This window comes from Streptomyces sp. a15 (assembly GCF_059026085.1).
Map to the genome: position 1 here is coordinate 57672 of NZ_JBWLKM010000016.1, position 111010 is coordinate 168681.

General features: G+C 70.4%; 89 protein-coding genes, 3 pseudogenes and 1 riboswitch (1 of these 93 running past the window's edge). Of the genes and pseudogenes, 62 read left to right on the forward strand and 30 right to left on the reverse strand.

Annotated features, from left to right (window positions below; translation table 11 throughout):
- A protein-coding gene (gene hflX / locus AC5P09_RS18835; protein ID WP_493874992.1) for a GTPase HflX crosses the window boundary here: on the forward strand, positions 1–1393 show its 3' portion. The gene continues 101 nt to the left of window position 1, outside the view; the window shows 1393 of its 1494 coding nt (coding positions 102–1494); the start codon falls outside the window, past its left edge; the stop codon is at positions 1391–1393.
- Positions 1394–1484: 91 nt separating this feature from the next.
- Here hflX and AC5P09_RS18840 read toward each other — a convergent pair whose 3' ends face one another.
- Both AC5P09_RS18840 and AC5P09_RS18845 read right to left on the reverse strand, forming a co-directional pair.
- Positions 1485–2687, reverse strand: coding sequence for a trypsin-like serine peptidase (locus AC5P09_RS18840; protein ID WP_493874993.1), 1203 nt, complete (start codon positions 2685–2687; stop codon positions 1485–1487).
- 279 nt (positions 2688–2966) lie between these two features.
- Positions 2967–4190 (reverse strand): trypsin-like serine peptidase, encoded by a 1224-nt coding sequence (locus AC5P09_RS18845; protein ID WP_493874994.1) that lies wholly within the window; start codon positions 4188–4190, stop codon positions 2967–2969.
- 276 nt (positions 4191–4466) lie between these two features.
- Between AC5P09_RS18845 and AC5P09_RS18850 the strand changes: the two genes are divergently transcribed.
- The 7 genes from AC5P09_RS18850 (at position 4467) to AC5P09_RS18880 (ending at position 13672) form a co-directional block, all read left to right on the forward strand.
- Entirely contained in the window at positions 4467–5054 is a 588-nt protein-coding gene (locus AC5P09_RS18850) for a DM13 domain-containing protein (RefSeq protein ID WP_493875060.1), read from the forward strand.
- Between the two features lie 516 nt (positions 5055–5570).
- A complete protein-coding gene (locus AC5P09_RS18855) occupies positions 5571–7163 on the forward strand; it encodes an NAD(P)-binding domain-containing protein (protein ID WP_493874995.1) in 1593 nt (530 codons plus the stop codon).
- Positions 7160–8305 (forward strand): alpha-hydroxy acid oxidase, encoded by a 1146-nt coding sequence (locus AC5P09_RS18860; protein WP_493874996.1) that lies wholly within the window; start codon positions 7160–7162, stop codon positions 8303–8305. The genes AC5P09_RS18855 and AC5P09_RS18860 overlap by 4 nt, the downstream gene beginning before the upstream one ends.
- Positions 8302–9702 (forward strand): cytochrome P450, encoded by a 1401-nt coding sequence (locus AC5P09_RS18865; RefSeq protein ID WP_493874997.1) that lies wholly within the window; start codon positions 8302–8304, stop codon positions 9700–9702. The genes AC5P09_RS18860 and AC5P09_RS18865 overlap by 4 nt, the downstream gene beginning before the upstream one ends.
- Positions 9703–9715: 13 nt before the next feature.
- Positions 9716–10993 (forward strand): cation:proton antiporter, encoded by a 1278-nt coding sequence (locus AC5P09_RS18870; RefSeq protein ID WP_493874998.1) that lies wholly within the window; start codon positions 9716–9718, stop codon positions 10991–10993.
- Positions 10990–12753 (forward strand): thiamine pyrophosphate-dependent enzyme, encoded by a 1764-nt coding sequence (locus tag AC5P09_RS18875; protein ID WP_493874999.1) that lies wholly within the window; start codon positions 10990–10992, stop codon positions 12751–12753. The genes AC5P09_RS18870 and AC5P09_RS18875 overlap by 4 nt, the downstream gene beginning before the upstream one ends.
- Positions 12754–13006: 253 nt before the next feature.
- Positions 13007–13672 carry a class I SAM-dependent methyltransferase gene (locus AC5P09_RS18880; RefSeq protein WP_493875000.1) on the forward strand — a complete coding sequence of 222 codons (666 nt, stop codon included), beginning with the start codon at positions 13007–13009 and terminating at the stop codon, positions 13670–13672.
- An 80-nt stretch (positions 13673–13752) separates the two neighbouring features.
- Here AC5P09_RS18880 and AC5P09_RS18885 read toward each other — a convergent pair.
- Positions 13753–15298 (reverse strand): annotated as a pseudogene (locus AC5P09_RS18885) (SulP family inorganic anion transporter).
- A gap of 455 nt (positions 15299–15753) precedes the next feature.
- On the opposite strand from AC5P09_RS18885, the gene AC5P09_RS18890 reads away from it, so the two are divergent.
- From AC5P09_RS18890 to AC5P09_RS18910, 5 genes are all read left to right on the forward strand, one after another.
- Positions 15754–16158, forward strand: a complete 405-nt coding sequence (locus tag AC5P09_RS18890; protein WP_493875001.1) for a MerR family transcriptional regulator — start codon at positions 15754–15756, stop codon at positions 16156–16158.
- Between the two features lie 768 nt (positions 16159–16926).
- Positions 16927–18582, forward strand: coding sequence for an aminotransferase class III-fold pyridoxal phosphate-dependent enzyme (locus tag AC5P09_RS18895; protein ID WP_493875002.1), 1656 nt, complete (start codon positions 16927–16929; stop codon positions 18580–18582).
- A 557-nt stretch (positions 18583–19139) separates the two neighbouring features.
- On the forward strand, positions 19140–21110 hold the full coding sequence (locus tag AC5P09_RS18900) for an IucA/IucC family protein (protein WP_493875061.1): 1971 nt from the start codon (positions 19140–19142) through the stop codon (positions 21108–21110).
- A 33-nt stretch (positions 21111–21143) separates the two neighbouring features.
- On the forward strand, positions 21144–21920 hold the full coding sequence (locus AC5P09_RS18905) for a GNAT family N-acetyltransferase (RefSeq protein WP_493875003.1): 777 nt from the start codon (positions 21144–21146) through the stop codon (positions 21918–21920).
- 354 nt (positions 21921–22274) lie between these two features.
- The gene (locus tag AC5P09_RS18910) at positions 22275–24263 is read left to right on the forward strand and encodes an ATP-dependent DNA helicase (RefSeq protein ID WP_493875004.1); all 1989 of its coding nucleotides are present in this window, start codon (positions 22275–22277) and stop codon (positions 24261–24263) included.
- A gap of 153 nt (positions 24264–24416) precedes the next feature.
- Here AC5P09_RS18910 and lexA read toward each other — a convergent pair whose 3' ends face one another.
- Positions 24417–25196, reverse strand: coding sequence for a transcriptional repressor LexA (gene lexA / locus AC5P09_RS18915; protein WP_266432931.1), 780 nt, complete (start codon positions 25194–25196; stop codon positions 24417–24419).
- Between the two features lie 563 nt (positions 25197–25759).
- Between lexA and nrdR the strand changes: the two genes are divergently transcribed.
- From nrdR to AC5P09_RS18930, 3 genes are all read left to right on the forward strand, one after another.
- Complete coding sequence (gene nrdR, locus AC5P09_RS18920) at positions 25760–26320, forward strand: transcriptional regulator NrdR (protein WP_493875005.1); 561 nt, start codon at positions 25760–25762, stop codon at positions 26318–26320.
- A gap of 163 nt (positions 26321–26483) precedes the next feature.
- Positions 26484–29378, forward strand: a complete 2895-nt coding sequence (locus AC5P09_RS18925; RefSeq protein ID WP_345568957.1) for a vitamin B12-dependent ribonucleotide reductase — start codon at positions 26484–26486, stop codon at positions 29376–29378.
- A 306-nt stretch (positions 29379–29684) separates the two neighbouring features.
- The gene (locus AC5P09_RS18930) at positions 29685–30617 is read left to right on the forward strand and encodes a hypothetical protein (RefSeq protein WP_493875006.1); all 933 of its coding nucleotides are present in this window, start codon (positions 29685–29687) and stop codon (positions 30615–30617) included.
- A gap of 107 nt (positions 30618–30724) precedes the next feature.
- Here the strand turns inward: AC5P09_RS18930 and AC5P09_RS18935 are convergent, their stop codons facing one another.
- On the reverse strand, positions 30725–31258 hold the full coding sequence (locus AC5P09_RS18935; RefSeq protein ID WP_493875007.1) for a TerD family protein: 534 nt from the start codon (positions 31256–31258) through the stop codon (positions 30725–30727).
- Between the two features lie 148 nt (positions 31259–31406).
- Between AC5P09_RS18935 and AC5P09_RS18940 the strand changes: the two genes are divergently transcribed.
- From AC5P09_RS18940 to AC5P09_RS18950, 3 genes are all read left to right on the forward strand, one after another.
- The gene (locus AC5P09_RS18940; RefSeq protein WP_307677721.1) at positions 31407–32012 is read left to right on the forward strand and encodes a YdbC family protein; all 606 of its coding nucleotides are present in this window, start codon (positions 31407–31409) and stop codon (positions 32010–32012) included.
- Between the two features lie 118 nt (positions 32013–32130).
- A complete protein-coding gene (locus tag AC5P09_RS18945) occupies positions 32131–32790 on the forward strand; it encodes a histidine phosphatase family protein (RefSeq protein WP_493875008.1) in 660 nt (219 codons plus the stop codon).
- A 12-nt stretch (positions 32791–32802) separates the two neighbouring features.
- A complete protein-coding gene (locus AC5P09_RS18950) occupies positions 32803–33708 on the forward strand; it encodes an ADP-ribosylglycohydrolase family protein (protein WP_493875009.1) in 906 nt (301 codons plus the stop codon).
- Positions 33709–34042: 334 nt separating this feature from the next.
- Here the strand turns inward: AC5P09_RS18950 and AC5P09_RS18955 are convergent, their stop codons facing one another.
- Positions 34043–35590, reverse strand: coding sequence for an MFS transporter (locus AC5P09_RS18955; protein ID WP_266432916.1), 1548 nt, complete (start codon positions 35588–35590; stop codon positions 34043–34045).
- Between the two features lie 187 nt (positions 35591–35777).
- Between AC5P09_RS18955 and AC5P09_RS18960 the strand changes: the two genes are divergently transcribed.
- The 3 genes from AC5P09_RS18960 (at position 35778) to AC5P09_RS18970 (ending at position 37894) form a co-directional block, all read left to right on the forward strand.
- Complete coding sequence (locus AC5P09_RS18960; RefSeq protein WP_493875010.1) at positions 35778–36401, forward strand: TetR/AcrR family transcriptional regulator; 624 nt, start codon at positions 35778–35780, stop codon at positions 36399–36401.
- Between the two features lie 82 nt (positions 36402–36483).
- On the forward strand, positions 36484–37185 hold the full coding sequence (rnhB, locus tag AC5P09_RS18965; RefSeq protein ID WP_493875011.1) for a ribonuclease HII: 702 nt from the start codon (positions 36484–36486) through the stop codon (positions 37183–37185).
- A gap of 67 nt (positions 37186–37252) precedes the next feature.
- On the forward strand, positions 37253–37894 hold the full coding sequence (locus AC5P09_RS18970; RefSeq protein ID WP_493875012.1) for a hypothetical protein: 642 nt from the start codon (positions 37253–37255) through the stop codon (positions 37892–37894).
- A gap of 302 nt (positions 37895–38196) precedes the next feature.
- Here AC5P09_RS18970 and AC5P09_RS18975 read toward each other — a convergent pair whose 3' ends face one another.
- Positions 38197–38832, reverse strand: a complete 636-nt coding sequence (locus AC5P09_RS18975; RefSeq protein ID WP_266432910.1) for a hypothetical protein — start codon at positions 38830–38832, stop codon at positions 38197–38199.
- Between the two features lie 284 nt (positions 38833–39116).
- Complete coding sequence (locus tag AC5P09_RS18980) at positions 39117–41288, reverse strand: RecQ family ATP-dependent DNA helicase (RefSeq protein WP_493875013.1); 2172 nt, start codon at positions 41286–41288, stop codon at positions 39117–39119.
- Between the two features lie 164 nt (positions 41289–41452).
- Here AC5P09_RS18980 and AC5P09_RS18985 point away from each other — a divergent pair, with 164 nt between their 5' ends.
- The 7 genes from AC5P09_RS18985 (at position 41453) to AC5P09_RS19015 (ending at position 52967) form a co-directional block, all read left to right on the forward strand.
- Complete coding sequence (locus AC5P09_RS18985; RefSeq protein ID WP_493875014.1) at positions 41453–43222, forward strand: DUF4192 domain-containing protein; 1770 nt, start codon at positions 41453–41455, stop codon at positions 43220–43222.
- 888 nt (positions 43223–44110) lie between these two features.
- Positions 44111–46027 (forward strand): glycogen debranching N-terminal domain-containing protein, encoded by a 1917-nt coding sequence (locus tag AC5P09_RS18990; protein ID WP_493875062.1) that lies wholly within the window; start codon positions 44111–44113, stop codon positions 46025–46027.
- 131 nt (positions 46028–46158) lie between these two features.
- Positions 46159–46917, forward strand: a complete 759-nt coding sequence (locus AC5P09_RS18995) for an NUDIX hydrolase (RefSeq protein ID WP_493875015.1) — start codon at positions 46159–46161, stop codon at positions 46915–46917.
- Between the two features lie 183 nt (positions 46918–47100).
- Positions 47101–48969 (forward strand): ABC transporter ATP-binding protein, encoded by a 1869-nt coding sequence (locus tag AC5P09_RS19000; RefSeq protein WP_493875016.1) that lies wholly within the window; start codon positions 47101–47103, stop codon positions 48967–48969.
- A gap of 163 nt (positions 48970–49132) precedes the next feature.
- Positions 49133–50020, forward strand: coding sequence for a FadR/GntR family transcriptional regulator (locus AC5P09_RS19005; RefSeq protein WP_493875017.1), 888 nt, complete (start codon positions 49133–49135; stop codon positions 50018–50020).
- Between the two features lie 429 nt (positions 50021–50449).
- Entirely contained in the window at positions 50450–51988 is a 1539-nt protein-coding gene (locus AC5P09_RS19010) for an RNA polymerase sigma factor (protein WP_493875018.1), read from the forward strand.
- A gap of 124 nt (positions 51989–52112) precedes the next feature.
- Positions 52113–52967 (forward strand): serine protease, encoded by an 855-nt coding sequence (locus AC5P09_RS19015; RefSeq protein WP_493875019.1) that lies wholly within the window; start codon positions 52113–52115, stop codon positions 52965–52967.
- Positions 52968–53077: 110 nt separating this feature from the next.
- Here the strand turns inward: AC5P09_RS19015 and AC5P09_RS19020 are convergent, their stop codons facing one another.
- Positions 53078–53308 (reverse strand): DUF7455 domain-containing protein, encoded by a 231-nt coding sequence (locus tag AC5P09_RS19020; RefSeq protein ID WP_053749190.1) that lies wholly within the window; start codon positions 53306–53308, stop codon positions 53078–53080.
- Positions 53309–53748: 440 nt separating this feature from the next.
- Between AC5P09_RS19020 and AC5P09_RS19025 the strand changes: the two genes are divergently transcribed.
- The 6 genes from AC5P09_RS19025 to AC5P09_RS19050 all read left to right on the forward strand — a co-directional run bounded on the left by AC5P09_RS19025 (position 53749) and on the right by AC5P09_RS19050 (position 61227).
- Positions 53749–55869: a DNA gyrase/topoisomerase IV subunit B gene (locus AC5P09_RS19025; RefSeq protein ID WP_493875020.1), complete on the forward strand. Its 2121-nt coding sequence runs from the start codon at positions 53749–53751 to the stop codon at positions 55867–55869.
- Between the two features lie 780 nt (positions 55870–56649).
- Positions 56650–57174: a DUF1453 domain-containing protein gene (locus AC5P09_RS19030; RefSeq protein WP_493875021.1), complete on the forward strand. Its 525-nt coding sequence runs from the start codon at positions 56650–56652 to the stop codon at positions 57172–57174.
- Positions 57171–58328, forward strand: coding sequence for a sensor histidine kinase (locus tag AC5P09_RS19035; protein ID WP_493875022.1), 1158 nt, complete (start codon positions 57171–57173; stop codon positions 58326–58328). The genes AC5P09_RS19030 and AC5P09_RS19035 overlap by 4 nt, the downstream gene beginning before the upstream one ends.
- Positions 58325–59008: a response regulator gene (locus tag AC5P09_RS19040; RefSeq protein WP_493875023.1), complete on the forward strand. Its 684-nt coding sequence runs from the start codon at positions 58325–58327 to the stop codon at positions 59006–59008. Before AC5P09_RS19035 ends, AC5P09_RS19040 begins: the two co-directional genes overlap by 4 nt.
- 69 nt (positions 59009–59077) lie before the next feature.
- Positions 59078–59638, forward strand: coding sequence for a DUF485 domain-containing protein (locus AC5P09_RS19045; RefSeq protein ID WP_493875024.1), 561 nt, complete (start codon positions 59078–59080; stop codon positions 59636–59638).
- The gene (locus tag AC5P09_RS19050) at positions 59635–61227 is read left to right on the forward strand and encodes a monocarboxylic acid transporter (protein ID WP_493875025.1); all 1593 of its coding nucleotides are present in this window, start codon (positions 59635–59637) and stop codon (positions 61225–61227) included. The genes AC5P09_RS19045 and AC5P09_RS19050 overlap by 4 nt, the downstream gene beginning before the upstream one ends.
- A gap of 70 nt (positions 61228–61297) precedes the next feature.
- On the opposite strand, the gene AC5P09_RS19055 is transcribed toward AC5P09_RS19050, so the two are convergent.
- The 4 genes from AC5P09_RS19055 to AC5P09_RS19070 form a co-directional block, all read right to left on the reverse strand.
- Positions 61298–61978: a response regulator gene (locus tag AC5P09_RS19055; protein WP_493875026.1), complete on the reverse strand. Its 681-nt coding sequence runs from the start codon at positions 61976–61978 to the stop codon at positions 61298–61300.
- Entirely contained in the window at positions 61975–63645 is a 1671-nt protein-coding gene (locus AC5P09_RS19060) for an ATP-binding protein (protein ID WP_266432877.1), read from the reverse strand. Before AC5P09_RS19060 ends, AC5P09_RS19055 begins: the two co-directional genes overlap by 4 nt.
- 129 nt (positions 63646–63774) lie before the next feature.
- Complete coding sequence (locus tag AC5P09_RS19065) at positions 63775–64719, reverse strand: ferredoxin family protein (protein ID WP_493875027.1); 945 nt, start codon at positions 64717–64719, stop codon at positions 63775–63777.
- A gap of 52 nt (positions 64720–64771) precedes the next feature.
- Complete coding sequence (locus tag AC5P09_RS19070; RefSeq protein WP_493875028.1) at positions 64772–66028, reverse strand: citrate synthase; 1257 nt, start codon at positions 66026–66028, stop codon at positions 64772–64774.
- 122 nt (positions 66029–66150) lie between these two features.
- On the opposite strand from AC5P09_RS19070, the gene AC5P09_RS19075 reads away from it, so the two are divergent.
- On the forward strand, positions 66151–67317 hold the full coding sequence (locus AC5P09_RS19075) for a citrate synthase/methylcitrate synthase (protein ID WP_493875029.1): 1167 nt from the start codon (positions 66151–66153) through the stop codon (positions 67315–67317).
- Between the two features lie 167 nt (positions 67318–67484).
- Here the strand turns inward: AC5P09_RS19075 and AC5P09_RS19080 are convergent, their stop codons facing one another.
- Both AC5P09_RS19080 and AC5P09_RS19085 read right to left on the reverse strand, forming a co-directional pair.
- Complete coding sequence (locus AC5P09_RS19080; protein WP_307677757.1) at positions 67485–67721, reverse strand: hypothetical protein; 237 nt, start codon at positions 67719–67721, stop codon at positions 67485–67487.
- Positions 67722–67812: 91 nt separating this feature from the next.
- Entirely contained in the window at positions 67813–68364 is a 552-nt protein-coding gene (locus AC5P09_RS19085; protein WP_266432867.1) for a DUF6082 family protein, read from the reverse strand.
- 319 nt (positions 68365–68683) lie between these two features.
- Between AC5P09_RS19085 and AC5P09_RS19090 the strand changes: the two genes are divergently transcribed.
- Positions 68684–69751 carry a CobW family GTP-binding protein gene (locus AC5P09_RS19090; protein ID WP_493875030.1) on the forward strand — a complete coding sequence of 356 codons (1068 nt, stop codon included), beginning with the start codon at positions 68684–68686 and terminating at the stop codon, positions 69749–69751.
- Here the strand turns inward: AC5P09_RS19090 and AC5P09_RS19095 are convergent.
- Entirely contained in the window at positions 69748–72204 is a 2457-nt protein-coding gene (locus AC5P09_RS19095; protein ID WP_493875031.1) for a DNA gyrase/topoisomerase IV subunit A, read from the reverse strand. The two genes, AC5P09_RS19090 and AC5P09_RS19095, sit on opposite strands and share 4 nt — an antisense overlap.
- Before the next feature lie 392 nt (positions 72205–72596).
- Between AC5P09_RS19095 and AC5P09_RS19100 the strand changes: the two genes are divergently transcribed.
- From AC5P09_RS19100 to AC5P09_RS19115, 4 genes are all read left to right on the forward strand, one after another.
- The gene (locus AC5P09_RS19100) at positions 72597–73991 is read left to right on the forward strand and encodes a M16 family metallopeptidase (RefSeq protein WP_493875032.1); all 1395 of its coding nucleotides are present in this window, start codon (positions 72597–72599) and stop codon (positions 73989–73991) included.
- Positions 73988–75391: a M16 family metallopeptidase gene (locus AC5P09_RS19105; protein WP_493875033.1), complete on the forward strand. Its 1404-nt coding sequence runs from the start codon at positions 73988–73990 to the stop codon at positions 75389–75391. The genes AC5P09_RS19100 and AC5P09_RS19105 overlap by 4 nt, the downstream gene beginning before the upstream one ends.
- Before the next feature lie 215 nt (positions 75392–75606).
- A riboswitch (cyclic di-AMP (ydaO/yuaA leader) is annotated at positions 75607–75773 on the forward strand.
- 13 nt (positions 75774–75786) lie between these two features.
- On the forward strand, positions 75787–76554 hold the full coding sequence (locus tag AC5P09_RS19110) for a M23 family metallopeptidase (protein ID WP_307677763.1): 768 nt from the start codon (positions 75787–75789) through the stop codon (positions 76552–76554).
- A 234-nt stretch (positions 76555–76788) separates the two neighbouring features.
- On the forward strand, positions 76789–77484 hold the full coding sequence (locus AC5P09_RS19115; protein ID WP_493875034.1) for a GntR family transcriptional regulator: 696 nt from the start codon (positions 76789–76791) through the stop codon (positions 77482–77484).
- Between the two features lie 126 nt (positions 77485–77610).
- Here AC5P09_RS19115 and AC5P09_RS19120 read toward each other — a convergent pair whose 3' ends face one another.
- The gene (locus AC5P09_RS19120) at positions 77611–77892 is read right to left on the reverse strand and encodes an HPr family phosphocarrier protein (RefSeq protein WP_266432854.1); all 282 of its coding nucleotides are present in this window, start codon (positions 77890–77892) and stop codon (positions 77611–77613) included.
- Positions 77893–78070: 178 nt separating this feature from the next.
- Here AC5P09_RS19120 and AC5P09_RS19125 point away from each other — a divergent pair, with 178 nt between their 5' ends.
- Genes AC5P09_RS19125 through AC5P09_RS19140 form a run of 4 tightly spaced genes read left to right on the forward strand, consistent with a single transcriptional unit; the run spans position 78071 to position 83471 of the window.
- Positions 78071–80923 carry a bifunctional acetate--CoA ligase family protein/GNAT family N-acetyltransferase gene (locus AC5P09_RS19125; protein ID WP_493875035.1) on the forward strand — a complete coding sequence of 951 codons (2853 nt, stop codon included), beginning with the start codon at positions 78071–78073 and terminating at the stop codon, positions 80921–80923.
- Between the two features lie 53 nt (positions 80924–80976).
- Entirely contained in the window at positions 80977–81573 is a 597-nt protein-coding gene (locus AC5P09_RS19130; RefSeq protein WP_307677766.1) for a DUF5998 family protein, read from the forward strand.
- Complete coding sequence (locus tag AC5P09_RS19135; protein WP_493875036.1) at positions 81573–82775, forward strand: alkaline phosphatase family protein; 1203 nt, start codon at positions 81573–81575, stop codon at positions 82773–82775. The genes AC5P09_RS19130 and AC5P09_RS19135 overlap by 1 nt, the downstream gene beginning before the upstream one ends.
- Positions 82776–82823: 48 nt before the next feature.
- Positions 82824–83471 carry a thymidine kinase gene (locus AC5P09_RS19140; RefSeq protein WP_493875037.1) on the forward strand — a complete coding sequence of 216 codons (648 nt, stop codon included), beginning with the start codon at positions 82824–82826 and terminating at the stop codon, positions 83469–83471.
- 82 nt (positions 83472–83553) lie between these two features.
- Here AC5P09_RS19140 and AC5P09_RS19145 read toward each other — a convergent pair.
- The 5 genes and pseudogenes from AC5P09_RS19145 to AC5P09_RS19165 form a co-directional block, all read right to left on the reverse strand.
- Positions 83554–83721, reverse strand: a pseudogene (locus AC5P09_RS19145) (phenazine biosynthesis protein PhzF); the annotation flags it as partial.
- A gap of 246 nt (positions 83722–83967) precedes the next feature.
- Positions 83968–84981 carry an EcsC family protein gene (locus AC5P09_RS19150; RefSeq protein ID WP_493875038.1) on the reverse strand — a complete coding sequence of 338 codons (1014 nt, stop codon included), beginning with the start codon at positions 84979–84981 and terminating at the stop codon, positions 83968–83970.
- Between the two features lie 149 nt (positions 84982–85130).
- Positions 85131–85709, reverse strand: a complete 579-nt coding sequence (locus AC5P09_RS19155) for a hypothetical protein (protein WP_493875039.1) — start codon at positions 85707–85709, stop codon at positions 85131–85133.
- A gap of 129 nt (positions 85710–85838) precedes the next feature.
- Positions 85839–86486 carry a ribonuclease H family protein gene (locus AC5P09_RS19160; protein ID WP_493875040.1) on the reverse strand — a complete coding sequence of 216 codons (648 nt, stop codon included), beginning with the start codon at positions 86484–86486 and terminating at the stop codon, positions 85839–85841.
- A 140-nt stretch (positions 86487–86626) separates the two neighbouring features.
- Positions 86627–87172, reverse strand: coding sequence for an Rv1352/Rv1906c domain-containing protein (locus tag AC5P09_RS19165; protein WP_493875041.1), 546 nt, complete (start codon positions 87170–87172; stop codon positions 86627–86629).
- Positions 87173–87190: 18 nt separating this feature from the next.
- Here AC5P09_RS19165 and AC5P09_RS19170 point away from each other — a divergent pair.
- Positions 87191–87376: pseudogene (locus AC5P09_RS19170) on the forward strand (thymidine kinase); the annotation flags it as partial.
- Positions 87377–87484: 108 nt separating this feature from the next.
- On the opposite strand, the gene AC5P09_RS19175 reads toward AC5P09_RS19170, so the two are convergent.
- On the reverse strand, positions 87485–88288 hold the full coding sequence (locus AC5P09_RS19175) for a VOC family protein (RefSeq protein WP_493875042.1): 804 nt from the start codon (positions 88286–88288) through the stop codon (positions 87485–87487).
- Positions 88289–88584: 296 nt separating this feature from the next.
- On the opposite strand from AC5P09_RS19175, the gene AC5P09_RS19180 reads away from it, so the two are divergent.
- Entirely contained in the window at positions 88585–89436 is an 852-nt protein-coding gene (locus AC5P09_RS19180) for a sulfurtransferase (RefSeq protein ID WP_493875043.1), read from the forward strand.
- Between the two features lie 106 nt (positions 89437–89542).
- Here the strand turns inward: AC5P09_RS19180 and sepH are convergent, their stop codons facing one another.
- The 3 genes from sepH to AC5P09_RS19195 form a co-directional block, all read right to left on the reverse strand.
- A complete protein-coding gene (gene sepH, locus AC5P09_RS19185) occupies positions 89543–90604 on the reverse strand; it encodes a septation protein SepH (RefSeq protein ID WP_493875044.1) in 1062 nt (353 codons plus the stop codon).
- Positions 90605–91052: 448 nt separating this feature from the next.
- Positions 91053–92381, reverse strand: a complete 1329-nt coding sequence (locus tag AC5P09_RS19190) for a D-arabinono-1,4-lactone oxidase (RefSeq protein ID WP_493875045.1) — start codon at positions 92379–92381, stop codon at positions 91053–91055.
- Positions 92341–93579, reverse strand: a complete 1239-nt coding sequence (locus AC5P09_RS19195; protein WP_493875046.1) for an MFS transporter — start codon at positions 93577–93579, stop codon at positions 92341–92343. Before AC5P09_RS19195 ends, AC5P09_RS19190 begins: the two co-directional genes overlap by 41 nt.
- 164 nt (positions 93580–93743) lie before the next feature.
- Between AC5P09_RS19195 and AC5P09_RS19200 the strand changes: the two genes are divergently transcribed.
- Together AC5P09_RS19200 and AC5P09_RS19205 are read left to right on the forward strand one after the other, a co-directional pair.
- Positions 93744–94871 carry a ferrochelatase gene (locus AC5P09_RS19200; protein WP_493875047.1) on the forward strand — a complete coding sequence of 376 codons (1128 nt, stop codon included), beginning with the start codon at positions 93744–93746 and terminating at the stop codon, positions 94869–94871.
- 8 nt (positions 94872–94879) lie between these two features.
- Positions 94880–95695: an inositol monophosphatase family protein gene (locus AC5P09_RS19205; protein WP_493875048.1), complete on the forward strand. Its 816-nt coding sequence runs from the start codon at positions 94880–94882 to the stop codon at positions 95693–95695.
- Between the two features lie 77 nt (positions 95696–95772).
- On the opposite strand, the gene AC5P09_RS19210 is transcribed toward AC5P09_RS19205, so the two are convergent.
- Complete coding sequence (locus AC5P09_RS19210) at positions 95773–95946, reverse strand: hypothetical protein (RefSeq protein WP_266432824.1); 174 nt, start codon at positions 95944–95946, stop codon at positions 95773–95775.
- Between the two features lie 417 nt (positions 95947–96363).
- Here AC5P09_RS19210 and AC5P09_RS19215 point away from each other — a divergent pair, with 417 nt between their 5' ends.
- The 4 genes from AC5P09_RS19215 to AC5P09_RS19230 all read left to right on the forward strand — a co-directional run bounded on the left by AC5P09_RS19215 (position 96364) and on the right by AC5P09_RS19230 (position 99922).
- Positions 96364–97017 (forward strand): response regulator transcription factor, encoded by a 654-nt coding sequence (locus AC5P09_RS19215; protein ID WP_007385219.1) that lies wholly within the window; start codon positions 96364–96366, stop codon positions 97015–97017.
- Between the two features lie 6 nt (positions 97018–97023).
- On the forward strand, positions 97024–98274 hold the full coding sequence (locus AC5P09_RS19220) for a sensor histidine kinase (protein WP_493875049.1): 1251 nt from the start codon (positions 97024–97026) through the stop codon (positions 98272–98274).
- 405 nt (positions 98275–98679) lie between these two features.
- Entirely contained in the window at positions 98680–98976 is a 297-nt protein-coding gene (locus AC5P09_RS19225; protein WP_005481602.1) for a DUF4193 domain-containing protein, read from the forward strand.
- Between the two features lie 13 nt (positions 98977–98989).
- Complete coding sequence (locus AC5P09_RS19230; protein WP_493875050.1) at positions 98990–99922, forward strand: hypothetical protein; 933 nt, start codon at positions 98990–98992, stop codon at positions 99920–99922.
- 100 nt (positions 99923–100022) lie between these two features.
- Here the strand turns inward: AC5P09_RS19230 and AC5P09_RS19235 are convergent, their stop codons facing one another.
- Positions 100023–100484: a DUF3093 domain-containing protein gene (locus AC5P09_RS19235; RefSeq protein ID WP_266432817.1), complete on the reverse strand. Its 462-nt coding sequence runs from the start codon at positions 100482–100484 to the stop codon at positions 100023–100025.
- 58 nt (positions 100485–100542) lie between these two features.
- Between AC5P09_RS19235 and AC5P09_RS19240 the strand changes: the two genes are divergently transcribed.
- The 9 genes from AC5P09_RS19240 to AC5P09_RS19280 all read left to right on the forward strand — a co-directional run bounded on the left by AC5P09_RS19240 (position 100543) and on the right by AC5P09_RS19280 (position 109290).
- A complete protein-coding gene (locus tag AC5P09_RS19240; protein WP_493875051.1) occupies positions 100543–101127 on the forward strand; it encodes a PaaI family thioesterase in 585 nt (194 codons plus the stop codon).
- Positions 101124–101684 carry a dUTP diphosphatase gene (dut, locus tag AC5P09_RS19245; RefSeq protein WP_266432813.1) on the forward strand — a complete coding sequence of 187 codons (561 nt, stop codon included), beginning with the start codon at positions 101124–101126 and terminating at the stop codon, positions 101682–101684. The genes AC5P09_RS19240 and dut overlap by 4 nt, the downstream gene beginning before the upstream one ends.
- Before the next feature lies 1 nt (position 101685).
- On the forward strand, positions 101686–102459 hold the full coding sequence (locus AC5P09_RS19250; protein ID WP_307677780.1) for a DUF3710 domain-containing protein: 774 nt from the start codon (positions 101686–101688) through the stop codon (positions 102457–102459).
- A gap of 148 nt (positions 102460–102607) precedes the next feature.
- A complete protein-coding gene (locus AC5P09_RS19255; protein ID WP_493875052.1) occupies positions 102608–103789 on the forward strand; it encodes an alginate lyase family protein in 1182 nt (393 codons plus the stop codon).
- A 60-nt stretch (positions 103790–103849) separates the two neighbouring features.
- Entirely contained in the window at positions 103850–104542 is a 693-nt protein-coding gene (locus tag AC5P09_RS19260; RefSeq protein WP_493875053.1) for an ABC transporter ATP-binding protein, read from the forward strand.
- A 135-nt stretch (positions 104543–104677) separates the two neighbouring features.
- Positions 104678–107227 (forward strand): DUF4118 domain-containing protein, encoded by a 2550-nt coding sequence (locus AC5P09_RS19265; protein WP_493875054.1) that lies wholly within the window; start codon positions 104678–104680, stop codon positions 107225–107227.
- Positions 107224–107907 (forward strand): response regulator, encoded by a 684-nt coding sequence (locus AC5P09_RS19270; protein ID WP_493875055.1) that lies wholly within the window; start codon positions 107224–107226, stop codon positions 107905–107907. Before AC5P09_RS19265 ends, AC5P09_RS19270 begins: the two co-directional genes overlap by 4 nt.
- A gap of 219 nt (positions 107908–108126) precedes the next feature.
- Positions 108127–108525 (forward strand): OB-fold nucleic acid binding domain-containing protein, encoded by a 399-nt coding sequence (locus AC5P09_RS19275; protein ID WP_266432801.1) that lies wholly within the window; start codon positions 108127–108129, stop codon positions 108523–108525.
- Between the two features lie 3 nt (positions 108526–108528).
- Positions 108529–109290 carry a DUF3159 domain-containing protein gene (locus AC5P09_RS19280; protein WP_493875056.1) on the forward strand — a complete coding sequence of 254 codons (762 nt, stop codon included), beginning with the start codon at positions 108529–108531 and terminating at the stop codon, positions 109288–109290.
- Positions 109291–109411: 121 nt separating this feature from the next.
- On the opposite strand, the gene AC5P09_RS19285 is transcribed toward AC5P09_RS19280, so the two are convergent.
- Positions 109412–110089: a potassium channel family protein gene (locus tag AC5P09_RS19285; RefSeq protein WP_493875057.1), complete on the reverse strand. Its 678-nt coding sequence runs from the start codon at positions 110087–110089 to the stop codon at positions 109412–109414.
- Positions 110089–110760 carry a potassium channel family protein gene (locus AC5P09_RS19290; RefSeq protein WP_266432794.1) on the reverse strand — a complete coding sequence of 224 codons (672 nt, stop codon included), beginning with the start codon at positions 110758–110760 and terminating at the stop codon, positions 110089–110091. Before AC5P09_RS19290 ends, AC5P09_RS19285 begins: the two co-directional genes overlap by 1 nt.
- Positions 110761–111010: the final 250 nt, after the last annotated feature.

Consider the following 111010-nt stretch of genomic DNA (forward strand, 5'->3'; position numbering starts at 1 on the left):
GAGCCACGAGATCGACGAAGACCGGGACGGCGACCAGTTCGACCGCTCCGAGCGCGCGGCCCTGCGCCGTGTCGCGGGCCTCTCCACCGAGCTCGAGGACGTCACCGAGGTCGAGTACCGCCAGCTCCGCCTGGAGCGGGTCGTGCTCGTCGGCGTCTGGACCACGGGGACCGCGCGGGACGCGGACAACTCCCTCGCGGAGCTCGCCGCTCTCGCGGAGACCGCGGGCGCGCTGGTGCTCGACGGCGTGATCCAGCGCCGCGACAAGCCCGACGCGGCCACCTACATCGGCTCCGGCAAGGCCGAGGAGCTGCGCGACATCGTGCTCGAAACGGGCGCGGACACCGTCATCTGCGACGGTGAGCTCAGCCCGGGCCAGCTCATCCACCTCGAAGACGTCGTCAAGGTCAAGGTCATCGACCGTACGGCCCTGATCCTCGACATCTTCGCCCAGCACGCCAAGTCCCGAGAGGGCAAGGCGCAGGTCGCGCTCGCGCAGATGCAGTACATGCTGCCGAGGCTGCGAGGCTGGGGTCAGTCGCTGTCCCGTCAGATGGGCGGCGGCAAGGGCGGCGGCCTCGCCACCCGTGGTCCCGGTGAGACCAAGATCGAGACGGACCGGCGTCGGATCCGCGAGAAGATGGCGAAGATGCGCCGGGAGATCGCGGACATGAAGACCGGCCGCGAGATCAAGCGCCAGGAGCGCAGGCGCCACAAGGTGCCGTCGGTCGCCATCGCCGGCTACACCAACGCAGGCAAGTCCTCGCTGCTGAACCGGCTGACAGGCGCGGGCGTCCTGGTCGAGAACGCCCTGTTCGCGACCCTCGACCCGACCGTGCGCCGGGCGGAGACGCCCAGCGGCCGCCTGTACACGCTCGCGGACACCGTCGGCTTTGTACGGCACCTGCCGCACCACCTGGTCGAGGCGTTCCGCTCCACCATGGAGGAGGTCGGCGAGTCCGACCTGATCCTGCACGTGGTGGACGGCTCGCACCCGGACCCGGAGGAGCAGCTGGCCGCCGTACGCGAGGTGATCAGGGACGTCGGCGCCACCGGCGTACCCGAGATCGTCGTGATCAACAAGGCGGACGCGGCCGACCCGCTGACGCTTCAGCGGCTCATGCGGATCGAGAAGCGTTCGATCGCGGTCTCGGCCCGCACCGGCCGGGGCATCGACGAACTGCTCGCGCTGATCGACAACGAGCTGCCGCGGCCGTCGGTCGAGGTCGAGGTGCTCGTGCCGTACACGCACGGCAAGCTGGTCGCCCGCGCTCACGACGAGGGTGAGGTGATCTCCGCGGAGCACACCCCGGAGGGCACCCTGCTCAAGGCACGGGTGCACGAGGAACTGGCGGCGGATCTCGCGCCGTACGTTCCGGCGCCGCTCGTCTGACCGTCGTAGCACAGCCTGAAGGCCCGCCGTCTGCTCGTCGCAGGCGGCGGGCCTTCAGCGTGCCAGGCGGCGGGCCGTCAGCGTGCGCGGATCACTGACCGCCGTACGTCGTGCTCATGTTCTCGTAGAGAGTCTCGGCGTCCTGGCCGAGCTGCGGGCCCGCCAGCCAGGTGTTGTCGGTCGGGCCGATGGAGGTGTTCGAGACCAGCCTGGTCTCGCCGTCCACCACCCGGAACCAGCCGCCGCCGGACGAGCCGCCCGTCATGGTGCAGCCGATGCGGTACATCGTCGGCAGGCCCGCGCTGAGCGAGAACCGGCCCGGCCGGTCGAGGCACTTGAACATCTTCAGGCCGTTGTACGGGGGCGCGGCCGGGTAGCCCCAGGCGCCCATCGTGGCGACCTCGCTCGCGGACGGGGCGGAGAAGTCGACGTCCAGCGCGCCGGTGGTCTCCTCCAGGGACTTCGAGCCCGACTCCGGCTTCACATGCAGCACCGCGTAGTCGTACGCGGCACCCGCGCCGCCGGTCTCCGAACCGCCCTCGATCCACCCGTTCGACGTCGAGGCCCAGTCGGCCCACCAGTTGCCGTAGGGCGCGATCTCCGAGGCGGGGGCGTCGGCGAGCTGCGCCTCGGACTTGCCGAGGTCGTTGTACGCCGGGACGAAGACGATGTTGCGGTACCAGCCGCCGCTGCCGCCGGCGTGCACGCAGTGGCCGGCCGTCCACACCAGGTTGGACTTGCCCGGGTGGTTCACGTCCGTGACGACCGTGCCGGAGCAGACCATCGGACCCTCGGGGGAGTCGAAGAAGATCTTTCCGACCGGGGCCGCGTTCCGGTGGTACGGCGTCTTCTCGGCCGTGGCCTCGACGGGCACCGGCTCCGGGTCGCTCACGCCCTGGTCGGCGGCGGCGTCCTGCGTCGAGACCGTCTTGTCGGCCTCCTTCGCGGACTGCATCCGCTCGGGCTTCCAGAGGCCCTCGATCACCGGGTTGACGAAGTCCTTGGCCTCACTGAGCCACGTGTCCTTGTTCCAGTCCTTCCAGCCGCCGGCCGCCCAGTCGTCGACATCGATGCCGTGCTCCTTGAGCTTGTCGGCGAGACCGGCGGGGATCTCGACCTTGTCCCTCGCGGCCTGGGACGTGGTGGCCCCGGGCTTGTCGCCGGCGGTGTCCTCGCTCGAGCCACCGCAGGCGGTCGCGGCCAGCGCGAGGGCCGCGACGAGGCCGGTGGCCGCGAGGAAGGTGTGGGTGCGCCGCCCGTGGCGTGGAGCTGCGGGCGTACGTGTGGAGCGCATGGTGCGATAACCCCCGTGGGAACGTGCGAACGCCGTGTGCTTGGCACAGTGCTTGTCACACGAAGGGCGGATCCCTGTGGATCTCCGGAACTCTGGTTCTCCGGAACTCCGGGTCCATGGATCTCCGGGTCCATGGGATTCCGGGTCCATGGAATTCCGGATCTCTGGATCTCCCTTGCGGACGACACACCACTATGCCCGGGGAGTTGAGGGTGAACGGCGGTGAGCCGGTGAAGGTCTCCCCAACCCGCCCCACCGCCGTCCGTGTTCAGCGGGCGGTCACTGGCCCGCGAACTTGTCGCTCACCGAGGCGTACACGCCCTCGGCCACCTCACCCAGCCGCGGACCGGCCAGCCAGCCCGCCGTCACCGGGCCGATCGAGGTGTTGGAGACCAGCGCCGGCTTGCCATCCGAGCCGGCCGCGACCCAGCCGCCGCCCGACGAACCGCCCGTCATGGTGCAGCCGATGCGGTACATCGTCGGGTCCGGGGCGCTGATCGACAGCCGTCCCGGCTTGTCCTCGCACTGGTACATGGTCTGGCCGTCGAACGGTGCCGCGGCCGGGTAGCCGGTCGCCGTGATGCTCGCGACCTTCGCCACGGCCGGCGCCTTGAAGTCCACCGGCAGAGCGGAACCGACCGTCTCCTCCAGCGACTTGCCGCCGCTGCCCTCCTCCGGGGTCACATGGATGACGGCGAAGTCGTACGAGGCACCGTCACCGCCCGTCGCCCCGCCCTGCTCGATCCACTGGTCCGAGGTCTGCGCCCAGTCGCCCCACCACACACCGAGCGGAGCGACCTCCTCCTTGGCGGCGCTCTCCAACTCCTGCGTCGCCATGGCCTTGTTGTTGTACGACGGCACGAACGCGATGTTGCGGTACCAGCCGCCGTCCTTGCCCGCGTGCACACAGTGGCCCGCCGTCCACACCAGGTTGGACTTGCCGGGGTTGGCCGGGTCCTGCACGACGGTCGCCGAGCAGACCATCGTGCCCTCGGGGGAGTCGAAGAACACCTTGCCCGCTTCGGGAGCGTTGGCCTGGTACGTGGGCGCGACGGCCTTCGCCTCCACGGGCTCGGGCTCCGGGTCGGTCACGCCCTGGTCGTCGGAGAGGTCGCTGTCGTCGACGGCCTTTTCCGGGTCCTCGGCGTCCCGCATCCGGTCCGGGTCCCACAGGCCCTCGATGATCGGGTTGATGTACTCGTCGGCCTCGCGGAGCCAGTCCTCCTTGCTCCAGTCCTTCCAGGCGCCGTTCTTCCACTTGTCGAGGTCGATCCCGTGCTCTTTGAGTTTGTCCTTGAGGTCGTCCGGGATCGTGATCTTGCCGTCGCCCGCGGACGTGGCCGTGGCGGAGGCCTCGCCACCGGCCTCGGCGTCGCCCGAGGCACAGGCAGTGGCGGTGAGCAGGAGCGCCGAGGTGAGGGCAACGGCAGTCAGCGCGGGGGAGGTTCTGCGGCGCGCGTTCCTTCCTCGACGAGCGGTGAAGGACGGCCGTATGGGTCGCATTGTCTGAACTCCCCCTGAGGTGAAATCGGTTGGCTCACGCGCTTGAGTCACGTTGTGTGGGAACGGCATCACACACTATGCGCTCGCTGTGGGGGACTCCCCGCGGAACGGCAACGGTTTCGCTACGAGCTGTCTGAGCTGGACATCATCCAAGGATCCGCGGATCTGAGTGGGACGACGTAAGGCTTCCGTCATCTCCTGCGGGGTTACGGGGCGGCTGCCTCTTCCGTTGAATGGGGCGGAGATCAAATGAACTCCCAAGAGGTGAGGGCGGGGATGGGGCGCGTGCGCAAGGTACTGACCGGGCCGCTGGTCGTCGGAGCACTGGTGGTGGCGGTCGCCGCGGCCGGCTTCGGGCTGTACTGGTTCCAGCCGTGGAAGCTGTGGCAGGACGAGACCGTCGAGGAGGCCCTGCCCGGGACCGTGGAGACCTCCGCGCCGCCGACGGTGGCGCCCTCGACAGCTCCCTCCGAGTCGGCTCCCTCCGAGTCGGCTTCCTCGGCGACCGGGCCGCAGGCGCTGGCGAGCGGTGAGCTGATCAGCCACGAGCACGCGACATCGGGCACGGTGAAGCTCGTACGACTGGCCGACGGCTCCCACGTCGTCCGGCTGGAGAACCTCGACACCAGCAACGGGCCGGACCTGCGGGTGTGGCTGACCGACGCACCGGTGAAGGAGGGGAAGGCGGGCTGGCACGTCTTCGACGACGGGGAGTACGTCAGCCTCGGCAAACTCAAGGGCAACAAGGGAAGCCAGAACTACACGCTGCCCGCCGACATCGACCCCGCCCGCTACACCAGCGTCAGTATCTGGTGCGACCGTTTCGACGTGTCCTTCGGCGCCGCCGAACTCGCCGCCGCCTGACGCCGGGGCGCCCTTCGAGCCGCGCCGGTCACTCCTGCCCGGGCTTCGGCTGACGTCGGCCACACGTGTCTCTCCGCGCCGGTCATGCCTGCCCGGGCCTTCGGCTGCCCTCACCCGGGATCGACGATGGTCGGGCTACCTATCGAAACCCTGTCATCCCGGAGCCGTTGTTGCCCGTGACGTGACGGGTCACTACCGTGCTGCTTGAGATTTCAACGGGAAATCCCATGGAAGGGCCTGTCATGCCCCTGCCAAAAAGCAAGCCTCTGCCATCTCCGGCTGCCCTTGCCATCCCCCGAAACACTCTCCCGCACCTGCGAAGCACGGCTGCTCCGAGGAGCCGTATCACCTCGTTCCGGCCGATGCCGGCCTGACGGAACGCGGCTCTCGATTCTTGCTGCACGGGGCGGCGCCCTGCCGTAGCGCACCACCACGCCATCGCGCCTCCCTCTGCCCCACCCCCCACCGGTCTCCGGGCATGCCAACGCCCATCGCCCGGAGCAGAAGGAGAGATCCGTGAACTCCACACGCACCGAGCCCCTCGACTACCTCGTGGTCGGCGCCGGCCCCGCCGGGCTGCAGCTCGGGCAGTTACTCCAGGCGGCCGGGCACGGATACCGGATTCTGGAGGGCGGCCAGGCACCTGGCACCTTCTTCCGCACGTTCCCCCGCCACCGCAAGCTGATCTCCATCAACAAGGTGTACAACGGCACCGACGACCCCGAGCTGAACCTCCGGATGGACTGGAACTCCCTGCTGTCCCCGGACCCCCACCTGCTCTTCACCCGCTACAGCAAGCGGTACTTCCCGCACGCCGACGACATGGTGCGCTATCTCGCCGACTTCGCCGAGGCGTTCAAGCTGGACATCGCCTACGACACCAGAGCGGAGCGGATCCGGCGCGATGCCGACGGCTTCACCGTCACCGACCAGCACGGGCAGGAGCACCACGCCCGGCGCCTGGTCATTGCGACCGGGGTGAGCCGGCCCAACACCCCGGACATCCCCGGCATCGAGACCGCCGACGACTACTCCGTCGTATCCGTGGACCCCGAGGACTTCACCGACCAGCGCGTCCTGATCATCGGCAAGGGCAACTCCGCCCTGGAGACCGCGGACAGCCTCGTCGAGACCGCGGCCGTGATTCATGTCGCCGGCCCGCACTCCATCCGCATGGCCTGGAACACCCACTACGTCGGCCATCTGCGCGCGGTCAACAACAACTTCCTCGACACCTACCAACTCAAATCGCAGAACGCCCTGCTGGACGGCAACGTGCTGTCGATCGAGAAGGACCCCGGCGACGGCGGATACCGCGTCCGGTTCAGCTTCTCCCGGGCCGACGAGGTCGTGAAGGAACTGCGCTACGACCGGGTCGTCGTATGCACCGGTTTCCGCTTCGACGCCTCGGTGTTCGACCCGCAGTGCCGGCCCGAGCTGGTCATCAACGACCGCTTCGCCGCGCTCTCCCCGGCGTACGAGTCGGTGAGCGTGCCTGGCCTGTACTTCGCCGGCACCCTGATGCAGCAGCGTGACTTCAAGAAGTCCACCGGCGGCTTCATCCACGGCTTCCGGTACGCCGTACGCGCCCTGAGCCGCATCCTCGACGAGCGTCATCACGACCGGCCCTGGCCGCACCAGCAGCTGGACGCGTCCCCGCCCGCGCTGGCGGATGCCGTCGTGGAGCGGGTCAACCGCTCCTCCGCGCTCTGGCAGCAGTTCGGCGTGATCGGGGACCTGATCGTCATGCCGCCCGGCGAACCGGCCCGCTACCACGACGAGGTGCCGGTCGCCTATGCCCACGAGAGCCGACTCACCGACAGCGGCGACTACTTCGCCGTCACCCTCGAGTACGGCCCCGACCACGACAAGGTCGACCCCTTCGACATCACCGTGCGCCGCACCGCCCAGAACTCGGTCGACGCCGCCTTCGACGCCGCCTACCTGCACCCCGTGATCCGCCACTTCCGGGGCGGTGAGCTGCTCGGCACGCATCACATGGCCGAGAACCTGGAGAACGAGTGGGACCACCCGGAGGTCCACCGCGCACCGCTGGCCGAGTTCTTCGCCCGGGAACTGGACCGCCGGCCGAGCCCCGCCGGGCGGTGAGCGGCGTGCAGCAGTTCACCGTCCACGACTTCGAGACCGCGGCGCGCGCCACACTCGACCCGGTGTACGCCGACTTCATCGCCGGCGGGGCCCGTGACGAGATCACCGTACGGGCCAACGAGGCGGCGTTCGGGCGCCTCCAGCTGCTGCCGCGGGTGCTGCGCGGAAGTGCCGTACGGGAGCTGGACATCACCCTGCTCGGCAGCCGCGCGAGCCTGCCGGTCCTGCTCTCCCCGACCGCCTTCCACAAGCTGGTCGACCCGGAAGGGGAGCTGGCCACGGCCCGGGCCGCTGCCGCCGCCGGAGCCATCATGATCGTCTCCATGGCGTCCACGGTGGCCGTGGGCGAGCTCGCCGACGCGGTCCGCGCGGTCGGCGACGACGTACCCCTGTGGTTCCAGCTCTACATCCAGCCCGACCTGGAGATCACCGAGGCGCTGGTGCGCAGGGCGACCGACGCCGGGTGCGGCGCCCTCGTAGTCACCGTCGACTCCCCGGTGCTGGGCGCGGGCGAACGCAACCGGCGCAACAGCTTCCACGACCTGCCGCCCGGACTCCGCTGCGAGAACCTGGTGGACCTGCGCGACGGCGAGCGCGGACACGTACGGCAGGTCGCCATGTCCCCGGAGCTGAACTGGGAGCACATCGACTGGCTGCGCGGCGTGACGGACCTGCCCATCCTGCTCAAGGGCGTGCTGCACCCCGAGGACGCCCGGCTCGCCGTCCGGCACGGCGTCGACGGGCTGCTGCTCTCCAACCACGGCGGCCGCCAACTCGACACCGTCCCCGCCACCTTGGAGCTGCTGCCGGAGATCGTCGCCGCGGTGGCGGGCCGGGTCCCGGTGGTGCTGGACGGCGGGGTCCGGCGCGGCACCGACGCGGTGAAGGCCCTGGCGCTGGGCGCGTCCGCGGTGGGCATCGGCCGGCCCGTGATGTGGGCGCTGGCCGAGGGCGGTGAGAAGGGCGTACGCCGGCTGCTGGATCTGTTGCGCGAGGAGCTCGACGACACCATGGCCCTGTGCGGGGCGTCCGGTCTCGCCGACCTGACGCCCGATCTGGTCCGGATGCCCGCATGGGGGCCCGTGCCGGGTCCCGTCCTGGCTCCGGGGTCGGACCACCGGTTCGGCGGGGTGGTCGCATGAGCGCCACCGGATGGCTGATCACCGGCGCGGTCGTGGTCCTGGTGGCCACGCTGCCGTACTGGCTGCCCAGGGCGGTGATCGCGCTGCGGGTACGCATCTTCGCCCGGGTGGGCGGCGAGGAGGGCGTCCGGGCACCCGGCCGGGAGGTGCCCGCCGAGGAGTTCAAGAAGGTCTACGGCCATCCGGCGGCGAACGGCCGCAGCCGGGGCGCCGCACTCTCCGACCTGTTCTGGTACTGGCTGTCGCCCGGCCCGGAGGTGCACCAGGAGCACCTGGAGCCCGGACCGCGCTACGACGACGTGGCCAGGACCACCCGGCAGATCCTGGCCGGACTCTCCCGGGCGCAGTGGACCGAGCTGGTCGGCCGCTGCACCCGGCGGGTGCTCGACGAACTCGACGGCCACGCGCGCGTGCAGCGAGTCAGACTTCGGGACCTGATGATGCCGGTCTGGGCCGAGGTCTATTACGAGGTGGTCTTCCGCGAACCGTGCCCGCGTCACGTCCGGGACCTGATCACCGGCAACGCGGACGACGTGGTCACCGCCCTGAAGTGCACCGGTCTGCGGCACATGGACCGGCGTGCCCGGCTCACCGCCCACTTACGGGACCGGCTCGTGCACGACCCGCCGCCCGTGCCGCTGCCGTCCTCGCTCTCGCGGCGGGAGCAGGCGTACTACCTGCAGGGCACGTTCTTCAACACCGCCGTGGTACAGATGTCGGAGGCGATGGCCCATCTGCTGCTCGCCCTCGCCACGCACCGCCCGGTGCAGGACCGCCTGTCGGCCGGCGAGGCGGACCCGGACTTCCTGGACCGGGTCATCAACGAGACGCTGCAGCACTTCCCGCTCTTCGGCGTGGCCCACCGGATCACCTCCGGGGAGATCCCCCGGGAGGGACGCGAGCCCATCCCGGCCGGGTCGGTTCTGCTGTTCAACTACCCCGAATACCAGGGAACCGGCTCCTCCGGGGGAGGGCGGTTCGACCCGGACCGGTGGCTGAACCCGGACACCAGGCCGTCCGCCTTCATCCCGTTCGGGGTCACCGCCAACCGCCCCTGCCCCGCCCGCGGTTTCGCCGTCCTCACCATGCGGGTCGCGGCCGAAGAGGTGCTGCGCCGCTTCCTGCTGGAGTCCTCGGCGGAGCACACCCGGTCCCTGCCCAGCCGCGGTCCCTGCCTGCTGGTGCCGCGCACCGGAGCGTCCCTCAGCCCCGCCCGCCGGCGGACCCGGCTCGCGGCGATGCGCCTGGCCGACCGCTGGGCGACGGTCCCGCGCAGCCTCACCCAACTGGTCCTCGGCAGCTACATGGTCTGGGACGCCCGGCGCCAAGGGCTGTGCCGCACCTACTTCGCCGCCTCCTCCGGCGGTTCCGCGCCCTCCGTCGCCGCCGGCCGTTGAGAGGAACGAGACCATGACTCCCGTGGAGCTCGCTCCCGCCTTCTTCCTGGCAGCCGTCGTCATCCTGCTGACCTGCCGTCTGGTCGTCCTGGTGGCGGGCCGCTTCGGCCAGCCGCCGGTGGTCGGCGAGATGATCGCCGGGGTGCTGCTCGGCCCGTCACTGTTCGGACTGCTCGCCCCCGGGATCTCCGCCGAGATCTTCCCGCCGGAACTGAAACCGGTCCTGTACGTGGCCGGCCAGATCGGTCTGGTCACCCTGATGTTCGCCGCCGGATACGAGTTCCGGGCGCACGCCGGGCGGGGGCTGGCCGGCACGGCCGTCGCCGTCTCCTCGGCCGGGGTCGGAGTCCCGCTGGCGCTGGGCGTGGGACTGACCCTGGTGGCCCAGGGCCACGTCGGCATCTTCGTCGACGGGGTCTCGGTATGGGTGACGGCCGCGTTCGTCGGCGTCGCCCTGGCGATCACCGCCTTCCCGATGCTGGCCCGGATCATCACCGAACGGGGGCTGGCCGGCTCCCGGTTCGGTTCCCTCGCCCTGGCCTCCGGAGCCACCGACGACGCCGTCGCCTGGATCCTGCTCGCGGGGGTGCTGAGCGCGGCCTCCGGCGAGGCGGGCCCCGTCCTTACGGCGGTCGGCGGCTCCCTGCTGTTCGTGGCCGTCCTAATCCTGCTGGGACGCCGCCTGCTGGCATGGGTCGTGAACCGGCCGGGCCTCGGCGACGACACCCGGCTCCTGTTCACCGTCGCCGTGCTGTTCTGCGCCGCCTGGTTCACCGACATCATCGACCTGTACGCCGTGTTCGGGGCGTTCTGCGTCGGGATGGTCATGCCGCGCGCCGAGGCGTCCGAACGGCTCGTACGGACCACCCAGTCCGTGACCCAGGTCGTCTTCGTCCCGATGTTCTTCACCTACTCCGGCCTCAACACCCGGTTCGACGTCTTCTCCGACCCGTCCGTGATGGCCTTCGGGGCGGCCGCGGTCGTCCTTGCGGTGGCCGGCAAATTCGGCGGCTGCTGGGCCGCCGCCCGGCTGCGCGGCGAACCCGGCCCGGTGGCCGTACGGGTCGGAGCCCTGATGAACGCCCGCGGCCTGATGCAGCTGATCGCCCTCAACATCGGGCTGTCGGCCGGCATCGTCAACGACGAACTGTTCACCGCGCTGGTCCTCGTCGCCATGGTCACCACGATCATGACGGTTCCGGTGCTGAGCCTGCTGGACCGCCGGGACGCCGCCCGGGCGCGGACTTCCGACGAGACGATCTCTCAGAGCGAGAAGGCGGCGGTGACATGACGCTGAGCGGGGCACAGGCGCTGGTCGGCCAGTTGGAGCGGGAGGGCGTCCGCCATGTCTTCGGCGTGCCGGGTGTCCAGATCGACCACGTACTGGACGCCCTGGCCCGTGCCAGGGCCGCCGGAGGACCGATCGAGTACATCGCTGCCCGCCACGAGCAGGGCGCGGCTCACATGGCCGAGGCGTACGCCCGCACCAGCGGGCGGCCCGGCGTCTGCCTGGTGGTTCCCGGCCCCGGGGTGCTCAACGCCCTGCCCGCCGTGGCCACGGGCTACGCCTGCTCGTCGCCGATGCTGTGCGTGGCGGCCGACATCCCGTCGCCGCTGGCCGGCCGGGGTCTGGGCATGCTGCACGAACTGCCGGACCAGGACGGCGTCCTGGCCTCGCTCACCAAATGGTCCGGGCGGGCCGACACGCCGGCTCGGATTCCCGGACTCGTACGGGAGGCGATACGACAGTCACGGTCCGGCCGCCCGAGGCCGGTGGCTCTGACGATTCCGGCAGACGTACTGGCCGCGCGGGCGGAGGTGGATCTGGAGCGGGAAGGGCAGGCACCGGACGGCGACCGGACGGGCCGTCCCCGTGCGTCCGGCGGGCCGGAGTGGGCCGGGCAGCCACCGGACGACGGCCGGTCGGGCCGCGTTTGTGCGTTCGGGGGGCCGGAGCAGGACGCCCTGTCCGAGATCGCCGCGGTGTTACGGGCTGCTCGTCGGCCCCTGCTCTACGCAGGCGGCGGAGTGCTGGCCTCGCGGGCCGGCGCGGCGCTGATCGACCTGGCCGAGGAACTGTCGGCCCCGGTCGTCATGAGTCGCAATGCGGGTGGCGCCGTCCCGGCACACCACGGACTCGCCTTCTCCAGCCTTGCCGCACCCCGGCTGCTGCCCTTGGCGGACGCGGTACTGGTCGTCGGCAGCCGCTTCCTGACCCCTCGCGGGACGGCCGTACCGACTGCCCCCGACGCGACCGTCGCCCTGGTCAACGCGGACCCGGCCGACCTGGGCGCGCCCCGCCGGGCCGACCTCGCACTGTGCGCCGACGCCCGCGAAGCGCTCAAGGACCTGCGGGCCGCGCTGGTCCCCGCTCGGACGGCGACACCCCGATCGGGACGGCCGGAGCCCGGGTGGTCGCCCGGCGAACTGGCCGAGGTGCGCGTCTGGTGCGCACGGAAGGTCGAGAGCGTCGAACCGCAGTGGTCGTACGTGCGCGCACTGCGCGAGGCGATCCCGGACGACGGCTTCCTGGTCAACGAGCTGACCCAGGTGGGCTATCTGGCCGCCGTCGGCTACCCCGTCCACCATCCGGGAACCTTCCTCACCCCCGGCTACCAGGGCACCCTGGGCTACGGCTATCCCTCGGCGCTGGGCGTGAAGGTGGGCAACCCGGACCGGGCGGTCGTCTCCGTCAACGGGGACGGCGGGTTCTGCTGGAACATGCAGGAACTGGCGACCGCCCGCAAGTACGGCATCGGGGTGACCGCGGTGGTCTTCAACGACAACGCCTACGGCAACGTCCGGCGCATCCAGGCCGACGAGTTCGAGGGCCGCTTCATCGGCAGCGACCTGACCAGCCCTGACTTCGTGCGCCTTGCGGAGTCCTTCGGAGTCCCCGCCGTCCGGGCCGACACCCCGGCACGGCTCGCCGGAGCCCTCAAGGAATGCCTCACCGAACCGGGCCCCTCGCTGATCGAGGTACCGGTGACCGAGATGCCCAGCGCGTGGCCGCTGCTGCTCGGAGGCTCCCCCAGTTCGGTCCGGGACTGAGGCTTCCCACAGAGACCGAGGCTTCCCCACAGATCAGGAGCCCGCCGCCACGAACCCAGCACGCGTGCCGTCCGAGAGGACAGTCCGGGGTGTGGCCTTACCGCGACAGGGCGGCGGGTGGCCGGCCGTACGATGACAGGGCGGCGCGGGTGGCCGTACGGCGACGGCCGGCGGGTGGCCGTACTGCGTGATGCGCCGCGCCTAAGCTGGTCGCGACGGCAGGCACCGGTTGCCGGGAAGCAGGGCGCACGGCATGGATGACCAGGAAGAGGAGCTGGCCAAGGGACAGCGCGCGCACTGGCAGAGCACCTACGCCGCTCATCCCGGAATGTACGGCGAGCAGCCCTCCACCGCCGCCGTCCACGCGGCCGACGTCTTCCGTACGGCTGGGGCCAGGAAGGTGCTCGAGCTCGGAGCCGGACACGGCCGCGATGCTCTGTACTTCGCCCGCGAGGGCTTCACCGTCCACGCCACCGACTTCAGCCCCACCGGCCTCCGGCAACTGCGGCACGCCGCCCACGAGCAGGACGTCGCCGAACGGATCAGCACCATGGTGCACGACGTGCGCGAGCCGCTGCCCATGCCCAACGCCACCGTCGACGCGGTCTTCGCGCACATGCTGCTGTGCATGGCCCTGTCCACCGGGGAGATCCACGCCCTGGCCGACGAAATCCGGCGCGTGCTGCGTCCGGGCGGCACCTTCGTCTACACCGTCCGGCACACCGGCGACGCCCACTACGGCGCCGGCACCGCACACGGAGATGACATCTACGTGCACGGCGGCTTCGCCGTGCACTTCTTCCCCCGCGACCTGGTCGACAGTCTCGCCGAGGGCTGGACCCTGGATGAGGTCCACCCGTTCGAGGAGGGCGACCTGCCCCGCCGCCTGTGGCGCGTCACCCAGACCCTGCCCGGGTGAACAGCCAGCAGACGTCCGTCGCCGACGGGAGGCTGCGGAGACTGATGTCGGCGCGGCTGTCGGATGCGCGCGTACGCCGGTCAGTGGCCGCCGGTGAGCTCGCCGCTGAGTGTCTTGTGGATCCGGGCGCTGGGCTCGTTCAGCCCGATGATCTCGACGGTCTTGCCGCGCTGGGCGTACTTGGTCTCGATGGCGTCCAGGGCGGCGACCGAGGAGGCGTCCCATATGTGGGCGGCGGACAGGTCGACGACGACCCTGTCGGGGTCGTCGGCGTAGTCGAACCGGCCGACGAGGTTGTTGGAGGAGGCGAAGAACAGCTCGCCCGTGACCCGGTAGACGACGGTGGTGCCGTCGGGGTCGGTGACGGCGGTGACCTCGGCGAGGTGGGCGACGCGCTTGGCGAAGATGACCATCGCCGTGATCGAGCCGACGACCACGCCGATGGCGAGGTTGTGGGTGGCGACGACGCACGCGACGGTGATCGCCATGACGCTGATCTCCCCGGCGGGCATCCGCTTGAGCGTCTTCAGCGCGATGGAGTGCCAGTCGAAGGTGGCCACCGACCACCATGACCATCACCGCGACCAGCGTGGCCATGGGGATGTCGGAGACGACCGGCCCGAAGACGATGCACAGCACCATCAGGAACGCCCCGGCCAGGAACGTCGACAGCCGGGTGCGGGCGCCCGAGACCCGGACGTTGATCATCGTCTGGCCGATCATGGCGGATCCGCCCATGCCGCCGAAGAAGCCGGTGACGATGTTGGCGACGCCCTGCCCGACCGACTCACGGGTCTTGGAGGAGTGGGTGTGGGTGATGTCGTCGACCAGCTTCGCGGTCATCAGCGACTCCATCAGGCCGACCAGGGCCATCGCCAGCGCGTACGGGGCAACAGTGGTGAGCGTGTCCAGGGTGAAGGGCACGTCCGGCGGGACCGGCACCGGCAGCGCGGAGGGCAGGTCGCCCTTGTCTCCCACGGTCGGCACCGCGATGCCGGCCGCGACCGTGAGGACGGTGAGGATGACGATCGACACCAGCGGCGCCGGGATCACCGTGGTGACCTTCGGGAAGAACACCATCAGCGCCAGCCCGGCGCCGATGAGCGGATAGACGGGCCAGGGCACATCCGTCATTGCCGGTACCTGCGCCATGAAGATCAGCACAGCGAGGGAGTTGACGAAGCCGACCATCACGCTGCGCGGGACGAACCGCATCAGCTTCGCGACTCCGAGTGCGCCGAGGACGATCTGGAACACACCGGCGAGGATGACGGCCGCGACCAGGTAGCCGAAGCCGTGCTCTCGGTTCAGCGGGGCGATGACCAGGGCGACCGCGCCGGTGGCCGCGGAGATCATGGCCGGTCGGCCGCCGACGATCGCGATCGTCACGGCCATGGCGAACGAGGCGAACAGACCGATGGCCGGCTCGACCCAGGCGATGATCGAGAACGAGATCGCCTCCGGGATCAGCGCCAGCGCGACCACGAGTCCGGCCAGCACTTCGGTGCGCAGCACTTTGGCATCGGAGAGCCAGGACGGACGCCGGGAGCCACGCAGCCATGCGGCCGGGAAGAGTGCGGAGGATGACAAGACGGAGGGAACCTGTCGTGCTGGGGCACTCGGCATCACGGCGGGGCGCGCAGGGAGGTGTGGAGGGCCGGGGCGGCGATCCACGGGGTCCATGAGCGGCGGACCGAAGTCGCGGACCGAAGCAGCGGACCGAAGTCAGTGGGCAGCAGCGAATCGACCCGCAAGGGAATCTTGCGCTGCGAGTGGGCGAAGTGTCACGGCGGGAAGGCGGCGGCGGGCATCACGGACATGCGCACGCTCTCTCCCGCGGACATCGATCTTCGGCGGGGGCTTCGTCGGCCCCGACACGGCTCAGTGTGACGGGACGGCATCCCGCACCAGGGGAACGGGCACGGCAGGCGGCCGCCCCAACGCCCGGGCAACTCTACCCTAACGTTAGGGTAGAGATCGGCGGTGGCCAGTCGTCCGCGGCCGCAGCGGCAGGCGGCGGCAGATGGCGGCAGGTGGCGATCGACGGCGAGAGACAGCGACGGACGAGGAAGGCACCCCGCGTGAGCAGCGAGCACATGCAGATCGGCGAGGTCGCCGCACGGACCGAGCTGTCGCTGCGCACCATCCGGCACTACGAGGACACCGGCCTCGTCACCCCCTCCGCTCGCTCCCAGGGCGGCTTCCGCCTCTACACCGAGACCGACGTGGCCCGCCTGATGGTCATCCGCCGTATGAAGCCGCTCGGCTTCACCCTGGATGAGATGCGCGCCCTGCTCGACGCCACGGATCGTCTGGACTCGGGCGAGGAACTGCTGCCCGGGGAGCGCGAGGAACTGCTGAAGCGCATACAGGGCTTCGAGCAGGCCGCACAGCAGCGGGTCGAGGATCTGCGCACCCAGCTGGCCCGTGCCGAGGAGTTCGCGGCCACGCTGGCGGCGCGCCTCACCCCGGCATCCGCACCCTGACACGGCCGACTGAAGCCGCTGCGCGTCGATGCGGTTGCGGAGTGGCGACCCGGATGAAGGCCCGGGTGACGGCCCGGGTGCTGACCTGCGACGAACTGCTCGCGGTGAGAGGCGAATTGGTTGGCGCGTTGGCGCGTCGGCGCGTTGTGGCGTTGGTGGATCGGTGAGTCGGCGCGCGAGAAGGCAGGCGTCAGCGGCCTGGTGACTCGGCCCGCCTGATCGGCCGGCTGTTCTGCCGCAACGCTCAACCCGTCGCCGCGAGAGACGACTGGTTCCGCCATGGCAACGATCTTGAGACAACCCGTAACCCGCTGAGCAGTCCGAGGTTGGTAGCGACGGGGCCTTGTCGCCGGTGGTCGCTCCGGTCGGCCTGTCGGCCCGGCCCCTCGTGCCCAAATCCCGTGAGTTTTCGAGAGTCTTCGAGTGAACGCTCGCGGGGTTTCGTATGTCGGGTCGGGCGAGGACGTCGGGAACGGCCTGCCCTTGGACTGCGGGAGAACAGGGAGCCGTGGCTGTGAAGAGGCGTGCGGTTGGGGTGGCGGCGAGGGCTGCGTGTGAAGGGGGTGCCGCTGTGGTCGGACTTGTGGTCAAAGCTGTAGGGATCACAGCGTCCGCTGGAGACACCGCCGGGATTGTGCTGGGAGAAGCGGCCGGGGTCGGGACTGGGAGGCCGTGGTGACCGGGCTTGGCCAGGCTGGTGCGGATGCGGATGCGGATGGGCTTGAGGGGGCTGCCGAGACCCATGCTGCCGAGGAGGCATCCGAGGGGGTGCACTTTGTGCACGAGGGGATTCTGCGGCGACAGTCGCTGCGCGAGTCGACGGCGCGTACCTACGCCCGCGCCCTGCCGATCGTGCCGGTGCGAGCACGTGGGCTGACCATCGAGGGCGCGGACGGCCGCCGCTACCTGGACTGTCTCTCGGGCGCGGGGACCCTGGTACTCGGCCACAACCACCCCGTCGTCCTGGAAGCGATCCGCAAGGTCCTCGACTCGGGTGCCCCGCTGCACGCCGTCGACCTCGCGACCCCCGTCAAAGACGCCTTCGTCACCGAACTGTTCCGCACCCTGCCGCCCGGGCTCGCCGACCGCGCGCGGGTCAGGTTCTGCGGGCCGGCCGGCACGGACGCGGTGCAGGCCGCGTTCCAACTCGTCCGATCGGCGACGGGACGCGACGGCATGCTCGCCTTCACCGGCGCCCACCACGGCACGATCACCGGGGCGCTCGAAGCGCCCGGAGGCGCCGTCGACTCGCGGATCGCCCACCTGCCCTACCCCCAGGACTACCGCTGTCCTTTCGGCGTCGGGGGCGCGCGCGGTGCCGAACTCGCCGGCCGGTGGGCCGAGTCCGTCCTTGACGCCCCCAAGTCGGGGCTGCCGCTGCCTGCCGGGATGATCCTCGAACCCGTCCAGAGCGAGGGCGGTGTGCTCCCCGCGCCCGACGCGTGGATGCGACGCATGCGCAAGATCACAGCCGCTCGGTCCGTCCCGCTGATCGCCGACGAGATCCGGACGGGCGTCGGGCGCACCGGTGCTTTCTGGGCCGTGGACCACAGCGGCGTCACACCCGACGTGATGATCCTCTCCAACGCCATCGGCGGCAGCCTGCCTCTGGCCGCCCTGGTGTACCGGGACGACCTCGACGCCGGGGAGCCCGGCACCCCCGCGGACACGTTCCCGGGCAACCAACTGGCCATGGCCGCGGGCGCGGCGACGCTGTGCTACGTCCGCGAAAACAGTCTCGCGGAGCGGGCCGGGACGCTCGGCTCCCGCATGCTCAGTCAACTCCGGGCGCTTGCACGGGAGTTCTCCATCGTCGGCGATGTCCGGGGCCGGGGTCTGATGGTCGGGCTTGAACTTGTCGAGGCTGAGGGCGATTTCGGCACCGCTCGGGCCGAGGCTGGGACTGGACTGGGGGCGGTGGTTGGGACTCGGGCTGCAGGTGGGGCCTCGCTCGGGGCTCAGGTCAGCCTTGGTGGTTCCGATGGTTGTGGTGTGGGCACCTTCGCGGGTGCGGGTGCGGGTGCGGGTGCGGGTGCGGGTGCGGGTGCCGGAGCGGGTGCGGGGCGCGTTGGTGGTGGGGTGCCGTCGACCGGCTTGGGGAGTGTCGGAGCCGGTCGCCCTGTTGGAAGCCCGCGTCCTGCCGCCCCCCACCTCGCTGCTGCCGTCCAACGGGAGTGCCTGTGCCGCGGTCTGATCGTCGAACTGGGCGGCCGTCACACGAGCGTCGTACGGCTGCTCCCACCCCTGACGATCACCGACGAACAAGCGACAGCGGTACTGGACCGACTGGCCGACGCGGTGGAGGCAGTGGCCCGGAACCAGGCCCGGGGGGAGCAGACGCACCCACAGCGACCACAGCAGCCACGACGCCCACAGCACCCACAGCCCGGCCGACCCGGCGACCGCGCCGAGCGGGCGGGGTAGCCCAGTGGCCGTGCCCCGCGAGTTCTGACGCCCACACGCCCACACAGGAACCCTCCTCTCACCCATCACCGCCGAGATCCTCCCTGAACATCTCTGACCTCCAGCCCCGTCACACGACTTGCTGAACACCCCAGCCGGACGCACGCCTTACCGCACCACGGAGCCGATTCACCTCGGCCGCACGAGCCAGAACCACCCCGAGGAGCACTGCCTTGAACACCACCTCCGCACCCGGCGGCCGTGCCCACCCCCACACCGACGGCTCCTCCGGCGGCCAGAACTCCTCGCATCCACAACCGGCGCCAACCACCACACGGACCGCCCACCAGTGGCGGGAGGCCTCGGTGGAGGGAAGCGGAGCGACCGCGGTGCCGGCGGAAGAGGTTCCGACACAGGTAGGGCGCAGCCCCGAGACCGCGTGGCTACGCGGCGGTGCCACCGACCTCCTGGAGCATGCCGATCCGCACACGGTGGCTGAGGCCGCGGCCGTGGAAAACCTGTTGCGCTGCTGGGTACGCGAAACCAACCTCCCCGCACCCGACAACGGCACCCTCTGCATCCCCCTTCCCGCCAGCGGCACAGCTCTCCTCGCTTCCGTCCACTACTGGTCTCCGACAGGCTGGCACCGCTTCGGCCTCCCGTTCCTCGCCTACGCCCCCGATGACGCTCCACCGGCCGACGCGATCACGGTCGCCGCCCTGCTCACGCGCGAGACGTCCAGCGGAGGAAACCCCACCGACAGGCCCACTCAGACCGCCATCCAGCAGACGCCGCACACTGTGGACTCGGCAGAGCCCACCGCCGCCCTGTCGGCTCAGCCGACCGAGTCGACGCGCCCGGGCCCCACCACGGCCTCGCCAGCACCGGGCCAAGCCCCTCCCGGAACCACTGAGGCCGCCTCCGAGGCCGCAACAACTGCCTCCAGCGCAGAGACGACTACCTCGGAGACCGACGCTCACGTCCCCGTGACCAGCACAGTCACCTCCGATGCCGGCGCTGAAGTCCTCCCGACCCACGCTTCTCCCCAGGCACCCCCCGCTCTCGCCCCGGCCGGTGCCGGTGTTGATCTCGTCGCACGCGTGGCCGACTCCGTTCGCCGAACCGCCGCCTTCGTCACCGAGCGACGGAAACACCCTGCCGACGCCCCCGACCTCTTTCTCGCCGCCGAACAGGCCCTCGTGCTCGGACATCCGTTGCACCCGACCCCGAAGAGCCGCGAGGGTCTCTCCGAAGCCGAAGCACGGCTGTACTCGCCGGAGGTGCGCGGTTCCTTCCCGCTGCACTGGTTGGCTGTAGCTCCCTCCGTACTGGCCACCGACTCGGCCTGGACCGAACGAGGCCGCCCGATTTCCGCGCCCCAGCTCACCGCACGGCTCGCAGGAGCCGGGCTCCCACTGCCCGACGGCCACACCGCTCTACCTCTGCATCCCTGGCAGCTGCGCGAGATCCTGCACCGCCCCGAGACCACGGCCCTGCTCGACGCGGGACTGCTCCAGGACCTCGGCACGCACGGCTCCCCATGGCACCCCACCTCCTCCGTTCGCACCGTCCACCAGTCCGGCGCCCCCGCCATGCTCAAGCTGTCCCTGGGCCTGAGCATCACCAACTCCCGCCGAGAGAACCTCCGCAAGGAACTCCACCGCGGTGTAGAGGTCCACCGGCTGCTCCGCAGCGGCGTGTCCAAGCAATGGCAGGCAGCCCACCCGGGATTCGACATCGTCCGCGATCCCGCCTGGATCGCCGTCGACGGGCCGGACGGAAACGCCGTGCCCGGGCTCGACGTGATGATCCGGCACAACCCGTTCAGCCCCGAGGACGATGTCTCCTGCATCGCCGGACTCGTCTCGCCCCGACCCCACGTCCCACCAGGCGCCGCCGACGGCCATCGGCACCTCGACCGGCCGGCCTTGCGGTCCCGGCTGGCCGAGGTGGTCACACGCCTCGCCGACCGGACCGGCCGTCCCCGTGGCGCCGTCGCCGCCGAGTGGTTCCTGCGCTACCTCGAACAGGTCGTACGCCCGGTGCTGTGGCTGGACGCGGAAGCGGGAATCGCCCTGGAGGCACACCAGCAGAACACATTGCTCCTGCTGGACGGTGGCGGCTGGCCCGCCGGCGGTCGCTACCGCGACAACCAGGGCTACTACTTCCGCGAGTCCCGGCGCGCGGAACTCGATGCCCGGCTGCCCGGCATCGGCGAGCACAGCGACACCTTCGTCTCCGACGAGGTGACCGACGAACGATTCGCGTACTACCTCGCGATCAACAACGTCCTCGGTCTCATCGGAGCGTTCGGCTCTCAGCGCCTCGCCGACGAGCGGCTTCTGCTCGCCGCCTTCCGTGGCTTCCTCGCCGATGTTGCCTCGGGGCCCGCTCGACTGCGCACCACACTGCCCACCCGCCTGCTCGACTCACCGGTCCTACGCTGCAAGGCCAACCTTCTGACCCGCCTCCACGGCCTCGACGAACTCGTCGGCCCAGTGGACACCCAGTCCGTCTACGTCACCATCACGAACCCCCTTCATTGCTGACCGCCGCCTGACCAACGCCGACGACTTTCATTCATGACCGACACGCGTGACCGCCGCCAACCCCTTTCCCGCGAGGAACATGACGCCGTGAGCCCGGACAGCGAGGACACGCTGGAGCTGCGCCTGCCCGATGAACTCATCGCACTCCTCGAGAAGGAGAATGAGAGGACCGGCGACAACCCGGTCCGGGACCAGCCCGCGGATATGGCACCGCCCGCCGGCGCCCCACCAGCAGGCGACGATCTGATCGACCAGGTTGCGGACTGGGGGCCGACCGCGACCCCTGCGGGCGTGTTCCATCTGGTTCCCGTACGCATCGAGCGGGACCTGTCGCTTGTCAGCCGCTGGATGAACGACCCCGCCGTCGCAGAGTTCTGGGAGCTGGCCGGACCCCGGTCCGTCACGGAGGACCACCTGCTCGCCCAACTCGTCGGCGACGGACGCAGCGTTCCGTGCCTCGGGGTGCTGGAGGACACACCGATGAGCTACTGGGAGATCTACCGGGCAGACCTCGATCCGCTGGCACGCCACTATCCCGCTCGACCTCACGACACCGGCATCCACCTTCTTATGGGCGGTGCCGCCGACCGTGGGCGAGGGCTCGGCAGCACGCTCTTGCGAGCCGTCGCCGATCTGGTGCTCGACAAGCGGTTCTCCTGTACCCGCGTGGTCGCGGAACCCGACCTTCGCAACATCGCCTCCATCGCCGCCTTTCTGAGTGCAGGATTCGGCTTCGCCGCCGAGGTCGACCTGCTCACCAAGCAGGCCGCCCTCATGATCCGAGACCGGCACCTGCGCCATGTGTTGTAACGCCACGTCGCAGCGTCATCACTTTTGGTACACCGCCCGCGCCGATCCGGTTCCCACTCGCGCCACACGGATTTCCAGCCGAGCCGACATTCGCCGTATCCGTGTCCGGCGAGCGCCGTAGCCCAGCCGATTTCCACCAGCGCCGAGCCCAGCCCTTGACGCCACCACGCCGCCATCGAACAGAACCGAAGTGATCCAGGCCATCAAACGAGCCACCGCGAACCCGAACGTGCCTGCCCCGGACCCGACCGAAGCGATCCGATCCACGCCTGAGCAGCACTCGGTCTTGATCCCGCCCCTCACCACCGCCTTGATCGCCCATTTGTCAGTGCCGCGCCGTAGGGTGGTCGCGCTATGACGAAGCCCTCACTCCCCGAACTCCTGCATGCTGCCGTCACTGCCGTCGGCGGCACGGAGCGCCCAGGCCAGGTGACCATGGCCGAAGCCGTCGCGGGCGCGATCGACGACAGCTCCCATCTCCTGGTGCAGGCCGGCACCGGCACCGGAAAGTCGCTGGGCTACCTCGTGCCCGCGCTCGCGCACGGGGAGCGCGTGGTCGTGGCGACCGCCACTCTCGCCCTGCAGCGTCAGCTCGTGGAGCGAGACCTGCCGCGCACGGTCGATGCACTGCACCCGCTGCTGCGCCGCCGCCCGGAGTTCGCGATGCTCAAGGGCAGATCGAACTACCTGTGTCTGCACCGGCTCCACGAGGGCGTCCCGCAGGACGAGGAAGAGGGCCTCTTCGACCAGTTCGAGGCGGCCGCGCCCACCAGCAAACTGGGCCAGGACCTGCTGCGCATGCGTGACTGGGCGGACGAGACCGAGACCGGCGACCGCGACGACCTCACACCCGGCGTCTCCGACCGCGCCTGGTCCCAGATCTCGGTTTCCTCACGGGAATGCCTGGGGGCCTCGAAGTGCGCCTACGGTGCCGAGTGCTTCGCCGAGATGGCCCGCGAGCGCGCCAAGCTCTCCGAGGTCGTCGTCACCAACCACGCGCTGCTCGCCATCGACGCCATCGAGGGCGCCCCGGTCCTCCCGCAGCACGAGGTGCTGATCGTCGACGAGGCGCACGAACTGGTCTCCCGGGTCACCGGAGTCGCCACCGGTGAGCTCACCCCGGGCCAGGTCAACCGCGCGGTGCGCCGCGCGGCCAAGCTCGTCAACGAGAAGGCCGCCGATCAGCTCCAGACCGCCGCCGAGGGCTTCGAGCGGCTGATGGAACTCGCCCTCCCCGGCCGCCTGGAGGAGATCCCGGAGGACCTCGGCTACGCGCTGATGGCCCTCCGTGACGCTTGCCGCACTGTGATCTCCGGGATCGGCGCCACCCGCGACAAGTCCGTCCAGGACGAGGACGCGGTCCGCAAGCAGGCGCTGGCCTCGGTGGAGAGCGTGCACGACGTGGCGGAGCGGATCACGAACGGCTCGGAGTGGGACGTCGTCTGGTACGAGCGTCACGATCGCTTCGGCGCTTCTCTGCGCGTGGCCCCGATGTCGGTCTCGGGCCTGCTGAGGGAGAAGCTCTTCGCCGACCGTTCGGTGGTCCTGACGTCCGCGACCCTGAAGCTGGGGGGTGACTTCAACGGCGTCGGTGCGTCCCTGGGCCTCGCCCCCGAGGGCACGGAGGGCGAGGACGTCCCGCAGTGGAAGGGCATCGATGTCGGCTCGCCCTTCGACTACCCCAAGCAGGGCATCCTGTACGTCGCGAAGCACCTGGCCCGCCCGGCGCGGGACGGCGACCGCACGGACATGCTCGACGAACTCACCGAGCTGATCCAGTCGGCCGGCGGTCGCACTCTGGGGCTGTTCTCCTCGATGAGGGCGGCTCAGCTGGCCGCGGAGGAGCTGCGCTCCCGCATCCCCGCGTTCCCCATCCTCCTCCAGGGCGAGGAGACACTCGGCGAACTGATCAAGAATTTCGCGGCCGATCCCAAGACATGCCTCTTCGGCACGCTGTCGCTCTGGCAGGGCGTCGACGTCCCGGGCCCCAGCTGTCAGCTGGTCGTCATGGACAAGATCCCGTTCCCGAGGCCGGACGATCCGCTGATGAGCGCCCGCCAGAAGGCGGTGGAGGACGCGGGCGGGAACGGCTTTATGGCGGTCGCCGCCACCCACGCGGCGCTGCTCATGGCCCAGGGCGCCGGTCGCCTCGTACGGGCTTCGGGGGACCGCGGTGTTGTCGCCGTACTGGACCAGCGTCTGGCGACGGCCCGGTACGGGAGCTATCTGAAGGCTTCGTTGCCCGACTTCTGGTACACGACGGACCGAAATCAGGTCCGGAGGTCGCTGGCCGCGATCGATGCGGCGGCGAAGAAGGCGGAAGCGGAAGCCACGGCAGAGTGATCGGGCGTTGGCCTGTCCCCTCGCAGGGACAGGCCAACGCCCGATCAAAGTCCCCGCGTCACCAGGGATCGCACAGCGCAGGGCCCCGGAACCGGCGCAGGGGTCCCGGGGCCCGGTCAGGGGGCCGGCTCTACGAGCCGGCCGCCGCAGCCGTCACACGCGCCGCAGCACTGCCACCACCTTGCCGAGGATGGTCGCGTCGTCGCCGGGAATCGGCTCGTAGGCGGAGTTGTGCGGGAGGAGCCAGACATGGCCGTCCTCGCGCTTGAAGCGCTTGACGGTCGCCTCGCCGTCGAGCATCGCGGCGACGATGTCACCGTTCTCGGCGACCGGCTGACGGCGAACCGTGACCCAGTCTCCGTCGCAGATCGCGGCCTCGATCATCGAGTCGCCGACGACCTTGAGGACGAACAACTCACCGTCGCCGACCAGCTGGCGGGGGAGAGGGAAGACGTCCTCGACCGACTCCTCCGCGAGGATCGGGCCACCTGCGGCGATGCGGCCGACCAGCGGGACGTACGACGCGGCCGGCTTGCCTGCGGTGTCGGTGGGCTGCGCCGAGGATGCCTGGTCGGATCCGCGCACCTCGTAGGCGCGCGGGCGGTGCGGGTCGCGGCGCAGGAAGCCCTTGCGCTCCAGGGCCATCAGCTGATGAGCGACCGACGACGTGCTGGACAGACCGACCGCTTGGCCGATCTCCCGCATCGACGGCGGGTAGCCACGCCGCTGCACGGAGTCCCGGATGACCTCGATCACCCGCCGCTGCCGGTCGGTGAGCCCCGAGCTGTCCGCCCGGATGCCCGGAGGTCGGCCCGGCAGGGAGCGCTTGTGCCCCTCGGGATTCATGGCTTCGTTCATCGCATGCACCGGCTCGAGTCGGCCCTGGGAGCGGTCCTGGGCAGTGATGGTGGCACTGTCTGCGGTGGTGGTCACGTCGGCCCCTCTCGATGGTCTCCCTGCTGGACAACGGTAGTTGCTTTCGAAAGGTTGCGCCAAACACACGTTCGAGTGAAAAAGTGCGAATAGCCTGACTTGATCTTGTGCCCGGGTGTATGGCTGACGCGGCGCTCAGCAGACATAAGCGCTCATTGTTGTACTCTTCACCGCCGGAGTGGCGACCTCGTGGGTGCCGTCCCAGTCTGCCATCCGCCTTCCCGCCGACCGGGAACGGGCCCCCATCTGCGCGGGAACCCCACGCGCCCTCCCTGTGGCGCCCACGGTATCTCCGCATGTGTCGCAGCGGTACGTCTGTGCGGCCCGTGTACCGGAGCTGCGGTACGGGCGCGTGGCACATGCCAATGCTCGCGGGACACGCGCGTACGGCGTGTATGTATGGGCCAATCCCCACATGTAGTGGTTGGATTGCAGCAGCAGCCCAGAAGTTGTGGTCCCCTGGGTCTTCGAGCCCTCGGCCATCGCCTATGCTTGGGGCTGCTTCAAGGGGCAGGAGAGGTCTCTTGAGGCTGTTGAGTCTGCTGTGAGGAGGGTTCGGAGTTATGCACTGCCCCTTCTGCAGGCACCCCGACAGCCGCGTCGTCGACAGTCGTACGACCGACGACGGCACGTCGATCCGCAGGCGCCGCCAGTGTCCTGACTGCTCCCGTCGTTTCACGACCGTGGAGACGTGCTCACTCATGGTGGTCAAGCGGTCCGGAGTCACCGAGCCTTTCAGCCGTACCAAGGTCATCAATGGCGTGCGCAAGGCATGCCAGGGGCGGCCTGTCACCGAGGACGCGCTCGCCCAACTCGGCCAACGGGTCGAGGAAGCGGTGCGCGCCACCGGAAGCGCCGAGCTGACCACCCACGACGTGGGGCTGGCCATACTCGGCCCGTTGCAGGAGCTCGATCTCGTCGCCTATCTGCGATTCGCCTCCGTCTACCGGGCGTTCGACTCGCTCGAGGACTTCGAGGCGGCCATCGCGGAACTCAGGGAACAGCCGGGACACCCCGCCGCGGACGACGACGACCGCGAAGATGCTGTCGCGGGGAGCCAGGAAGACGATCGCGGGTCCACGGGGACTGCTCAGGTCCCCGAGCCCGCGCATTCCGCCGACTGACGGCGGGCCGGAACCGGGAGAAGGCCCCGGGGCCGGCCGGGCGGCGGCGGACGAAGACTTGCTGCGGGCGACAAGCGAGTGGTGCCCGCAGCACCAGACACACCACCGTGCCACGGGAACATCGTGGCATTTCAGGGCGTTTTTGCCTGTACAGGGAGGCGGCATGACAGAGACGGCGAGCGGTCCGGCACGGAGTTCCCGCGCCAAGGGCACCAAGGCGACCAAGGGGCTGCGCATCGAGCGCATCCACACCACCCCCGGCGTGCATCCGTACGACGAGGTGTCCTGGGAGCGCCGTGACGTCGTCATGACCAACTGGCGCGACGGCTCGGTCAATTTCGAGCAGCGTGGCGTCGAGTTCCCCGACTTCTGGTCGGTGAACGCGGTCAACATCGTCACCAGCAAGTACTTCCGCGGTGCCGTGGGCACCCCGCAGCGCGAGGTGAGCCTCAAGCAGCTCATCGACCGCATCGTGAAGACGTACCGGAAGGCCGGCGAGGACTACAAGTACTTCTCCTCGCCCGCCGACGCGGAGATCTTCGAGCACGAGCTGGCGTACGCCCTCCTGCACCAGATCTTCAGCTTCAACAGCCCCGTCTGGTTCAACGTCGGTACGCCCCAGCCCCAGCAGGTCTCGGCCTGCTTCATCTTGTCCGTCGACGACTCCATGGAGTCGATCCTCGACTGGTACAAGGAAGAGGGCATGATCTTCAAGGGCGGCTCCGGCGCCGGCCTGAACCTCTCCCGCATCCGCTCCTCCAAGGAGCTGCTCTCCTCCGGCGGCAACGCCTCCGGGCCGGTCTCCTTCATGCGCGGCGCCGACGCCTCGGCAGGAACGATCAAGTCGGGCGGCGCCACCCGTCGCGCCGCCAAGATGGTCATCCTCGACGTCGACCACCCGGACATCGAGGGCTTCATCGAGACCAAGGTGAAGGAAGAGGTGAAGATCCGCGCCCTGCGTGACGCGGGCTTCGACATGGACCTGGGTGGCGACGACATCACGTCCGTCCAGTACCAGAACGCCAACAACTCGGTCCGGGTGAACGACGAGTTCATGAAGGCGGTCGAGGAGGGCGGCAAGTTCGGCCTGCGCGCCCGCATGACCGGCGAGGTCATCGAAGAGGTCGACGCCAAGACCCTGTTCCGCAAGATGGCCGAGGCGGCCTGGGCCTGTGCCGACCCCGGCATCCAGTACGACGACACCATCAACGCCTGGCACACCTGCCCGGAGTCGGGCCGCATCAACGGCTCCAACCCGTGCAGCGAGTACATGCACCTGGACAACACGTCCTGCAACCTCGCCTCGCTGAACCTGATGAAGTTCCTCAAGGACGACGGCAAGGGCACCCAGTCCTTCGAGGTCGAGCGCTTCGCGAAGGTCGTCGAGCTCGTCATCACCGCGATGGACATCTCCATCTGCTTCGCGGACTTCCCGACCCAGAAGATCGGCGAGAACACCCGCGCCTTCCGCCAGCTCGGCATCGGCTACGCCAACCTCGGCGCCCTGCTGATGGCGACCGGCCACGCGTACGACTCCGACGGCGGCCGCGCCCTCGCCGGCTCCATCACCTCCCTGATGACGGGCACGTCGTACAAGCGCTCCGCCGAACTCGCCGCGGTCGTCGGCCCGTACGACGGCTACGCCCGCAACGCCCAGCCGCACCTGCGCGTCATGAAGCAGCACTCCGACGCCAACACCAAGGCCGTCCGCATGGACGACCTGGACTCGCCGATCTGGGCCGCCGCCACGGAGGCCTGGCAGGACGTGCTGCGTCTCGGCGAGAAGAACGGTTTCCGTAACTCCCAGGCGTCCGTCATCGCCCCGACCGGCACCATCGGTCTGGCGATGTCCTGCGACACCACGGGTCTTGAGCCCGACCTCGCCCTGGTCAAGTTCAAGAAGCTGGTCGGCGGCGGTTCGATGCAGATCGTCAACGGCACCGTCCCGCAGGCCCTGCGCCGCCTGGGTTACCAGGAGGAGCAGATCGAGGCGATCGTCGCCCACATCGCCGACCACGGCAATGTGATCGACGCCCCGGGCCTCAAGCACGAGCACTACGAGGTCTTCGACTGCGCGATGGGCGAGCGCTCCATCTCCGCGATGGGCCACGTCCGCATGATGGCCGCGATCCAGCCGTGGATCTCCGGTGCACTCTCCAAGACGGTCAACCTGCCGGAGTCGGCGACCGTCGAAGACGTCGAAGAGGTCTACTTCGAGGCCTGGAAGATGGGCGTCAAGGCGCTCGCCATCTACCGCGACAACTGCAAGGTCGGCCAGCCGCTCTCCGCCAAGACCAAGGAGAAGGAGAAGGTCGAGGTCACGGAGAAGGCAGAGGCGACCATCCGCGAGACGGTCGAGAAGATCGTCGAGTACCGCCCCGTCCGCAAGCGCCTCCCGAAGGGCCGTCCCGGCATCACCACGTCCTTCACGGTCGGCGGCGCCGAGGGCTACATGACGGCCAACTCCTACCCGGACGACGGCCTGGGCGAGGTCTTCCTGAAGATGTCGAAGCAGGGCTCGACCCTCGCCGGCATGATGGACGCTTTCTCGATCGCCGTCTCCGTCGGCCTCCAGTACGGCGTGCCGCTGGAGACGTACGTCTCGAAGTTCACGAACATGCGCTTTGAGCCCGCCGGCATGACGGACGACCCGGACGTGCGGATGGCGCAGTCGATCGTCGACTACATCTTCCGCCGCCTGGCGCTCGACTTCCTGCCCTTCGAGACGCGCTCCGCGCTCGGCATCCACTCCGCCGAGGAGCGCCAGCGCCACCTGGAGACGGGTTCGTACGAGCCGTCCGACGACGAGATGGACGTCGAGGGCCTGGCCCAGTCGGCACCGCGTGCCCAGGAGCTGAAGGCCGTCGCCACGCCGAAGGCCGAGGTCGAGGTGGCCAAGCCCGCCCCGCAGCAGGCCCACACCAGCGCCGAGCTGGTGGAGATGCAGCTGGGCATCCAGGCCGACGCCCCGCTGTGCTTCTCCTGCGGTACGAAGATGCAGCGAGCCGGGTCCTGCTACATCTGCGAGGGGTGCGGCTCGACCAGCGGTTGCAGCTGACACTGGGCGGAACTGCGTCGAGGGCAACACCCGGCAAACGCTCACCTGACAAGTAGTCCCTGATGAGAGGGGCGTCAGCCTCGCGCTGACGCCCCTCCCGCGTAGCGGCCTTCCCTGGGGAGACATCAGCCGCTCAAGCGCCCGCACCAATGTTGCATCCAGCGCAACCGCCCTACAGGCCCCCTGTGAGGGTGGTTGACGAGAAGCACCGATCCGGGCGCCGTCTACCGAAGGGGGCTTGTTGTCACGGCGCTGCGATGGCACGCTCGTGGGCGTGATCAAGAGAATCGAGTCCTCTGCTCGCCTGTGAGCGAGACACCCGGAATGGGACTGCCCGGAGATCAGACAACGCTGTTCGGCCACGCGCTCCGACTGCATCGGCTGTCGCCGGACAAGCCCCTGCCACGCGAAGGCGAGCCGTATCCCTATGAGGGACGGCGCCGAGGTGGACCTCGCCCGAAAGCGCCGCGCGACCGCAAGCTGGTGGGAGCCGATGTCGCCCGGATCCTCGACGAGCACTTCGCCGATCCGGACGCTGTGCCGAGTGCGCTGAACGACCGCTTCCATGACGTCTACGTGCCGATTCACCCCATCGAGCACATCGTCACCGCCGCCGGCATGGCTGGGGAAGTCCGCGCACGGGAAGTCGGTCGGTGGCTGGTGCGGCACGCGACCGATACGTCCGCCGTCACGGTCGGGTTGGCCTTGCTCGCTGCCGTGGGCACGGTGGACGACATCCCTCTGATCCAGATCATCGGACTGCTCTCCTGTACCTTCGGCCCGCTCGCAGCACGGGGCCTTGAGCGCTTGCCCGGCGGTGCGGATGCACTGATCTGGCTGGCGGAGCGGGTGACCGGCTGGGGCAGGGTTTACATCGTGGAGGCTCTGTGCCGGCTCGTGGAGGGTGACCCGATCGTCCGACCCTGGCTGTTGCGGAGGGCGGCCGACGGCGACTTCCTGAACGGCTACTTCGTGGGCGAGCGCTACTTCGCCGCGGCGACGATCGCCCAATACCTGACCAATGAGACACCGATCGGCACCGACGATCCTGGCTCGAAGGCGGGTTGGGAACGAGGCCGAGCTGCGTACCTCGCGCTGCTCGACAAGGAGGACTGGTGTGCCACAGCGCGTGAAGGACTCGCTGCCGAGGATGGCCGGATCACGTGGCTGTCCGACTCTGTGGCATCGGAGCTCAAACTGAGGGCCTTCCAGCACGACAGGGCGAGAGCTGAGGAATAGCGCGTGCCAGGAACAAGTGCTCTCCACCGGACCCTCGGCATCCCTTGGGTGTGAACCCACGGTCAGGGCGGTGGCGCCGATTCCCGGCGCCACCGCCCTGGACCTCGCTACGCGTGGCGCGCCCGCCCCATCGTTGCCGTGAACGTCGACGGGTCGTCCTCGAAGCCTTGGACGCCGGGATGGAAGTCCCAGGTACCGGACCCTTCGCGCACGAGCTCCGCGACCGTCGCCGCTGTTGCCCCCAGAATGTCGCCGAAGTTGTCCTCGGCCAGGACGGTGTAGCCCTCACGGATACGGAGCGCCGGATTGATCACACTGACGAAAGTGCGGTGCTCGGAGCGCTGTTGGATGATGACGCCGACGACCACGCGCGCGTAGCGGGCGTCCAGCCGGTCCAGCTCGACCGTCATGACCTCGTCCCAACCGAAGCCCTTGCCGTCCTTGCTGTCGCGGTTGAGGTAGATGGTGCCGTCGGGGGAGCGGCTGTCGAAGTGCACTACATACGCGGGATCCCCGTACGGATCGCTCGCCAGGTAGGTGGCGGCGACGACGTCCAGATCGGTGGGCGGCCGTCCCGCCGGACTCGGGTCCCACTTCAGGGCGATCTCGACCTTGCGGATGCCCTTCTTGAGGCCGTTCACCAGACTTCCCCTTCCCCCAGTGGTGCCGCCCGAACTGCCGGGCAGACAAGGCAGATTGCCCATCCTGCCACGCGCGCCCGTGCACTTGGGGGCGAGCTCTCCGCCCGAGGGTGACCGACGCCACGCTCCGTGGCCTTACGATGGCGCGGTGCTGGTCAAGTGGATTCGCTGCACCGTGGTGGACCGCCGCGGTTTCGAGCGGGGGCAGCGAAAGTGGGCGGGGCTTCTGGGGGAGCCGGGGTTTCGGGGGCAGGGTGGTGGCTGGAGCCGGGGACGGCAGGGTGTGGCGCACATCTTCGCCTTCTGGGAGAGCCGTGCCTTCTACGACTCCTTCATGGCTCGCTCCCACGACCGCCTGGCGGCAGCACAGTCGGGCACCTTCAAGGACAGCCAGGTCAAACTGTTCGACTACCGCTTCGACGTGAAGACCGGCTTCGAACCGCGGTTCTCGGACGCCGACCTGGTACGGGTCGCCCACTGCCGCGTTCACGAGGAGCGAGCCGAGCACTTCACACTGATGCAGGAGAAGGTCTGGAACCCGGCGATGGCCGGTTCCCCCGGCATGATCCGCGGACTGTTCGGAGAGGCGCCGGGAAACGAGTTCCTGGTGCTGTCGATGTGGCTGTCGGCCGCCGAACACGGCAAGTACCGCACCGAGCGCGTGGAGCGCCTGGCCCTGCGGGCCCAGATCGAGGCGGACGTAGTCGCCCTCACGGGCGACATTGTCCAGCTCGAACCGAGCTGGACGGTTTGACGTCCGCACCTGTTACTCGTGCGTCTTACCGTGGCTCTTGGTGCCGGAAGATGTGACCTACGCTGTATGGAGGCCGTACGAGTGCTCGATCGGCCCTCAACCGATCTAGGGTTTTGGCATGGCACGACCACGGCGCATCGTCCTTGTTCGACACGGCGAGTCAACGGGCAATGTTGATGACACCGTGTACGAGCGCGAACCCGACCACTCCCTGGGCCTGACCGGCCAGGGCTGGCAGCAGGCCGAGGAGACGGGCAAGCGGTTGCGCGAGGTGTTCGGCCGCGAGCGCGTCAGTGTGTACGTCTCCCCCTACCGCCGTACGCACGAGACCCTGCGTGCCTTTCATCTGGACCCCGACCTCATACGCGTGCGCGAGGAGCCCCGGCTGCGTGAGCAGGACTGGGGAAACTGGCAGGACCGTGACGACGTCCGGCTGCAGAAGGCCTACCGGGACGCGTACGGACACTTCTTCTACCGCTTCGCCCAGGGCGAGTCCGGCGCCGACGTGTACGACCGGGTCGGCGGTTTCCTGGAGAGCCTGTACCGCAGCTTCGAGGCCCCCGACCATCCGCCGAACGTGCTGCTGGTCACCCACGGCCTTGCCATGCGGTTGTTCTGCATGCGCTGGTTCCACTGGACGGTCGCGGAGTTCGAGTCGCTGGCCAATCCGGGGAACGCGGAGATGCGGATGCTCGTTCTCGGAGACGACGGCAAGTATGTGCTCGACCGGCCCTTCGAACGCTGGCGGGATCCGGAGCCGTACGGGATCACCGGATAGGGTGGCAGGGCGATGACCGCTGATTCCTCTCCCGACGGGCGCCTGGACCGCGCCCTGGCCAGCCTGCGCGGACTGGCCGTGGGGGACGCGCTGGGCTCACAGTTCTTCGTACCGGTGAACTACCCGCTGCTGAAGCACCGCGAGCTGCCGCCCGGTCCCTGGCAGTGGACGGACGACACGGAGATGACCTGCTCCGTGGTGGCGGTCCTGGCCGCCCACCACCGCATCGACCAGGACGCCCTCGCCCACTCCTTCGCTGACCACCACGACTTCGACCGTGGCTACGGCCCCGCGGTCAACCGCCTGCTGCGACTGGTCCGGGAAGGCGGTGACTGGCGAGAGCTCGCCGCCCAGCTCTTCAACGGCCAGGGGTCCTGGGGCAACGGTGCCGCGATGCGGATCGCGCCCCTGGGTGCCTGGTACGCGGACGACCCGGAGCAGGCGACCCACCAGGCCGAGATCTCCTCGTACCCCACCCACCAGCACCGTGAGGCCGTGGTCGGCGCCATGGCCGTCGCCGCGGCCGCCGCGCTGGCCGCCGCTCCCGGCGGGCCGCCCAGCCCGGAGGCGCTTCTCGACGGCGTCGTCGCGCTCGTTCCGAAGAGCGCTGTCGGCGCGGGCCTGCGGCGTGCCCGGGACATGCTCGACTACGCGGATGCAGGCACCGTCGCGGCCGTGCTGGGCTGCGGCCGGCGTACGACGGCCCACGACACCGTGCCTTTCGCGCTCTGGTCGGCCGCCAGAGGGCTGGGGGACTATGAGCGGGCGTTCTGGACGACTGCGCAGGTCGGCGGTGACGTGGACACGACCTGCGCCATCATGGGTGGGGTGATCGCCTCCGGCAAGGCGGGGACGCCACCGGCCGCGTGGGTGGAGCAGACGGAGGCTTTGCCCGACTGGGTGCCCACCTCCAGCTGACGGGACCTTCCGCGGCGTTTCTGCCGCGGCCGTTGTCCGTCGACGGGGCGCGGTCTGCGGTTCGATCGGGAACTCTCTGTGTGCGTCGGGAACTCTGTGTGACCACTCGGGCGTTCTCGCAGTATCCGCTGTGTGATGAATGGGTTCGCACAGGCAGGTGACATCCGAGGGCCGCAGGGGGTGGGTCATGCATTTCGTAGGCGGTTTGCTGACACTGCCAGCCGTGCTGGCCGTGCTGGCCCGAGCGCGCGTCGTGCGAATGGCCGGACCGCCGTCGCCGTCGGTCTCCCGGACCGGGGCCGGCCATTCGCAGCGTTGTACGGGGACTGTCGGCTCAGCCGATGCCCGGACCCGCGGTGCCGGCGAGGGCATCCAGGTCGCTCTTTCGGACTCTGATCACCAACCAGGCGGTGACCAGAGCGAGTACGGCCATTGCCGCGGCCGCGATGAAGCCCGTCGAGATGCCCTGAGCGAGCACCTCGTGCCCCCAAGGGGCGGGCAGCTGATGGGTCTGCCCGAACTCGGCCTTCTGCTCCGCCGAACCCTCGGCGAGGAACTTTGGCAGTTGCTTCTCCGCCTCGTCCTTGCTGGCCGAGCCGAACACCGTCGTAAGGATGGACAGGCCGAGCGAACCGCCCACCTGCTGCGTGGCGTTGAGCAGTCCGGATGCCGCGCCCGCCTCGTGCTGGGCGACACCGGAGACCGCGGTGAGCGTGAGCGTCACGAAGTTCAGACCCATGCCGAAGCCGAACACCAGCATCGGCCCGAGCACACCGCCGACGTAAGAGCTGTCGGAGCTGATGAGGGCCTGCCAGCCCAGCCCGATCGTCGCGAGCGCCGAGCCCACGATCATGAACGGCTTGGGCCCGAGGACCGGCAGGAATCGCTGGGACAGGCCGGCCCCCAGCGCGATCACGACCGTCACGGGCAGGAAGGCGAGACCCGCCTGGATCGGGGTGTACCCCAGCACGTTCTGCACGAAGAGCACGATGTAGAAGAACATGCCGAACATCGCCGCGGCGAGGCTCAGCATGATCACGTAGGTCCCCGAGCGATTCCGGTCGGCGAACATCCTGAGCGGCGTTATCGGTTCCTTGGCGCGGGACTCGATGAACGCGAAGGCCAGCAGCAGGACCACGGCGGCGCCGAAGGAGCCGATGGTCAGGCTGTCCCGCCATCCCTCGTCCGCTGCGCGGATGAAGCCGTAGACGAGCAGGGCCATGCCCGCCGTCGAGGTCAGTGCGCCCGCGACGTCGAAGCGCCCGGTGTGCCGTTCGGAATCGCTGATGTACAGCGGTGTGAGTACGGCGATCAGCACGCCGATGGGTACGTTCACGAAGAGCACCCACCGCCAGTCGAGCCACTCCGTGAGCATGCCGCCCGCGAGCAGGCCGATGGCACCGCCGCCCGCGGAGACCGCGGCGAAGACGCCGAAGGCCCGGTTCCGTTCCGGCCCTTCGGGGAACGTCGTGGTGATGAGAGCCAAAGAGGTGGGCGACGCGATCGCGCCTCCCACTCCCTGCAGGACTCGTGCGGCCAGCAACTGCCAGGGCTCCTGCGCAAGGCCGCCGAGCAGCGAGGCGAAGGTGAACAGCAGGATCCCGGCCATGAAGACCCGGCGGCGGCCGAGGATGTCGCCGGCCCGGCCGCCGAGGAGCAGCAGGCCGCCGAAGGTGAGCGTGTAGGAACTGACGACCCAGGTGAGGTCGGTCGTACTGAACTTGAGCGCGTCTTGAATGTGCGGGAGCGCGATATTCACAATCGTCGCGTCGAGCACCACCATGAGTTGGCAGGCCGCGATGACGGTGAGCGCGATGCCGGGATGTCCCTCCCGGCGGGCCGCACCTGGTTTCTGGTCCTGAGTCAACTGAGAGGTTGTCACTATGGGTCCCCCACAAGTGCCCTAGTGAACGATGGCGTTCACTGTTGCGTCAACGGTAGTGAGTCCCAAGTAGTGAACGCAAGCGTTCACTCGGCTTCTTGTCGTGCGGCACGTCCCCCGTTGTTGCCGCGCGGCATTCCCCCTGCTCCCGGAATTTCCACTTCCCCTGTCTGTTGGAGACGCTCAGATGGTTACCTCGCGCTGGACGGCCGCCCCCGCTCAGACGGTCTCCCTTCGCCGGCGCGGCGCCGTGCTCGAACGCGCGATCCTCGATGCCGCCCTGGATCAGCTCAGTACGGTCGGCTGGAAAGGCCTCACGATGGAAGGCGTCGCCGCCGGCGCCCAGACCGGGAAGGCTGCGGTCTATCGCCGCTGGCCGTCCAAGGAAGACCTCGTCGCGGACGCGCTCCAGGCCGGGCTGCCGCCTTTTGAGGAGGCACCCGATCTGGGCAGCGTGCGCGAGGACCTGCTCACCTTGTGTCGGCGGGCGCGGGATGCGATGTTCTCGCGTCCCGGCTTCGCGCTCAGCGCGGTGATTCACGAATGCGACCCCGCCCAGGCGGCACGCTTCCACGGCGTGATCTTCGGAGGGGTCGTGGAGCCGACCCTCAGGCTGCTACGCGAGATCATTACTCGTGGCATAGAGCGTAAAGAGGTGCGGGACGATGCGGCCAACGGCTACGTATTCGATGTCATCCCGGCGATGCTGATGTACCGATCCAAGATGTGCGCAAGTGAATGGAATGATCGGGATCTCGAAGAGATGATCGACCAGTTGATGCTCCCGCTGTTGCGGCCGACCGGCGGATGACCGGGGTTCGCGGTGCCCGTGAAGCCTCTTCGGGGAACCGGGGTGTCGGAGGGTGATCCGGTCGGCGTAGGCTAAGGGCGCCATGCCGTACGAACCGCCTACTCACACCGTCGAGCGCTCCCTCCGCGCCACGACCGGAGCGAAGATCATTGCCGGTGTCGACGAGGTGGGGCGCGGCGCGTGGGCCGGTCCCGTCACCGTCTGCGCGGCGATCACCGGACTGCGCCGGCCTCCCGAAGGTCTCACCGACTCCAAGCTGCTCAGCATCAAGCGGCGCACGCAGCTCGCCCACGTGCTGCGGGACTGGGTCACGTCCTACGCCCTGGGACATGCCTCCCCGGAGGAGATCGACCAGATGGGCATGACGGCCGCTCTGCGGCTCGCGGCGGTGCGCGCCCTGGATGCTCTGCCGAGCCGTCCCGACGCGGTGATCCTCGACGGGAAGCACGACTACCTCGGGACGCCCTGGAAGGTCCGTACGGTGATCAAGGGCGACCAGTCGTGCGTGGCCGTCGCAGCGGCCTCCGTGATCGCCAAGGTTCAGCGCGACAAAATGATGGCCGAACTGGGCATCGACCATGCAGACTTCGATTTTGCGGCCAACGCCGGGTATCCGTCGCCCGTGCACAAGGCCGCACTGGAGGAGCGGGGCCCCACCCCGTACCACCGGTTGTCGTGGGCGTATCTTGATGCGCTGCCCCAGTGGCGGCACCTCAAGAAGGTCCGCAGCTGGGCGGATGGAAGCGTTCCGGAGATCGAGGGGCAGCTCGGCTTCGATTTCTGACGGTTCCGATCGCACTCTGTGCCACCCGCCGACGCGAGCCGTACCAACGTTTGATAAATGTCAGCTCATGCCTCTCATTCCCGAGGAGCCTCAGATTCACGAGAGTGCCCAGGGTCCCCGCGCCACTCCGGCCAGCGGCCGTAACGCGCCGACCCCTCGTCCTGTACCCGGCCCCCGCCCCGCGGCTCACCCGCGCCCCGGTCGCCCAGGCCCGCTGAGGCCCGCGCCGCCGGTGCAACGTACGCCGCGCGACGTGGCCGTGGCCACGCCCGGACCGTCGGGCCCCGCCACCCCTGTCGCCGCCGCTCCGGCCACGGTGACCCCGCAGATCCAGTTGATCCCGGCCTCCGCCGAGGGTGCGCTCGATGCTGCCGAAGAAGCCGTCGACCTGCTGCTGGACTCGGGTCGCGCCCCCGGTGACGTGCTGGTGATCACCACCGGCGAACAGCACCCGTGGGCCGTCCATGAGCTGTCCTTCGGTGAAGCGTCGTACTGGGCGCAGCACGACGCTGCCGACGACGTCTTCTATACGGACGCCGCCATGGCTTCCCGCGCCGCTGCCCGTCCTGTGGTTGTGGTCGCCGTCAATGGCGGCCCCGACTCGGCCGCCGCCGAGGCCCTACCGCTCGCTCATGCCCGGGCCGGTGCCCTGCTGATCGTCTGCGGCGACCCGCAGCAGATCAACTCGGTGTTGGGTACTGGCGTCTGAGCCGCGTCCGGTACGTCCGGGGCATGCTGGGGTGACAAAGGGTGCCGCCCAGGCGGCACCTGCACGGCGGTCGTTTCTGTGTGCCTGCAACCCGGGCGGGGTGGCATCCATGTGCGGGTGCCGCGTGTTGTTCTGCGCGATTGCGGGCCGGGTCATGCCGTGGCTGTCCGTCGTGCCGACGGGGTGTTCCCCGTACCGGTGCTCGGAGTTGTCGTACGGACTCGGCTGTGTGCCGTGAATGCGCACCACGGCCTACGAGTACGGCATCAGCGCGCGGCCCGCGTGCACAACGCTCGGGCGTGTCAGCGGGCCGCCGCGCGGCGCAGGACCTCAGAGACGGCGCCGCCCGTGCGTGGCGGCGGAGGCGGCGCCTCGGAGGTGGCGAAGGGCTCAGGTGTCGAGTCCACGTTCGGGCGGCGTCCGCCTCGGCCCTCGCCGATGACCTGCCAGCCGTCCCGGGTCAGCGTGATGTACGCCCCGCAACGCAACCCGTGCAGAGTGCAGGCGTCACGCAGTCCCCACATCCACGCGCCGTCCTCTTCCGTCCAACGGGCGTCACCCTCGCGGCAGTAGAGCAGCACGGCGGTGCGCACGGGTGTGCGGCGCCGCAGGTCGTGCGGGATCACCCGGCGAAGCTGGGCCAGCAGCACGTTGCGGGACATCCACCCGTCCGCCGGTGCCGGGCGGCGGGTGAACGAGGCGCTCGCCCGTAGTCGCTCGTCGGGGTCGAGGACCGCCACGATCGCGGTTGCCGGTTTGGGACGGTGGCGCGTGTGCAGTCCGCTGACGACCTCGCGGGGATTGCTCAGCAGGGGGATTCCCGCGGCGGCCCACTCCGCGGGTTCGAGCATGCGGGCCAGAGGATTGGCGGATGCGGCGGACAGGTCGGCAGGCGACGACGTCGACGCCGCGGAGGACGGAGCGAATCCGAAGGTCACGGTCCTCCCTTCGGCTACGCGCCCATACTGCGGGCGGGGTCGGATTCGGGGGAGCGCACACCGCAGCAGAGCCCTACCTGATCACGGACGAGCCGTGCGGGGAGCGGACCTCAATTCTTCCTGTCGAACTTGGTTGCGGCAACGAGCAATTGGGCCTACCGAACCTTTTCTGGCGATTGGCGTCTTATATCCCTACCCGGTGTTCTGGGAGACGACGCACGGGACGTTCGAGCACGGCACGTTCGTACGTCGGCGCAGGAGTGCGGGCATCGTCTCGCGCGTGCTCAGCCGCGTACCGCCAGGACCAGTGGCAACACCCTCTGGGCACCGGACCGCAGGAGCAGGCGGGCGGCGACCGCGAGGGTCCAGCCGGTCTCGGTCACGTCGTCCACGAGCAGCACGGGGCCGGGCGCGGCATGGAGGGCCTCCTGCAGGGGCGGGGGGACGACGAGCGCTCCTTCGAGGGCACGCAGGCGTTGGGCGCTGTTGGAGCGGGGAAGGGACAGCTCGGCCGCATGGTCCGTGTAGGCCAAGGAGCCCAGCAGGGGGAGACGACCGACCGCGGAGATTCGGTTGCCGAGCGACTGGATCAACTGTGGCCTCGTGCGCGAGGGCATGGTGATCACGCCGACGGGACGGGGTGGGGCGTCCGGCCTGCCGGACGCCCAGCCGTCCGGTGCCTTGGCCCAGTCGGCCAGTACGGTCACGACGGCGTTCATCACGTCGTCGGGCGCCGGGGCGTCCGGGGTGTGGGGCGCGAGGAGGGGGCGGAGCCGGTTGCCCCAGCCGATGTCGGAGAGCCGGCCCAGCGCCCGGCCGGGGGTGGCTTGCTCGCCGGGCGGGATACGGCCCTTGAGGTTGACGCCGATGGCCGGGAGTCCGGTCGGCCACATTTTGCGGGGATCCACCACGACACCCGCGCGCGTGAGCGAGCCGCCGGCGGTGTCCAGTGCGTCCGGGGAGACCTCAGCTGTGAAACGGGGGCCGGCGCAGTTGTCGCAACGGCCGCAGGGGGCGGCCTCGTCGTCGTCCAGCTGCTGCCTCAGGAACTCCATGCGGCAGTCGCTCGTGGTGGCGTAGTCGCGCATGGCCTGCTGCTCGGTGGCGCGCTGCTTGGCAACCCATGCGTACCGCTCGGTGTCGTACGACCAGGGGGTGCCGGTGGCGACCCAGCCGCCCTTGACGCGATGGACGGCGCCGTCCACGTCGAGGACCTTGAGCATGGTTTCCAGGCGGGTGCGGTTCAGCTCCACGAGGGGTTCGAGCGCGGGTAGCGACAAGGGGCGGTCCGCCTGCGCGAGGATGTCGAGGGTGCGGCGGACGGCCTCCTCGGGCGGAAACGCGACGGAGGCGAAATAGGCCCAGATCGCTTCGTCCTCACGGCCCGGCAGCAGGAGGACTTCGGCGTGTTCGACGCCGCGCCCGGCACGGCCGACCTGCTGGTAGTACGCGATGGGGGAGGAGGGCGAACCCAGGTGGACGACGAAGCCCAGGTCGGGCTTGTCGAATCCCATGCCGAGTGCGGAAGTGGCCACGAGCGCCTTGACCCGGTTCGCGAGGAGGGCTTCCTCGGCCTGCTGGCGTTCGGCGTTCTCCGTCTTTCCCGTGTAGGAGGCGACGGTGTGACCGCACTGCCGCAGAAAGGCGGTGACCTCCTCGGCCGCAGCGACCGTGAGGGTGTAGATGATCCCGGAACCCGGCAGGTCACCCAGGTGATCGGCGAGCCAGGCAAGCCGGTGGGCCGCGTCGGGCAGCTGGAGCACTCCGAGACTGAGGCTCTCGCGGTCCAGCGGGCCACGCAGCACCAACGCGTCCGTGCCCGTGCCTGTGCCCAGTTGTTCGGCCACGTCGGCAGTGACCCGTGCGTTGGCGGTGGCGGTGGTGGCGAGCACCGGAACGCCGGACGGGAGGTCGGCGAGCATGGTGCGCAGCCGCCGGTAATCGGGGCGGAAGTCGTGCCCCCAGTCGGAGATGCAGTGGGCCTCGTCGACGACGAGGAGTCCGGTGGCAGCGGCCAGTTCGGGCAGGACGTTGTCGCGGAAGTCCGGGTTGTTGAGTCTCTCCGGGCTCACCAGCAGCACGTCGACCGTGCCCGCGGCGACCTCGGCCTGGATGGTTTCCCACTCCTCCGTGTTGGAGGAGTTGATGGTCCGGGCGTGGATACCGGCGCGGGCAGCCGCGTTGACCTGGTTGCGCATGAGCGCGAGCAGGGGAGAGACGATGACGGTCGGCCCCGCTCCGCGCTCGCGCAGCAGGGCGGTCGCCACGAAGTACACCGCGGACTTGCCCCAGCCCGTGCGCTGCACGACGAGGGCCCGGCGCTTGTCCGCCACCAGCGCCTCGATCGCCCGCCACTGGTCCTCGCGCAGTCGGGCCGATCCGGTGCCGTCCCCGACCAGACGGGTGAGGACCGCATCGGCTGCCGCGCGCAATTCCGCGTTGCTCGTGTGCGTCATACGTCCCATACAACAGGACCACACTGACAGCCGGGGATTCTCACCGGCCGAGGCGGCGGACGTCTCAGCGGCGCACCAGGCATGCGAGCCCATGATGGCGTGTCCATGATCGGACTTATCCACAGGTCGAAGCGGAACCTGGTGATCCGCGAGATCGTCTGGGCATGACGAATCACAGCGAAACGACTGGATCCTCAGAGAATGGCGACATCAGCGGACGAGACGGATATGAGAGGCATGAAGCCTCTGGCGCGGACGGCGGGCGACCTGGGACCGCGCCCAGCCAGCACGTCGAGTGCGTGACGTACGCCGCCCACGGAGGCGACCATCAGGTCACTCTGCGTACGCCGGCCGAACTGGCCGACGCGCTGCCGTACCTGCTCGGGTACCGCCCCGAGGACAGCATCGTCCTGGTCGCCCTGCACGACCGAGGCGGTCGCGGCCGGTTCGGCGGACGTGCCCGGCTCGGCATTCCGACCAGCGGGGACGACTGGGAGTCCGCGGCCAGGCAGCTCGCCCAGGGCCTGATCACGGGCAGCGCGCGCAGGGGTGCCAAACCCGAGCAGATGGTGGCGTATCTCTGCCAGGAGCCCGCCAAGGGCGAGACGGGGCAGCAGGTCATGGGGCGGCTGGCCCGACTCGCCGGGTTGCTGCGCACGGAGTGCGGCCGCCTCGACGTACCCGTCATCGAGGCCCTGTGCATCTCCGACGGCCGCTTCTGGTCGTACTGCTGCCCGAGCGAGGGATGCTGTCCCCCCGAAGGGCTGCCGATGGGGCTGCCCGGCACCTCCGTGCTGGCTGCCGCGGCTACCTATGCCGGGCTCCAAGTGCGAGGCACTCTGCGCGAGTTGCGGGCCAGGCTGCTGCCCTGGGAGACAGCCGCCGCATTGGAGCAGGAGGCCGTCCTGGACACCGCGAGCATGGCGCAGATCCCCAGGATGCTGGACGAAACCGGCCGGGCGGACGTGGCAGAGGAGACGATGGCCCTCGCCGAGCGGGTGATGGCACGGTTCGCCGAGGCGGTGCCCGTCTCCGGGCCCCTCCTGGCGGACCTGCGTGACGACGAACTGCTCGGACACGAGGAAGCGGCCACGCTGATCCTCGGCCTGCAGGACCGCTCGACGCGCGACCGTGCGGCCGAGTGGATGGAGGGCCCCGAGGCCGGCCCGGCGCTGCGTCTCTGGCGAGCCTTGGCCCGCCGTTGCGTCGGGTCGTACGGCGAGCATGCGGCGGCCCCGCTCACCCTCGTCGGCTGGGTCGCCTGGTCAGCCGGGGACGACATCGAGGCGCGAGAAGCCATGGCCATGGCCCTGGGAGCCGATCCCGACTACCTCTTCGCCCGCCTCCTGCACCAGGCGTGCAACGAGGGCCTGGACCCGGAGTCCATCCGCCGCTGTCTGCGCGAGGCGCGCATGGCGCGTGCGGCAGACGGAGCGGGAGGAGGGACCGGCGAGAGGGGATCTGAGCCCTCGACGCGGCAGGAAATCGTGGCGCCGACGCAGGCGGACGTGACAGATGTTGGTGGAACTCCGTCGCCGCGGGGCGTGACCGGTGTCGGGGACGCCCCCGCGTCGCAGGACGTGACCAGTGTCCAGGACACTCCCGCGTTGCAGAACGGGGTCGGTGCCGGTGGAGCGGGCGCGGCGGCTTCCCATCGCCGTCGCCGGAGCAGGTCCGGCGGTGGCCCGGACGGCCGCCCGCACGTCTCAGGCGCGGGAGAACAGCCGTCGGGGACGGATGAATCCCACACTCGCCCACGGCCGGCGGGCTTTACGCGTCCTGGTGCTTCGGGGACAGCCGGTACGCGTCCACGGCCGTCGGGGAAGGGGAGCGCGCGCCCGCCGCACCCCACGGGCCAGGACGGCACACGGCGGCGCGGCACCCGACCCGGAGTCGCGCGACCGGGAGGCGATGCGGCCGAGGGGGAGGCATGAGCGACCGCCCGGAAGGTGACGGCGGCCGACTCCGTGGCCTCTCCGGTCGGCTGTGCGGGTGCGGCGCGCGGATGTGGCATGCCCTCCGCCGCGGGACGGCGGGCGAGCCGGCCCGAGGCGGGTCCGGGCACGGCGGGAGGGGGGCGAGGTCGGCTGGGGGATGGAGAGGCAGGGCTGACGGTCGGTCGTCGCGGCGCCCGTCCTCTTCGCGCCCGCCGCCATTCGGTCGGCTTCCGGGGCCACGGGCGTGACCACGACGAGGTCCGTCCCGTTCACCTGAGTGGCGGAACGGCTGGACGGGTGCCGCCCACCGCCCTTGTCCCTCAGGAGCCCCGCACCCGGCGCCGAACACGACCCAGGCGCACAGAGCGCAGAGGAAGCCGCCCCTTGCATCAGCCGACTCCGCCCTCCGCCGCCGACGACAACAGCTCTGCTCTCGGCAGTTCCCCTTCCCCCCGGGGCGGAGGCGTCGATCCACCGGCCCAGGCAGCGGGCTCGAATGCGTACGAGCCGATCTTCGCGAGCGATACCGAGCGCGCCGAAAGGGCGACGAGGTACGACCAGCGCCTGACTCAGAGGCCGAACCCGGGCGGCCCCTCTCCCTTACGGACGGGGCAGGCGCACGTTCTCACGGGCAAGGACCAGAGGCTGCCCTCATGGGCAGGTCCAGGGCCCCTGTCCGCGTCCGCGGACCAGAACCAGCCCCCGCCTATGGCCGGACCACAAAGGCCCGTTCCGTCGACAGCTCAGCACTGGACCCCACCCCCGGCCGTCCCCAACCCGCACCGCACAACCTCGCCCACTCCGCAGAACCACTTGCCGCCGCCCCCGAGCCCGCCACTGCCCGCTCGCCGCCCTGCCGACCTCCCCCCGGCCCACACCGCCCTCATCTGCGTCGCGCTCCCGGGTCTCGCCATCTCCTCGGATCAGGGGCAGTTGACCGGACACGGGCTGGAGGGTTTCTATCGCGCGGGCCGGCGTGTGCTCTCCCGCTGCCAGGTTCGCGTCGCCGGTCGCGAACCGGTCGCGGTCCAGGCCCGGACGACCGCGGCGGACCACGTGCGCTTCGTGGGGACGCTGCGCGTTTCCCCCGGCACCGGTCCTGATCCGGACGTCGTTGTCGAACGCACACGTCACGCGGACGGCACGGAGCGCATCACGCTCCACAGCGCGGCCCTCCGCCCGCTCCGCCTGCCGGTGGAGGTGGCCCTCGGCACCGACCTGGCCGACCTCGGCGCGATCGCATCGGGACGAGCGGGACCCGAACTGCCCGCCAGCGTCCACGACTCCGGCCTGCGCTGGTCCTGCGCCGACGGGAGCGCATCGGTCACGGCCGATCCGCCACCAGCCGATGCCCTGGCCTCGGCAGGACTGCTGCGCTGGGAGTTCCACCTGCCCCCGGGCGGCACGGCCAGCGTGGAACTGCGGGTACGACCGGACGGCGCGGGACCCGTCAGATCCGTGGGGCGCGCGGCGACCAGCCCACTGGCGTCCGCACGGGCGACAGGCGACCACTCCGGCGTGCAGGCCCTGCTGCACACCGGCGGCGAGGACTTGCAGGCCCTGCTGCTGCGCGATCCGGCGCACCCCACGGACACGTACCTGGCGGCAGGAGCACCCTGGCGCTGCGGGCTGGCGCCGGCCGAGGCGCTCGCTGCGGCCCGGATGACACTGCCCCTCGGCACCAGGCTCGCCGCAGGCACCCTGCGCACCCTCGCGCGCACCCAACTCTCGGGCCTGGAGGCACAATCCGGCATGATCCCTGGGCCGAGGCGGGACGCGGGGGCGCATCTGCCGCCCGGTTGCACGGGCACGGAGGCCACGCTGCTCTTCCCGGCTCTTCTCGCGGAGGCCAGGAGGTGGGGACTTCCCCACCATGAGACGGAGGAACTGCTGCCGGCGGCCGAACGGTGTCTGGCCTGGCTGCGGACGACCGTGGGCGACGGGGCGTATCTGTGCGATCCACAGCCCGGCGGGCCCGTCCGCTGTGAGACACAGGCCCATGCCCACCGCGCGGCCCTGCTCGGTGCCGAGCTGCTCGACGCGTGCGGCAGACCGGGTGGCACCGAGCTGCGCCAGTGGGCACGGGAACTGCGGACGGCGTTCCGCGCGGACTTCTGGATCGAGGACCGCGGTGGTGGCCGGCCGGCGACCGCCCGTGCCCCGGACGGGCGCCTCGTTCCGCAGCTCGGTGCCACCGCCGTTCACCTGCTCGACACCGGGCTGCTGGGCGAGGGCGAGCTGGCACCCGGGCTGCTCGACCGAGTACAGACCGAACAGCTCGCCAGACTGTTCGGGAGCCCGGCCATGGACTCCGGCTGGGGGCTCCGAGGGCTGGGCGCGAAGGAGGCGGGATACAACCCCTTCGGTCATCGCGCCGGTGCCGTACGGGTCCACGAGACGGCGGTCGCCGTCGCGGGCCTGGCCGCGGCCGGCTACGAGAAGGAGGCCGGTTCGCTGCTGCGGGGCCTACTGGCGGCAGCCGAGACCTTCGGCCACCGGCTCCCCGAGATGTACGCGGGGGAGCAGCGCACCGACGGGGGCGCACCGCTGCCCCATCCGGCGGCCTGCCGCCCCTCGGCGACGGCAGCGGCCGCCGGGGTCCTGCTGCTGACCACCCTCGCGGGGATCCGCCCGGACGCCCCGGCCGGGACGGTCACGCTGCGTCCCATGCGCAGCGCGCCCCTCGGGGAGATCAGCCTGACCGGCTTGCGGGTCGCTGGTTTCCCCTTCTCCGTGAGGGTCAGCCGACTCGGCCTTGCCATGGTCGAGGAGGCGGCCGACGGACTCCAACTGAGAGCCTGACCTCGTACGACATGGCAGCGGACGACGATTGGGAGCGCACCGCGAATCCCCGGCCGGACCGAAGCCGACCAGCCACCGATGCGGCCGACGAAGGGAGTGTTTATCGTCAGGCAGACGACTATGATCGCCGCATGCCCTACGACCCGTCAGCATTTCCGCCCTTCGCCGTCACCGTGGACCTGGTCGTGCTGACCGTGCGCCGCCATGCCCTGTGCGCGTTGGCGGTGCGCAGGGGTGAGCCGCCGTTCCAGGGGCGCTGGGCGCTTCCCGGCGGCTTCGTACGGGCCGACGAGGATCTGGCTCAGGCCGCGGCGCGCGAGCTGGCCGAGGAGACCGGACTGCGCGCGCACGATCCGGCCGTCCCCGTGCAGGACAACGGGGCACATCTGGAACAGCTCGCGACCTACGGCGACCCCAAACGCGATCCCAGAATGCGTGTCGTCAGCGTCGCCCACCTCGCCCTCGCCCCCGATCTGCCCGCTCCCCGCGCGGGTGGCGACGCCAGCAACGCACGCTGGGCGCCCGTCGAGGAACTGCTACAGCAGAGCGGATACGGCCGGGACAGCGAACCGGTCGCGCCGCTCGCGTTCGACCATGCCCAGATCCTGGCGGACGGCGTGGAACGTGCCCGTTCCAAGATCGAGTACTCGTCGTTGGCCACCGCGTTCTGCCCGCCCGAGTTCACCGTCGGCGAGCTGCGCCGTGTCTACGAGGCGGTGTGGGGGGTCGCGCTCGACCCCCGCAACTTCCACCGCAAGGTGACGGGAACCCCCGGCTTCCTCGTCCCCACCGGGGGGACGACCACCCGCCAGGGCGGCCGTCCCGCCCAGCTCTTCCGTGCAGGCGGCGCCACCCTGCTCAACCCGCCGATGCTGCGCCCCGAGGTGTGACACCGGGGCGCCGGGCACCGACGGCCGACCGGCCGTGACCGAACCGCGGACCGGCCTCTCTTCCGAACGGCGAACAGGGGCCCGATCAGGTTCGTCGGCGGGCCGTCGGAGGATGGCCGGCCGACTGTGGAACGGGCCTTGTGGTACCCGAAAAACCGGACATAGCGCGCTATCTTGCTACGGGTGATCCAGGCACTCGGACTGACCAGCAACTCCCGCAAGGATCTTCCGCCCGCAGTCGACGACGTCTCCTTCGAAGCGCGCGCAGGCCGTGTCACCGCGCTTCTCGGAGCGGCGGGCGCAGGCAAGACGACGTCGCTCAGGCTGATGCTCGAACTCCAACAGGGCCGCGGCATCACCTATTTCAGAGGCCGCCCCCTGCACCGCATCGCGCACCCCTCGCGCGAAGTCAGCGTGCTCCTGGGTGATGTGCCGGGCCATCCCGCCCGCACCGTGCGCGGTCACCTGCGCATGCTGTGCGCCGCGGCGGGTGTCCCGGTCCGGCGTGCCGACGAAGTCCTCGAGGTCGTCGGCCTCGTCAGCCTGCGGGACGAACGGCTCGGCACCCTCTCGCGCGGCATGGACCGTCGCCTCGGACTGGCCTGCGCCCTGCTGGCAGACCCGCACACCCTCCTGCTCGACGACCCCACCGACGGCCTCTCCGCCCGCGAGAACCAGTGGCTGTACGGCATGCTGCGGGCACACGCCACCCAGGGCGGCACGGTCCTGTTCACCACGGCAGATCCCAAGGAGGCGGCGCGCGCCGCCGACCAGGTGGTCACGCTCGACGCGGGCAGACTCGTCGCCGATCAGGAGGCCGCGGAGTTCGCCCGCACCCGCCTGCGTCCCCGGGTCGCCGTGCGCAGCCCTCACGCCGCCCGCCTCGCGGCCCTGCTCGCCAAGGAGGCCCGTACCGCCCAGCGCTCCGTCGAAGTCGTACGAGAGGGCGGCAATCGTCTGTCCGTTTACGGCAGCACCTGTGCCGACATCGGCGAGACCGCCTTCCGTCACGGCATCCTCGTCCACCAACTCGCCGACGAGATCGGGGACATGGGCCCGGGTGCGGTGGCGGTCTCCTCGGAAGAGTCACACGCCCCCGGCGGGCCCCATACGGAGGGTGCGGATCGGGAATCCGGCCCGTCAGAGTTGTCCGGTTCAGCGGGAACGCAGGCCGGTGCGAGCGAGGGAGAAGGGTGCCCTCGGGCGACCGCTCGCTCCGCCGAAGCCCTCAAGGCCATCGACCACCTGTCCCCGCTTCCACCCCCCATCTCGGTCCGCCCCGCGCCCAGCCCTTTGCGGCCGCTGCGCTACGAGCTGCGTCGCGCCGCCGGGATCGGGACCGGCTTCCTCACCGGCGCCGCCGTCCTTGTCACCTCCGCCCTCACCGCCGTGCTCCTGGCACGGATCGGACACACCCCTCAGCCGCGTCTGCTGGCCGCGTGGCCGCGGGAACTTCCGCTGCCGCCCGCGGCGCTCGGCGCGGGGCTGCTCGGGGCGCTGGCCTTCGGTGATGAGTTCCGCCACCCCGCCCTGGCGGCGGACCGCGGCACGGTGCCCCGCCGACTGGGGCTGCTCGCCGCGAAACTCGTGGTCGCCGCCGCCACCGCACTGCTGCTGGCCGTCCTCACGGTGGGCTGCGACGCCGAAGTGCTCTACCTCGTCTACGGACGGGAGCTCACGGAAGTTCCGGCCGACTGGTTGTCACTGGGCGCCAGTTGGATCGGGCTCGTGGTCGGCTGTGCGTGGGCCGGTGTGTTGGCCGCAGGAACCTTCCGGTCCACCACGGCCGGACTCGCCGCGGTGGTCGCCGTACCGGTTCTCGTCGTGCCTCTCGTACACAAGGCCTTGGAGGGGGCGTCCGTGCGGGCGGCGGCCGGACTTCCCGCGCGGCTGCGCGAGGTGTTCCTGCTGCAGTGGCCCTTTGGTGGAGAGCGCTATCTGGCAGCGATGGCACGGGTGCTCGTCCAACCTGTCGGTGGGGCGCTGACGTTGTCGCTGACCGCCCTGCTCTGCGCATATGTGCTCACGACCCTGCGGAGCAGGGTCCGATGACGACCGTCCGAGCCCTTACCGTTCCCGCCCTGCGCACAACTCCCCGGGGAAAGCCCATTTCTTTCCGATAAGGCGTCAATTGCGACGGGGTGAGCGATCACCCTTTCGTGTGCTTTTCACCAAAGACCTCAAGGGAGTTGGAGACGACGCCGACAAAGGATCCGTGAGTACCCTTGCGCACACCATGATGACCGCCGCCCGCTCCGCAGACTCCGGTCTCGCCGGCCCGGGCGAACTCGACCGCTACCCCTACGCCGAGGCGCCGGCCACCGACCGCGTCGGCGCCCCCTCCTGGGACGGCGCGGACCCGGAGCTGGGCCGCGTGGGCCGACGTACCGCAGGCAACCGCGGGCGCGGGCTGCACGGCCAACTCGTCCAGCAGCTTGGCCAGATGATCGTCTCCGGTGACCTGGGCGCTGACCGTCCGCTGGTGCCCGAGGAGATCGGCCAGCGATTCGAGGTCTCCCGCACCGTAGTCCGCGAGTCGCTCCGGGTCCTAGAGGCCAAGGGTCTGGTCAGCGCCCGCCCGAACGTGGGCACGCGCGTGCGCCCCGTCAGCGACTGGAACCTCCTCGACCCGGACATCATCGAGTGGCGGGCCTTCGGGCCACAGCGCGACGACCAGCGCCGTGAGCTGAGCGAGCTGCGCTGGACCATCGAGCCGCTCGCCGCCCGCCTCGCCGCCGGGCACGGGCGCGAGGACGTCCAGCAGCGACTCGCCGACATGGTCGAGATCATGGGCCATGCCATGGGTCAGGGTGACGCGCTCACCTTCTCCCGCGCCGACGCCGAGTTCCACTCCCTGCTCATCCAGCTCGCGGGCAACCGTATGCTGGAGCACCTCTCCGGGATCGTGTCGGCCGCCCTTCAGGTCTCCGGCAGCCCGGTCACCGGTTGTGACCGACCGAACGAGACCTCGCTGGCGCACCACGGCCGGATCGCCGACGCCCTCGCCACCGGCGACGGCACGGCGGCCGAGGTGGCCATGCGCCAGCTTCTCACCGTTCACCCCGAGGTGGAGCGCGTGGTGCCCGCGCCGCGCGAGCACTGACCGCGCACCGACGGCGGCGCGGCCGGCGGTGCCATCCCCCTCCTTTGGCATCGCCCGGCCGGCGAACCGCCTCCCGTCGGACCCCGCAGGATTCTCAAGGAATCCTGCGGGGTCCGACGGTGCGATGTGGCGGCGCGCCCGCCGGGGCGACCAGGTCGAGGCTGCGGATGACCCCCTCTATCCGGGTCTGATCGGTTTTGATCGCTTACGGGGTGTGACTCGGGCCACGCAGATTGGGCGTAACGCTGGCGGAGACAGCGCGATGACCTAAGAGGTGACAGCCGCGGAGGGAATACGGACGCCATTCAAGGCGCTGTGCATCTTCCCGGCCCCCGCCCGCACCGTCGGCCCATCCCCAGGCCGGTGGTCGGCTCCTGTCCGCCGTGGACGGGGCCGGAAGCCGTTTTCCAACGTTCCGAGAGGTTGTTCGTGTCGGCCAGCACATCCCGTACGCTCCCGCCGGAGATCGCCGAGTCCGTCTCTGTCATGGCGCTCATTGAGCGGGGAAAGGCTGAGGGGCAGATCGCCGGCGATGACGTGCGTCGGGCCTTCGAAGCTGACCAGATTCCGGCCACTCAGTGGAAGAACGTACTGCGCAGCCTCAACCAGATCCTCGAGGAAGAGGGTGTGACGCTGATGGTCAGTGCCGCGGAGCCCAAGCGCACCCGAAAGAGCGTCGCAGCGAAGAGTCCGGCCAAGCGCACCGCCACCAAGACGGTCGCGGCGAAGACGGTGACCGCCAAGAAGGCCACCGCCACCGCCACGCCGGCGGCACCCGCCGTCGAGCCTGCCGTCGAGGACGAGACGCCCGCGAAGAAGGCCGCCGCCAAGAAGACGACGACCGCCAAGAAGGCGGCCGCGAAGAAGACCGTCGCCACCAAGAAGACGGCGACCAAGAAGACGACCACCGGCAAGGACGACGCCGAGGCCGCCGAGGACGAGGTCCTCGAGGAAGCCAAGCCCGGCGAAGAGGAAGAGGAGGGGGCCGAGAACAAGGGCTTCGTCCTCTCCGACGACGACGAGGATGACGCGCCGGCCCAGCAGGTCGCCGTTGCGGGTGCCACCGCCGACCCCGTCAAGGACTACCTCAAGCAGATCGGCAAGGTCCCGCTGCTCAATGCCGAGCAGGAGGTCGAACTCGCCAAGCGCATCGAGGCCGGTCTGTTCGCCGAGGACAAGCTGGCCAACGCCGACAAGCTCGCTCCGAAGCTCAAGCGCGAGCTGGAGATCATCGCCGAGGACGGTCGCCGCGCCAAGAACCACCTCCTGGAGGCCAACCTCCGTCTGGTGGTCTCCCTGGCCAAGCGCTACACCGGCCGCGGCATGCTGTTCCTGGACCTCATCCAGGAGGGCAACCTCGGTCTCATCCGCGCGGTGGAGAAGTTCGACTACACCAAGGGCTACAAGTTCTCCACGTACGCCACCTGGTGGATCCGTCAGGCGATCACCCGCGCGATGGCCGACCAGGCCCGCACCATCCGTATTCCGGTGCACATGGTCGAGGTCATCAACAAGCTCGCGCGCGTGCAGCGTCAGATGCTCCAGGACCTGGGCCGCGAGCCCACCCCGGAGGAGCTGGCCAAGGAACTCGACATGACCCCCGAGAAGGTCATCGAGGTCCAGAAGTACGGCCGTGAGCCCATCTCGCTGCACACCCCGCTGGGCGAGGACGGCGACAGTGAGTTCGGTGACCTGATCGAGGACTCCGAGGCCGTCGTCCCGGCCGACGCGGTCAGCTTCACGCTCCTGCAGGAGCAGCTGCACTCCGTCCTCGACACCCTGTCCGAGCGCGAGGCGGGCGTCGTCTCCATGCGTTTCGGTCTCACCGACGGTCAGCCGAAGACCCTCGACGAGATCGGCAAGGTGTACGGCGTCACGCGTGAGCGTATCCGTCAGATCGAGTCGAAGACCATGTCGAAGCTGCGCCACCCGTCGCGTTCCCAGGTGCTGCGCGACTACCTCGACTAGGTCGAGGTAGTACGACACATCGAAGGCCCGGATCACCGAGAGGGATCCGGGCCTTCGTGCTGCGGGCTATGACGCTCTGCATGACTCTGGGTGTCCGATCAACACCTTTGAGTGAGGAGCAGGCATGCGGTGTCGCATTGCCCGGGCGCTGGCCCGGCCGCTGGTTCTGGCGGCCGCGGCGGCAGCTATACCACTGGTGTCCGCCGCCCCCGTGGCCGCGGACAGCATCGTCGTCGGCGGTTTCCCGGTCGACGTGTCCGAGAGCCCGTGGACGGTGGCGTTGTCCAGCCGTGACCGGTTCGGGGGTACGCGGGCGGGGCAGTTCTGCGGCGGTGTGGCGGTCGGCCGGACCACCGTGCTCACGGCGGCCCACTGCCTGGGCGAGGACGTCCTGGGCGCCCCACCGGACCGCATCAGCGACCTCAAGGTGATCGCGGGCCGATCGGACCTTCTCTCGGACCAGGGCCGGGAGATCCGCGTACGGGACACCTGGGTGAACCCGGACTACGACGGGGCGAGCAATGCGGGGGACTTCGCCGTGCTCAGCCTCACCGAGCCGCTGCCACAGGATTCGGTCGTCGGGATGGCGGCTGGTGGTGATCCGGCGTACCGACCGGGGACCAGCGCCTTCGTGTACGGCTGGGGTGACCTCACGGGCGGTGGTGACTATGCGCTCAGCCTGCGGGCGGCACCCGTGCAGGTGCTGTCCGACGCTCTGTGCGAGGAGGCGTACCCGGGCAGTGCCGACGGTACGTACCTCGCCGAGAGCATGCTGTGCGCCGGGGAGGAGGGAGGCGGGCGCGATGCCTGCCAGGGAGACAGCGGTGGGCCGCTGGTCGCCCAGGGGAAGCTGGTCGGGCTTGTGTCCTGGGGGAGCGGCTGCGGTCGTGCGGGCAGTCCTGGTGTCTACACGCGCGTGTCAGACGTCATGCGGACCCTGGGCTGGGGTACGGCCAGAGCGCCGCATACGGGCGTCTGACGGGGGGCTGGGGGCCTCATTGGGTACGAGCAAGGGCGGCTACCCCTGGGATCAGGGGCGGCCGCCCTTGGCCGGCCTGTGCCGGTGCTGGCTCGTCGTGGACGCGAGTGTCAGCGCTCTTCTTCGGAGGCGGATGCAGGAGCGGCCGTGAGCCGCTCCGTCTCGTCCTGTATTTCAGCGGCGATCTTCTTGAGTTCCGGCTCGAACTTGCGACCGTGGTGGGCGCAGAAGAGCAGTTCTCCGCCGCTGAGCAGGACGACGCGCACGTACGCCTGGGCTCCGCAGCGGTCGCAGCGGTCAGCGGCCGTCAGCGGGCTCGCGGGGGTCAGAACAGTAGTCACGTCGCCTCTTCTCTAGCTCGACGAGCTGTCGTACCAGGGTCAACATCCAACCAGCCCGAAAACGTTCCCGCTCGGGGCTTTTCCTCGAAAAATCTCTCCGGGGCGGCTGTCTGCTGCCGGTTGGCGGCGAATGTGCCGTATTGCGTGTCTTCAATGCTTACGGGTTCGCGCTGTCGGTCGGTGTCGGTCCTCCCGGCTGGGTTGCCGGTTGTTCATGAGGACGTGCCCGGAGCCTAAATGGTTCATGCCTGGAAGGGAACGTGATATGTACTTCACTCAATCGAGGGATCGAACACGCATGCGACGCTGGACTAGTCTGAGTTTGAGACGAGGGTGGCGTTACATCGGCTCTACCAGGCCTCTGTACCCTCGGAGCGGCAACCGAAGCCGCGCCCTTACCCATGAGGGCCCCACTTGAAATTCAGCGAGGAGCGAACCGCGTGACCGCCGAGACGTCCGTGCCGTCCACAGCTCTGCTGGCAGGAGCAGACCGGGACGGTTCCAACTACACCGCGCGGCACCTGCTCGTCCTCGAGGGGCTCGAGGCAGTGCGCAAGCGCCCAGGAATGTATATCGGCTCGACCGACAGTCGTGGCCTGATGCACTGCCTGTGGGAGATCATCGACAACTCCGTCGACGAGGCCCTCGGAGGCTACTGCGACCACATCGAGGTGATCCTCCACGACGACGGCTCGGTCGAGGTCCGCGACAACGGCCGCGGCATCCCGGTCGACGTCGAGCCCAAGACCGGCCTCTCCGGCGTCGAGGTCGTCATGACCAAGCTGCACGCCGGCGGCAAGTTCGGCGGCGGCTCGTACGCCGCGTCCGGCGGTCTGCACGGCGTCGGCGCCTCCGTGGTGAACGCGCTGTCCGCGCGGCTGGACGTCGAGGTGGACCGCAGCGGTCACACTCACGCCATCAGCTTCCGGCGAGGCGTTCCCGGCGCCTTCGCCGCGATGGGCCCGGACGCCAAGTTCGAGGCGGGGGGTCTGCGCAAGGCCAAGAAGATCCCCAGGACCCGCACCGGTACGCGGGTGCGGTACTGGGCCGACCGCCAGATCTTCCTCAAGGACGCCAAGCTCTCCCTGGAGCACCTGCACCAGCGCGCCCGCCAGACTGCCTTCCTGGTTCCCGGCCTGACCATCGTCGTCCGCGACGAGTACGGCCTGGGCGAGGGCGGCAGCAAGGGTGAGGAGTCCTTCCGCTTCGACGGTGGTATCAGCGAGTTCTGCGAGTACCTGGCCACCGACAAGCCGGTCTGCGACGTCCTCCGCCTGTCCGGCCAGGGCACCTTCAAGGAGACCGTCCCCGTCCTGGACGACCACGGTCAGATGACGCCCACCGAGGTCACCCGTGAGCTCGGCGTGGATGTCGCACTGCGCTGGGGGACCGGCTACGACACGACCCTGAAGTCGTTCGTCAACATCATCGCCACCCCCAAGGGCGGCACCCATGTCGCGGGCTTCGAGCAGGCCGTCGTCAAGACCATGAACGAGGTGCTTCGCACCAAGAAACTGCTGCGCGTCGCCGAGGACGACATCGTCAAGGACGACGCCCTGGAGGGCCTCACCGCGGTCGTCACCGTCCGTCTCGCGGAGCCCCAGTTCGAGGGGCAGACCAAGGAGGTCCTCGGCACCTCGGCGGCCCGCCGCATCGTGAACACGGTGATCTCCAAGGAGCTCAAGGCGTTCCTCACCTCCGCGAAGCGGGACGCGGCGGCCCAGGCCCGTGTCGTCATGGAGAAGGCCGTCGCCGCCGCCCGTACGAGGATCGCCGCACGTCAGCACAAGGACGCGCAGCGCCGGAAGACGGCCCTGGAGTCTTCGTCGCTGCCCGCCAAGCTCGCCGACTGCCGCAGTGACGACGTGGAGCGCAGCGAGCTGTTCATCGTCGAGGGAGACTCCGCGCTCGGTACCGCCAAGCTCGCCCGGAACTCCGAGTTCCAGGCGCTGCTGCCGATCCGCGGCAAGATCCTCAACGTCCAGAAGTCGTCCGTCACGGACATGCTCAAGAACGCCGAGTGCGGCGCGATCATCCAGGTCATAGGAGCGGGTTCGGGTCGCACGTTCGACATCGACGCGGCCCGCTACGGCAAGATCATCATGATGACCGACGCCGATGTGGACGGCTCCCACATCCGGACCCTGCTGCTGACGCTGTTCCACCGCTACATGCGGCCCATGGTCGAGGCGGGCCGGGTGTTCGCGGCGGTGCCGCCGCTGCACCGCGTCGAGCTGATCCAGCCGAAGAAGGGCCAGGACAAGTACGTCTACACGTACTCGGACCGCGAGCTTCGCGACAAGCTCCTGGAGTTCCAGAGCAAGGGGGTCCGGTACAAGGATTCCATCCAGCGGTACAAGGGTCTCGGCGAGATGGATGCGGACCAGCTGGCCGAGACCACCATGGACCCGCGCCACCGCACTCTGCGCCGGATCAACCTCTCCGATCTGGACTCCGCCGAGCAGGTGTTCGACCTGCTGATGGGTAACGACGTGGCACCGCGCAAGGAGTTCATCTCCAACTCGGCGGCGACGTTGGACCGGTCGCGCATCGACGCGTAGCCGCTGCGCTGGGCTCGGGCCGGTGAGACGGGGGCCGGGCCCAGGCGGGCGGGCAGGTCGTGGTCGGCCGGGCCGGCAGATGTGAGATGCACGGGCCGGGTGGGTCCGGTGGGGCGCCCCGGGGCGTGCGGCCTGGGCCGCCAGGCTGGAGTCTGCGGCTCTGGCGCCGGGGCAGCGCGAGGAGTGTGGCTTGCCCGGTCGGGGGGTGACGTGGGCGGACCAGGTCCGGCTGGAATGGGATGTGTGGTTCCGGTCTGGCCAGGGTGAGATCTTCAGCCATGATCGGGCGGGTGCGAGGGCGGGCGCGAGCCTTGCCGACTGCGTCGTTCGACTGTGAGGGCCGTTCGACTGTGGGGCTCACGGCTTCGCCACCGGTGTATCGACCCTGCCCCCAGGCCTGGCCCGGCGGGGCCGTCGGGGCGAGGCTTGGGTGCCCGACTCGGTTCGCAATCCCGGCGTATCGCACGACGCGTAATGTGCAGAGGCGGGCGCGGCAGGCGCGGCCGGACGGTGCGCACGGCCGTATCGATCGCGGCGGCTTGCAACGGGCCCGTGAGTCCGGCGGGCGGGCGAGCCCGATGTGTGCGCGAGGCCCGGCGGGCTGCGAGGCCGGGAGGGGCACCTGTCGGTGTCTCCACCCGTGGGTGGAGGTCAGCGGTCGTCGGGGATCCACCCATGATCCACCCCGGCTCCGATCTGTCGACCTGAGCAAATGCGTAGCGTCGAAGGCGTCGGCAGCGCTCGCTGTCGATCTCGCCCTTCCCCGCTACGGAGGCTCTGATGACTGGGCTCGTCGACGCGTTGATGATCGTGGCCGTGGTCGTCCTGGTGGTCGTCCGGCAGTTCCGCCCCGGACGGATCGACACCCAGAGGCGATGGTGGCTCATGCCCGCGGTCCTGGCCGTCGTCGCGCTCCGCGAGCCGCACATGGTCGACGCCCACCACCCCGCGGCATCGGTCGCCCTGCTCGTCGCCGAATTGATCACGGGCCTCGGCATCGGAGCCGGCTGGGCCTGGACCACCCGAATATGGGTGGAGCCGAACGGCGCCGTGTGGAGCAAGAGCACCACGGCGAGCGGAGTGGTCTGGGTCGTCGGCATCGGATTGCGGGTCGGCCTCTTCGCGCTCGGTGCGGCGCTCGGCATCCACCAGGACTCCTCCGCCCTGCTGCTCGCCCTGGCGGCCACACTTCTGGTCCGCTCCGGGATGCTCGCCCGGCGGGCCCAGTCCCTGCACCCGGCTGCCGTTCCCGGTACGGCGTACGGTGACCGCATGTCCCCGCCCTCGTGGAAGGAACGGGTGTGACGGAGACGGAGAACGCCTGGACACGCTGGCCCTCCCGGGAGGCACTCGGGCGCGGGGCGACCTCGGGCCCTCGGCGTCTGATCGGGTGGGTGACGCGGAGCCTGGTGCTGGGCATGCTCCTGTGGGGCGTCTTCACCAGCAGCCAGGTGCACGGCTGGGGGGCCGTCGGGGCAGCGGCGGCCGTCCTGCTGGCGGCGTTCGTGGCCTGGGCCCTCTACCGCACCACCCTCGCGCACCGGCTCTGGCCCTCCCTGGCTCTCACCACCGTGCTCCTGGGGATCGCGGTGGTTGCCCAGACCGCCGACTTCAGGGTTCCCGCCCTCGTCCTGTGGTGCGGGTGTGCCGTCACCGCCCTGGAGCGGCTGCCCCTCGTGGCCGCCCTGCCGGTGACCGCGGTCGCCCTCACCTCGTACGCCGCGGTCAATGACGACCCCTGGCTGACCACGGCGGTCACGACAGCGGGGCTCGCCCTCGCCGGATACGTCCTGCGGCTGGACGCCGAGGCCCGTGGCAACGCCGAGCGGCTGCTCGACCAGGAGCGTGCCGCGCGGGCGGCCGAGGCGGAGTCGGCGGCACTCGCGGAGCGGTCGCGTATCGCACGGGAGATTCATGACGTGCTGGCCCACAGTCTCTCGGCGCAACTCGTGCACCTGGAGGCGGCCCGGCTGCTGATCGAGGGAGGGGCTGACCGGGAGCAGATTCTCGAGCGGGTGGTGGCGGCACGGGGAATGGCCCGCGACGGCCTCGCCGAGACCCGGCAGTCGCTGTCGGCCCTGCGTGGCGAGCTGACCCCGCTGGAGGACTTCCTGTCCCAGCTCGTCGGTACGGCCGATGGCGCCGAAGCCACCATTTCGGGTGAGCGCAGACCTCTGCCGGCCGAGGCGTCGCAGGCCGTGCGGAGGGTCGCTCAGGAGGCCCTGACCAACGTCCGCAAGCATGCGCCGGGGGCGAAGGTGCAGGTGAGGCTGGAGTACGGCGAGCATCAGGTGACGCTGGTCGTGCGGGACTCGGGCGGCTCGCCGGGCGAACTCGGCGGGAGCGGCGCCGGGTACGGTCTGCTGGGCATGCGGGAGCGTGCCGAGCTGCTGGGCGGCTCGCTGGAGGCCGGGCCGGGCAAGGAGGGGTTCGTGGTGACGTTGCAGGTGCCCGTATGACAGCGGGGCCGGGGGAGAAGGCCGCCCGGGTGGTGGTCGTGGACGACCAGACCGTGGTCCGCGAGGGCATTGTGATGTTGCTGGGGCTGCTGCCCGGGATCGAGGTCGTCGGAGCCGCGGGGGATGGCGACGAGGCGGTGAAGCTCGTTGCCGAACTTGCCCCGGACGTGGTGCTGATGGATCTGCGCATGCCCCGCTGCGACGGGGTCGAGGCGACCCGTCGTATCCGGGCGGAGCACCCCGGGACGCAGGTCGTGGTGCTGACGACGTACGCGGACGACGAGTCGCTGTTCCCGGCGCTGCGAGCGGGGGCGCGTGGCTATCTGACCAAGGATGCGGGGGGTGAGGAGATCGTGCGGGCTGTGCGGAGTGTGCTGTCCGGGGACGCGGGGCTGTCGCCGAGCATCCAACGGCGGCTGCTGGAGAGGCTGTCGGAGCCCGAGCCGGCGTCGGTGGTGCCCGTCGGGGCGTCGGACGGGCTCACTGTCCGGGAGACCGAGGTGGTGGTGCTGATCGCCGAGGGCCTCAGCAACCAGGAGATCGCCCGTCGGTTGCACGTCTCCACGGCGACGGTGAAGACCCACATCAACAACCTCTTCGCCAAGACGGGTCTCAAGGACCGTGCGCAGGCGGTGCGTTACGCGTACGGGAAGGGGCTTGTACGGCCACCGAGGGGGTGAGTCACCTGATGGGGTGAAGAGCGCGGGGAAGAAGAGTCGGGGATCTTCCCGTTCTGTCCATCCTTGGGCATGCAGTCAAGCAACGGTCGCTCCCGCGGAGGCGGCGGTGGTGCCGAGAGTTCGGTCGACAACCACGAGAGTCATGTTCCGGTGCCCGCCGGAGGGCCCGGACAGGTGAGGTATGACGATCCCTGGTACGACGCACTGGCCTCCGGCTGGGGCGAGTCGGGTGGTGTCGGCGCGCCCGTGCCCGCGGTTTCGCAGGCGCCGCGCGAGAAGGAGGCCCCAGCTGTCGCGGCGGCCGAGGTGTACCTGGAAGTGCAGCGCAGCGCGGCCTTTCAGGAGGTGCGCAGTCGGTACCGGCGATTCGTGGTGCCGGCGGTCGTCGTGTTCTTCGTCTGGTACCTCGCCTATGTCGTGACCGCGACGACGGCACCCGGGCTGATGGCACGTCCCGTGGCGGGTGCGGTGAACGTGGCGATGCTGGCGGGACTGGGGCAGTTCCTCACGACCTTCCTGTTCACCTGGGCCTATGCGCGGCACGCGCGGCTGCGCCGGGACCGGGCCGCGCTCGAACTGCGGTGGGACACCCAGGAACTGACACGCGGCATCCGGGGCGGTGTGTCGTGACGGGGGACCATCAGACGCTGGCGTTGCTTCTGTTCAGTGTGTTCGTCGCCGTGACGCTGGGGATCACGACATGGGTGAGCCGTCACCGGCACGGCTCGGCGGAGGAGTTCTACGCGGGCGGCCGGCTCTTCTCACCGATGGAGAATGGTTTTGCCATCGCGGGTGACTACATGTCGGCCGCCTCCTTCCTCGGCATCTCCGGACTGATCGCCCTCTACGGCTACGACGGGCTGCTGTACTCGGTGGGCTTCCTCGTGGCCTGGCTCCTCGTGCTGTTCCTCGTCGCCGAACTGGTGCGCAACTGCGGGCGGTTCACGCTCGCCGACGTGGTCGCGGCGCGGATGAGCGAGCGGCCCGTGCGGATCGCGGCGGGAACCTCCTCGGTCACCGTGTCCGTTCTGTATCTGGTGGCGCAGATGGTGGGAGCGGGCAGTCTGGTCGCGCTGCTGCTCGGAGGCACCAGCGGGGCGGCGCGGACCTGGACGGTCATCGGGGTCGGCGCGCTCATGGTGATCTATGTGTCGTTGGGAGGGATGCGGGCCACCACCTGGATCCAGATCGTGAAGGCGGTCCTGCTGCTGGCGGGCACCGTCACGCTGACCGTGCTCGTCCTGATGCGGTTCCACGGCGACTTCGACCAACTGCTGCGCACGGCGGCGGAGCGCAGTGGTCACGGTGAAAGCTTCCTGGCACCCGGCCTGAGGTACGGCGGGGACTGGACCGCCCGCTTCGACTTCATCAGCCTCGGACTCGCGCTGGTGCTGGGCACGGCCGGGCTGCCGCACATCCTGTCCCGCTTCTACACCGTGCCCACCGCGCGGGCCGCCCGGCGCTCGGTCGTCTGGTCGATCGGGCTCATCGGCGGCTTCTACCTGATGACGATCGTCCTCGGGTTCGGCGCGGCGGCGATCGTGGGGCCGGAGGCGGTACGGGGATCCAACGCGGCCGGGAACACGGCGGTTCCGCTGCTGGCACTCGACCTGGGCGGCGGCGCGGACTCCACGGGAGGAACGGTTCTCTTCGCGATCGTGGCCGCCATCGCCTTCGCCACGATCCTCGCTGTGGTCGCCGGGATCACGCTCGCCTCCTCCGCGTCCGTCGCCCACGACCTGTACGCCTCACTGCGGCGTCCCCATGCCAAGCCGCGCAGCGAAGTGGCCGTCGCCCGCGCCGCGGCCGTCGGCATCGGGGTGGTCGCGATCGCCCTCGGTCTGCTGGCACGCGACCTGAACGTGGCGTTCCTCGTGGGACTCGCGTTCGCCGTCGCCGCGTCCGCCAATCTGCCGGTGCTGCTCTACTCGCTGTTCTGGCGCGGCTTCACCACGCGTGGCGCCGTGTGGGCCGTCTACGGCGGGCTGATCCCGGCCGTCGCGCTCGTGGTGCTGTCGCCGGTGGTGTCGGGCAGCCCCGAGTCACTGTTCCCGGGCGTCGACTTCCAGTTCTTCCCGCTGCAGAACCCCGGGCTCGTCTCGATCCCGTTGGGCTTCGTCGCGGGCTGGCTCGGCACGGTCACCTCGGCGGAACTGCCCGACGAGGCCAAGCACGCGGAGACCGAGGTGCGGTCGCTGACGGGAGCGGGGGCCGTGTAAGGGGCGGCGCTGTCACCGTCGTACGGCAGGGGCTCACCCGGATGCAGCGGTCGCACCCACCGGTCGGCTCTCAGCCGTGGGTCGCCCACACATAGCGGTGCTCCGGCCGGCCCGCGTCGCCGTACTTGAGGGTGAGTCTGGCCCGCCCCGTGCGCTCCAGGAGCTTCAGATAGCGCTGGGCGGTCTGGCGGCTCACTCCGGTGCGCTCGGCGATCTCCTGGGCCGACAGGGGGCCTTCGGCGTTCATGAGGGAGCGTCGTACGAGTTCCGCGGTGGTGGGGGAGTGGCCCTTGGGGAGTGCGGGCTCCGACGGTGTGGACAGGGCGCCGAAGATACGGTCGACCTCGGCCTGTTCGGCCTCGCCGCCGCCCTCGAGGGTGCGGCGCAGCTGCGCGTACGCCTCCAGCTTGGCGCGCAGGCCCGCGAAGGCGAACGGCTTGACCAGGTACTGCAGCGCGCCCTGTCGCATCGCGGCCTGCACGGTCGAGACGTCCCGCGCCGCCGTCACCATGATCACATCGGTCTGGTGGCCACGTCGGCGCATTTCCTGGACGACCGTGAGGCCCGTCTCGTCGGGCAGGTAGTGGTCCAGGAGGATCAGGTCCACCTGGGGCAGCGCCTCCAACTGGCTCAGCGCCTCGGCCGCGCTGTGCGCCTCGCCGGCCACATGGAAGCCCGGGACCTTCTCGACATAGGCGGCGTTGACCCGCGCGACCCGGATGTCGTCGTCCACGACCAGGACCTCGATCATCGCGATTCCTCCTCGGTGGCGGACGGCTGGGCCTGCGGCGCCGTGAGGGCGGGTTCCGGCTCGGCCAGGGCGTCGGGCAGGACGACCGTGAACTCCGCACCCCCGCCGCCCGCCTCGCCGACCCTGGCGCTGCCACCCTGGCGTTCGGCGAGCCTGCGCACAAGGGAGAGCCCGATGCCGCGGTTCCGGTGGGCCGGCGGCTTCTTCGTGGACCAGCCCTCGGTGAAGACCAGCTCGCGGTGCTCCACCGGGACTCCGGGCCCCGTGTCCCGCACCCTGAGGACGGCGGTCCGCCCCTCCGCGCGCAACTCGACCTCCACGCGCGCGTGCGGCGTGCCCGCGACGGCGTCCAGCGCGTTGTCGACCAGGTTGCCGAGGATGGTGACCAGCCCACCGGGGTCGACCAGCCGGTCCGGCAGCCGGGTCCGGTCCGAGACCCACAGGGCGACCCCGCGCTCGGCCGCGACGGTCGCCTTGCCGACCAGCAGAGCGGCGAGCAGGGGGTCCTGGATCTTCTCGGTGACCTGTTCGGCGGTGGCGCGGTGGTCGCCGACGACCTCGCCGACGAAGTCCACGGCGTCGTCGTACATCTCCAGTTCGAGCAGCCCGAGGAGCGTGTGCATGCGGTTGGCGTGCTCGTGGTCCTGGGCGCGCAGTGCGTCGATCAGCCCCTGCGTGGAGTCGAGCTCCCGGCCCAGCTGCTCCAGCTCGGTGCGGTCGCGCAGGGTGGCGACGGCGCCGCCGTCGTCGGTGGGCATGCGGTTGGCGACCAGCACCCGCTGGCCGCGCACGGTGAGCAGGTCGGTGCCCGTCACCCGGCCGGCGAGCACGTCGGCCGTGCGGCCCTCGCCGAGCGCCTCGTCCGGGGAGCGGCCGACGGCCTCGTCGCCGATGCCCAGCAGGCGCTGCGCCTCGTCGTTGAGCAGGCGCACGCGACCGGTGCGGTCCAGGGCGACGACGCCCTCCCGGATGCCGTGCAGCATGGCCTCGCGCTCCGCGAGCAGGCCCGAGATGTCCGAGAAGGCCAGGTCCCGGGTCTGTCGATGGACCCGGCGGGAGATGAGCCAGGCGGCCAGCGCACCGACGGCCAGGGCGCCGCCGGCGTACGCGAACAGCCCCGGGATCGCGTGGATCAGCCGCGCGCGCACGCTGTCGTACGCGATGCCGACCGAGACGGCGCCGACGATGTCGCCGTCGCTGTCGCGCAGCGGCACCTTGCCGCGGGCGGAGCGGCCCAGGGTGCCACTGTCGATCTCCATGACCTCCTTGCCGGCGAGAGCCTGGCCGGGGTCGGTCGAGACGGTCCTGCCGACCTGGTCGGGGGTGGGGTGCGACCAGCGCACGCCCCGCCAGTCCATCACCACGACGTACTCGGCCCTGGTGGTCTCGCGGATCCGCTCCGCCGCCCTCTGGACGGGCCCGTCGGCTGTCGGAGGCGTGTTCTTGACCTCTTCGGCGATCCGCGGCTCGGCGGCGGTGGTCTGCGCGATCGCGAGCGCACGGCGCATCGCCTGGTCGTCCAGTTGGTCGCTGAGCGGGGCGAGGAAGAGTCCGGTCGCGAGCACCGCGACGCCCGCGGCGATCGCCAGCTGCATCAGCAGCACCTGCGAGAACACGCGCCGCGGCAGGCCGAGGCGCAGGCGGCGGGCGGGGGAAGTGCGGCTCATACCCATGACGGTACGTGGGTGGGTCTCGGCTGCCGCAGGGGGTGTGGCGTGGATTACTTGATCAATATGTGAGACGCCTGGATGACGCGTGTGGTGCGACAGGGCTCGGTGAAGTCGGTGCGTGTGCCCTCAGCTCGCGAGCGCCGTCGCCGCCGTCAGCTCGCACACCGCCACCACGTCCATGCGCGCGGGCGAGCCGAGCACCGACGCTCCGCAGCTCTCCGCGCGGGCCGGCAGGGACGCGCTCTGGGCCACCACGACACGCCAGCGGCGTCCGTCGGCGTGGGCGACGGTCACCTCCCAGCGCGGCGCCGCGCCTTCCGTGCGGACGACGGCGAGGGCGTCCGCCGCGTACTCGCCCGTGGCCGAGCGCACGGCCAGTTCGGCCGCCTGGCCGGGCCGCTCCCAGGCCGAGTTCCCGCGGCACCCCTCCACGACGATCCGCCCCTCCTGGACGCTGTGCAGGATCTCCTTGACGGCATGGGCCTCGGCCCGGCCGTAGGCGTATCCGTACGGCAGGACGAGCAGTGTCGGCGAGAAGCGATGACCACCCAGATGGGTGACTTCCCAGGTGCCCCCGACGCCGGACGCGGCCAGCTCGGCGGCCAGCGGGCGGCCGAGGAGCGCGCAGCAGCGGTCGCGCTTGCCGTTGGTGCAGACGAGGGCGAGCGGCTCGCCGGTGTGCGGCCGCCCGTCGAGCGCCGTGTCGAAACTGCTGTGGTCGCCCGCGCCGAGCGCGGCCAAGTCGAGGTCGAGCAGTTCCCGCGGGTCGCGGGTGGTGGCGGAGCGCAGCCACGCGTTGCCGGGCAGGGTGTGCGCGGCGTACACGTGACGCGTGGTCGGCGTGCCGCTGTCGGCGTGCCGCCCGGGGCGGCGGATCAGCGCGACGCGCACGTCCGTGCCCTTCGCGGCCGCTTCCAGGGCACGTCCCAGTGCGGGGTCCAGGTGGCTCGAAGTGAGCGCCGTGGCACCCCAGGGGCCTGGCTGCTCCAGCAGCAGCCAGGTCCTCGCTGTGGCCGCGGTCCCGGAAATGGGCTCGTCGAGCTCCTGGGAGACGGTTGAGCACGTACTCACAGAGGTGAGCCTAACCTGACTTGAGGCAGGGTGACTTCCGGCGGGGTGTGGCCTACTCCGGGAGGGGCTGCGGCGGCCTGGGTCCGACGTAGTGGCCGCTGGGGCGCATCCGCAGGGGGCGCTCCCCGTACTCCTCCAGGGCGTGGGCGATCCAGCCCGCGGTTCGGGCCACCGCGAAGATCGTCTCGGCCGCCGTGGCGGGCATGCCGGAGGAGGCGGTGAGGACGGCGAGGGCCAGGTCGACATTGGCGTGCAGGGGGGCGTGGCGGGCGGTGGTGGCCACGATGTCGTGGGCGGCGGCGAGGGCGGGCTCGGCCCTGGGGATCTGCTCCAGCAGGGCGAACAGGGCACGCGCGCGTGGGTCCTCGCCGGGGTAGAGGCGATGGCCCAGCCCCGGAATACGGCGGCCGGCCCGCAGTTCGTCCGCGATCACGGGGACCGCGCTGCCCTGGTCGAGCACGTCGAGCAGCAGCTTGTGGGCCAGCCCGCCGGCCGCGCCGTGCAGGGGCCCCTCGATCACGCCGAGCCCGGCGGAGACGGCCGCGTAGGCGTGCGCACGGGCCGACGCGGCGACACGGACGGCGAGGGTCGACGCGGCAAGGTCGTGGTCGACGAGCAGGGCGAGCGCGGTGTCCAGGGCGCGCAGGGAAGCCTCGTCGGCGGGCCGGCCGCTGAGCCGTGTCCACAGCCGGTGGGCGAGGGGGCCGCCGTCGCCCCGGTCGTGCAGGACCGGCGGCAGGGCGGCGACCAGCGTGGGGATGAGCACGCGCGCGGTGCCGAGCACGGTCTCCTCGGAGAGGTCGAAGCGCAGCGGATCCGCGGCCGAGGCGGCGATCGCCGCGACCCGCAACCGGTCGGTGGGAGCGGCGTGCTCGGGCAGCGCGTCCACGGCACGGCGGGCGACGGCGACGGCGGCCTCGGGCGCAGTGAAGGTGGCACCGGGTCGGGGCCGCCCCGTCCACAGCCACTCGGCGACCTCTTCGTAGGAGTGCCGTGCGGCCAGTTCGATGGCGTCGACGCCCCGGAAGTAGTACCGGTCCGCCTCGATCAACGTGATACGCGTCCGTACGGACAGTTCGCCTCCGGAGCCGGAACTTCCGCCGCCGTCCCGCCTGTTGCGCCGGGCGAGCGCCTCCACCTCCTTGGCGTCGAAGGTGCTGCCCCGGCCGCCGGGCACACGCCGGCTGGTGAGCTGACCGCGGCTCACGTAGGCGTACACGGTCTCGGGCTTCACGCCGAGCAGCTCGGCGGCCTCCTTGGTGCTCAGCCGCTGTCCGGCGGGGACGGGGAGGGGTTCTTGATCGCGCATAGGACGTCACCGTATCCGCAGCTCGCTGCATTGATCGGATATTGATTCGCTTGTATTGATTCAATCAATATTGACAGGTAATCAGTCAGCATGGACAGTCAAATCAAGTCGAGGGAGGAATCATGTCCGTCAACAGGTCAGCGGCCGTTCTGGTCGACGTACCGCGGGGACTCGCGGGCGTCGTCGTCACCGACACCGAGATCGGTGACGTACGGGGACGCGAGGGCTTTTACCACTACCGCCAGTACTCGGCCGTCGAACTCGCGCAGACCCGCAGCTTCGAGGACGTCTGGCATCTGCTGATCCACGGCGCACTGCCGGACGCGGAACGGGGCGCCGCCTTCGCCGCCGAGACCGCCGCGCTGCGGCGGCTGCCCGACGAGGTGCTGGCCGCGCTGCCCGCCATCGCCGCGGCCGGCGCGGGCTCCGGTCCGCTCGCCGGGATGCGGACCGCGCTGTCGCTGCTCGGCTCGGCGAAGGGCTTCCGCCCGGTGTACGACCTCGACCCGGACCGGCGTCGCCAGGACACCGTCGTCGCGGCGGCGGCCGTACCGACGCTGCTCACCGCGCTGCACAGACTGGGCGCGGGGCTGGAGCCGGTGGAGCCGCGCGAGGACCTGTCGTATGCGGCGAACTACCTCTACATGCTGACGGGTTCGGAGCCGGAGCCGGCGCGGGCCCGGGCGGTGGAGCAGTACTTGATTTCAACCATTGATCACGGCTTCAACGCATCAACCTTCACGGCCCGGGTCATCGCATCGACCGGTGCCGATGTGGCGGCGTGTCTCGTGGGGGCGGTGGGGGCGTTGTCCGGGCCCCTGCACGGGGGTGCGCCCAGTCGTGCGCTGGACACCCTGGACGCGATCGGGACGCCCGACCGCATCGACTCCTGGATTCGCGAGCGGGTCCTGGCCGGTGACCGCATCATGGGCTTCGGTCATGCGATCTACCGCACGGAGGATCCCCGTTCCCGGATGCTCCGCGAGGTCTGCCGGCAGTTCGGCGGTTCGCGCGTCGACTTCGCCGTCGAGGTCGAGCGCCACGTCGAGCGGATCCTCGCCGAACTGAAGCCGGGCCGGGAACTCCACACCAACGTCGAGTTCTACGCGGGCGTGGTCATGGAACTGTGCGGCCTGCCACGCGAGATGTTCACGCCGACGTTCGCGGCGGCGCGCGTGGTGGGCTGGAGCGCCAACATCCTGGAACAGGCGGCGGACTCGAAGATCATCAGGCCGGTGGCGCGGTATGTGGGGCCGGGGGCGCCGGTGGCGGTGCCTCGGGCGGCCTGACATACGTGTGGCCTGGTGCCGTTCTGGCGCCAGGCCTCATCGGTGATGATCGAGCAGGTACGGGGTGACGAACTGCTCGCCGGGTCGATGCCCAGGTCGCTCAGCGGTTCTGTGCGGCCGGGGAAGCTTCGCGGGACGCGTGTGGGTGAGAGGGGGCTCGCTCGGCGTCAGACGTCGGGGATGTCCGCCTTGGCGCGAATCAGGGTCTCTCTGCTGACGATGACGATGCGCTCGTAGTCGGCGCGGGCTGCATCGGCGGGGAGTTCACGCTCCAGTGCCTCGGTTGCCTCGGTGCCGATGACGGCGAAGTTGCCGTCGCTGAGTTCGAACAGGTCCGGGCAGGTAGCTCCTGAACTACTGCCTCGGGCGCTGGGAGGCACACCGATGCGGCGCACGATCTTCAAAGGTACCGGTCCTTACGAAAAGGTCTGGGCATAGTGGTGGGGAGCAGGTTACTGGTGTTTCTGAGTCCCCTGTGGCCGGACCGCAAGAAAATCACTCGGTCGGCGGATCACCGACGACCCACCACTCGTCCGTGTCGGATTCGTCGAAGTCCCGGACGAGGCCATCGACCATGTGCCCCAACTGCGCTTCCACGGATGACTCGTCCAGGCTGGCGCGCATGTGCCTCGATGCCTCCCAGTACTCACGGAAGACCGGACTCTGGAAGAATTCCCGCAGGCGCGTGTACAGCTCCTCCCGACCCAGGAGTTCCGCCTGGTAGAGGTGGTAGAGGTAGGCGTACCAGGCGTTGGCGTAGAAGAACTGACGGCGCCTCTCCGCCGGGATGCTCTTGTCGTAGGAGTCGATCACCGCGGCGAGAGAGGGATCGTCGATCGCCCTCGCCAGCAACTCCCAGTGCATGCGCTGCTGATGGGCCAGAGCTTTGCGCCGGATCGCCAACTCTTCGAGTTCCAGCCTCCTGTCGTGCCGACGTGCCTTCTCCAACCACCATTGACGCGCTGCCACCGTCATGGTGGCGGTGGCAGCCAGGAGAGTGAGCGCGGCAGGGCCCAGCCTCCCCGCGGTGTGCTTCCGTGTGGCCATGTCAACCCCCGAATCAGGCGGCCGTCCGCCGGTCGTCGGGGTGCGGGTCGACGGAGGGGACCGGCGAGCGGTGGGCGGCGCTTGCCGTCTCCCAGAATGCCGAGCGGCTCTGATCGGCGGGGAGGCGGAGAGGAGGCGCACGGAGGGAAGCGAGGGTCGCACAATCCGGCGCCTTCCCCAACGTCTGCCCCGCAAGGACTGCTAACAATCGTTCACTCAGCGGCGATTCTTACGGCTCGTATCCTGGGTGGGCATTCAATCCTTGGACGTGCGCAGGGGGTCAGACCGGCGTACGCGGTGGCGTGAGAGAGGTAGCGCGTTGAGTCGGAGCTCGCACCAGATCCCGGTCGTCGTGCTCGCCGGATTCCTCGGCTCCGGCAAGACCACGCTGCTCAACCATCTCCTCCACCGCAGCGGAGGCAGCCGTATCGGTGCCGTCGTCAACGACTTCGGGGCCATCGAGATCGATGCGATGGCCGTCGCCGGGGCCCTCGGCGACTCCACGGTCTCCCTCGGGAACGGGTGTCTGTGCTGTGCCGTGGACGCCAGTGAGCTGGATGAGTACCTGGAGCGGCTCGCCCGGCCGTCCCTCGGCATCGACGTCATCGTGATCGAGGCCAGCGGTCTCGCCGAACCCCAGGAACTCGTGCGCATGGTGCTCGCCAGTGAGCATCCGGGGATCGTGTACGGCGGGCTGGTCGAGGTCGTCGACGCCGCCGAGTTCGACGACACCCGCGCGCGGCATCCCGAGATCGACCGGCACCTCGGCCTCGCCGACCTCGTCGTCGTCAACAAGCTCGACCGGGTCGCCGACGGCGAGCGGGTCCTCGATCTGGTCCGGTCCCTCGTCAACCGGGCAGCCGTCGTGCCTGCGCGCTACGGCCGCGTCGACCCCGAGTTCCTCTTCGACTGCCGGCCCAGCGAGGAACGTATCGGGCAGCTGTCCTTCGACGACCTGCACGATCACGCGGGCGGGGACAGCCACGACCAGCACCTGCACAGCGGCTACGACAGTGTGGCCTTCGTCTCCGAAGTGCCGCTCGACCCACGCCGGTTGATGCAGTTCCTCGACAGCAGGCCCGAGGGGTTGTACCGGATCAAGGGGTACGTCGACTTCGGGCCGAACGACTCCGGGAACCGTTACGCCGTGCATGCCGTCGGGCGGTTCCTGCGTTTCTACCCGGAGCCCTGGACGCCCGCCGAGGCCCGCCTCACCCAGCTGGTGCTCATCGGCTCCGGCATCGACGCGTCCGCCCTCGGCAAGGAGCTTCAGGCGTGCAAGAGCGACGCCCCACACGCCGACGAGCACGGCATGTGGGGCGTTCTGCGCTACGTACAGGAGCCGGAGGACGAGGCCCCGGAGGCAGAGGCCCCCGAGGAGCCTTAGACCGGTCCTGCCACCACCGACACCGTCTTCGGCAGCGACACACCCGAGCCGTCGCGGCGCGGGTCCATCTCCGGGAGGTCGGCCGGGGTGCCGTTCTTCTGTGCCGCCTTCGCCGGGACGGGTCCCGCCCAGGCCAGCGACAGGCAGTCCTCGCCCTTGAGGAAGCGCTGGCAGCGGACACCGCCGGTGGCCCGGCCCTTGCGCGGGTACTGGTCGAACGGGGTCAGCTTGGCCGTCGTCTGGACGGAGTCGTCCAGGGTGCCGCGCGAGCCCGCGACCGTGAACACCACCGCGTCCGCGGCGGGATCCACGGCCGTGAAGGAGATCACCTTCGCGCCCTCGGTGAGCTTGATGCCCGTCATGCCGCCAGCCGGGCGGCCCTGGGGGCGGACCTGGGAGGCCTGGTAGCGCAGCAGTTGCGCGTCGTCCGTGATGAAGACCAGGTCCTCCTCGCCGGTGCGCAGCTCCACCGCGCCGACGATCCGGTCGCCCTCCTTGAGGGTGATGACCTCCAGCTCGCCCTTGTTGGTCGGATAGTCGGGCACCACGCGCTTGACGACGCCCTGCGCGGTGCCGATCGCCAGACCGGGTGAGGACTCGTCGAGCGTGGTCAGACAGATCACCGTCTCGTCCCCCTCCAGGGGGACGAACTCCGCCACCGGGGCGCCGCCCGAGAGGTTCGGCGCGGCCGCGGTGTCCGGGAGCTGGGGCAGGTCGACGACGTTCACCCGCAGCAGGCGCCCGGAGGACGTGACGACACCCACCTCGCCGCGCGCGGTGGCCGGCACCGCCGAGACGATCACGTCGTGCTTGGTGCGCCGGGCGTCGGCGTCCTCCGGGAACGGCTCGCCGTTCGCCGTACGGGCCAGCAGGCCCGTGGAGGACAGGAGCACGCGGCACGGGTCGTCGGCCACCTGGAGCGGCACGGCGGCCGCCGGGGAGCCCGCCGACTCCAACAGGACCGTACGCCGCTCGGTGCCGAACTTCTTCGCCACCGCGGCCAGTTCGGCGGAGACCAGCTTGCGCAGCTCGGAGTCCGAGTCGAGGATCCGGGTCAGCTCCGCGATCTCCGCGTTCAGCCGCTCCTTCTCCGACTCCAGCTCGATGCGGTCGAACCTGGTGAGGCGGCGCAGCGGCGTGTCCAGGATGTACTGCGTCTGGATCTCGCTCAGCGAGAAGCGCTCGATCAGGCGCTGCTTGGCCTGCGCGGAGTTGTCGCTGGAGCGGATGAGGCGGATGACCTCGTCGATGTCCACCAGCGCGGTGAGCAGGCCCTCGACCAGGTGCAGACGGTCGCGCTTCTTGGTGCGGCGGAACTCGCTGCGGCGGCGCACGACCTCGAAGCGGTGGTCGAGATAGACCTCCAGGAGCTCCTTGAGACCGAGGGTGAGGGGCTGGCCGTCCACCAGCGCCACGTTGTTGACGCCGAAGGACTCCTCCATGGGCGTCAGCTTGTAGAGCTGCTCCAGGACGGCCTCCGGCACGAAGCCGTTCTTGATCTCGATGACCAGGCGCAGGCCGTGCGCCCGGTCGGTGAGGTCCTTGACGTCCGCGATGCCCTGCAGCTTCTTCGAGCCGACCAGGTCCTTGATCTTGGCGATGACCTTCTCGGGACCGACCGTGAAGGGCAGCTCCGTGACGATCAGGCCCTTGCGGCGCGCCGTCACGTTGTCCACGGCCACCGTCGCGCGGATCTTGAAGGTGCCGCGGCCCGTCTCGTACGCGTCCCGGATGCCGGAGAGGCCGACGATCCGGCCGCCGGTGGGCAGGTCGGGGCCCGGGACGTGCCGCATCAGGGCCTCGAGGTCCGCGTTCGGGTAGCGGATCAGGTGACGGGCGGCCGCGATGACCTCGGCCAGGTTGTGCGGCGGCATGTTCGTGGCCATGCCGACCGCGATGCCCGAGGCCCCGTTCACCAGGAGGTTCGGGAAGGCGGCCGGCAGTGCCACCGGCTCCTGCTCCTGGCCGTCGTAGTTGGGGTTGAAGTCGACCGTGTCCTCGTCGATCGACTCGGTCATCAGGCTCGTCGCCTCGGCCTGGCGGCACTCGGTGTACCGCATGGCGGCCGGCGGGTCGTCGTTGCCCAGCGAGCCGAAGTTGCCGTGGCCGTCGACCAGCGGGACGCGCATGGAGAAGGGCTGGGCCATGCGCACCAGGGCGTCGTAGATCGACGCGTCGCCGTGCGGGTGCAGCTTGCCCATGACCTCGCCGACGACCCGGGCGCACTTCACATAGCTGCGATCGGGGCGCAGGCCCATCTCGTTCATCTGGTAGACGATGCGCCGGTGCACCGGCTTGAGGCCGTCGCGGGCGTCCGGCAGGGCGCGGGAGTAGATGACCGAGTACGCGTACTCGAGGAAGGAGCCCTGCATCTCGTCGACGACGTCGATGTCGAGGATCTTCTCCTCGTACGAGTCGTCGGGCGGCGGGGTCTTCGTGCTGCGGCGGGCCATCGCTGCCGGCTCCTCCTGTTTCTGGTAGTTCGCCTACGGGACGCTCAGGTCGGTCTCGAGAGCCCGATCGTGCTCAGCCCTTCGGGCCTCAGCGCGCTCGACCTCTCGACACCGCCGCGTCCCTTCGGCTCACTCGTGCTGAAGCGTGAACGGGATCTGACGCGGACCATTGTGGACCGCGGCACTGACAGTGCGGGCCAGGGCCCTCTGTCGGCTGCCCGGCCCGGAATGCGGGCGGGCGCCTGACCGCGGTTGCCCGCAGGCTACGCGATCTCGCTGACGGCGTACGTCGTCCGGGAACTTCGCCGACCGCCCGCACGCTGCATACAGTGGCAGGACCGGCAGGAAAACCGCGGTTTTCAGCGACCGCGACCGCGATCGAAGGGACGTACATGCCCATGGGTCACACGGCCACAGCCCAGGCAGGCTCCGGCGGACTGACAGCGACCGAGCACCGCCTGGCCAATGGCCTGCGCGTGGTGCTCTCCGAGGACCATCTGACCCCCGTCGCGGCGGTGTGCCTCTGGTACGACGTCGGCTCGCGCCACGAAGTCAAGGGTCGTACCGGCCTGGCTCACCTCTTCGAGCACCTTATGTTCCAGGGATCCGGCCAGGTCAAGGGCAACGGCCACTTCGAGCTGGTCCAGGGCGCCGGCGGCTCGCTCAACGGAACCACCAGCTTCGAGCGCACCAACTACTTCGAGACCATGCCCACCCACCAGCTGGAGCTCGCCCTCTGGCTGGAGGCCGACCGCATGGGCTCGCTGCTGGCCGCCCTCGACGACGAGTCGATGGAGAACCAGCGGGACGTCGTCAAGAACGAGCGCCGGCAGCGCTACGACAACGTCCCGTACGGCACGGCCTTCGAGAAGCTCACCGCCCTTGCCTACCCGGAGGGCCACCCCTACCACCACACCCCGATCGGCTCGATGGCCGACCTGGACGCGGCCACGCTGGAGGACGCGCGCGCGTTCTTCCGCACGTACTACGCGCCGGGCAACGCCGTCCTGTCGGTCGTCGGCGACATCGACCCGGAGCAGACGCTCGCCTGGATCGAGAAGTACTTCGGGTCCATCGCACCGCACGACGGCAAGCCCGCGCCCCGCGACGGCTCGCTGCCCGAGATCATCGGTGAGCAGCTGCGCGAGGTCGTCGAGGAAGAGGTCCCCGCGCGCGCGTTGATGGCCGCCTACCGGCTCCCGGAGGACGGCACGCGCGCGTGCGACGCGGTCGACCTGGCGCTCACCGTCCTCGGCGGCGGCGAGTCGTCCCGGCTCTACAACCGGCTCGTACGGCGTGACCGTACGGCGGTGGCGGCCGGCTTCGGCCTGCTGCGGCTGGCCGGGGCGCCCTCCCTGGGCTGGCTGGACGTGAAGACGTCCGGCGACGTCGAGGTGCCGGTCATCGAGGCCGCCATCGACGAGGAGCTCGCCCGGTTCGCCGAGGAGGGCCCCACGGCCGAGGAGATGGAGCGCGCCCAGGCCCAGTTGGAGCGCGAGTGGCTGGACCGGCTCGGCACGGTCGCGGGCCGTGCCGACGAACTGTGCCGGTACGCCGTCCTGTTCGGCGACCCGCAGCTCGCCCTGACCGCCGTACAGCGCGTCCTCGACGTGACGGCCGAGGAGGTCCAGCAGATCGCCAAGGCCCGCCTGCGCCCCGACAACCGCGCGGTGCTCGTCTACGAGCCGATCTCCCCAGAACCTGCCGAGGACGCGGATCCCCCCGAAGACCCCGAGGCCGAGGCCACGGTCGAAGCCGGCGACAAGAACGAGGAGGCGGCCCGGTGACCGAGCTCGCCACGATGGAATTCCACCCCCAGCCCCAGGCCGGCGAGGCCAGGCCCTGGGCCTTCCCGGCGCCCGAGCGCGGCACGCTCGACAACGGCCTGACGGTGCTGCGCTGCCACCGCCCCGGCCAGCAGGTCGTCGCCGTGGAGGTGCTCCTGGACGCTCCCCTGGAGGCCGAACCGGCCGGTCTGGACGGCGTCGCCACGATCATGGCGCGGGCCTTCTCCGAGGGCACCGACAAGCACTCCGCCGAGGAGTTCGCCGCCGAGCTGGAGCGCTGCGGCGCCACCCTCGACTCGCACGCCGACCACCCCGGCGTACGGCTCTCCCTCGAGGTCCCCGCCTCCCGCCTGGCCAAGGCGCTCGGTCTGCTCGCAGACGCGCTCAGGGCGCCCGCGTTCGCCGACAGCGAGGTCGAGCGACTGGTCCGCAACCGCCTGGACGAGATCCCGCACGAGCTGGCCAACCCGTCCCGGCGTGCCGCCAAGGAGCTCTCCAAGGAGCTGTTCCCGGCGACCTCGCGCATGTCGCGCCCGCGCCAGGGCACCGAGGAGACGGTCGAGAACATCGACTCCGCGGCCGTGCGCGGCTTCTACGAGAAGCACGTCCGCCCCGCCACCGCCACCGCCGTGGTCGTCGGCGACCTCACCGGCATCGACCTCGACGCGCTGCTCGGTGACACCCTCGGCTCCTGGACCGGCTCCTCGGCCGAGCCCCGTCCCGTGCCGCCGGTGACCGCCGACGACACCGGCCGGGTCGTCATCGTGGACCGCCCCGGCGCCGTCCAGACGCAGCTGCTGATCGGCCGTATCGGTCCCGACCGGCACGACCGCGTGTGGCCCGCCCAGGTACTCGGCACCTACTGCCTGGGCGGCACCCTCACCTCCCGCCTGGACCGCGTCCTGCGCGAGGAAAAGGGCTACACCTACGGTGTGCGGGCGTTCGGTCAGGTCATGCGCTCCGCTGCCCCTTCTTCCCCCGGAGGGGCTACAGGTGCCGCGATGCTGGCGATCAGCGGCTCCGTCGACACCCCGAACACCGGCCCCGCCCTTGACGACCTGTGGACGGTGCTGCGCACCCTCGCCGCCGGAGGGCTCACCGACGCCGAGCGTGACGTCGCCGTGCAGAACCTCGTCGGAGTGGCGCCGCTGAAGTACGAGACGGCGGCGGCCGTGGCGAGCACGCTGGCCGACCAGGTCGAGCAGCACCTGCAGGACGACTTCCAGGCGAGGCTCTACCAGCAGCTCGCGGCGACGGGCACCGTCGAGGCCACCGCGGCGGTCGTGAGCGCCTTCCCGGTCGACCGTCTGGTGACCGTCCTCGTCGGGGACGCGGCGCAGATCAAGGAGCCCGTGGAGGCTCTCGGGATCGGCGAAGTCACCGTCGTTTCGGCGGAGTAGGCGCACGCGCGCGTGGCGAAGCGGGCCAACGCGCGTCCAGGGGCCCTGGTGACCCAAGAGTCACCAGGGCCCCCCTATGTCCGAATTGAGGGAGAGGTTGCCTGTCTGCCCTGTGGCATGCGCTACAAAAGCCGTCATTCGTTTGGGGTTTGAAACTTGGCGCGTTTAGCGTCATGCGGGCTGTCCGTCAGGCACCGCGCCGCACCCGCGGCACCGGGCAGCCATCGCCGAGTCCCCACATGGCGCGAGCCAGGGGAGCCGGGGACCCACACCACAAGTCCCTGGGGTGAATCGGACGCCCGCGCGCATCGCGAGGGGGCCCGTAGGAGACCTTCCTGCTCCGAACCCGTCAGCTAACCCGGTAGGCGAGAAGGAAGGAAAGGATCAGCCACTACATGGCGTTCACCTGCGCCACCGGGAAGCATCGTCGTCCCAGCCGGATGAAGCGCACCACCGCCCGTGCGGCGGGTGTCGCGGCCCTCACCACCACCGGTGTCGTCGGCACCCTGGCCGCCCCGGCGCTCGCCGCCGAATCCGCCGTCGAGCAGACCGGTTTCATCCCCGTCATCTCCACCGGCGACTCGATCGCCGACCAGATCGACGCCCAGGCCGCCGCCCAGAAGCAGGCCGCCGAGGAGGCCGAGGCCCAGAGGAAGGCCGCCGAGGAGGCCGCGCGCAAGAAGGCGGCCGCCGAGGCCAAGGAGGCGCGCGAGATCAAGGAGCGCGCCGCCCGCGAGGCCGAGCGCAAGCGCCTCAACTCGTACGTCGCCCCCATCTCCGGCTCGTACATCTCGACCGGCTACAAGACCGGCGGCGCCGTCTGGTCCTCCGGCAGCCACACCGGCGTCGACTTCCACGCCGCGAGCGGCACCTCCGTCCAGGCGGTCGGCTCCGGCACGGTCGTCGAGGCCGGCTGGGGCGGGTCGTACGGCAACAACATCGTGATCAAGATGAACGACGGCACGTACACCCAGTACGGCCACCTGTCGTCCATCGGTGTCTCCGTCGGCCAGACGGTCACCCCGGGGCAGCAGATAGGCCTCTCCGGCGCCACCGGCAACGTCACCGGGGCACACCTGCACTTCGAGGCCCGCACGACCGCGGAGTACGGCTCGGACATCAACCCCGTCGCCTACCTCCGCTCGCACGGCGTGAACGTCTGACACTCGCGCCCGCGAACGTCCCACGCGCGCGTTCCGGCAACGTCTGACGACAGACGGCTCCCGTCCCGAAGCCCCGGCTCCCCGAGCCGGGGCTTTCGGCGTTTCAGACGGCCGTCTGTCCAAAAAATATCCATGGATTCCAGTCCGCCATCGGAAATTCCCGCTGATTGCAATAGAGTCACTGAACACACGTCAATCGTCGACGTTTCACGGGGATTAAAGCGGAGGTCGGTCATGCGTATTCCGGCGCACTCGGTATGCACGGCGATCCGGGACGACATCGTCGCGGGTGTCTACGAGCGCGGCAGCCGGCTCACCGAGGAACTGCTCGCGCGCCGCTACGGCGTCTCGCGTGTCCCCGTCCGCGAGGCCCTGCGCACGCTGGAGGCGGAGGGCTTCGTGGTGACCCGGCGGCACGCGGGCGCGTGCGTCGCGGAACCCACCGAGCAGGAGGGTGCCGACCTGCTGGAGATGCGCATGCTCCTGGAGCCGCTCGGCGCCTCCCGGGCCGCCCAGCGGCGCACCGAGGCCCATCTCAAGGTGCTGCGCGGCCTGGTCCGGCTGGGCCAGGAGCGGGCCAGGCGGGGCAACAGCGAAGACCTGCGCTCCCTGGGGGGCTGGTTCCACGAGACGCTCGCGCAGGCCTCCGGCAGTGCCGCGATGACCTCGATGCTGACCCAGCTGCGCCACAAGATCGCCTGGATGTACACGGTGGAGGCGCCGGCCAACCCGGTGGAGTCGTGGGCGGAGCACGGCGCGATCGTGGACGCGGTGGCGCGCGGCGACAGCGAACGCGCGCGGGCGCTCACGGCGCTGCACACGGAGCGCGCGACGGCGGCGCACCGGCTGCGATTCACCGGCGGCGGGGAGCGGCCGGACCGTGTGAGGAACTCGCAACCTCCCGTAAACATGACGGGCCTGCGGCATTAACACGGGCACCGTATACAAAGAGGGGATAATTCGCGGGGGATTATTTCCGCTGCCTGTGATCGGGAAATACGAAGGGCTCGCCCGATAATTCGGACGAGCCCTTCGCGGCAAACGTGAATTGTGTGCTCAGACGGTCTCGGGGAGTTCTTCGAGACCCTCGGAGACCAGCTTCGCCAGACGGTCGAGGGCCACGTCGGCGCCCTCGGCGTCGGAGGCGAGGATGATCTCCTCGCCGCCCTGGGCGCCCAGACCGAGGACGGCCAGCATGGAGGCCGCGTTGACGGGGTTGCCGTCGGCCTTGGAGATCGTCACCGGGATACCTGCGGCCGTGGCGGCCCGGACGAAGATGGAAGCGGGGCGGGCGTGGAGACCCTCGGCCCAGCCGACGTTGACGCGGCGCTCAGCCATGTGATGCTGCCCTTCGGTGTATCAGGTTGTCTAGACCAGTTTCCCATATCGTGAAGCATGCCCGGAGCGGTCCTTCGTCCCGCCCCGCGGCGTCGTCGGACCGCGGCCTCGGTCCGGCTTCTCGTCCTCCACAGACTGCCTCGCGCCGTTGTCGTACGCGAGCCGTACTCTGGGGCCCATGCAGACCTCGTCGGACCGGCACGAGTATCCCGCCCACTGGGAGGCCGACGTGGTGCTGCGCGACGGGGGTACCGCGCGCGTCCGGCCCATCACCGTTGATGACGCCGATCGCCTCGTCAGCTTCTACGAGCAGGTCTCGGACGAGTCGAAGTACTACCGCTTCTTCGCGCCCTACCCTCGTCTGTCCGCCAAAGACGTCCACCGCTTCACGCACCACGACTTTGTGGACCGGGTGGGACTCGCGGCCACCATCGGCGGCGAGTTCATCGCCACCGTACGCTACGACCGCATCGGGTCCGACGGCATGCCCGCCTCGGCCCCGGCCGACGAGGCAGAGGTCGCCTTCCTCGTGCAGGACGCCCACCAGGGACGCGGCGTCGCCTCCGCCCTCCTCGAACACATCGGCGCCGTCGCGCGCGAGCGGGGCATCCGGCGGTTCGCCGCGGAGGTGCTGCCCGCCAACAACAAGATGATCAAGGTATTCAGGGACGCCGGCTACACCCAGAAGCGCAGCTTCGAGGACGGCGTTGTACGCCTGGAGTTCGACCTGGAGCCGACGGACCGCTCGCTCGCCGTGCAGTACGCGCGCGAACAGCGCGCCGAGGCGCGGTCCGTGCAGCGGCTGCTCATGCCCGGGTCCGTCGCCGTGATCGGGGCCGGGCGGGCGCCCGGCGGTGTGGGCCGCAGCGTGCTCGACAACATCAGGGGCGCCGGATTCACCGGTCGGCTGCACGCCGTGAACAGAGCCCTCCCCGAGGAGCAGAAGGAACTCGGCGGGGTGCCCGCGTACCGGTCGGTGCGGGACATCGACGGGCCCGTCGACCTCGCGGTCGTCGCCGTGCCCGTGGAACACGTCCCCCACGTCGTCGAGGAGTGCGGACTGCACGGCGTGCAGGGGCTGGTGGTGCTCACCGCCGGGTACGCCGAGAGCGGGCCCGAGGGGCGCGAGCGGCAGCGCGAACTCGTCCGGCACGCGCGCGCGTACGGCATGCGGATCATCGGGCCGAACGCGTTCGGGATCATCAACACCTCCCCGCAGGTCCGGCTGAACGCCTCGCTCGCGCCGCAGACCCCCCGGCCCGGCCGGATTGGCCTGTTCGCCCAGTCCGGCGCGATCGGCATCGCCCTGCTCTCCCGGCTGCACCGGCGCGGCGGCGGGGTCACGGGGGTCACCGGTGTGTCGACGTTCGTGTCGTCCGGCAACCGGGCGGACGTCTCCGGCAACGACGTCCTTCAGTACTGGTACGACGATCCCGACACCGACGTCGTCCTCATGTACCTGGAATCCATCGGCAACCCGCGCAAGTTCACCCGGCTCGCCCGGCGTACGGCGGCCGCGAAGCCGCTGGTCGTGGTGCAGGGGGCGCGGCACGGGGGAGCGGCGCCGCAGGGGCACGCCGTACGGGCGACGCGGTTGCCGCACGCCACGGTGTCCGCGCTGCTGCGGCAGGCCGGGGTGATCCGGGTCGACACGATCACCGAGCTGGTCGACGCGGGGCTGCTGCTCGCGCGCCAGCCGCTGCCGGCCGGGCCCCGGGTGGCGATCCTCGGGAACTCCGAGTCACTGGGACTGCTGACGTACGACGCCTGCCTCGCCGAGGGGCTCAGGCCGCTGCCTCCGCTGGATCTGACGACCAGCGCCTCACCCGAGGACTTCCACGGGGCGCTGTCCCGGGCGCTCGTGGACGACGCGTGCGACGCGGTGGTCGTCACGGCGATACCGGCGGTGGGGGAGGAGGCGGCCGACGACGCGGACGCGGCCCTGGCTCAGGCGCTGCGATCGGCGGCCGAGCGAGTCCCCGGGAAGCCGGTCCTGGTGGTGCACGTGGAACTGGGCGGGCTCGCGGAAGCGCTGTCGGCCGCGGCGAGCACCGCACCCCAGGCGAGTTCACCGGCGCCCGGCACGGTCGGCCGCGACCACCCGTTCCGTGCGCTGGACCGACTGGCCGCCAAGGCGGCGGACGACGCGCCCGCCCCCGAGAACTGCTCCCGCCTCATCCCCGCCTACCCCGCCGCCGAACGAGCCGTCCGCGCCCTCGGTGAAGCCGTGAAGTACGCCCAGTGGCGGCGCGAGGCCGCCGAGCCCGGCAAGGTCCCCGAGTACGAGGACATCGACGAGAAGGGGGCCGCCGAGCTGATCGAAGGGCTGCTCGCGCGGGGGCAGGGGCTCACCCTCGGTACCGAGGAGACCTGCGAGCTGCTCGGGAAGTACGGAGTGCACGTCCACCGCGCGCTGCCCGCACCCGGCCCCGAGGACGCCGTCGCCGCCGCCCGCACCCTCGGCTACCCGGTCGCCCTCAAGGCCACCGCCCCGCACCTGCGCCACCGCGCCGACCTGGGCGGCGTACGCCTGGATCTCACGGACGAGGAACAACTGCGGCGGGCGTACGCCGAGTTGACCGAGCTCTTCGGGAAGCCGGAGGAGCTGCGGCCGGTGGTGCAGGGGATGGCACCCCGCGGGGTCGACACCGTGGTCAGGGCCGTCATCGACCCGGCGGCGGGGGCCGTACTGTCGTTCGGGCTGGCCGGGGCGGCCTCGCAGCTGCTCGGGGACATGGCGCACCGGCTGGTTCCGGTCACCGACCGGGAGGCGACCTCGCTGGTCCGGTCGATCCGGACGGCACCGCTCCTGTTCGGCTGGCGCGGCTCGACCCCCGTCGACACCCCGGCCCTGGAGGAACTGCTGCTGCGGGTGTCCCGGCTGGTCGACGACCACCCGGAGGTCGTCGCGGTCACCCTGGAGCCGGTCGTCGTCGCCCCACGTGGTCTCAGCGTCCTCGGCGCGTCCGTGCGGCTCGCACCGCCGCCGGCCCGCGACGACCTCGGCCCGCGGACACTGCCCGCGTACTGAGCGAGGTTTCCCCGGCACGGAGCGGTGCCTCGCAGTCAGTGGGTCCCCGTAGGATGGACGTCATGGCCAAGACCAGTACGACGACCCAGGGGCTGCGAGCGGCGATCGAGCGCAGCGGTTACTACCCGGCCCTCGTGGCCGAGGCGGTGGAGGCCGCTGTGGGCGGCGACACCATCCAGTCGTACCTGGTCCACCAGGAGACCACGTTCGACCAGAACGAGGTGCGGCGGCATGTGACCGTCCTCGTCCTCACCGGCACCCGCTTCATCGTCAGCCACACCGACGAGCAGGCCGCGGACACCACGTCCCCGACGCCGTACGCCACCACCTCCACCGAGTCCGTGAAGCTCGGCCGGATCTCCTCGGTCGTGATCAGCCGCGTGGTCGCCAACCCGGAGCAGTACGTGCCGGGCACCCTGCCCCGCGAGATCGTGCTGACCATCGGCTGGGGCGCCGTCTCCCGTCTCGACCTGGAGCCCGCCGCCTGCGGCGACCCCAACTGCGAGGCCGACCACGGCTACACCGGCAGTTCGACGGCGGACGACCTGAGCCTCAGGGTGAGCGAGGCCGGGGACGGCCAGGAGACGGTGCGCCAGGCGCTCGCCTTCGCCCAGGCCATCTCCGAGGCGACCGCGGACGTCACCCGCTGATGGCTCAGCCCGCCTCGGCCTGGGACCACCACCCGCAGCCGCTCGCCCCCGCCTCCGCGCCGGCCCCCGAGTACGGCACCGGCTCGCTGGCCGACCTGCTGCCCACGCTGGCCGCGGGCATGGCCGTACCCGGCATGACCGCCGCCATCCCGGAACTCACCGCCGCCGACCGGAACTGCGTGTTCCTGATCGACGGCCTCGGCTGGGAACAGCTGAGGGCCCACCCGGACGAGGCGCCCTTCATGACCTCGCTCCTCGCCAGCTCGCGCGGCGGCACCGGCCGGCCCCTGACCGCCGCCTTCCCGGCCACCACCGCCACCTCCCTCGCCTCCGTCGGCACCGGCCGCCCGCCCGGCGCCCACGGCCTGCCCGGCTACACCGTGCGCAATCCGGACACCGGCGCGCTGATGAACCAGCTGCGCTGGCAGCCCTGGACCTCGCCGGGGGTCTGGCAGCCGTACCCCACGGTCTTCCAGCTGGCCCACGAGGCGGGGGTGCACGCCGCCCAGGTGTCGTCCCCGACCTTCGAGAACACCCCGCTGACCAAGGTCGCGCTCAGTGGCGGAACGTTCCACGGGCGGCTGTCCGGCGAGGACCGGATGGATCTCGCGGCCGAGCAGCTGGCCGCCGGCGACCGCTCCCTCGTCTACACGTACTACGCCGAGCTCGACGGCGCCGGCCACCGCTTCGGCATGGACTCGGACAACTGGCGCGGCCAGCTCATGTACGTCGACCGGCTGGTCCAGCGGCTCGCCGAGCAGCTGCCGCCGAACACCACGCTCTACGTCACCGCCGACCACGGCATGATCGACGTCCCCTTCGACGAGCAGCACCGCATCGACTTCGACGAGGACTGGGAGCTGCGCGCCGGGGTCGCCCTGCTGGGCGGCGAGGGCCGCGCCCGCCACGTCTACGCGGTCCCGGGCGCCGAGAACGACGTGCTGACCTGCTGGCGCGAGGTCCTCGGCGAGCAGTTCTGGGTGGCCTCGCGGGACGAGGCGATCGCGGCGGGCTGGTTCGGCCGGCCCGACCAGATCGAGCAGCGGGTGTACGGCCGTCTCGGCGACGTGGTCGCCGCCGCCCGCGACGACGTGCTCATCATCGCCTCCCAGCGGGAGCCCAAGGAGTCGGCGATGGTCGGCAACCACGGTTCGATGACCCCTGCCGAGCAGCTGGTCCCGCTGCTCGAAGTACGCTCCTGACGCTTCACCGCCCCTGTTTCCCCTGTGCTGAAAGGTGCTCGACTCGCCATGCCCGAGCTGGTGTTCTTCTCCGGAACGATGGACTGCGGGAAGTCCACGCTGGCTCTCCAGATCGAGCACAACCGCTCGGCCCGCGGCCTCCAGGGCGTGATCTTCACCCGCGACGACCGCGCCGGCGAGGGCAAACTGTCCTCGCGGCTCGGTCTGGTGACGGAGGCGGTCGAGGCCGGGCCGCACATGGACCTGTACGTCCACCTCGTCGACCACCTCTCCCAGGGCGGCCGCGCGGATTACGTGATCGCCGACGAGGCCCAGTTCCTCGCCCCCGGGCAGATCGACCAACTCGCCCGTGTCGTGGACGACCTGGGCCTCGACGTCTACGCCTTCGGTATCACCACCGACTTCCGCTCCAAGCTCTTCCCCGGATCCCAGCGACTCGTCGAGCTCGCCGACCGGGTCGAGGTCCTCCAGGTCGAGGCCCTGTGCTGGTGCGGCGCCCGCGCCACCCACAACGCCCGCACCATAGGCGGCCACATGGTCGTCGAAGGCGCCCAGGTCGTCGTCGGCGACGTCAACCAGCCCGACGACATCGGCTACGAGGTCCTCTGCCGCCGCCACCACCGGCGCCGGATGACGGCGGCGACGGCACGGGCGGCCGCGCTGTCGCCCGATGTGCTGCCCGTCACTCCGGCCTGACCCTGTTCGGAGGCGAAGCCGTTCGGCGCTGTGCCTCCCCCTGCCAGCGCTCGAAAGCCCTCCGCGGCGCGTCACCGGCGCTTCAGCCGATGCGAGCGCCCGCGCCACCGACACGAACGCGCGGGTCACCCGCGCGCAGTGTCACCGTTAGCTCGCCGGGACGGCCGAGGTCCTCGTCCTGCTGCAGGGTGAGGACGGCATCCTCGGGGACCGAGCCGAGGCGGTGTAGCGCAGCACCTCGGGCCGCGGCGCGTCCGTCGTCATGCTCGCGGCAACACGGGGCAGGGCCACGGCTATTCCGGCCTCAGGGAACAACGGAGCAGCCATTACGGAACGTTTCGCGAAGCCGTCGGGTCTCGGAGTCGGAACGGCGGCTCCTAAGACTCCACGAGTCCAACCTCAGTAGCCGCCACGGAACGTCGCCGAGCTCTGCAAGGAGCTCGGAATTCCCGGTGGGGAACCGCAGAGGCCGCATAGTGGACCCGCCGGCCATCGCTTACGTGGCGTCGGTCTGGGGGTCGTCGTCCCAGTGGGTCGCCAGTGCGGCGGGCAGCGGCAGTCCGTACTTGTCGCACAGGAATCGGGTCTGGCAGTACCGCTGGGCGTCGGCGGCCACCCTGCCGAGGACCGCGGAATTCATGCCGGCACCGATGAGGATTCCCACGAACGGCACAACCTTGGCGACGTTTTGAACGGGCACCCTGGAGCCTGCCGGGCCCAGCTGCTGCATCAACTTCTCAAGGGCGGCCAGGAGGCGGTGGTCGTTGCGGAGCTTCTGTGACCAGTTTATGCGTCCCTTGACCGCGTCCGCCGCCCGTGCGACATCACGCAACGGCTTGGCTTTGGCCGCCTGTGCCATGAAGGACCGCTGTACCAGGCGTTGGATGAAGTCCTGCTCCTCGGGGTCTTTGGCGTCGTAGCCGTAGGAGTACGCGATGCGCGCTGCGATCGACGTGCTCAGGACCTGGATGACGAGGATGTCCGCTGTCATCGCGGCGAGGGTACCGGCGACGGGGACCATGGCCAGCACGCCCATGGCGCCGCCTTCGAACGCGCCGGTGGCCCGCCACTTGAGGGTGTTGCGGGTCAGCAGTCGGTCGCAGAACTTGAGCTCCTGCTGCCGTAGTTCGGTGAAACTGTCGAGTTCGAGGCCTCGCTTGCGGGCGAGCTTCTCAACGTTCTTCGAGTCGTTGAGCTCCAGGGCCGAGTCGTTGACCAGCTCGAGCAACGCTGCCGCGCCTGCGAGCGCCGGTCGCATGGCCTTGTCGGTGACCGCGTCGCCTGCGCGACGGATCGGTTCCGTGACCGCCTCCGGCACGGCGTCCGTAACCCGTCTCACGGCGTTTCCCGCGACCTCACCGGTGCGACCGAGCGCGGTGCTCGCCCAGTTTGGCAGACCACGGCGGTTGTTGCGGCGTTGCCAGTGCTCGTTGAGCGTGTTCCATACCTGCTCCTCGTACACGCTCATCGGGATTGCACCGTCGACGAGTGGGTCGGCGTAAGTGCTCACTGGGGTTCTCCATTTCGACTGTGATCGCTGGGCCTACGATGCCCTACCAGCCGACACGTGGGTGAAGTACATCGTCCAATGGCAAGTTCTGAAAAAGGTGGGGATGCGCAGGAAAGATACGGAGCGGTCATCCCGAGTCGGTTGGCCGTTCAGTCGCCGAGGGTGAACGTGAGGTTACCCGCGCGCAGTTCGTCCTCGGTCTGGGTGAGACCGCCGCGGTGGGACACCTCAACTGTGTAGAACTTCGAGCCCGGTGCGATGTCGTCGACCGTGAACGGGGACTCGCAGCCCAGCTCCGTCTTCTGGCCGAAGCCCAGACTGCCCTTGGCGACGAGGGTTCCGACGGCGTCGGTGACGCTGACCTGGGCGCCGAAGTCGATGTCGGAGTAGCCGTCCGTTCCGGAGCACGGTTCGTCGGGGCCGAGACCCACGCCGATTCCGGCGACGGTGAGCGTCCCGTCGGTGCTGAACGTCCTTTCCTCGCCGCCGGCCAGTGATGTCCCGGCCCAGCAGGCTCCCACCACGGTGACTCCGAGGGCGGTGCCGATGGCGAGAACGGTGCCGCGCGACAGCCGCGACCAGCGGGAGGTCGGCGTGGTCGGCGAGTGGTTCGGCAGAGCGGGTGTCGGTTCGGTGGATGCGGGGACCGACTCCTCGACCGATCCCCGAGTCGGTTCGAGGACCGTGGTCAGGGGAGGGGTCTGCGGCTGCTGCTCCCGGGTGGACATCGTGGAACTTCCTCTCGGTACGAAGGCGCGGAGGCACGGAGACGCGAAGACGTAAAGACGTGAAGGTCGCGAGAGACGGACACACGGCGGAAGGCGGGTGTGGCGAGCGGAGGCAGGCGCACGCGGGGCTCAGCCCCGCTCCCGGTCCCGTCCCCGCCGGTACTCGGCCAGCGCTCCACTCGCCCAGAGCGGGACCAGCCGGGGTATCTCGGTCACCGGCACCCTGCCGTGCAGGGAGCGCAGGCCGAGCTTGGCCAGGGAGTCGGCGGCCTCGTTGAGCGGGTTGCCGACGTGGGCCTTCTCGTGGACGAAGGTCAGGTTGGGTGTGTACTCCGCGTACATCTGCAGCTTGACGAGGCTGGGCCTGCGGCCCTGTGAGCGGAGCCGGGTTTCGTAGCCGTCCGGCATCCGGTCGCCGCCGTTCTGCCACTCGTGCAGGAGGGCCAGGGCGTCGAGGTTGTCGACACGCGCCTCGACGGGCCGCCCGGGGTGCGCCGTCAAGATCCGCCGCAACCCCCAGTACACAGCCCCGAGTTCCGTGACGACCACGCGGACGCGGGGCGTGGTGAGGTACCGCGGGTAGACGTGGGCGCGCAGTCCGGTCTTACCGGTAGTGGCGAGGTAGCCGGTGCCCACCTTGTCGGCGGTGACGGAAGCGTCCGTGGCGAGCACGATCGGCGTCCGGCCGACGGCCTTGACCGCGTCGTCGAAGTGCACTTGCTGACGGCCCCGGAGGGTGGGGCGGGGTGCGTGGGCGAGCGGAGAACGACGGCCCATCGGCGGATGCTCCTGTTCACGTCGGGTGGCGGAGATAAGACGGAGGGGAAGGACGGGGCGGACGGCCCGGTTTCGGCGGGCCGCCCGCCCCGGGGTCCGCCGCGTCCCCCCACGAGCGCGGCGGCGTGTGCGGCGGCCGGTCAGCCGACCTTGGTCCACTCCTGGCAGCCGTTGGTCTCGAAGTACTCGTCCTTGTTGACCGTCACGCGGCCCTGGCCCTGGAGGTTGTCGTTGGCGATGATCGCGCCGAACTCCCCAGAGGCGTCCTTGGTGCGTGCCCAGTAGCAGTTCTCGATGGTGCTGTCCTTGTCGGGCCCGGCGGTCTTGTAGGTACCGGCCTGCATGTCCTCGCCGACGAGGTACTGCCCCTCGCCCTCGACCGTGGTGGCCGGGCCAGGCTTCTCGGCCGGCTTCGGCGTGACCGTGACCTTCTCGGTGACGGTCGCGGCGGGCTCGGGCTCACCGCCGCCGGAGGCGGCCGCGGTCTTGGTGACGGTGACCGCCGGGGCGGGAGCGGCGGAGCCGTCCGTACCGCCGGAGTCCCCGTCGCCGCCGATGCCGACGCCGACCATGAGCGCGACGAACGCGGTCGCGCCGTGGGTGAGCCATGCCTTGCGGCGCGACGGCTTCGGCTTCACGGGCATGCCCGCCGGAGGCTGCCCGGCACCGGCCAGCGGGGTCGGCATCGGCGGTACGGCGCCCGCATGTGCTGGTGCGGGGCGCGCGCCACGCACAACGCCCGCACCGTGGACGGCGAGATGGTCGTCGAGGGCGAGCAGGTCGTCGTAGGCGATGTGAACGGCTTGGCGGCGGAGGTCGGTTACGAGGTCCTGTGCCGACGCCATCACCGCCGCCGGATGACCAGTTCCTCGGCGGCCCTCGCCCACTAGGGTCTTCGCGGTCGATGTACGTCCCGTTCGCCGGCGAGGACTTCACTGATCAGGGCCATCAGGGCCATCAGGGCCAAAACGGCCAACCGGGATGGTCGGCCCCGAGCCTCAGCGAACCACCTGGATCAGCGAGAACCGTGCGCCCTCGGGGTCCGCCACCATGGCCACCCTCCCGTGCGCGCTGTCGTGAGGCGGCTTGAGGACGTGGCCGCCGAGGTCCACGACGAGGGCGACCGCGTCGTCCGTGTCGGCGGCCTCGAAGTACGTCATCCAGTGCGGGCCGCGGTCCCGGGGGAGGGCGTTTCCCACGCCGTGGAGGCCGGCGACGGGGCGGCCGGCGATGTGCAGGGTGACGTAGTCGAAGTCGGCGGACACCACCGGCTCCTCCTCGTAACCGAACACGGTCTCGTAGAACTTGGCGACGCTCGTGGTCTCGAAGGTCAGCAGTTCGTGCCAGGCCGGTGTGCCCGGGACGCCGGCGATGGACGTGCCGAGGTGGGCTGCCGCCTGCCAGACGCCGAAGACAGCGCCGGCGGGGTCGGAACCGATCACCAGCCGCCCGGCGTCACCCGCTTCCAGCGGTCCCACACCGACCGTGCCGCCGCACAGCCGTACCGTCTCGGCGGTCAGGTCCACGTCCTCCGAGGCGAGGTAGGGCGTCCAGGCGATGGGAAGGTGGCGGTCGGGCGGCAGTTGGCCGATGCCGGCCACCTCGTGTCCGTCGAGCAACGCCCGGACGTAGGGACCGAGCTGCTGCGGGCCCGGTTGGAACTCCCAGCCGAACAGCGAACCGTAGAACTCCTCGGTCGCCGCCAGCCCGTGCACCATCAGGCTCACCCAGCAGGGCGCGCCGGGCGCATTGCGGGCGTGTGTCTCGCCGTTCGGGCCGGCCGACCCCCTTGCCTCGGTCATCGTCACTCTCTCCTCGGCCCCTCGCGGTGCCGTGTCGCTTCCGCACTGACGGACCCCGTGCCGATGCTCGCACCCGTCGTGGTGCCATGCGCTCCGGGCGCGCCGCCGTGCGCCGGTCCGTGACCGGAGAATGCCCGTCGCGTGGTCCCGCGTCCGTTGCCGCGCGATGACCGGCGGGTGGCGGTCGGCTGTACAGTATGTGCCCGATCCCGTACGCCACGTGATCGGGCCTGTCCGGCCGAGCAGAGTAGCCGGACATGAACGATGCGGCCACCCCGTGCGCAAGGATGGTGACCATGAACGCCATCATCTCCGCATCCGAACTCGCGAGCGACCTGGCGGCGGGCCACCCGCCGGTCCTGCTCGACGTCCGCTGGCAGCTGAGCCTGGCCAAGTCGGCCGGGGAGTCGTCGTTCGACGGCCGTGCCGAGTACGCGGCCGGGCACATTCCGGGCGCCGTCTACGTCGACCTGGACTCGGAGCTCGCCTCCGCGCCCGGCGAGCGCGGCCGCCACCCGCTGCCCGACCTCGCGGAGTTCGGCGCGGCCATGCGCCGGGCGGGCGTCTCGACCCGGACGCCCGTGGTCGTGTACGACGGCGGGCAGGGGTGGGCGGCCGCCCGCGCCTGGTGGCTGCTGCGCTGGACGGGTCACCCGGACGTGCGTGTCCTCGACGGCGGGTTGCCGGCCTGGCAGGGCGAGTTGTCGGTCGAGACGCCCGAGCCGGCCGCAGGGGACTTCCAGCCGGCGCCGGGCACGACCGGGCTGCTCGACGCCGCCGAGGCGGCGGCGCTGGCGCGTTCCGGCGTACTGCTGGACGCACGGGCGGCGGAGCGCTACCGGGGTGACGTGGAGCCGATCGACCGGGTCGGCGGGCACATCCCGGGCGCCGTCTCCGCGCCCACCACGGACAACGTGACGGCGGACGGACGCTTCCTGCCCGCCCAGGAGTTGGCCGACCGCTTCAAGACCCTCGGCGCCGGCGGCGGCTCGGAGGTCGGCGTCTACTGCGGCTCCGGCGTCTCCGCCGCGCACCAGGTGCTGGCCCTGGCGGTGGCGGGCATCCCGGCCGCGCTGTACGTCGGCTCCTGGTCGGAGTGGTCGTCGGACCCGTCGCGCCCCGTCGCCGTGGGACCCGACCCGCAGTAGGCGTCCGAGCCGTAGGCGTACGAGCCGTAGGCGTACGTCAGGAGGGGCCCGCACCGACCGGCGCGGGCCCCTCCTGACGTCGTACCGCCTGATGCCGTACGGCCGACTACTCCTGCTTCTTGCGCCGCGTCCCGAACACGATCTCGTCCCAGCTCGGCACGGCCGCTCGGCGCCCCGGGCGGACGCCGTCCGCCTCGGCCTGGCGGTCGGTGGAGCCGATGAGGCGGTCGCGATGACTGCCGACGGAACGCGGCATGAGGACGTCCGCGTAGGCGGAACCCGCCGAGGCCGCGGGGGCCGGGGGCTCCTCGGTCTCGGGCTCCGGGGCGGGTTCCTCCTCCGCCTCGGGGGTCTCCGAGGGGCGCTCCGGGACCACCAGGTCGCCCCGGAAGCTCGGCACCGCCTCCAGCAGACTGGTCAGCGAGTCCCGTTCGCTCGCACTCGCCGTCGCGGCCGTGCCCTCCTCGGCGGGCTCGGGCGGCGGCGCGGGCAGGCTCGGCCGCTCCCGGTCGAGGGCACGGTCCAGCGGACGGTCGCGCGGCAGCCGTGCGATGCGCGGCACGAAAGGAAAGCTGGGCTCCGGCGAGGCGGCGAGGTCCTCGGACTCGCCGATCAGCGAGCGTGCCTCCTCGTCGACGGCCTGAACGAGCCGCCTGGGCGGGTCGTACGTCCAGCTCGCCGAGTGCGGTTCGCCCGCGACCCGGTAGACCAGCAGGACTTCCCAGGTGCCGTCGTCGCGGCGCCACGAATCCCACTGGACGGTGTCCTTCTCGGCACCGCGCAGGGTCAGCCGCTCCTGGACGGCCTCGCCCAACTGCGGGCCCGCGTTCTCGCCCGGGCGGCGGACCGGAGTCTTCCGGGCCCGCTCGGCCATGAACGCGCGCTCGGCCAGCACGGGACCCTCGAATCGCCGTACGCGATCGACGGGGATGCCGGCCATCTGTGCGACCTCTTCCGCGGTCGCACCGGCACGTATACGCGCCTGGATGTCGCGGGGGCGGAGATGGCTCTCCACCTCGATCTCGATCTGGCCGAGGCGGGGACGGTCGCCGCGTACAGCGGCGCGCAGACGCTCGTCAATCGGAAGCGTGTACTCCGTGCTGTCCGCAGCCTTCAGCACCAGCCGTGTGCCGTCATTCGAGACGGCCACGACACGCAGTTCGGGCATGGGGACCTCCCGGGTGGTGCCTGCCGACGTCACGTGCGTCGCTGCTTCCGCTAGTCGAGTGTGGCCTGCCCGGGTGCAGCCTGCCACAACCTTGCCGAGTTGCCCGGCGTGTCGGGCACGGGCCCTGGACCGCCGTTATGGCACGGTTACCTATTCGCAACGCTAAGTGACCAACTCCGTCACCCTGTGCAACTAGCCCCCTCCAGGCGGTCCTTGAAGCCACGGACGCCCTGGCGGGAGACCTGACCCAGGGCTCGCAACAGTACTCCATTCGGGCCACCTGCGTGGATTGGCACGCCGCCCAACTTCTGACGAGTGGCGGCACTTGGCCGCCGTGGCGCGGTTTTCCGGGAAATTGAACGTGGCGCACTTCACGTAAACATCAGAAACGGAACTACGTGCGGGGAGTTGGAGATGCTGCCCCACCTCCTCGATCACGCCCCCGCCCCTACTCGCCCAACACCCGCCGCAGGTAGTCGTTCTGGAACCGACGCTCAGGATCGAGCCGGTCCCGCAGCGCGGTGAACTCGCCGAAGCGGGGGTAGACACCGGCGAAGTACTCGGCGTCCCGCGTGTGGATCTTGCCCCAGTGCGGCCGGCCCTCGTGTGCGGTCAGGATCCGCTCCGCTGCGGTGAAGTACGCCTGGTAGGGCGTCCCCTTGACCATGTGGACGGCGATGTACGCACTGTCGCGGCCCGACGCCGTGGACAGCGTGATGTCGTCGGCCGGCGCGGTGCGCACCTCGACCGGGAAACTGACCCGCAGTCCCGACCGGTCGACCATCGTCTTCAGCTCGCGCAGCGCCTCGGCCAGGGCCGCACGCGGGACGGCGTACTCCATCTCCACGAAGCGCACCCGGCGCGGCGAGGTGAAGACCTTGTAGGGAATGTCGGTGTAGGTCCGCGCGGACAGGGCCTTGCTGGAGATCTGCGCGATCGACGGGATCGTGGCGGGCACCGCGCGGCCGACCCACTGGGCGGCCTGGAAGACGCCGTTGGAGAGGAACTCGTCCTCGAACCAGCCCGCGAGCTGCCCCACCGGGTTCTCCGGACCCGCGCTGCGGTTGTTGCGCTTGGTGTTGGTGCTGCCGGTGTGCGGGAACCAGTAGAACTCGAAGTGCTCGTTCTCGGCCCACAGTTCGTCGAACTCGGCCACGACCCGGTCGAAGGGCATCGGCTCCTCGCGGGCCGTGAGCAGGAAGATCGGCTCCACGGCGAAAGTGATCGCGGTGACGATGCCGAGCGCGCCCAGCCCTATTCGGGCGGCCGCGAAGACCGCGCGTTCCTCATCGGTCCCCTTCTCGGAACAGGCGAGCACCGACCCGTCCGCGGTGACCAGTTCAAGGCCCCTGATCTGGGCGGCGATCGAGGCCGACTCGCGGCCGGTGCCGTGGGTGCCGGTGCTCGTGGCCCCGGAGACCGTCTGCTCCATGATGTCGCCCATGTTGGTGAGCGACAGGCCCTCACGGGCCAGGGCCATGTTGAGTCTCTTGAGCGGGGTGCCGGCCTCGACCGTGACCGTCATGGCGTCCCGGTCGATGGCGCGGATGCCGGTCAACAGTTGAGGGCGGATCAACACGCCGTCGGTGGCCGCGATCGACGTGAAGGAATGCCCGGTACCGACGGCCTTCACCTTCAGGCCGTCTTCGGCCGCCCTGCGCACCGCCTCGGACAGTTCCTCGACGGAGGCGGGAGTGACCTCCCGCGCGGGGCGGGCGGCGACGTTGCCGCCCCAGTTACGCCAGGTGCCGTTCTTCACGCTCGCTGTGCTGCTCAACGGTGCCTCCACGATGCGGAACCGGCCTGCTGAGCCGGCGGTACCCGAGGAAACCGACCGCGACCGCGACGGCCCCGGACACCGCCGGAACCCCGTACCCGGCCCGCGCACCGGCGGCGTCGATCACCCAGCCGGCCACCGAGGAGCCGAGCGCGACCCCGACCGCGAGCCCGGTGCTCACCCAGGTCATGCCCTCGGTCAGTTGCGCGCGTGGTACGTGCTGTTCGATGAGGGACATCGTCGTGATCATCGTGGGAGCGATGGACAGGCCCGCAACGAACAGCGCCACGGCCAGAAACGGCAAGTTTCCGACCAGTAGGAGGGGGATCATACTCACGGCCATCGCGCAGATTCCCAGCAACCAGCGAGGTTCGGGCGCCCCCTTGAAGTGCAACAGCCCGAACACGAGCCCCGCGACGCAGGAGCCCGCCGCGTACAGCGCGAGGACGACGCTCGCCGCCCCCTTGTGGCCCTGCTCGTCGGCGAAGGCCACGGTGACCACGTCGACCGCCCCGAAGATCGCGCCGGTCGCCACGAAGGTGGCCACCAGGACCTGGAGGCCGGGCGCGCGCATGGCCGTGCCGCCGCCCTGGTGCGCGCGCGGATGCGGGGCCGGCTCGGTGGCGCGCTGCGCGGTCAGCCAGAAGACGCCGACCGCCAGGAAGCAGGCGGCGAGCAGCGGCCCGGCCTCCGGGAACCAGGCCGTGGACAGGCCGATGGAGATGATCGGCCCGAAGATGAAGCAGACCTCGTCGATCACGGACTCGAAGGAGTACGCGGTGTGCAGCTGCGGGGTGTCCCGGTACACGGCCGCCCACCGGGCCCGGATCATCGCGCCGATGCTCGGCACACAGCCGATGCCGGCGCTGAACACGTACAGCGTCCAGTCCGGCCATCTGTAGTGGGCGGCGAACAGCAGCCCGGCCGCCGCGACGAGCGCGATCAGCGTCGCCGGCCGCAGCACCCGCCGCTGCCCGTACTGGTCCACCAGCCGCGAGACCTGCGGACCCGCCGCCGCGGCGGCGAGCGCCATGGTGGCCGACAGCGCGCCGGCCAGGCCATACCGCCCGGTCAGCTGGGAGACCATCGTGACCACGCCGATGCCCATCATGGACAGCGGCATACGGCCGAGGAAGCCCGCGGCCGAGAAGCCCTTGGAGCCTGGGGCGGCGAACAGGGCGCGGTAAGGGCTGGGCACGGGGTCTCCGGTCGGACAGAGGAGGGGCTGTTCAGTAAGGCGCGAATACCGCCGATACAGCTTACGAGTTAGGTGACCCTAACGCACGCCGTGCGGTGGGACGGAGAACCTCGCACGTCACCCGCCGTTTCCCGGCTGTCAGAGACGGGTGGCAGGATCTACTCATGCCAGACGTGCTCGATGCCACCCCCTACGACGCCCTGCTCCTGCTCTCGTTCGGCGGCCCCGAGGGACCGGACGACGTGGTCCCGTTCCTGGAGAACGTGACGCGGGGGCGCGGCATCCCCAAGGAACGCCTCAAGGAAGTCGGTCAGCACTACTTCCTGTTCGGCGGGGTCAGCCCGATCAACGACCAGAACCGCGCCCTCCTGGACGCCCTCCGCAAGGACTTCGCAGGCCACGGCCTGGACCTGCCGGTCTACTGGGGCAACCGCAACTGGGCGCCCTACCTGACGGACACCCTGCGCGAGATGGTCGCCGACGGCCGCCGCCGCATCCTGGTCCTCGCCACCAGCGCCTACGCCTCCTACTCGGGCTGCCGCCAGTACCGCGAGAACCTCGCCGACTCGCTGGCCGCCCTCGAGGCCGAGGGCCTGGAGCTGCCGAAGATCGACAAACTGCGGCACTACTTCAACCACTCGGGCTTCCTGGAGCCCATGATCGACGGCGTTCTCCAGTCCCTCGCCGATCTCCCCGACGACGTCCGGGACGGCGCCCACATCGCCTTCTCGACCCACTCGATCCCGACCGCGTCCGCCGACACCTCCGGCCCGGTCGAGGAGCACGGCGACGGCGGCGCGTACGTCAGGCAGCACCTGGACGTCGCGCGGCTGATCGCCGACGCCGTCCGTGAGCGCACCGGCGTCGACCACCCCTGGCAGCTCGTCTACCAGTCCCGCTCCGGCGCCCCGCACATCCCGTGGCTGGAGCCCGACATCTGCGACCACCTTGAGGAGCGGCACGCGGCCGGCGCCCCGGCGGTCGTGATGGCGCCCATCGGCTTCGTCTCCGACCACATGGAGGTCCTGTACGACCTCGACACGGAGGCCAAGGCCAAGGGCGAGGAGCTGGGCCTGCCGGTGCGCCGCTCGGCCACCGTCGGCGCCGACCCGCGGTTCGCCGCGGCCATCCGCGACCTCGTCCTGGAGCGGGCCGCCGTCGAGCGCGGGCAGGAGGTCACGCCGTGCGCCCTGGGCGCGCTCGGTGCCGACCACAACCTCTGCCCGGTGGGCTGCTGCCCGGCCCGTGCCCCCCGCCCCGCCGCCGCGGGCGCCGACAGCCCCTACGCATGAGGAGCCCCGTGACCGACGCCCTGCCCGCGGAACTGCTGGAGCAGGCCCAGGAGGCCGCCCGCCGCGCCGGTGCGCTGCTGCGGGACGGCCGCCCGGCCGACCTCGCGGTCGCCGCCACCAAGTCCAGCCCCATCGACGTGGTCACCGAGATGGACATCGCGGCGGAGAAGCTGATCACGGACCTGATCTCCGAGTACCGCCCGGACGACGGCTTCCTCGGCGAGGAGGGTGCCTCCACCGAGGGCACCAGCGGCGTCCGCTGGGTGATCGACCCGCTCGACGGCACGGTCAACTACCTGTACGGCCTGCCCACTTGGTCGGTCTCCATCGCCGCCGAGCTGGACGGCGAGACCGTCGTCGGCGTCGTCGCGGTCCCGATGCGCGGCGAGACGTTCCACGCGGTACGCGGCGGCGGAGCCTGGGCGAGGGGCGCCTGGGACGGCGAGCGCAGGCTCGCCTGCCGCCCCGCGCCGCCCCTGGAGCAGGCCCTGGTCTCGACGGGCTTCAACTACGTCACCGACGTCCGCGTCCACCAGGCCGAGGTCGCCCGCAAGCTCATCCCGCTGCTGCGCGACATCCGACGGGGCGGCTCGGCCGCCGTCGACCTGTGCGACCTGGCCGCCGGCCGTCTCGACGGCTACTACGAACGCGGCCTCCACCCCTGGGACCTCGCCGCGGGCGACCTGATCGCCCGGGAGGCAGGCGCCCTGACCGGTGGACGTCCCGGAGAGCGCCCCGCACACGCCCTGACGGTCGCGGCCACCCCGGGCGTCTTCGAGCCCCTCCAGCGGCTCCTGGAGGACTTCGGCGCCTGGCACGACTGAACGGCTCGGTCGCCGAGCAGACCAGCGGGGCCCGGCGCTGGATTCGCCGGGCCCCGCTGTCGTGCGCTACGAGCTGTTCAGACGCTAGACGCGCCGACCTCCACACCGTGTTCGGCGGCGAGGCGGCGCAGGTCGTCGAGTTCGGCCTGCTCCACCTCGACGAGGAAGTCGTCGCCCTCGTCGCGAGCCCGCGTCAGGTCGGACTCGGTCGCCCTTATGCGCTGCCGAAGTCCTGCGGTGAATGCGTCCATGCTGCGCCCCCTCGTCCTGGGTCGTGGGTCGATGGCACGGGGGTGTGCCGTTCGGAAGGGGCGATCACGTCTCCAGTGGGTGCCCAGCGCAGCCCGGTGCTGGGCGGCGACGGTGCCGGACACCCACGCCCACTCTGCGGCAAGCGGATCGCGGCGTGCCACATGGTGGTGCGGCACATGCAGAGCGTGATCGCGGGGTGTAAAGCCGTCCTCCCCCCGCTCCCTTCCACGGAAACCTCAACCCGTCGAGAAAATCTCGCATTCCCCGGCCTCACACCCGTCCTTCAGACCGCGCTCACCCGCCTTACAGCCGACTTATGGCCGAAAAGGGCAGGATGGAGGTCAACACACTCACCAAGCCCCCTGCCCGCGTGCCCCAGAAGCGCTACGCGGGTGGACACAGGAAGGACAAGCGACGTGCGCGTACTCGTCGTCGAGGACGAGCAGCTGCTCGCCGATGCGGTGGCCACCGGACTGCGCCGGGAGGCCATGGCCGTCGACGTCGTGTACGACGGTGCGGCCGCCCTGGAACGCATCGGCGTGAACGACTACGACGTGGTCGTCCTCGACCGTGACCTGCCTCTCGTGCACGGCGACGACGTGTGCCGCAAGATCGTCGAACTCGGCATGCCCACCCGCGTGCTGATGCTCACGGCGTCCGGTGACGTCAGCGACCGTGTCGAAGGGCTGGAGATCGGCGCCGACGACTATCTGCCCAAGCCCTTCGCGTTCAGCGAGCTGACGGCACGCGTGCGTGCCCTGGGCCGGCGCACCAGCGTGCCCCTGCCGCCCGTCCTGGAGCGGGCCGGGATCAAGCTCGACCCGAACCGCCGCGAGGTCTTCCGCGACGGCAAGGAAGTCCAGCTGGCGCCCAAGGAGTTCGCCGTCCTGGAGGTGCTGATGCGCAGCGAGGGCGCGGTCGTCTCGGCCGAGCAGCTCCTGGAGAAGGCGTGGGACGAGAACACCGACCCGTTCACCAACGTCGTGCGGGTGACCGTCATGACCCTGCGCCGCAAGCTCGGTGAGCCGCCCGTCATCGTGACCGTCCCCGGCTCCGGCTACCGGATCTGACCGGCCGTGGCAGCGACCCCGGCGCCTCCCCAGGCGCCCCCGAAGCCCACCTGGGACCCGCGGAGGCCGGAGCCGCCCTTTCCGTGGCTGCGCCCGACCATCCGCATAAGGCTCACGCTGCTGTACGGCGGCATGTTCCTGATCGCCGGCATCCTGCTGCTGTCGATCATCTACCTGCTCGCCGCGCAGGCGCTGAACACGGGCAACGAGCCGCTGTTCAAGATCGCGGGCGGCGATGCGATCAAGGTCACCAGCGACAACTGCCCGGCCGTCAACAACACGAGCAACCTGACGCTCCCCGAGTTCAACGCAGCCATCAGTGACTGCATCGACCATCAGCGCCAGGTCGCCCTGGACAACCTGCTCAGCCGTTCGCTGCTGGCCCTGCTCGGTCTCGCCGTGATCGCCTTCGCCTTCGGCTACGCCATGGCGGGCCGCGTTCTGTCGCCGCTCGGCCGGATCACCCGCACCGCGCGCGCGGTGGCGGGCTCGGACCTGTCCCGCCGTATCGAGCTGGACGGTCCGGACGACGAGCTCAAGGAGCTGGCCGACACCTTCGACGAGATGCTGGAGCGGCTGCAGCGGGCGTTCACGGCGCAGCAGCGCTTCGTCGGCAACGCCTCGCACGAGCTGAGAACCCCGCTCGCGATCAACCGCACCCTCCTCGAGGTGCACCTGTCCGATCCGAACGCGCCGGTGGAGCTGCAGCAGCTCGGCAAGACGCTGCTGGCCACCAACGAGCGCAGTGAGCAGCTCGTCGAGGGGCTGCTGCTGCTCGCCCGCAGCGACAACCAGATCGTCGAGCGCAAGCCGGTCGACCTCGCGGAGGTGGCCGAGCAGGCGGTCGACCAGGTGCACGGCGAGGCGCTGGCCAAGGGCGTGGTGATCCGCGGCGAGCAGAAGCCCGCGGTCGTCCAGGGCAACGGCGTGCTGCTGGAGCGGATCGCCCTGAACCTCGTGCAGAACGCCGTGCGGTACAACGTGCCGGAGGGCGGCTGGGTCGAGGTGACGACGGAGGTGCAGCACGGTCAGGCGGTGCTCGTGGTGTCCAACACGGGCCCGGTGGTGCCGGCGTACGAGATCGACAACCTCTTCGAGCCGTTCCGGCGGCTGCGCACGGAGCGCACGGGCAGCGACAAGGGCGTCGGACTCGGCCTGTCCATCGTCCGGTCCGTGGCCCGGGCGCACGGCGGCCACATCTCGGCGCAACCGCGCGAGGGAGGTGGACTCGTGATGCGAGTGACCCTTCCTGTCTGAGATCATGGCCCCCGCACTCGATCCAACACACGGGGATGTTCGCTTTGCGCGGAATTTTTGCGGCGCCTTCCGGACAACTCGGTGTGTGATCGATCACAAGGACGAATTTCCGGCCATCTACTCTCCGTGATCATGCACCCTGTCGGAAAGCCGGGAAAATCCGGGTTTTCAGGGGTCCTGATCACGGGAAGTACACGGTGAGACGCCTTTGAAGTGCGGGATTCGGACCGTGTACGGTCCCGATCGCCATCCAACCCGATCACTCAAGAGGAGTCCGGTTGGGTGTCGATTGAGTAACAGACCTTGATGTGAGGCAAAATCTCCGCCTCGGGTCGGGCACAAGTCCGGCCTCTCACGCGTTACGTGCGCTGGAGACACCGCAGACACCCAGAGGGGGAGAGCGACATGGCAACCGACTACGACACCCCACGCAAGACCGACGACGACGTCGACTCGGACAGCCTTGAAGAACTGAAGGCTCGCCGCAACGACAAGTCGACCTCCGCAGTGGATGTCGACGAGTTCGAAGCCGCCGAAGGCCTCGAACTGCCCGGCGCGGACCTCTCGAACGAAGAGCTGGCCGTCCGGGTGCTGCCCAAGCAGCAGGACGAGTTCACTTGCATGAGCTGCTTCCTGGTGCACCACCGCAGCCAGCTGGCCCGCGAGAAGAACGGTCAGCCGATCTGCCGCGACTGCGACTGAGGGCGGGTCGGCCGTGACTGGCTCGACCCCACCTCGGAAGCGCCGCTTCCACCTACCGGGAGCGGACCAGGAGCCGTCCGAAGGGCGGCTCGGCGCGCGTGACGACGAGCGGGGCTCATCCGATCAGGGATCGGCCTCGCTCGAACCGGCGGCCGGCCGGCCCGGACTTCCGGCGCCGGCCGAGACCTCCGCGCCCGTCGCCAGGCGGCGGGGCGCGGTGATCCGGGACAAGGCCCGGGAAGGGGTTCGCAAGGGCGGCAGCCGGGCCAGGGCGGGCCTGGCGTACCTCGCCGACCGCATCATCGACAACGCCCCGAGGATCCCCGTACGGGACCTCGCGACGCTTCGCAGGCAGTTCCCCGGGCTGGGGCCCGAGGAGCTCGCGGACAAGCTCGTGGCCGGCGCCGCGAGCGCCACCGCGACGGTCGGAGCGGGCATCGGAGCGGCGGCCATGATGCCCGTGCCGCCCGCCATGCCGACTGAACTGGCCGCCGAGATCACCGGCGTCGCCGCGATCGAGCTCAAGCTGATCGCCGAACTCCACGAGGTCTACGGCGTCCGGCCGCCGGGCAATCTCAAGCAGCGCAGCACCGCGTATCTCGACTCCTGGTCGGGAGAGCGCGGCATCGACATGTCCAAGCCGTCCACGGTGAGTGCGGCGCTCAACAGCCCTGTGAAGCATCAGCTGCGGCAGCAGATCATGAAACGCGTGGTGCGCAACCTGCCGAACCTGATGCCGTTCATGGTCGGCGCGGCCGTCGGAGCGGTCATGAACCGCCGGGACACGAGAAAACTCGCGGAGCGGATCCGGTCGGATCTCCGCAAGATCCAGGTGCCTTGGGACGCGCTTGTCGAACTGCCCCGGCTGGAGTCCCCCGAGGATCCGCTCAATATCGGGGACATTCCGAAGGGACTGGGCCGCGGACACAAAGAAATCGGGCCCTGACGAAGTTTTTGCGCGGCGGTGAAAAAGATTTTGGCCCGCCTCGGCGCAGCTCGTCGCGGATCTTCGAGTGAAGCCCCGCCCGAGTGTTCTACGTGAGTCCCTACGCCGCCGCGCGCGCCGATTCGAGTGCCTCCGCCAGCCGCTCCGGCTCCCGCGTCGACAGGTACAGGTACGGCGTCGGGTCGGCCGGGTCCGTGACCTCCACGCGCAGCGCGGTGGGGATGTAGGCGCGCAGCAGCAGGAAGGCGCGGGTGTCGGCCTTGTAGGTACGCCAGGCGCGCGCCTCCTCCGGGTCCAGGACCTGGGCATCGCCCAGGGCCGCCACCGGGATCTTCGCCTCGCCCGCGATCAGGAACCCGCCCACGACGCGGATCCGCGGCGAGCCGTACGAACTGGCCACGACCGCTGCCACGGCCGTCCCGCCGACCAGGCCGCCGAGCAGCGGCAGCGTGCCGAAGGGCAGCAGGATCAACGCCATCGAGACCCCGACCAGGAAAGAGATCAGCCACCAGGTGCGGGGGGCGGTGAGGCGTTCTTCGTACGGGGTGGCGGAGAGCTGCATGAAGCCAAGCTTGGCATGGTGTTCGGACACTGCCGACGCGCGGGTAAGGTCTGCGGCTGTGAGTGGTACTTCCGCAGCTCTTAAGCCTCCCGCCGACGCGGTGCGACCCGTGCGGCACCCGGACGCTCCCGTGCCCGGTGAGCTCCTCGGCGCGCACTACGACCAGTGCTTCGGCTGCGGCGACGGGCAGCAGCACGGGCTGCACCTCGAGGCGCGGGCCGGCGAGGGTGTCACCATCACGGCCGAGTTCACCGTGCGGCCCGCCCATCAGGGCGCTCCGGGCCTCGCCCACGGCGGGGTACTCGCCTCGGCCCTCGACGAGACCCTCGGCTCGCTGAACTGGCTGCTGCGGACGATCGCGGTGACCGGGCGGCTGGAGACGGACTTCGTACGTCCCGTGCCGGTCGGTACGACGCTGCACCTGGCGGCCGAGGTGACGGCGGTGGCCGGGCGGAAGATCTACTCGACCGCCACCGGACGCATCGGCGGCCCCGACGGGCCGGTCGCCGTCCGCGCCGACGCCCTCTTCGTCGAGGTGAAGGTCGACCACTTCGTGGAGAACGGCCGCCCGGAGGAGATCCGGGCGGCCATGAACGACCCGGACCAGGTCCGGCGTGCCCGTGCCTTCGAGGTGAACCCGTGAGCCGTGACCCCGTGAACGTGCTGATCCGCCGCGTCGATCCCGACGTACCGCTTCCGACGTACGCGCATCCCGGTGACGCGGGAGCCGATCTGCGCACCACCGAGAGCCGTGAACTGAAGCCGGGCGAACGGGCCGTGCTGCCCACGGGGGTGTCTGTGGCGCTGCCGGAGGGGTACGCGGCCTTCGTGCACCCACGATCCGGCCTCGCCGCCCGCTGCGGTGTCGCTCTCGTGAATGCCCCGGGGACGGTTGATGCCGGGTACCGTGGGGAGATCAAGGTGATCGTGGTGAATCTCGACCCGCGCGAGTCCGTGCGATTCGAGCGCTTCGACCGGATTGCCCAACTGGTCGTCCAGCAGGTCGAGAAGGTCCGCTTCCAGGAGGTCGCGGAGCTTCCCGACTCGGCTCGGGCCGAGGGGGGCTTCGGGTCCACCGGCGGCCATGCGGCTGTGGGTGGCTCGAGCAGCACAAACAGCACAAGCGGTCAGGCCGCCGACGGCGGCACAGCGGGTGGGAATCGATACGCTTCGGTCGTATCCGACCGGGAAGGACAGTGACGTGTTCGGACGTCGCAAGAAGAAGGGTGCCGCCGAGGACGCGGCCGGCGAGCCCGAGCAGGTCGTCGACGGTGTCGACACTGAGGCGGACGACAAGGTCGAGGACGAGGGCGGGCGCCCGCGCGTGAGGCTGGAGCCGGAGCCGCGGCCCGACGGGCCCTGGGACGACTCCGAGGTGCGGGACCCGGCCGAGGGCCGGGTGGACCTGGGCGGTCTGCTCGTGCCCGGCGTCGACGGCATGGAGCTGCGGGTCGAGGTCGCGGGCGACGCGATCGTCGCGGCGACCGTCGTCCTGCGGGACAGCGCCATCCAGTTGCAGGCCTTCGCCGCCCCCAAGCGCGAGGGCATCTGGGGCGAGGTGCGCGAGGAGATCGGGTCGGGCATCACCCAGCAGGGCGGCATCGTCGACGAGGTCGAGGGTCCGCTGGGCTGGGAGCTGCGCGCCCAGGTGCCGGTGCAGCTGCCGGACGGCACGGGTGGCTTCCAGGTGGTGCGGTTCGTCGGTGTGGACGGCCCCCGCTGGTTCCTGCGCGGTGTCATCTCGGGCCAGGGCGCGGTACAGCCGCAGGCCGCGGGACTGCTGGAGCAGATCTTCCGGGACACGGTCGTGGTCCGCGGCGACGGCCCGATGGCGCCCCGCGACCCGATCGTCCTGAAGCTGCCGAACGACGCGCAGATGGTCCCCGAGAACGTCCAGCAGGACGACGGAACCTCCCGCTTCTCCGGCGGCATGGGCCAGTTGCAGCGCGGACCGGAGATCACCGAGGTCCGCTAGACAGACACCAAGAGGGCCGCATCCCGTGGGGATGCGGCCCTTTTCTCGTGCGCGGACCCTTGACGACCGATTGGTCTGTACCTACGGTCTCGGCCCAACGCCTGGTTCATGAGGGCGCCCTGTGTTCACGTATGAGAACAGAGCCGCCATGCGTCGTACCCCCCTCCTTGCGACCGTCACCGCCCTCGTCCTGGGCGGTCTCCTCGCGCAGCCGACCGCACCCCGCGCCGAGGCCGCCCCCGCGGCCTTCGCCCATCCCGGAGTCACCGTCTCCAAGGGCCAGTTGGACTTCGCCCGCACCAAGGTCAACGCCGGCGCCCAGCCCTGGAAGGGCGCCTTCGACCGGATGCTGGCGAGCAAGTACGCCGACCTGAACCGCACGCCCAAGCCGCGCGCGATCGTCGAGTGCGGCTCGTACTCGACCCCGAACCACGGCTGCACCGACGAGCGCGAAGACGCCATCGCCGCGTACACCCACGCGCTCGCCTGGTACGTCACCCGCGACGAGCGCCACGCGAAGAAGGCCATCGAGCTGATGGACGCCTGGTCCGCCGTGATCAAGGACCACACCAACAGCAACGCGCCCCTGCAGACCGGCTGGGCCGGTTCCTCCTGGCCCAGGGCCGCCGAGATCATCAAGCACACGTACACCGGGAGCTGGGCCGACTCCGGCCGCTTCGCGGCCATGCTGCGGAATGTCTACCTGCCCGAGGTCATCAACGGCTCCCACTCCAACGGCAACTGGGAGCTGTCGATGATGGAGGCCGCCGTCGGCATCGCCGTCCACCTGGAGGACAAGGCGTCGTACGACAAGGCCATGGCGAAGTTCCGGACGCGCACGGCCGCCTTCGTCTACCTCGCCTCCGACGGCGAGCTGCCGAAGACCGTGCCGAGCCAGAACCTCGACACCAGGGACAAGATCGTCAGGTACTGGCAGGGCCAGTCGACCTTCGTCACCGGGCTCACCCAGGAGACCTGCCGCGACCTCACGCACACCGGCTACGGCATCTCGGCGATCTCCCATGTCGCTGAGACCAGCCGGATCCAGGGCCAGGACCTGTACGGCACCGACGTCGGCGAACGGCTGCGGCAGGCGCTCGGGTTCCAGGCGAAGTACGAGCTGGGTGCGGCCGTGCCGAGCTGGCTGTGCGGCGGCTCGCTGCATCTCGGGCTCGGGCCGGTCACCGAGGTCGGATACAACGCCCTGCATCACAGGCTTGGCATGCCCATGACTAACGCGCAGACGCTGACCGAGCGCAACCGCCCGGCCGGCACCAACAACCTCTTCGTGGCCTGGGAAACGCTCACCCACGGGGACAACCCGAGCTGAACCGTTGAACTGCCGGGCGCCGGTTGGCGATACTGGCGCCCGGTTCACGGGGGAGGACGCATGACTCAGGTGGTCACCGAGACCATGGTGCGCGTCGAGAACGTGCGTAAGTCGTACGGCGACTCGGCCGCCGCGGTCCACGCCCTGCGCGGGGTCTCCTTCGAGGTGCCGCGCGGCGAACTCGTCGCCCTCAAGGGGCGCTCGGGATCCGGGAAGACCACGCTCCTCAACATCGTCGGCGGGCTCGACGTACCGGACGAGGGGCGGGTCACGGTCGACGGGCTCGACCTCGCGGAGCTGGGCGATGACGGGCTGCTGGCGCTGCGCCGGGACCGCATCGGGTTCGTCTTCCAGTCCTTCGGGCTGATCCCGATCCTCACGGCCGCCGAGAACGTCGGCGTGCCGATGCGGCTGCGCCGGGCCGACCCGCGCGAGCGGGAGGAGCGTGTCGAACTGCTGCTGTCCCTGGTCGGCCTCGCCGACCACGCGCAGCAGCGGCCCGGGGAGCTCTCCGGCGGCCAGCAGCAGCGGGTCGCCATCGCCCGCGCCCTCGCCAACAGCCCCTCGCTCCTCGTCGCCGACGAGCCGACCGGCCAGCTGGACGCGGAGACCGGCCACGCCGTGATGGAGCTGCTGCGTGCCGTCGTACGCAGCGAGCAGGTCACCGCGCTGGTCGCCACGCACGACGCGAACCTGCTGGACCTGGCCGACCGGGTGCTGGAGCTGAGCGACGGGGAGATCGTCGGGACGTGACGGCCGCCGGCTGTCTTTGGCGCGTCAGGGTTGCGTCAAAGACGGTCCACGGACCGCTCCCGGCCCCATTTGTCGCGATTATTGGCCGTAAGGTCGACGCTGCGTGGGCAGCAGTGACCGGAAGACAATGAGGCCATGGGACGCGGCAAGCTTCGGATCTACCTCGGTGCGGCACCGGGCGTCGGCAAGACGTACGCGATGCTGTCCGAGGCGCACCGGCGTGTCGAGCGGGGCACGGACTGCGTGGTGGCCTTCGTGGAGCACCACGGCCGGTCGCGCACCGAGGTGATGCTGCACGGTCTGGAGCAGCTCCCGCGCCGGGAGCTGGAGTATCGCGGCGGGGTGTTCACGGAGATGGACGTCGATGCCGTTCTCCGGAGGACGCCCGCCGTCGCCCTGGTGGACGAACTGGCCCACACCAATGTCCCCGGCTCGCGCAACGCCAAGCGGTGGCAGGACGTGGAGGAGCTGCTGGCGGCCGGGATCGACGTCATCACGACCGTCAACATCCAGCATCTGGAGTCGCTGGGGGACGTGGTCGAGGCGATCACGGGGGTGCGGCAGCAGGAGACGGTGCCGGACGAGGTGGTGCGGCGGGCGGATCAGATCGAGCTGGTCGACATGTCGCCACAGGCGCTGCGGCGACGGATGGCGCATGGCAACATCTACCAGCCCGACAAGGTCGACGCGGCCCTCTCGAACTACTTCCGGCCCGGCAACCTGACCGCGCTGCGGGAACTGGCGCTGTTGTGGGTGGCCGACCGGGTGGACGCCTATCTGAAGCAGTACCGAAGCGATCACCGGGTGTCGAAGATCTGGGGTTCGCGGGAGCGGATCGTGGTCGGGCTGACGGGCGGGCCGGAGGGGCGGACGCTGATCCGGCGGGCGGCGCGGCTGGCGGAGAAGGGCGCCGGCGGTGAGGTGCTGGCGGTGTACATAGCCCGCAGCGACGGGCTGACCTCGGCCTCCCCGAAGGAACTGGCCGTCCAGCGCACGCTGGTCGAGGACCTGGGCGGCACCTTCCACCACGTCGTGGGCGACGACATACCGGCCGCGTTGCTGGACTTCGCGCGCGGGGTGAACGCCACCCAGGTCGTCCTCGGCTCCTCGCGCCGCAAGACCTGGCAGTACGTCCTCGGACCCGGCGTCGGTACGACCGTGGCCCGCGAGTCGGGACCCGACCTCGACGTGCACATCGTCACGCACGAGGAGGTCGCCAAGGGGCGCGGCCTGCCGGTGGCCCGGGGCGCGCGGCTCGGCCGGGCCCGGATCATCTGGGGCTGGGCGGTCGGCGTGCTCGGTCCGGTGATCATGGCCGTTCTGCTCAGTACCGTGCACCTCGGCCTCGCCAACGACATGCTGTTGTTCCTGACCGCCGTGGTGGCGGCCGCCCTGCTCGGCGGGCTGCTGCCCGCGCTGGGCTCGGCCGCGGTCGGTTCCCTGCTGCTGAACTACTTCTACACACCGCCCGTGCACCACTGGACCATCGCCGACCCGAAGAACATCGTCGCCATCGCGATCTTCGTCGGCGTCGGGGTGTCGGTGGCCTCCGTGGTCGACCTCGCCGCCCGGCGCACCCATCAGGCGGCCCGGCTGCGCGCCGAGTCGGAGATCCTGTCCTTCCTCGCGGGCAACGTACTGCGCGGCGAGACCGGCCTGGAGGACCTCCTGGAGCGGGTCCGCGAGACCTTCGGCATGGAGTCGGCGGCCCTGCTGGAACGCGAGAGCGACGTCGACCCGTGGACCTGCGCGGGCCGGGTCGGTCTCGGGCGGCCCGTGGAGCGGCCCGAGGACGCCGACGTGGACGTGCCGGTGTCGGACCACATGGCGCTCGCGCTGACCGGCCGGGTGCTGCCGGCCGAGGACCGCCGGGTGCTGGCCGCCTTCGCCGCGCAGGCCGCGGTGGTGCTGGACCGGCGGCGCCTGCAGGAGGAGGCCGAGCGGGCCCGCGCGCTGGCCGAGGGCAACCGGATCCGCACCGCGCTGTTGGCCGCCGTGAGCCATGACCTCCGTACACCCCTGGCCGGGATCAAGGCGGCCGTCTCGTCGCTGCGGTCCGACGACGTGGCCTGGTCCGAGGAGGACCAGGCGGAGCTGCTGGAGGGCATCGAGGACGGCGCCGACCGGCTCGACCACCTGGTGGGCAACCTGCTCGACATGTCCCGGCTGCAGACCGGCACGGTCACACCGCTGATCCGGGAGATCGACCTCGACGAGGTGGTGCCGATGGCGCTCGGCGGGGTGCCCGAGGGCAGCGCCGAGCTGGACATCCCGGAGACGCTGCCCATGGTGGCCGTGGATCCGGGATTGCTGGAGCGGTCGGTGGCCAACCTGGTGGAGAACGCCGTGAAGTACAGCCCGGCCGGTGAGGCGGTCCTGGTGTCCGCCAGCGCCATCGCGGACCGCGTGGAGGTGCGGGTGGTCGACCGGGGGCCGGGCGTCCCCGACGAGGCCAAGGAACGCATCTTCGAGCCCTTCCAGCGTTACGGCGACGCCCCGCGCGGCGCCGGCGTCGGACTCGGCCTCGCGGTCGCGCGCGGCTTCGCCGAGGCAATCGGTGGCACCCTCGACGCGGAGGACACGCCTGGAGGCGGCCTCACCATGGTCCTCACGCTGCGGGCGGCGGCGGGACCGAGCCCCGAGCAGCTGCTTCACCCCGTACGACCCGAAAGGCAGGTCACATGACCCGGGTGCTGGTGATCGACGACGAGCCGCAGATCGTGCGTGCCCTCGTGATCAACCTCAGGGCGCGCAAGTACGAGGTCGACGCGGCGCACGACGGCGCCACCGCCCTCGAACTGGCCGCCGCCCGCCACCCGGACGTGGTGGTCCTCGACCTGGGCCTGCCCGACATGGACGGCGTCGAGGTGATCAAGGGCCTGCGCGGCTGGACCCGGGTGCCGATCCTGGTGCTGTCCGCCCGGCACACCTCCGACGAGAAGGTCGAGGCCTTGGACGCGGGCGCCGACGACTACGTCACCAAGCCCTTCGGCATGGACGAGCTGCTCGCCCGGCTGCGCGCCGCCGTCCGCCGCGCCGAGCCGACCGGCGCCGGTGAGGACGAGGTGCTGGTGGAGACCGACGAGTTCACCGTCGACCTGGCCGCGAAGAAGGTCCAGAAGCACGGCAAGGACGTACGGCTGACGCCCACGGAGTGGCATCTGCTGGAGGTGCTGGTGCGCAACACCGGCCGCCTGGTCAGCCAGAGGCAACTGCTCCAGGAGGTGTGGGGGCCGTCGTACGGCACGGAGACGAACTACCTGCGGGTCTACATGGCCCAGCTGAGGCGCAAGCTGGAGGCGGACCCGGCACATCCCAAGCACTTCATCACGGAGCCGGGGATGGGGTATCGATTTGAGCGGTGAGCCGGAGCCGGGCCGGGGGTCCGGGGGTTGTCCCCCGGGGGATGCAGTATCACGGAGCCGGGGATGGGGTATCGATTTGAGCGGTGAGCCGGAGCCGGGCCGGGGGTCCGGGGGTCGTCCCCCGGGGCATGCAGTACTACGGAGCCGGGGATGGGGTACCGGTTCGAGCGCCGGCACCGGGGGTACGTAGCTGTCGGCGGGCCCCGGTACGCTTCAGACATGAGTGCTGTTCCTCGTTCCGAGAAGCCGGCGGGCCGGTTCCGGCGCATGCTCGGCCGGCTCTCCTCGTCGCAGGAGGACCTGGAGTCCGAGGAGCTGCGGGAGGACACCGCGACCGCGGGCTGCACGCGCATCGGTGACTGCCAGGACCGCCAGGTCGTCACGGTTACTGGTACCTTGCGCACGGTCACCCTGCGTCCGCGTGCGGGCGTCCCGGCCCTGGAGGCCGAGCTGTTCGACGGCTCCGCCGCGCTGGACGTGGTGTGGCTCGGCAGGCGCTCCATCGTGGGGATAGAGCCCGGGCGCAAGCTGATCGCATCGGGCCGGATCTCGATGAGCCGGGGCCGCCGGGTGCTGTTCAATCCGAAATACGAACTCAGACCCCTCGGACGGGAGTAGCCGGTGACGTCGCTCGACAAGCCGACCCAAGACACCGAAGTCACTGCGCAGCGGGACGCCCGGGCGGTGACCGAGGCCGCGCTGTTCGAAGCCTTCGGCGGCGTGCGGGGCATGGTCGAGACCGTCCTGCCCGGCCTGCTGTTCGTCACCATCTACACGATCAACAAGGACCTGCACCTGTCGGCGATCGCCGCGCTCGGTGTGTCCCTGCTGCTGGTCGTGGTCCGGCTGGTGATGCGGGACACCGTCAAGCACGCCTTCAGCGGTGTCTTCGGCGTCGCCTTCGGTGTCGTCTTCGCGATGATGACCGGCAACGCCAAGGACTTCTACCTGCCCGGCATGCTCTACACGCTGGGCCTGGGCCTCGCCTACATCATCACGACCCTCTGCGGTGTCCCGCTGATCGGCCTGATCCTCGGCCCGGTCTTCAAGGAGAACCTCTCCTGGCGCACCCGCAACCCGGGCCGCAAGAAGGCGTACGCCAAGGCCAGCTGGGCCTGGGGCCTGATCCTGCTCGCCAAGTGCGCGATCCTCTTCCCGCTGTACTGGTGGGCCGACACGGCCCAGCTGGGCTGGGTCCTGGTCGCCCTCAAGATCCCGCCGTTTCTGCTGGCCGTCTATCTGACCTGGGTGTTCCTGGCGAAGGCGCCCGCGCCGATCGACGTGTTCGCCGAGATGGAGGCGGAGGAGAAGGCGGCCGAGGCCAAGAAGGCGGCCGCGGAGGCTGGTTCGGGTGCTGCTTCGGGGCACCGTCGGGAGGCGTAGTTCCCGGCAGGAGCGAGACAAGAACGAGAAGGGGCGCCCTGAGTCCTCAGGGCGCCCCTTCTTGTCGTACGGCTGCGTCGTACGGCTTCGTCGTACCGCTCTCGTCATACCGCCGCAGGGCTCAGCTCGCCACGTCGTCCTTGCGCACCGACAGCAGGTCCTCCAGCTGCTCCTCGCGGGCCGGGGCGGCCACGAAGAGGAGCTCGTCGCCCGCCTCCAGGGAGTCCTCCTGGGACGGGGTGAGAACGCGGGTGCCGCGGATGATCGTGACCAGGGACGTGTCCTCCGGCCATTCCACGTCGCTGACCCGGGTGCCGGCCAGGGCCGACTCCTCGGGCAGGGTCAGTTCGACGAGGTTGGCGTCGCCGTGGCTGAACCGGAGCAGCCGGACCAGGTCGCCGACGCTCACCGCCTCCTCGACCAGGGCCGACATCAGGCGCGGAGTGGAGACCGCCACGTCCACGCCCCAGGACTCGTTGAACAGCCACTCGTTCTTCGGGTTGTTCACCCGGGCGACGACGCGCGGAACGCCGTACTCCGTCTTCGCCAGCAGGGAGACGACCAGGTTGACCTTGTCGTCGCCGGTCGCGGCGATCACCACGTTGCAGCGCTGCAACGCGGCCTCGTCCAGGGACGTGATCTCGCAGGCGTCGGCCAGCAGCCACTCCGCCTGTGGGACGCGCTCGACCGAGATGGCGGTCGGCGCCTTGTCGATGAGCAGGACCTCGTGGCCGTTCTCCAGCAGTTCGCCCGCGATCGAGCGGCCCACCGCACCGGCACCGGCAATGGCGACCCTCATCAGTGACCGCCCTCCTCTTCGGGACCCTTGGCGAACGCCGCCTCGACCTTGTCGACCTCGTCGGTGCGCATCATCACGTGCACCAGGTCACCCTCCTGCAACACCGTCTGCGAGGAGGGCAGGATCGCCTCGCCGAGCCGGGTCAGGAACGCCACGCGCACGCCGGTCTCCTCCTGGAGGCGGCTGATCCGCTGGCCCACCCAGGACGCGGCGGTGTGCACCTCGGCGAGCTGGACGCCGCCGGTGGGGTCGCGCCACAGCGGCTCGGCGCCCGAGGGAAGCAGGCGGCGCAGCATCTGGTCGGCCGTCCAGCGGACGGTGGCCACGGTCGGGATGCCCAGGCGCTGGTATACCTCGGCCCGCCGGGGGTCGTAGATCCGGGCCGCGACGTTCTCGATGCCGAACATCTCGCGGGCCACGCGCGCGGCGATGATGTTCGAGTTGTCCCCGCTGGAGACCGCGGCGAAGGCGCCGGCCTCCTCGATGCCCGCCTCGCGCAGGGTGTCCTGGTCGAAGCCGACGCCGGTGACCCGACGGCCGCCGAACCCGGAGCCCAGGCGTCGGAATGCGGTGGGGTCCTGGTCGACCACGGCGACCGTGTGCCCCTGCTGCTCCAGGGTCTGGGCGAGAGCGGAACCCACTCGCCCGCAGCCCATGATGACGATGTGCACGTGTGGCCCTACCCCGCAGTCCTGGTCATCCCGATGACCTGCGAAAACACCCTGATCACTCTTCTCTCTCAGTCTGCCGGGCAACAACGGGCAACAGCGTCCGTCGTTGCCCGAAGACGAGCTTATGCCGCAACTCCGTCCATGCCCTCATCCACGGAGGGCGCGGATTTCGTTCAGCGTGCGTTGAAGTATTTGGCTTCGGGGTGGTGGATGACGATGGCGTCGGTGGACTGTTCGGGGTGGAGCTGGA

Coding starts and splice junctions, on each gene's coding strand:
- AC5P09_RS18840 (WP_493874993.1), bottom strand. CDS start 2,687: ATGCGCTCCACACGTACGCCCGCAGCTCCACGCCACGGGCGGCGCACC.
- AC5P09_RS18865 (WP_493874997.1), top strand. CDS start 8,302: ATGAGCGCCACCGGATGGCTGATCACCGGCGCGGTCGTGGTCCTGGTG.
- AC5P09_RS19225 (WP_005481602.1), top strand. CDS start 98,680: ATGGCAACCGACTACGACACCCCACGCAAGACCGACGACGACGTCGAC.
- AC5P09_RS19255 (WP_493875052.1), top strand. CDS start 102,608: ATGCGTCGTACCCCCCTCCTTGCGACCGTCACCGCCCTCGTCCTGGGC.
- AC5P09_RS18985 (WP_493875014.1), top strand. CDS start 41,453: ATGACGAATCACAGCGAAACGACTGGATCCTCAGAGAATGGCGACATC.
- AC5P09_RS19110 (WP_307677763.1), top strand. CDS start 75,787: ATGGCGTTCACCTGCGCCACCGGGAAGCATCGTCGTCCCAGCCGGATG.
- AC5P09_RS19040 (WP_493875023.1), top strand. CDS start 58,325: ATGACAGCGGGGCCGGGGGAGAAGGCCGCCCGGGTGGTGGTCGTGGAC.
- AC5P09_RS19045 (WP_493875024.1), top strand. CDS start 59,078: ATGCAGTCAAGCAACGGTCGCTCCCGCGGAGGCGGCGGTGGTGCCGAG.
- AC5P09_RS18925 (WP_345568957.1), top strand. CDS start 26,484: ATGACAGAGACGGCGAGCGGTCCGGCACGGAGTTCCCGCGCCAAGGGC.
- AC5P09_RS18850 (WP_493875060.1), top strand. CDS start 4,467: ATGGGGCGCGTGCGCAAGGTACTGACCGGGCCGCTGGTCGTCGGAGCA.
- AC5P09_RS18980 (WP_493875013.1), bottom strand. CDS start 41,288: ATGACGCACACGAGCAACGCGGAATTGCGCGCGGCAGCCGATGCGGTC.
- AC5P09_RS18905 (WP_493875003.1), top strand. CDS start 21,144: ATGACCGACACGCGTGACCGCCGCCAACCCCTTTCCCGCGAGGAACAT.
- AC5P09_RS19125 (WP_493875035.1), top strand. CDS start 78,071: ATGCAGACCTCGTCGGACCGGCACGAGTATCCCGCCCACTGGGAGGCC.
- AC5P09_RS19120 (WP_266432854.1), bottom strand. CDS start 77,892: ATGGCTGAGCGCCGCGTCAACGTCGGCTGGGCCGAGGGTCTCCACGCC.
- AC5P09_RS19085 (WP_266432867.1), bottom strand. CDS start 68,364: ATGGCCACACGGAAGCACACCGCGGGGAGGCTGGGCCCTGCCGCGCTC.
- rnhB (WP_493875011.1), top strand. CDS start 36,484: ATGCCGTACGAACCGCCTACTCACACCGTCGAGCGCTCCCTCCGCGCC.
- AC5P09_RS19095 (WP_493875031.1), bottom strand. CDS start 72,204: ATGGCCCGCCGCAGCACGAAGACCCCGCCGCCCGACGACTCGTACGAG.
- AC5P09_RS19155 (WP_493875039.1), bottom strand. CDS start 85,709: ATGTCCACCCGGGAGCAGCAGCCGCAGACCCCTCCCCTGACCACGGTC.
- AC5P09_RS19160 (WP_493875040.1), bottom strand. CDS start 86,486: ATGGGCCGTCGTTCTCCGCTCGCCCACGCACCCCGCCCCACCCTCCGG.
- AC5P09_RS19030 (WP_493875021.1), top strand. CDS start 56,650: ATGACTGGGCTCGTCGACGCGTTGATGATCGTGGCCGTGGTCGTCCTG.
- AC5P09_RS18875 (WP_493874999.1), top strand. CDS start 10,990: ATGACGCTGAGCGGGGCACAGGCGCTGGTCGGCCAGTTGGAGCGGGAG.
- AC5P09_RS19135 (WP_493875036.1), top strand. CDS start 81,573: ATGGCTCAGCCCGCCTCGGCCTGGGACCACCACCCGCAGCCGCTCGCC.
- AC5P09_RS19235 (WP_266432817.1), bottom strand. CDS start 100,484: ATGCAGCTCTCCGCCACCCCGTACGAAGAACGCCTCACCGCCCCCCGC.
- AC5P09_RS19100 (WP_493875032.1), top strand. CDS start 72,597: ATGCCCATGGGTCACACGGCCACAGCCCAGGCAGGCTCCGGCGGACTG.
- AC5P09_RS18910 (WP_493875004.1), top strand. CDS start 22,275: ATGACGAAGCCCTCACTCCCCGAACTCCTGCATGCTGCCGTCACTGCC.
- AC5P09_RS19070 (WP_493875028.1), bottom strand. CDS start 66,028: ATGCGCGATCAAGAACCCCTCCCCGTCCCCGCCGGACAGCGGCTGAGC.
- AC5P09_RS19060 (WP_266432877.1), bottom strand. CDS start 63,645: ATGAGCCGCACTTCCCCCGCCCGCCGCCTGCGCCTCGGCCTGCCGCGG.
- AC5P09_RS18995 (WP_493875015.1), top strand. CDS start 46,159: ATGCCCTACGACCCGTCAGCATTTCCGCCCTTCGCCGTCACCGTGGAC.
- AC5P09_RS18960 (WP_493875010.1), top strand. CDS start 35,778: ATGGTTACCTCGCGCTGGACGGCCGCCCCCGCTCAGACGGTCTCCCTT.
- AC5P09_RS19180 (WP_493875043.1), top strand. CDS start 88,585: ATGAACGCCATCATCTCCGCATCCGAACTCGCGAGCGACCTGGCGGCG.
- AC5P09_RS19210 (WP_266432824.1), bottom strand. CDS start 95,946: ATGGACGCATTCACCGCAGGACTTCGGCAGCGCATAAGGGCGACCGAG.
- AC5P09_RS19260 (WP_493875053.1), top strand. CDS start 103,850: ATGACTCAGGTGGTCACCGAGACCATGGTGCGCGTCGAGAACGTGCGT.
- AC5P09_RS19140 (WP_493875037.1), top strand. CDS start 82,824: ATGCCCGAGCTGGTGTTCTTCTCCGGAACGATGGACTGCGGGAAGTCC.
- AC5P09_RS19265 (WP_493875054.1), top strand. CDS start 104,678: ATGGGACGCGGCAAGCTTCGGATCTACCTCGGTGCGGCACCGGGCGTC.
- AC5P09_RS18880 (WP_493875000.1), top strand. CDS start 13,007: ATGGATGACCAGGAAGAGGAGCTGGCCAAGGGACAGCGCGCGCACTGG.
- AC5P09_RS19130 (WP_307677766.1), top strand. CDS start 80,977: ATGGACGTCATGGCCAAGACCAGTACGACGACCCAGGGGCTGCGAGCG.
- AC5P09_RS19075 (WP_493875029.1), top strand. CDS start 66,151: ATGTCCGTCAACAGGTCAGCGGCCGTTCTGGTCGACGTACCGCGGGGA.
- AC5P09_RS18950 (WP_493875009.1), top strand. CDS start 32,803: ATGACCGCTGATTCCTCTCCCGACGGGCGCCTGGACCGCGCCCTGGCC.
- AC5P09_RS19270 (WP_493875055.1), top strand. CDS start 107,224: ATGACCCGGGTGCTGGTGATCGACGACGAGCCGCAGATCGTGCGTGCC.
- sepH (WP_493875044.1), bottom strand. CDS start 90,604: ATGCCCGAACTGCGTGTCGTGGCCGTCTCGAATGACGGCACACGGCTG.
- AC5P09_RS19175 (WP_493875042.1), bottom strand. CDS start 88,288: ATGACCGAGGCAAGGGGGTCGGCCGGCCCGAACGGCGAGACACACGCC.
- AC5P09_RS19200 (WP_493875047.1), top strand. CDS start 93,744: ATGCCAGACGTGCTCGATGCCACCCCCTACGACGCCCTGCTCCTGCTC.
- AC5P09_RS19275 (WP_266432801.1), top strand. CDS start 108,127: ATGAGTGCTGTTCCTCGTTCCGAGAAGCCGGCGGGCCGGTTCCGGCGC.
- AC5P09_RS19015 (WP_493875019.1), top strand. CDS start 52,113: ATGCGGTGTCGCATTGCCCGGGCGCTGGCCCGGCCGCTGGTTCTGGCG.
- AC5P09_RS19285 (WP_493875057.1), bottom strand. CDS start 110,089: ATGAGGGTCGCCATTGCCGGTGCCGGTGCGGTGGGCCGCTCGATCGCG.
- AC5P09_RS19115 (WP_493875034.1), top strand. CDS start 76,789: ATGCGTATTCCGGCGCACTCGGTATGCACGGCGATCCGGGACGACATC.
- AC5P09_RS18870 (WP_493874998.1), top strand. CDS start 9,716: ATGACTCCCGTGGAGCTCGCTCCCGCCTTCTTCCTGGCAGCCGTCGTC.
- AC5P09_RS19055 (WP_493875026.1), bottom strand. CDS start 61,978: ATGATCGAGGTCCTGGTCGTGGACGACGACATCCGGGTCGCGCGGGTC.
- AC5P09_RS18970 (WP_493875012.1), top strand. CDS start 37,253: ATGCCTCTCATTCCCGAGGAGCCTCAGATTCACGAGAGTGCCCAGGGT.
- AC5P09_RS18845 (WP_493874994.1), bottom strand. CDS start 4,190: ATGCGACCCATACGGCCGTCCTTCACCGCTCGTCGAGGAAGGAACGCG.
- AC5P09_RS19165 (WP_493875041.1), bottom strand. CDS start 87,172: ATGCCGACCCCGCTGGCCGGTGCCGGGCAGCCTCCGGCGGGCATGCCC.
- AC5P09_RS18945 (WP_493875008.1), top strand. CDS start 32,131: ATGGCACGACCACGGCGCATCGTCCTTGTTCGACACGGCGAGTCAACG.
- nrdR (WP_493875005.1), top strand. CDS start 25,760: ATGCACTGCCCCTTCTGCAGGCACCCCGACAGCCGCGTCGTCGACAGT.